The following is a 115,343-nucleotide window of genomic DNA, read 5'->3' as shown; positions in this document are numbered from 1 at the left end:
CTACAGCTTTAAGTTCTGAGTTTGAGCCAAAGATTAGATCTACAGGTGAAGCTGTCCATTTTTGCTTACCTGTTTTTCTATCTATACCGATATATTCTCCAGCATTTGTATCAGATTTTTTCCACTCTGTAGACATATCTAGTAAGTTTACAAAGAAGTTGTTATTAAGCTGTCCTGGAGTTGCTGTAAATACACCTTCTTGAGAGTCATCATAGTTTACATTTAGTGCGCGCATACCACCAACTAATACTGTCATCTCTGGGACATTTAGATCAAGCATACTTGCTTTTTCAACTAAAGCTTGAGGTAATTGATTAACAGCTATACTACCATCTGTGTAGTTTATAAAACCGTCAGCTTTAGTTTTTAGATAATTAAATGACTCAATATCAGTTTGGGCTTGTGTAGCATCTGTTCTACCTGGAACAAAAGGTATCTCTATAGTATAACCAGCTTGTTTAGCTGCTTGCTCAACACCTACATTACCACCTAATACTATCAAGTCAGCTAGAGAAACTTTAGTACCGTCTTTCTTGCTATTATTAAAATTAGCTTGGATTTCTTTAAGCTTAGTAATAACAACTTCAAGTTTAGCTGGTTCATTCATTTGCCAATCTTTCTCTGGAGCCAAAGCAATTCTTGCGCCATTTGATCCACCTCTATAATCAGTTTTACGATATGTAGAAGCAGAGTCCCAAGCAGTTCTTATAATCTGTTGGTTAGTAAGTCCAGAGCTTATAATATCTTGTTTAAGCTGTGCAATATCTTGAGTCGATACTTGTTTGTAGTCAGCTTTAGGGACAGGATCTTGCCAGATAAAGTTTTGTTCAGGGATCCAAGGACCTATATATCTAGACTTAGGTCCCATATCTCTATGAGTTAGTTTAAACCATGCTTTAGCAAACTCTTCTTTAAACTCTTCTGGATTGTTATAGAATTCTTGAGCATATTTATTAAACTTAGGATCTTCTTTTAGCGCAAGGTCTGTAGTAAACATTATTGGCTTATGTTTAACTCCTGGTTTATGAGCATCAGGAACCATATTTTCAGGTTTAGCATTTGTTGCAACCCATTGATGAGCGCCTGCTGGAGATAATGTTTTTTCATAATCTAAGTTATATAAATTATTTAAGAAATCATGGTTCCAATATGTAGGTGTTGAAGTCCAAGAACCTTCAAGGCCGCTACCCATAGTGTCATCACCTTTACCAGTGCCATAACTATTATGCCAGCCAAAACCTTGTTGTTCGATTGGTGCTTTATCTGGAGCTGGACCAATATCTTTTTTGACATCTTTGGCAGGTACTGCACCATGAGTTTTACCAAATGTATGACCTCCTGCAATTAGTGCAACAGTCTCTTTATCTGTCATACCCATACCACTAAATGCCTGACGAATAGCCTCACCAGCTTTCTTAACGTCTGGCTTACCATCAGGGCCTTCTGGGTTTACATAGATTAATCCCATTTCTGTAGCAGAGAATGGCTTGACTAGCTTACCATCTTTGACATTGCTTGAAAGCTCTTCTGGAGATAATCCCCAGTTAGTATCATCGCCTTGCCAATCATCTTCTCTACCAAATGCAAATCCAATAGGTTTCATACCCATAGACTCTAAAGAAACTGTACCAGCTAAGACAAGTAAATCAGACCAAGAGACAGCATCACCGTATTTTTGTTTGATAGGCCATAGAAGTTGTCGAGCTTTATCTAGGTTTACATTATCTGGCCAGCTATTTAAAGGTGAAAATCTTTGCTGACCACGATTAGCGCCACCGCGACCATCAGATACTCTATATGTACCAGCATCATGCCAAGACAGTCTAATAAAGAAAGGTCCATAATTGCCAAAGTCAGCAGGCCACCAGTCTTGCGATTGAGTTAGAAGCTCTTGTATATCTTTTTTTAGTTGCTCTGTATCAAGCTTTTTAAAAGCTTCACGGTAGCTATAGTCATTACCCATTGGGCTATCTACAATATTTAAGTTACGCAAAGGAGATAAATTTACACTTTGGGGAGATAGGTTGCCTCTGTTTTCTGCGAAAGCACTATCTCCAGATAGTAACATACCAGACATTCCTACAGCAGTGACAATTTTTTTTACCATGGTTAGTTCCTTTTATTGGTTTAGTTTGTAGCTTTAATCTATCAAGTAATTAGATAAATCTAATGCTTGTTTATAGCTAATCCAAATATCTTTTAAAACCATTTTGTCATCCTATGGCTTGACCATAGGATCCACTCACTATGAGTCTTAAAAATTAGATTCTACGATCAAGTCGTAGAATGACATATATTTCGAATTAACTATATGTTTAGGCTCTTGAGTATTTAAGATAGACTTAAGCCTATAATTCGATTCTATTTAATCTGGTAAATTGAGTCAAATAGTAATTAGTTATATCAATAATAAATATTTTTTATAGGTGTTTCTGAGTTTTAAAGGCGTAGCTTAGTGTGGTAACATAATAGCTATCAAATATTGAATAATAAGCTTATTAATTATTATGTTGTATGAAAATGTATTAAAAATGCCAAAGGCTGAACTTCATCTACATATAGAGGGTACACTAGAACCTGAGATGATGTTTCAATTAGCACAAAGAAATAAAGTAAGTCTTAAATACAGTTCAATAGATGAAATTAGAAAAGCATATAACTTTAACAATCTCCAAGATTTTTTAGATTTATACTATCAAGGTATGTCTGTGCTAATAACAGATCAAGATTTTTATGATTTGACTTATGCGTATTTAACCAGAGCAAACCAAGATAATGTAACACATACTGAGATATTTATAGATCCTCAAGCTCATTTAGAAAGAGGAATAGCTTTATCAACTATATTTAGCGGTGTGACTGAAGCTATTAAACAAGCTGAAAAGGATTTTGGTATTAAAGCTAGTATAATAGTATGCTTTTTGCGTCATTTATCGGAAGATCATGCACTACGTTCTTTTGAAAAAATAATGAATTTTCGTGAGAGTTTTATAGGTATAGGCTTAGATAGTAGTGAGTTAGGTAATCCACCATCTAAATTTAAAAGAGTCTTTGAACAAGCAAAAAAAGAAGGACTATATTTAGTTGCGCATGCTGGTGAAGAGGGTCCTGTTGAGTATATTTGGGAAGCTATAGATATGTTAGGTATAGATAGGATAGATCATGGTAATGCAATCTTACATGATGAGACATTAACACAAAGAATTATAAAAGATGATATTGCTTTGACTATGTGTCCTTTATCAAATAAGTCTTTAAAAGTTACACCTGATTTATCTAAACATCCTGCAGCTAAGCTTTTAGAAAAGGGTGTTAAAGTAACTATCAATTCAGATGACCCTGCATATTTTGGTGGTTATGTTAATGAAAATTATAGGCAGATAGCCCAAGCATTAAATTTATCTGAAGCTCAAATTATTAAGCTTATAAATAATAGTTTAGATGCAAAATTTATTTAACTATACTTTCTAATAACTCTTTTTCAAAATTATGAGCTTGAGATTTCTGAGACTCTTTTAGGGAATTTATAAGTATTGAAAAAGCATATTGATTATTGTCTTTAATAAGGTATCCAGATAATGCTATACCTGTAGTTTGAGTGCCTGTTTTTGCAAAAACTTTACCTTTAAGATCATTACCTTTGAAATTTTTTAGAGTGCCTGTTTCACCATATATCGCTAGCATATTTTTAAAAAGCTTATAATCTTTGTTTAAAGACATTTTATACAATAAGTTTACTAGGAAATTAGGATTTAGTAGGTCATTATCTGACATCCCAGCGCCATCCTCTAGTTGTATACTGTCAGTGTCTAGCTTGAGTTTATTTTTTAATATTTCAAAAGTAGCATTCTTCCCAGATATGATGCTACCAACACCGTTATAATAATAGCCGATAGTTCGTAGTATTGTTTGAGCATATAAATTGTCTGAGATAACTAGCATATGCTTTAATAATGTATCTAATTTAGCAGAGTTATGTTCAGCTAATAAAGTAGTATTATTGGGAAGTTTTGTAATAACTTTTATACTCTTGACTGTAGTGATGTTTAGCTTCGATAGCTCTCTTAATACGGCTTCTTTCATTGTAAGTTTTGGATTTTGAACTGCAAAACTAAAAGTATAGGTATTCTTAGGTAAACATCCTGAAAGAACTAAGGTTCCATCATAGTTATAACCATTAAACTGACATGTTTTAAGTTGTTGTTTATTGGCAACAAAGAGTTGATTTTTAAACTTTAAAGGTTCACCAGATATTTGTTTAATATTAAAGGCTTGCTTTTCAGGTGTTAACTCTAGTGCTACAGAATTTTCATTAAGATTATAGATTGAGCTTGGTGTTCCATAAGCAAATATTGCGCTAGACTGGCTTTCATTTATAGAAGTATTGCGACCTGTGAAAAACTTATTAACAAAATAGACTTGGTTAATCTTATTTATTTTAGAAGTCTTTAATGAGCTTAATAGATTTTGTAAGTCTTTAGTAGTAAAACTAGGATCTCCAGAAAAAACTATATATAGATTATTTATAGTATGATTTTGAGATTTATCATAATAAAGTTTGGTTCTGTATTTAAAATCTTTCCCAAGGTATAGTAAGGCAGCCGAGCTAGTTACAAGCTTAGTATTACTAGCAGGGATGAAGTTTTTATCAGCATTTCTTGAGTATATAGTTTTACCATTATTTAAATCTATAATTTTAACTCCAACTAGGGCAGAGTTAAGTTGATTCGACTTTATTGTTTTATCAAATGATTTATCAATCTCTGTAGAGTTTAAAGAGTATGATATTGATGAGATAAATATTACAGAAGTTATTAAAGTCTTTAATAAATTATTGAAAGCCATCTAGGAATATAATCTAGTTCTCGGAAACTTTATTATAGCCAAGGTTCCAACATATTGCCAAAAGAACTATAGCAATAACACAAGCACTTAGTAAGAATACGAATACAGCATTCCAGCCTAAGAATGTAGCAATCGCGCCAATTACAGCTTGAGCACCAACAGTACCTAAGAAATAACCAAATAATCCAGTAAAACCTGCAGCTGTTCCACCTGCTTTTTTAGGAACAAGATCTAAAGCTAATATGCCAATCAAAGCAACAGGGCCATATATTAATATTCCCATTGCAGATAATGATGCCCAAAGAACTACAGGGGTATTACTATACCAATATACTAATAATGCACAAATAAATAAGACCATACAGATTACACTCATTGGAGCTCTACGGCTACCAAAGAATCTATCGGTTAACCAACCAATGATTATAGTTCCTGGAATTGCTGGTAGCTCAAACATAGCATAAGCAATAAGACCATCAGAAGTTGATAAATGCTTAACATGAACTAAGTAGTAAGGAGCCCAGCTTCCAAGACCATATCTTGCGCAATATACAAAAGCATTTGCAACAGCTATTAACCAAACCCACTTATTATTTAACACATACTTAAAGAATATCTCTTTAGCTGAGAATTCTTTCTCATGGTGAGCTTCTGCTGTAGTGTAACCTTTGTATACTTCAATAGCTGGTAAACCTAGTGATTGAGGGGTATCAGCACCAAAGATTAATATTAAAATACCTACACCTATACACAATGCACCAGCGACATAAAAAAGTCCATGCCAGTCGCCACTAAATAGATATAATCCAATCGGAACTACAATGATTGCTAGACATCCAGCACCTACATTGTGAGCGGTATTCCAAATTCCCATTTTAGTTCCACGTTCATTAGCACAGAACCAGTGAGTCATGATACGTGCACAAGCAGGCCAGCCCATACCTTGAGACCAGCCATTTAAGAACATTGCTATAAACATAACAAGAACACCTAGAGAAAGTAGGCTAGGTAATAATAAGTTGATAAAACCTGTAATAAATAAGCCTATAGCTAAGAATACTTTAGCATTACTTCTATCAGAGATATTACCCATGAGAAACTTACTGACACCATAAGCAATACCTAAGCCAGCACCTATTAACCCTAGCTCATCAGGTGATAGTGTTGTGATATATTGTTTAGATACATCAAAACTACTTCTACCAAAGTAGTATGTGAAGTAGCCAATATATGCAACTAGGAACATTCTTAGTCGCCAGTGAGGGTATAGTTTTTGTATTTGCTCTTTAGCTAGTAAAGGCAAGTTTTTTGCAGGTTTTAAAAAATTCATAAAGTTATCGGTATCTTTGGTTTATTTTACTATTAGGTAGCAATTAGTTTAGTTTAAGAATTTTTATTCCTCAATAAAAATTTACTTATATGATAAAAATTATAAATTAATATCTTTTAGATTGTCTTTGGAAAAGGAATATTAGGATAAGCAGGAGGTAGATCAAGTCCTTTTGCTGCTTCAAGGCCTCTCAAAATATCAGGCCTATCAGTTATAATGCCATCAACTCTCCAGTCAATAAGCTTGCTTGCAACATTATAATCAAAGTCAGTACCTTCTCTTTCTGTCCAGCCCCATGTTACAACCTTAAGCCCTAGTTTATGAGCCTCATCAAGATCTTTTTTAGTTAAGTCTTTTTCATATGGTTCCCAGAAAGTACCACCTAGTTTCTTAACCATTTTTGGATAGTTATAATTGTAATCTTTAGGATCAAGAGGAGCAGTTAGTTTTTTACGTCCTGCCATTTTCTTAACTGCTTCACTATTCATAGGATCACTATAACTATCTGTTAGATAAGCTGTTTGGACTTTTGGATTTAGCTTCTGAAGGTCAATTAGTGCTTGCCATTCAAAAGCTTGTACTTCAACACTACTAGAAATATGATTTTTAACTAGTATTTTATTTAAAGCATTAGCCATTTCTTGTGGCTTCCAACTTTGATCAGGTTGATTAGGGTTTGTCTTTATTTCTATCTGTAAACGAACACGACTACCAACATTTGATTTAACATAGTTTATTACTTGTTGTAATGTAGGTATGTGTACGCCAGACATTGCAACATGATTTGGATACATTTTTGCAGTTGGAGAGTTTGGTTTTATGTAGCCAACAGTGTATTGTTTTAATTGAGCTAAGGTTAGATCCTTTATTGGTATCTCTTTTTTGATCCAGTTACCATTTTTATCTTTGGTTAGGTCAGGATTTAGAGTTAGGTTATGAGTTACTACAAGAACTTTATCTTTGGTCATGTTGATATCCATATCAACTACATCAACACCAACGCGCATAGCTGCAGTATAAGCAGGGAGAGTATTTTCTGGAGTTAATGGGCGTAATCCTCTATGAGCATAAATGTTAACAACATCAGCAATGGCAAAGTTTATAGAGCAAGCTAAAATAGCAGTAGTAATTATCTTTTTAAGCATAATTTAAAGTTATTTTTTTTGATTTTGAAATAATTACTTAATTTGCTGTAAATAGCAACACTCGTGATAGCTAAAATAATTTAAATAAATTAAATTATATAATCTGTAATATTTAGATATTTTTTGGAAAAGGAATATTAGGATAAGCAGGAGGTAGATCAAGACCTTTTGCTGCCTCAAGACCTCTTAGAATATCTGGTCTGTCAGTTATAATGCCATCAACTCTCCAGTCGATAAGCTTGCTTGCAACATTATAATCAAAGTCAGTTCCTTCTTCTTCAGTCCAGCCCCATGTTACAACTTTAAGACCTAGTTTATGAGCTTCATCAAGATCTTTTTTAGTTAAGTCTTTTTCATATGGTTCCCAAAAAGTACCACCTAATTTTTTAACCATCATTGGATAGTCATAGTTGTAATCTTTAGGATCAATAGGTGCTGTCCATTTTTGGTAATTTGGCATTGTTTTTGCTTGTTGAGTATTCATAGGTTCAGTTGTGTGATCTGTTAAGTAAGCTGTCTGAATCTTAGGATTTAGCTTTTGTAGATCTACTAAAGCTTGCCATTCAAAAGCTTGTACTTCAACACTACTAGATATTTGGTTTTTAATAAGTATTTTATTTAAAGCTTCAGCCATTTGTTGAGCTGACCAGCTTGCCTTAGGGTCATAAGGATCTGTTTTTATTTCGATTTGTAGACGAACTCTGCTACCAACATTTGACTTAACATAGTCTATTACTTGTTGTAATGTCGGTATATGAATACCTGGCATTCCGACATGGTTTGGATACATTTTTGCAGTTGGAGAGTTTGGTTTTATATATCCAACAGTGTATTGTTTTAATTGAGCTAGAGTCAGATCTTTTATTGGAATCGCTTTTTTGATCCAGTTACCATTTTTATCTTTAGTTAGATCAGGGTTTAGAGTTAGGTTATGAGTTACGACAAGGACTTTATTTTTAGTCATATTGATATCCATATCAACTACATCAACCCCAACACGCATAGCATCAGTATATGCTGGAAGTGTGTTTTCAGGAGCTAGTGGACGTAATCCTCTATGCGCATAAATATTAACAACATCTGCAAATGATAAGCTTATAGAACAGATGAGTATAGTAGCGACAATTATTCTTTTAAACATAGTCTGAGAAGTTAACTTCATAATTTTCAAATAATTACCTAATTTATCGAAAATAGCAATAGCTATGATTTAAATTTCATTTTGAAATTTAATTAATTTATAATTCAATAATATTTTCTTTAATTAGAATTGAAATGTTTGATAAGCGAAAAGGCTTTGCTATAGCTTTACTATTAATAATATGCACTTTAGGGTTAGTCTATTATTTTTTAAGATCTAAAGCAGAAGTGATACCTGGGTATATTAGTACGGATATTAGATATATATCCTCAGACGAAAGTGGCAGACTTTTAGATTTAAAAGTTAAAGAAGGTCAATATATTACAAAAGGTCAGCAATTATTTGTACTGGATTCATCAAAAAATCAAACTCTTCTAAAATCAAATAAGTTTTTACATCAAGCATCAGTAGCGATAGCAAATAATTTGTCTAAAGGTAAAAGACAACCGTATTTAGATAGAACTAAGCTTGATATAAAAACAGCTAAAGCAAATTTAGAGGTTGCAAAAGAAGAATATGTTCGTCAGAAAGCCTTACTAAAGGATGATAGTACTTCTAAGAAACAATTTGAGCAGGCTAAAGGAAAACTTGTTGAGGCAATAAACCAAGTAAGAAATCTTGAAGTTATGCAAGTTATGAATAAAATGCCAGCTAGAGAAGATCTAGTTGCAGCAGCTAATTATATGTCAATGTTTGTTAATAGTAATTCAAATTACTTACAACAAAAGATAGATTCTGCAGATGTAAAAGCTTCTCAAAATGGCTATGTTTATCAAATTTTCTATAGAGTTGGTGAAGAGGTCAGAGCATATAACCCAATTATAACAGTTATCAATCCTCTAGATGTATATGTGGTTTTCTATGTATCAAAGCAAGATTTAGCAAAAGTACAAATAAACCAAAAAGTTAGTATTGAAAATACTGATGGTAAAAATATTCCAGCAGAAATAAGTTATATATCAAATAAAGCTGAATATACACCTCCGCTACTATATGGTATAAACTCTGATTCAGAAATTTCTTTTGAAGTTAAGGCTAGAGTGCAATATTCACCCAAAAGCTCATTAATCCATATAGGTGAACCTGTGAAGGTAGAGTTACAATGAACCAAAGCTTAGAAGATAACTTTATTATTGATGTAAAAAACCTAACTAAAGTTTATGGTGAAAAGACTGTTGTAGATAATATATCTTTACAAGTAAGAGAGGGTGACATTTATGGTTTTTTAGGGCCTAATGGCTCAGGTAAAACTACATCGATAAGAATGGTTTGTGGTTTGCTGCCAATAACAAAAGGAGAGGGAACTTGTCTTGGTTATGATATTGGTACACATGCTAGTGTTATCAAGCAGCAAGTTGGTTATATGACACAGAAGTTTACGTTATATCCTGACTTAACCGTTAAAGAAAATCTTAAAATTTTTGCTAGATTGCATAGTTTGAAAAATATCAAAGAAGCTGTAAATAAAACTATAGATAATCTTCAAATGGGTAAAGCAAGAGCAAATCAAAAGGCTTATGAGCTTTCAGGTGGTTGGAAGCAAAGACTAGCTCTTGGGGTAGCTACAATTCATGATCCAAAACTTTTGCTTTTAGATGAGCCAACTGCTGGAGTTGACCCTAAAGCAAGAAGAGAGTTTTGGGATTATATTTCAACTTTATCTAGTAAAGGAATAACTACATTAGTTTCTACTCATTATATGGACGAAGCAGAAAGATGTAATAAGCTATCTTATATTGCTTATGGTAAGTTACTATCTAGTGGCACACAAAAAGATATAATAGATAGTTGTGGTATCAAAACATATAACATTTCAGGTAAAAATGTCTATAAAGTCGTTTTAGAATTGCAAGGTAATGAAAAAATTGAACAAGTCTCTATGTTTGGTAGTAGTGTACATTTAAGTGTTAAAAATAACGTAGATGTAACAGATATACAAAAAGAATATAGTGAGTTTGAATGGCATAAGATAGATACATCTTTAGAAGATGCTTTTATATTTTTAATGAAAAGCCAACAGGATAACTTTGCATGAAACATTTTGATATTAATAGGTATTATGCAATTTTCTTGAAAGAAGTTATTCATATGCTTAGAGATAAGGTGACTATTGGACTTGTCATAGGTATCCCTTTGATTCAAGTAATACTTTTTGGCTTTGCTATTAATATGAATCCAAAGCATTTAAATACAGCTCTTGTTAATGGTGATAGAACAATACAGACAAATTATCTTATTGAGAAAATTAATAATACAAAATACTTTGATATTAAGTATCAGAACCTTTCACGGAGTCAAGCTATGACCTTGATGCAGAAAGGTAAGGTTCAATTTATAATTGATATTCCTCCAAACTTTACAAAAGAAGTCTACCGAGGACAGTCTCCAAATATTCTAATAATAGCTGATGGTGCTAACTCTGGGACAGGAGCGGCGCTCGATGCAATAAATAAAGTTAAATCTATATATAGCCAATATTTTTCAAATAAATCATTAGTCCAGCAAAAGCAACCATTTAATTTTGTAATTCATAATAAATATAATCCAGAAAATAAAACGCAAAATAATATTGTTCCAGCCCTAGCAGGAGTTATTTTAACAATGACTATGGTTATGGTTACTTCTTTGACTATAACAAGGGAGAAAGAGTATGGCACAATGGAGTCATTGCTTGCGACACCTGTAACATCTCTAGAAATCATCTTTGGTAAAATAACTCCATATATAGTAGTGGGTTATATCCAACTGCTACTAATTATATTTTTTGCTAAAGTAATATTTGGTATAACAATTGTGGGTAGTATTTTATTGCTACTTGTAGCGACATTTCCTTTTATTATAGCTAATCTTTTAGTAGGAATAACTTTTTCAACAGTTGCTGATACACAGTTACAAGCAATGCAGATGACATTTTTCTTCTTCTTGCCATCAATATTATTATCAGGATTTATGTTTCCTTTTGAAGGGATGCCTGAATGGGCTCAAGTCATAGGCAATATATTGCCACTAACACATTATTTAAATATAGTTCGAGGAATTTTGCTAAAAGGGGCAGGATTCTTTGATATCCTAAATAGTATCTATCCTTTATTAATCTTTATGGTGGTTGTAGCAGCTATCTGTTTAAAGAAATATAAAAATACAATTTAATTCATTTAAGTGAAATTTTCTTCTACTTAAATACCAACTACTTTTATGGTATCTTTATAGCCTTAAACTTTAAATAAATAATAAAAATAATAGGAAGTAAATTGTTAGATTATAAAAATACCTTTATAGGTAGGAATATAAAAAGTGATGTTCTATCTGGTATCGTTGTAGCTGTAGCTCTAGTACCTGAAGCAATAGGGTTTTCTTTGTTGGCAGGAGTTTCACCAACGGTTGGTTTATATACAGCATTTATACTTGGTTTTATTACAGCTTTAGTAGGTGGTAAGCCTGGTATGATCTCAGGAGCTACTGGTTCTGTAGCTGTTGTTTTAATTGCTTTAGGGATACATATTCATGCGATTATTCCAGCAGATGTTTTACATAGTATGACCAAAGAACAAACTAGTATGTATATTCTGCAATATATATTGTTATGTACGATTATGGCTGGGGTATGGCAGATTTTAATTGGTTTATTTAAACTTGGTAAATTTATTAGACTAGTTCCTCAGCCTGCGATGTATGGTTTTGTAAATGGTTTAGCAATTGTAATTGCGATGGCTCAGCTTAGGTTTTTCCATGATGCAAATATATGGATGTATGCGTTAGTAGTTATAACAATGGCAATAGTATATTTTGTACCTAAGATTACAGATAAAGTGCCATCAGGACTTGTAGCTATTATATTTGTAACGATAGTAGCAATAGCATTTAAGCTACCTGTTGAAAATATTGGGCAATACCAAGATATATCAGGAAGCTTCCCAACTTTTGCTATTCCAGATTTTCATTTAACATGGGCATCTTTCTGGGTTGTATTACCTTACTCAGTATTAGTAGGATTAGTAGGTCTTATAGAATCCTTACTTACACTATCAGTTTTAGATGAAATGGATGGTAAAAGAGGTAGTGGGAACCAGGAGTGTGTGGCACAAGGTGTTGGTAATATTACTTGTGGATTCTTTGGTGGTATGGCAGGCTGTGTAATGATTGGACAATCTATAATCAATTTCACCAATGGTGGTAGAGGGCGTTTATCATCATTAACAGCTTCAGTTCTATTGATTAGTTTTGTAGTTGTCTTATCCCACTGGATATCATTGATACCTCTAGCAGTTTTAGTAGGTATTATGTTTATGGTTTGTGTAAATACTTTTGCTTGGGAAAGTACTAATAGACTTAGATATATGCCAAATTCGGATAAATTAGTATTGATTATCGTAACAGTTATTACAGTCTATGCAGACTTGGCAGTAGCTGTGATTTCTGGTGTGATTGTATCGGCATTAGTATTTGCATGGAAAAACTCACAAGTAAGAAGTAGAACACACCGTGAAGAAGATGGTACAAAAGTATATGAGTTTTTTGGTCCACTGTTTTTTGGTTCAACAACTTCTTTTATGAGTTTATTTGATATACAGCATGATCCTGATAATATTGTCTTAGATTTTGCTAATTCTAGAGTTATGGATATATCTGGAACTGAAGCTATAGATACTATAACTAAGAAATATTTAGATTTAGGTAAAAAGGTTACTTTGCGACATCTAAGTGAAGATTGTCGTGAGATATTAAAAAATGCAGGTCCATACTGTGTTTTCGAAGAAATTGATCCAACATATAAAGTAGCGAGGGATATATAAATGGAAAAAACAAAAATAAATACAGCAAATGCACCTCAAGCAATAGGTCCATATGAGCAAGCTATAAAAGTTGGAGGTATTGTTTATACTTCTGGCCAGATCCCTTTGAGATCAGATGGAAGCATGGCGGGTGAGTGTATAAAAGAGCAAACTACTCAAGTTATGCAAAATTTAAAAGCTGTATTAGAAGCTGCAGGATCTAGTCTAGATAAGGTTATTAAAGCTACTATCTTTATCAAAGATATGACTGAGTTTACTACAATTAACGAGATATATAGTTCTTTCTTTAATGGTAACTTTCCAGCTCGTTCATGTGTTGAAGTTGCTAGACTACCAAAGGATGTTCGTGTTGAAATAGAAGCTATTGCTATAGCTGGTTAATCATATAAATCACTAAATTTTTCTAAACTTAATTTTCCTTAATATTTTAAAGTTTTAAAAACTATTTCAAATTTTGTTTATAATTTAAATATTTAGTTCTAATAAGTTCAAAATGAAAAAAATATACATAAGTATAATAGTTATAGCGTTAGCTATAGTTGGAATATCTCAGTATAAAAGTCAGAAGAATAATGAGGTAGATAAAAATGCAACTCGCCCAGTTTATCCAGTAGATAAAACAGCTATCTACAATGGTTTACTATTAGCAAATAGTAAAGGTAATCCAAATAGATACGATACTTATCTATATTTTCCAAATCAAAAACAGCTTTTAGATAATATTCCAAAGTGTGTTGAACCTATAAAATCAGATGCAACAGCATATTTAAAAGCATATAAGAAAGTTTATAGATATATAATAGAAGAAAACCTAATACCAAGTAATCAACCGCATAAAATAGGGATGTATGCAAAACAAGTTTTGGATTTTAATTATAACTATCATACTTTCAAGTATTTTAGAGATCTTTATGCAAATTTAGCTGTAAGAGAGATTTTTAATGTACAAAGAAGTTTAGACGGTACAAATATAAAAGATTTTGCGAAGTATTATTCCACATCTAATCATAATAAACTTTTAAGTTTAAAAGGTAAAACACCTGAAGATATAGACAATGCAGTATTTACACAAAAAGAACAGCTCGAGTTAGCAAAAGCTACAAATAGACTTTTAAATCAAGTAAGTAATAACTGTGTTCAAGCTGGTTATGGCAAAGACTTTTATGCAATATGGTGGGCAGGTTTAGCAAATCAGGGAGTATTGGAGGTAACAAGCCAAGTAACAATGATGTATGAGATGTTTAAATTAGCATATTCATTTCCGACATTTTATAAACAAGGTTCAAGCCATAATTTAATAACAAAAGGAAAAGTTTGGGATGTTATCTATAGTCATAAAGATTTCCTAGATAAAGTTGAAAATCAAAAGAATCTAAGTAAAAAAGATAAAACTACAATATTAAATGTACTAACAGCAGAGATATTGCAAGATGATTTTAAGAATAAGAGTTATAGTTTATCTTTGAGAGACTATCTTATTGGAGATTTACTAAAAATAAAAAACTTTAGTGAAAGTAAATACTTAATCAATCCAGTATCTAATGCCCAATATTTTTATTCTCAAAAAATATCTACTTTGTTACAAAGCCACAATAAAAACAGTGAACTAAATAGTAAGCTTCATAAAGCATGTAGTTATCTAGATAACAACTCATATTGGAATAATAGGTTAGAACAAGCTAAGAAACTAATGCCTGTATCTATGATAGGTAGTTTTTATGTATTAGCAGTGTGTAATTTTGATCAAAAAACATTAATGGATATTAGTGACATCCAAATATTATATTTGGGCAAAAAAACTATTTTTAAATAATTAGGAAGATATCATGAGTAATAATGAAGAAAATCAAAACAATCTTATAGAAGGTACACAAGAAGGTTTAGATTTGAGAGGCAAGCTTCACGATGTTGTAGGTAACGAAGCTGCCGGCAAAGTCTATGAAAGAATAAGTAATGGTTTAGATATTGCTTTAATTAACAAGGAATCTTGCAAATATCGTAGATAAGTATGGTTATGGAGCAGGCACTTTATATTTAACACGAGAGATTAAGTCTAACTTAGTAAAAAATTATATTTAGCTAACAAGCTTTATTTTCTTCGCAAAATCTAATTTATGAAATAAAATAACTCTAAAAAATTTTGCTATATTAAGGACTTGATGTTTAAAATTAAGTAGTCAAAGAATAAAAATAAGTGGTGGGTTGTACAGGATTCGAACCTGTGACCAATTGGTTAAAAGCCAACTGCTCTACCGACTGAGCTAACAACCCGGTGAATGTTGATTATTATACTTATCCTATTTTCTGTGTCAACACTTTTTGCTGTTTTTTTCGATTTAATTCTAAAATTTCTATAGGATGCTTAATTGTGTGTCCTTCGATACGCTTAACTTGGCATCTACAAGAGAATCCTGTTGCTATAGAATTTCTAATTCCAGACTGTTTTATTTTATCTTTCCAGCTTAAATTATAGATCTGTTTTGAGTCATCTACATGTTTAGATTCATGACCAAAGCTACCAGACATACCACAACAACCAACATTAGCGATTTTTGTATTTATACCAAAGTGAGTGAAGATTTTTTGCCAATCAGTTGTAGTAGCTGCAGATAGGGATTTTTCTGTACAGTGATTAAATAGATTAAACTCATTATCTATCATATTGTTCATTTGTGGCAAATCTTCTAGTTTTGTAACTAGCCACTCTTGAAGCATTTTTACTTTAAATCTTACTTGATCGCCACAAACCTTACGATATTCATCACGGTATACTAGAGTCATAGCTGGATCGATACCAATCATCTCAACTTTAGTTTTAGCTATTTCATTATAAAGTTTAGTCGCTTTTAAGGCTTGTTTCTTAAAATATTTTAAGAAACCTTTAACATGAGAAGGTTTACCATTTATTCTAAAAGGAGCAAAATAAACTCTAAACCCTAAAGCTGTTAAGAAATCATATAAAGTCAGCACTATATGGGTATCATATAATGATGTAAAAATATCTTGGACAATGCAGACAGTTTTTTTTCTTTGCTCTATTGATAAGCTTTCTAGCTCTTGGATACTAAACTCAGGAGCATTTCTTTGTTTTAGTTCAGCTCTTAAGTTTAAGGAGCTTATTAATGGGGTATCAGTAAATCCGATAGTATTTGCTAAGCCAGCCCTAACAAACTGTGTGTTAAAGATATCATTGAAGATTTTTGGCATATATAAGTTTATCTTTAAGATAGATTCACTATGTTTGACAAAATAGTCTAGAGATGGTCTTTTGTATCGAGAATGATAATTTGCTAAAAACTGTGATTTCATAGTAGGGATATCAACTTTTATAGGACATCCTGTGATACAAGCTTTACAACCTAAGCATTTATCTAAAGAGTCATAAACCTGATGGGAGAAGTCATTAAGAGTATCTTGGGCCTTTTCATAACCAAAACTATCTTCTTTATCAATTGTAGAGTAGCCTTTTGCAGCCAACTGATTTAGCCATTCACGTAAAACAGCAGATCTTCCTTTAGGTGAATATAGCCAGTTTCTGCTAGCTTTAGCAGATGGGCAGATAACAGTGTCTAAATTATAATTTAAACATTGAGAGTTACCATTACAATTATATGCCCCGGAGAATTGTTGACGCATTTCTTTTGGTACTTGCTCATCTGAATATCCTCTAAAAGGACCATCAACTTTTACTAGTTGGTCTTTACTACCATTAGGTACAGTTATCTTACCTGGGTTAAGTTGATTATGTGGATCAAAAGCCTTTTTAATATGACCTAAAGATTCATAAAGTTCATCACCGAAATAATCCTTTAGATGCTCGCTTCGATGGCCATGACCATGTTCAGCACATAAAATACCGCCATATTTTCTAACAAGTTCACTAACTTTTTTTGTGATCTGAGCAACCTTTTTATAATCTTCAGCAGAACTCATATCTAAAGCAGGACGTACATGAAGACAACCAACGTCAACATGGCCAAACATACCATATTTGACACCATAACAATCAAGTAGTTTTGTTAGCTCAGCTATGTAGTCTGCTAGTCTCTCGGGGGCAACTGCAGTATCTTCTATAAACGGAATTGGTTTACGATCACCTTTCATCGCACCAAGTAGTCCTACGCCTTTTTTACGAAGTTCCCATAGGCTATCCATCTCAGAAGGACTCTCTGTTAAATGAAAGGTTGCTCGCTTATCTAATAGTGTTCTCTCTAGTTTTGCAGTTTTGGTGTCTAAGTCATGTTGGGAATCAGCAATAAATTCTACAAGATTTATAGCTGCAAGGTTTATCGATGAATCTTTTTCAAGCATATATTTTATTTTCGGATAAATCTCATCATCTTTAGCTATTTCAACAATATTGTTATCAATAGTTTCTATTGCAGAAGGATTTGAGGGTAATAAATCTCTAGCAGCTTTTAGAGCCTTATCAAAACTATCATAAGAAATACTAAAGAGTGCTTTGTATTTTGGTTTTTTGGTAAGCTTAAGAGTCATTTCTTTAACAAAAGCAAGAGTACCCTCTGATCCAGAAACCAAATAGCTGAGATTGATACTATTATCTTTTTTATCATAGGTCTTAGCTAAATTATAACCAGTTAGAAATCTACTTAATTTAGGTAGTTTTTCTTCGATTAATGAGTATTTATCAATAATTTGCTCAACAATAGTTGAGTATATATTTTTTTCAACTTCACTTAAGTTATCCTCTTCTAGGTCACTTAGTTTTATTTTCTTTGTTGTAAGTTTTTGTCCATTTACTAATGTACATCCTAGTTCTAAAACATGTTGGCTAGTGCGACCATATATTCTTGAGCCTTTACCGCAAGCATCAGTATTTACCATACCGCCTAATGTCGCTCTATTACTAGGTGATAGATTTGGGGCAAAAAAGTACTCGGTGTCTGCTAGAGCATCATTTAATTGATCTAGGACAACGCCTGGCTCGACCCTGACGAATTCTTTTTCAATATTTATTTCTAAAATATTATTCATATAGCGACTTGAATCTACTATAACACCAGCACATAATGAATGCCCTGATGTACCTGTACCTCCTCCTCGTGGCGAGAACTTTACCTCTTGATATTCTTTCTTACTAGCTAAAGCAAAGATTCTATTAACATCGCTTTTATTTTTTGGGAAAACTACTAGCTCTGGAACAATAAAATACACACTGTTATCCATAGAGGTGGATATTCTTGAGGCATAGTCAGAATGAATATCACCTTCAAACTTCATTCTTCTTAGTTCTTCAGAAAAGGCGTCTATTAAGATATTTAAGGTATTTACACTATCAAGGGTTGGTAATTTATTTTTGCTTATAGATTTTTTCATAAAAGTCGATATAAATATAATAGGAAGCTAAGAGTAATTATATAAGAAAATCGTTGCTGCATAAATAAGAAACTTTGACTTGCTAGAGTCTAAATAAATAATCTTGTGAAATTCATGATAATATTTAAGTCATTTTTTGCTGAATATATTTGAAATATTTCGAATATATTGTTTATTATGAAATGACAATATATTATTAGTGGGGAATATAAACACTATATGGTAGAGCGAGTTTTTCGTGTATTAAAAAATTCTTTTGGTAATATCATTGAATGGTATGATTTTTCTCTATATGGCTATTTTGCAACAATTATTGCTGTCGAATTTTTCCCAAAAATTAACCATTGGGTAGCATTAATATCAGCTTTTGGAGCATTTGCTGCCGGGTTTGTTGCTAGACCTATTGGTTCAGTTGTCTTTGGTAGACTTGGGGATAAATTAGGTCGACATTATGCCATGAATATAGCTATTATTTTTATGGCTATACCGACTATTATTATGGCTTTTTTACCAGGTTACAATACTATAGGTTTTTATGCTCCTATATTATTGGTTTTAGTCAGAGTATTTCAAGGTTTATCCGCGGGAGGGCAGTTTGGTAATCTTATGACCCTAACGGCTGAACAAGAGAACCAGCCTTATCGAGGCTTTAATCTAGCTGTAGCATATGCAACATCTATAGTTGGTTTTTTACTAGCTTCAGGTGTTAGCTATTTGACATTAAATTTTTTACCAGAATCATGGCAAAACTATGCTTGGCGTTTTCCTTTTGCATTAGGGTTCTTTTTACTACTAATCCATTTCTTTATAAAAGAGGATAAAAAGGTAGAAAATTCTGAAAATAACTTCAAGGTTGAACCTATTCGAGATCTGCTTAAACATTACCCATGGCGTTTAACTTTAGTAGTATGTTTATCAACTACTGCAATGGTGCTTTATTACTTAGATATAACATATATGGTAACGTATATGGAAACTGAGCTTAATCTTAGCCTGACAACAGCATTAGCGATAAATACTATTAGTATAGCTATTATGTGTGTTGTAACACCTTTAGCAGGATATTTGTCAGATATTTTTGGTCGTAAAAGAACTCATATTATCGGTTATGTGATACTTCTAGTACTATGTGTACCTATGGTTATGTTTATGCAACTTCAAAACATTGCTTTAATTACATCTATGGTTATTGCAATGGCAGCATTGACAGCAATAATTCAAGGGGTGTCAACACCTTATTATACCGAAACATTTCCACCTAGAGTTCGTGCGACAGGGTGCTCTATAGGCTTTGGTTTTGGAGCATCTCTATCTGGATTTGCACCAATGATAGCTACGATTGTTATGGGGTGGTTATCACCGACGATAGGTTTGTGCTTATTTCTTTTAGCTGTGGCTGTTATAGGTTTGATCATAGCTATTATAATTCCTAATCAACAAGTTGAAGTCAGAAGGTTAAATAGTATAGAGGCTTTTGCTAGTTAAATAGACCGCTAGTATGTTATGAATATCCTTGAAAAAGTGGCTTAGAAATTAGAAAATAATTAAAACTTTCGTATCAAAGCAGACAAATTTTAAATATAAAGTTATAATTAGCTTTGTATTGAAAAAAATGATTTCAAAAGTTAAAACTTTTTGAGGATAATTTATGAAGCAAACTACTCTATTAGTGATTCTTGATGGCTGGGGCTATAGCGAGAGTGACTACTTTAATGCTATTAAAAATGCAAACACTCCAACTTGGGATAGCATCTGGCAAGAATTTCCAAAAACTCTTATTAATGCATCTAGTCTGTCAGTAGGTCTTCCTAGAGGTCAGATGGGTAATTCTGAAGTAGGGCATGTAAATATAGGTTCTGGTAGGGTGGTTTATCAAGAACTTACAAAAATTGACAAAGCTATAGAAGAAAAGACTTTCGGTGAAAATAAAGCTATTTGTGATGCTATAGAAAATGTTAAACAAAATGATTCAAGTTTGCATTTGATGGGATTGCTTTCTCCTGGAGGAGTTCACTCTCATGAAGAGCATATTTTTGAGATGATAAAGATAGCTAAGCAGAAAGGTGTTAAAAGAGTTTATCTACATGCATTTTTAGATGGTAGAGATACCCCTCCTAGATCTGCAGAGGAGTCTATCAAAAAAGCTGATAAGTTACTACAAGATCTAAACTTAGGATATATAGCTAGTGTTTCTGGAAGATACTATGCAATGGATAGAGATAATCGTTGGGATAGAGTTGAAAAAGCTTATAATGCTATAGCAAATGCAGAAGCTGAATTTATATATAATAATGCTCTTGAAGCGTTAGAACAATCATATGCTCGTGATCAGTCTGATGAATTTGTAATACCAACTTGTATTAAAAAAGATGATAAATTAGTTAAGGTCCAAGATAATGATAGTGTTATCTTTATGAATTTTAGAGCTGATAGAGCTAGAGAGATTAGTCATGCTTTTGTTGATAAAAGTTTTGATAGTTTCTCAAGACCAAAGCATTTAAATATAAACTTCACAACACTTACAGAGTACGACTCTAAGCTTGAATGTGCTGTGGCATTTCCTCCAGAACAGCCAGTTAATACTCTAGGTGAAGTATTAATGAAAAATCATAAAACACAACTAAGAATAGCAGAAACAGAAAAGTATCCTCATGTGACATTCTTTTTTAATGGTGGTAAGGAGGATCAATTCGAGGGTGAAGATAGAATCTTGATTCCATCTCCAAAAGTAGCTACTTATGATTTACAGCCTGAAATGTCAGCGCCAGAGGTTACAGATAAGCTAGTTGAAGCTATAAAAAGTGGTAAGTATGACTGTATAATGTGTAACTATGCTAACTCTGATATGGTTGGCCATACAGGAAACTATGAAGCAGCTATGCGTGCGATAGAGTATCTTGATCAATGTTTAGCTAAATTAAAAGACGTGATACTTGAGCATAATGGCAATATGTTTATCACAGCTGACCATGGTAATGCAGATATGATGCTAAATCCAGAGACGCAAAAACCTCATACAGCTCATACAACAAACCTTGTACCGTTTGTATATGTCGGTCATAAAGAAGCTGAAGTTGCTATCAAAGATGGCAAGCTTTCTGATATTGCGCCAACTATACTTAATGTAATGGGAATACCTCAGCCTAAGGAAATGACAGGCAAAACTATTTTTAAATTTGAAAAATAAGGATTTTAGAAGAAATGCTTGATGCAAAATATATCAAAGATAATCTACAAGAAGTAGCTGAAAAACTTGCAACAAGAGGCTATAAGTTTGATATCGCAGAATTTGAAGCAAAGGAAGCAAAGAGAAAACTATTGCAAGAAAAAACACAAGAACTTCAAGCTGACAGAAATACTATTTCAAAAGAAATTGGTAAAAGAAAAGCTAAAGGTGAAGATGCTAGTGATATTTTTACCAAAGTTAATGAGATAAATGAAGAGCTTAAAATAGTTGAAAAAGATCTAAAAGCTTTACTTGAAGATATTAATGATACTTTATTAGGCATGCCAAACATTCCAGCAAGTGATGTTCCTATTGGTAAAGATGAGAATGAGAATGTTGAAATAAGAAAGTGGGGAACTCCTCGAGAATTTCACCCTCAAGCTAAGGCGAAAGACCATGCTGATATTGGTGAAATACTTAAGATGATCGATTTTAAAGCAGGAGCAAAAATTACAGGTAGTCGCTTTGTTGTTTTGAAAAGTAAAATAGCTAAGCTACATCGTGCTTTAGCTCAGTTTATGCTTGATATGCATACAGAAAAGCATGGCTATGAAGAGGTTTATGTGCCATATATGGTTAATAATGATAGTTTGTATGGTACTGGTCAACTACCAAAATTCTCGGAGGATCTTTTTAAATTAGAAGGTGATTTTGAATATAGCTTGATACCTACTGCTGAAGTTCCTGTTACAAATCTGGTTAGAGATGAGATATTAGATACTGAATCTTTACCTAGATATTATACAGCTCATACCCCTTGTTTTAGAAGTGAAGCTGGTTCTTATGGTAGAGATACTAAGGGCATGATTCGTCAACATCAATTTGAGAAAGTTGAGCTAGTACATATTACAACTCCAGAGAAAGGTGAAGAGTCTCTGGAGCTTTTAACTTCTCATGCAGAGAAAGTACTGCAAAAGCTGAACCTTCCTTATAGAGTAATGAAGCTATGTACAGGTGATATGGGCTTTAGTGCTAAGAAAACTTATGATTTAGAAGTTTGGTTACCATCTCAAAATACTTATAGAGAAATCTCTTCTTGTAGTTGGTGTGGTGACTTCCAAGCTCGTAGAATGAAAGCTAGATATAAAGATCCATCAATGAAAAAACCAAAATTAGTCCATACTCTAAATGGTTCAGGCTTAGCTGTTGGGAGAACATTATTAGCTGTTATAGAGAATTATCAACAAGAAGATGGCTCTATTATGGTTCCTGAAGCTCTCATAAACTATATGGGTGGTGTCTCGGTTATTAAATAATATTTCTTTAACTTTACTAAATCCTTGTTTTAGTTTTCTTTTTTCAACAAATTACTTTCTTTAAATAAAAGTTATTTCTAAATAGCTCTCAGGACGAACGATATTTCGAGAGTGTAGTTTAAAATTTCACAAAGCTGTATTTAGAGTATGATATACTTTTGTGATTAAAATATATTGATTTAAAATTAGCCATAAGTTTTATATTTAACTATGAGCTTGCTAATCTTAGTTTTTGAAATAACTTAGTGGAGTGTAAAAAATGAAGCCTCATTTAAAAGATAGGATAAATAGACCTCTTTCAGTTTATATATTTGGATATTTATTTATCTGGGTTGGGTTGACTACTTTGTTTTATAATAAATATGGCATTGTAGGTGCTGTTGCAGAGAATGTCGCATGGTCGAACCATCTTGATGTAATGTATTATAAACATCCTGGTTTAGGTGCCTTATTTATAAAAATAGTTTCTTTTGTAACATTTGGAAATTATATATTAATGGCATCTTTAGCTAGTGGTCTATGTGTTTTGGCCTCTTTGATTTATATGTATAAGATTTGTAGACTTTATTTCTCAGAAGAAGAGTCTGCATTATTAGTTATGGCGACAACTTTTAGTGGCTTTTATCTTTTCAGATATTTCTTATCTTACGATCAAAATATAATATTGTTACCATTTTGGGTTATTGGAACTTATTATTTCTTATTAGTAAAAAAATCTAATATGACTAAAGACTGGATATTACTAACAATATTTACAGCGTTAGGTGTTTATGCAAAGTTTGAGATGTTACTCTTATCAGCAGGTATGTTTGTATATATTATTTTTTCTTTTAAGAAAGAGTATTTATCAAAGCTAATCTTCTCAGCAATTTTATTTTGTATACTTATGATCCCTGCGGTGATAGGTATTGTTGAGCATAATTATTCACCAATATTATGGGCTTTTGTCAGTGGTTCAGGGGCGTCGCATTCTTTAGTTAAGGATAATCTTATTGCAAAACTAGTAAATGCTGAGTTACACAACATATTGCCAATAGTCTATGTTTTAGGTGCAATAGTTATAGTTTGTTTTTTCTTAATAGTAAAAAAAATAAGCTTCACTAACTATAAGTTTTTATCAAATCTTAAGAATCCTATGGTTTTCTCTTGGCTATTTCCTTTTATAGTATTTTGTTTATTACAAAGTTATTCAGGAGAGCTTCCTGGTGGCTGGACTTTAGTTCTTATGCCTTTATTTTTACCTGCTTTATATAAGTTTTTAAACTTAACGCAAGTCAAAGGGATTAACTTTAAAAGGCTTATTATAGTACTAATAGTTTTACAACTTATAATCTTCACATCTTATAGTACTGCAAAGTATTTTAATGATATTTTCTTATCTGATAATGTAGGGGCTGGTCCAGCAATAAAGGCAGATAGCTTTTGGTCAAAATATAATAAAGAGCCAATGCTATATACTAATGATTCATTTGTGGCTGCATTTTCTAAATATAAACCACATCTAATATACAACTATCAGAATGTCTTACCTCAAAATGAGAAAGTTCTTTTATTTTTTAACGGTTGTGTTACTAATTATAAAGGTATACTTCCAGAGTCTACAAAAGTCTTAGAGCACGAATGTACATCGGTCAATTCAATTGGTAAATATCATAATAAAGAAAGCCAGATCTCACTTGCTATCGTAGAAAACGATAATATTTAAAAATTACTTATTGTTTTTATCCTTAATTATAATAATAATAGACAGTTGTATGATTAAATTATTTTATAAGGATGGAGAATAACGTATGCATTTGGCTGGTATAGAAGCAGGAGGCACGAAATTTTTTACAACTATTGGTGATATCGATGGTAATGTTATAGAGCGTCATCGTACAGATACAACAACTCCTGAACAAACGATGGCTGAAGTCTTAGAAATTTTGAAAGGATATCAAAGCGAATATGATATACATGCCGTAGGTGTTGGATGCTTTGGACCAATTGATATTAATACGAAATCTGAAACTTATGGTTATATTACAAATACTCCCAAAATTGCTTGGCAAAACTTTGATATAGTTAGCGCTATTAAATCAGTTTATTCAGGACCTATAGGCTTTAATACAGATGTAAATGCAGCAGCTATTTGCGAACATCTATGGGGATGTGCTAAGGGCTTGGATAATCTTCTATATTTAACTGTTGGTACAGGTGTTGGTGGTGGTATCATATGCAATAACCAGCTAGTACAAGGAGCAATGCACCCTGAGATTGGTCATTTAGTTATACCACAAAATCCTAATGATAATTATGCTGGGTGTTGTCCGTTTCATGGTAATTGTGTTGAAGGTCTAGCATCTGGTACAGCAATAAATAAAAGATGGCAAGTTGACACTGCAGCGAAGCTAGCAGATGATCATATTGCTTGGCAATTTGAAGCAGAATATTTGGCAAAAGCTCTTGTAAACTATATATATGCTTTTTCTCCTGAGAAGATAATTTTAGGAGGTGGGGTTATGCATAAAACTATCCTTTTTGATATGGTACGTAAGAATGTAGCTCAATATTTAAATGGTTATCTTGATTATCCAGCATTGAAAAATATGGAAAACTTCATAGTTCCTGCATCATTTGGAGATAATACAGGTGTTAAGGGATCTCTAGCATTAGCTTTAGAAACATTTAATAACTCTAAATAAAAAAGAATTACTCTTATATTATCTCAATTTTGCTGTTAAAATTTTGGTAAATTAATTTTTTTCAAGAAACGTTGATAAAGAAAATACTTTCTAACCAAATATTATCAAAATCACTACAGACTATGGTAGTACAAGCTTTAGGACAAGCTTGTGCATTTATTACAGCTATACTGTTAGCACGTCATTTAGATATTAGTGATTATGGTTATTATATTTTTGGGGTTACTGTGGCTACTATATTAGCTGTTATTGCTACTATGGGGGCTGGAGGAATATTAGCTAGAACTTGGGGTAAATCTGATTTAGAAGGATTTGAGAGAAACAAAGAAACTTTCTTAGTACATAACTGGTACTTTAAAAGGGGTTTTGCATTTATTATTCTGGTAATAGTTATTATTGTTTTTTACAATCATCGTGAAAGTAATGATAATTATGTAGAAAACTTTGCACTTTTATTTGCTATTCCATTTTTTATGGCAAATATATTCCAATCATTTTTCGTAGCAAAACGAGTAGTAGTTGTTGCTAACTTGCTGCAACTTGGATTGAGAGTAATAATGCTGATTCTAACAGCATCTTTTATGTTTTTTTATATTTCAAATACAGCAATGCTTGTTGGTTGTATGATGATCTTTATGACTGTCTATATAACAACAGTATGGCTTTTACAAACATCAAAATATACCTTTGAAAGTCGAAAGCCAACAGGAAGTAATTTATCTTTTGCTTTTATGCAATGGGGACTTTTATTGTTGTCGCAAGTAGATATTATAATTCTTAAAGGCTTATCTATACCTGCAAATGTTGCATTGTATGGAGTAGCCTTACAGTTAGGAGCTCTTGTTAGTTTTGTTCTAAATGCTGTTAACTCAAATGTTTTATCACAAATTGCAGATGATTATAAAAATTGCTCAAAAGAAGAGTTTCAGATGAAAATAACTTCATATACTCGGATTATATTTATTTTGTCTATATTTGCTATAGTTGGACTTATAATATGTGGTTATCCAATTACTTTACTTTATGGAAAAGAGTATGTGGTTTCGTACTTTATATTCTGTATTTTAATGATTGGTCAGATTGTAAATGTTGTCTCAGGGTGTGTTGCTACAATTCTTAATATGGCAGGGTTTGAAAAAACTACATGCTTTGCTTTTTACACAGCTTTGATAATAAATATTGTATTTGGAGTTATTTTTACAATATATGGTGGTGTATATGGTTTAGCAATAGCATCTAGCTTATCAATGATATATTGGAATATACATCTTCTTTATAAAGTAGTTACAAAAATAGGTATTAATCCTACAATTTTTATATTTAGGTGAAGCTAATCAACAGAATTACTACTATCTTGGGCAGCATTATTTAACTTTTTTGAAATATCATTTACAGCAGAGTTGACTTTGTCTTTTGCTTTAGCGACATTCTCGTTTTTCATATTAGCTATTAAAATTATAGAACCTACTAGTAGTAATAAAATAATAAGGGGTATATTTAATTTGCCTATTATTCTTTTTAGATGTTTTTTCATAGTAGTTTTACCATCTATTCTAATAACTTTAAACTAAAATGGAGCGGGTTTTGATGGTTCGCTTTTTCCATTTTCAAAGCCTTTTTTAAAGTCTTTAGCTTTGTTTTTTGTATCTGTGGCTGTTTTATCAAGAGACTCTGACGCCTGATTTGCTTTATTAACGATCGATTTTTTTGCTTTATCTGAGCTATTAATAACGGCTTTAGATGCATTAGAGAAATCTTGTTGGATATCTTTAGAGACATGCTCCATATAAGCTGCAGATTCGTGAGCCTTATTTCTCATAGCTACTTCAGCTTTATCAGCACCGCTAGATATATTGTTAGCTAATTTATAAGTACTATTTTTAGTTTCTTCTGCTGCTGATTTAACAGAATCTGAGCTCTTTTGATAATATTTTTGCATCGTTGCTTGACTGTCACTAACAGCGCTACCTAATTTTTTCCCTGCACTATATGATGAATTATCCTGTGATGGTGTTGCAGGTATATTATTTTGTGATGCATTTGCTATTAATGGAAATGCGGTAAGAGTTAAGCATAATAGTTTAATATATTTATTTTTCACAACTTCTCTCCTTGAAAAAGTTATTAACTCATTCCATTTGCTGCTTGCGCAACATTATTTGTATCTTGTCCATGTACTTCGTCATCAAATTTGTTAAGTTTAGCTTTTGCCTCTTCAGCTTGGATATCATCAGCTGTTTGACAAGTTTGGCATTGTTCACTTGATGTTGATGCGGTTGAATTACTTGTATAAACAGTTTGTTGATATGCTTGGGATAATAAGGGAAAACTCATTAAACCTAATACAACTAGAGATAAGTATTTGTTTCTCATTTCTACCTCACTTAATTTTAATCTCTCCAATATGAAAATTACCATAAAACTATTGGATTTGCTATATTTTAAAAAGGTTATATGCTACTAATACGCAAAGTTTATATATGATTATGTTATAATTCACGCAAGTTAATATTATAGATAAAACTCTCAATAATGATTTCAGAAGCTTCAAAAGAAGAGAAAAAATCAGCTAGAAGTTGGCTCAAAGAGGCAGCTCTACCAGCTAAAAGGTGGATTAAGTTAACAGTAATGATAGCATTCTTGAGTGGGATGTTGTTGATAGGACAATTGTATTTATTAGCACATATCTCTTATGATGCTTATTTACAAAAAGCGAGTTTAGGACAGCTAAGTAGCTATTTTATAATGATAGTCTTGATTGTTTTTATTAGAGCAGGTTTAAGCTGGCTAAGAGAGATAGTTAGTTATAAAGCAGCTGTTATTGTTAAAAAACAAGTTCGTGAAGACATTATAGAACATATCAATAAGTTAGGACCTATACAGCTAAGTAAAACATCAAACGCTAATATAATTAGTAGTGCAATGGAGCAGGTTGAGGGGTTGACAGGGTTCTTAACTAAGTTTCTACCGCAGATAACACTTTCAGGATTGATGCCTTTAGCTATATTAGTTTTTATATTTCCACAAAGTATAGTATGTGGAGTTATCTTGTTAATATGTGCGCCATTAATACCTCTTTTTATGATAATCGTTGGTTTAGGTGCAGAATCTGAGAATCAGAAGCATTTTAAAACTTTAGCTAGAATGAGTATGACTTTCTTAGATACTTTAAAAGGTCTTACAACCTTAAAGTTATTTAATAAAAGTAAATTACATAATCAAAAAATATATGAAGCTTCAGATAATTATAGAGTTAGAACAATGAAAGTTTTAAAAATAGCTTTTTTATCATCAGCTGTTTTAGAACTTTTTGCGGCGGCTTCTATTGCTATAGTAGCTATATATTTAGGTATGGGATTTATAAATGCTGGAGCTGATAATAATATTTGGTGGGCTCTGCATAATTTAAATCTTCAAGGAGCTTTGTTTATTCTTTTATTAGCTCCTGAGTTTTTTATGCCATTGAGAGAGCTAAGTACTCATTATCATGCAAAAGCTGAAGCTGTGGGTGCTGCTTTAGAAATAGCAAAGATTTTTGAGATGAAACCATCATCAGTTGAAAGAGATAATATTTTAAACGATAAAGTAGGCAGTATTTCTATACAAAATTTAACGGTTAAGTATGATGAGAAGGTAGCAATCAATAATATTTCTTTGGATATAAGAAATGGTGAAAAAATTGCATTAGTTGGAGCTAGTGGTGCTGGTAAAACCACTTTGATAAATACCCTACTTGGTTTTATTGAGTATCAAGGTAAGATTTTGATTAATAATGAAATTGATCTTAATAAAATAGAGGAAAAATCTTGGTTAAGAAATATTTCTTGGCTTGGACAAAATTCTTCTTTATTTAAAGGGTCTATTAAAGAAAATCTTTTATTAGCAAATTCAAATGCTACAGACGATGAGATTAATAAAGCAGTTGTCGATACTGATCTTAAAGATTTTATTGATTCTTTAGATAAAGGGCTTCTAACACAAATTGGTGAGCAAAATATAGGAATATCAGGAGGGCAAGCTCAAAGACTTGCTTTAGCTAGAGCATATTTAAAACCGCATGATATTTTAATTTTAGATGAACCTACAGCAAGTTTAGATAAAGTTAGTGAAGAGAAAATTATTAACTCATTAGTCCAGAACTGGCAGAATAAGACTGTTATTATGTTAACGCATAAACTAAGTTTTCTAGAATGTGTTGATAAAATAGTTGTTTTAAATGATGGCAAGATCTCTGAAGTTGGCACTTTTGATGAGTTAGTTAGTAATGAAAATAGTGACTTTTATCACTTCTATAAAAATGAGGTGACAGCATGAAAAATTTAATTCCATTTGTAAAACTATTCAAAAATCAAACTCAATGGATGTTGCTAGGCACATTATTAGCATGGTCTGCGATACTCATGGGTATTGGATTGATGTCATTGTCAGGTTGGTTTATCTCATATACTGGCTATTTAGCTACAACAACATATGCAATAGCAACATCATTTAATTATTTTTATCCAGCTGCTGGAGTGCGATCTTTTTCTTTAGGCAGAATTGTTAGTAGATATGGCGAGAGAGTTTTAACTCATGAGGCTACATTTAGAATCTTAACAGATGTACGTGTGTGGTTTTATGAAAAGCTTGAGCCTCTAGCACCATCACATTTATACAAATATAAAAGTGGTGATTTACTTACAAGATTAGTCAATGATATTGCCGCTTTAGATAATTTATATGTGCGTATCTTATCACCAACTGTAGTATTTATTTTAGCCTCAATAACTGTTGCTTTACTATTTTGTTTCTTTAGTTTTACTTTAGCGCTACTAACATTTATAGCTTTGCTATTTATAGGCTTTATCATTCCTTTATTTAGTAGTCTACTAGCTATGAAAAAGTCATATAATCTTAATAGTATTAGTGCAGAGCTAAAAACTGATATTACAGAGCATGTAAACTCTCTTGCTGAATTGAGGATTTTTGATTTAGAAGGTAAACATTTTGAGAAAATTAGACAGCAAAATTCAAACTTACTTAAGCAAGAAGAGAAAATTAGCATAATAAGTGGCTTAGGTAGTGCCTTAATGACTTTAGCATTAGGTTTAACTGTTGTTATGGTAAGTATATTTGCTGTTAAATTAACTCAACAAGGGTACATCAATGGTGCTTTTATCGCTTTAATATTTCTTGCAGTTATGGCAGTCTTCGAATCGATAGTACCATTGCCTTTAGCATATCAATATTTAGGTAAAACATTATCAGCATCAAAAAGGATTTTAAATATTACTGATGCAAAGCCTGATGTAGTATTTCCTGAAAATAGATTGGATATTAATAAATCTAATATTAGCTTTAAAAATGTCTGTTTTGGTTATACAACAGAACAACTTGTATTAAAAGATTTTTCATTAGAAATTCAAGCGAATGAAAAAATTGCTCTTTTTGCTCCAACTGGCAGAGGTAAATCAACAGTAATTAACTTATTAGCTAGATTTTGGGATATAAACAGTGGTGAAATTTTTATTGGGGATAAGGATATTAAAGAGTTTAGCGAAGAGCAGCTAAGAGAACAAATGACTATTATAAATCAGTCTCCGCATATTTTTAATACAACTATTAGAGAAAATCTATTGCTTGCTAAATCAGATGCTACAGATGAAGAGCTTAGCCTTGTTTTAGAAAAAGTTCAATTAAAAACATATCTAGAGTCGCTACCAAGAGGTTTAGATACTTGGACAGGTGAGTTAGGTAAACACCTTTCTGGAGGGCAGCAAAAACGTCTTGCTCTTGCTAGAGCTTTTTTACAGGATAAGCCTATTTTGATTTTAGATGAGCCAACAGAAGGTCTTGATAAAGAAACTGAAAAATTAGTATTTAAAAACTTACAAGAGCTTATGATCGACAAGACAGTTATATTTATTACACATAATGCTAAGCTTTTAGATAGCTTTGATAGAGTTATAAAGTTTTAAGCTGTAAAAACTTGTATTTTGGTTAAACGAAATATACAATGTTGCAATTTTTTTCGAGATTATCTTTTTTTCAAAATTAGGTTAATTATTATACAGAAATTGTCGCGGGATATCTATACTATTTTTCTTTTTGAAAAAACTTTATGGTTCATGGTTTTTTAGTTTAATAAACTGAACATGAAAAAACTTTGTTTTAATCATAAGGAGATAAAATCGTGAGGAAAATAATAAAGATAGGTGCGTTAAGTCTAACGGTAGCATCGACCTGCTTAGCAGCATCAAATGTCCAAATCCCATCATCAAATAATAGTAAGCTTAACGATAAGCCGAATGTTGTTATTTTTGTGTGGGATGGTTTACGACCGGATTCTGTATCGCCAAATATAACACCTAATTTATACAACCTTACACAAAAAGGTGTTTGGTTTAATGATAATCACTCTAGCTATCCAACATTTACAATGATGAATGCTTCAAGTTTTGCTACAGGTGATTTTGCTGGAAAAACAGGGTTTTATGGTAATACTCTATGGCAACCAAAAGCAAAAGGTATTGATTCTGCTGACCATCAAGTTAATTTTAAAGCACCTGTATTTACAGAGGATTATAAAATACTACAAGATTTAAATAGTGTTCCAGAGGAGCCTTTGCTAGAAGTCACAACATTATTTCAACAAGCTCAGAAAAACGGTATGAAAACTGCAGCTGTTGGTAAGTCAGGTGCCGCTTTTATGCAAGATCATGACTCTGGAGGAGTTATTTTTGATGAAAAGCATGTATATCCAGAAACTTTTGCAAAATATCTAAAAGATAAGGGATATATCTTACCTTATGATACAAGATATGCTTATAAAGATTTTAATTTAAAAGAGAATGCAAATCCTACTGGATATGGTAAAGTAGCAACACTAAAAGATGGTGTAACATCAGATCCAGTTGCTGGAATTACTTCACCGTATACTAAAGATAATACATATCTTATGAAAAGCTACTTAAATGAGGTAATGCCATATGCTAAACCACAATTAAGTGTTGTATGGTTACGCAATCCTGATACTACGGAGCATAATTATGGTGTTGGGTCTGCTGCATATTATGATGCTCTAAAAAATCAAGATTATTTATTAGGATTATTGGTTGATAAATTAAAGAAAGAGCATTTATGGGAAAAAACAGATCTGATTGTTGTTTCAGATCATGCTCATAGTAACGTATCGGCTTCATTAAGAGATTTTCCTCTAAGAGATATAAATGAAAAGACTAAAACTGTTGGAGCTATCAATGAAATCAATGGATATTCTGTATCTGGTGATTTTAGACCTGCAGATTTATTAACAAGAGCCGGATTTCAAGCATTTGATGGCGAAGGTTGTCAGTATGATCCTGTTTTATCAGGTATTACAAAAGATGGTAAACATGTATATCCAACAAAGTATGATACGACAGGTAAAGTATGTGGAGGAAGTGTAAAAGAGTCTGATACTAATGGTCATAGACATGCGGATCTAGGAATCAAATATACAACTCCATCGTACAAGATTCCTAATAAGCTTCCTAAGAATAGTGTAATCGTAGCAGCGAATGGAGGAAGTACATATTTATATGTTCCTAGTCATAATAAGTCACTAATAGAGAAGCTAGTCAAGTTTTTACAATCAAGGCAAGAGTTTGGCGTGATTTTTATTGATGGCAAGCGTTATGGTGATATTCCTGGAACTTTCCCTTTAAGCTTAGTTCATTTAGAGAATAAATCAAAAAGAAATCCTGATATTATCGTAGGCAGTAACTTCAATTCTTTTGCTAGAGTTAAAGGCTACGTAGGAACAGAATTTAATAGTGATGGTAGTGATAGAGGTATGCATGGATCATTTAGTCCTATAGATGTACATAATACTTTGGTTGCATATGGACCAAGTTTTAAATCAAAATTTACAGATGAGATGCCAACAGGCAACGTTGATTTAGCACCTACTATCGCATATATTTTAGGTTTATCTTTGCCTCATACTGATGGTAGAGTCTTATATGAAGCGTTAAAAGGGCAAAAAGTTAACTATACTATTAAACCTTATCAATTAAGCACAAAAACTGTGGATAATCTAAAAATTCAGAGTGCAGAAAATCCAGATGGTAAAGTTATAGTTCCTGATGAGTCTAAATATAAGGCCGAGATATCCATTAAGGAGCTAAATACAGGTAAGAAAGTATATAATTATTTTGATCAAGCTAAAACAACTAGATTTGAGTAGTTTTGAAAAAGTCAATAGCTTTATTTAAAACAATTTTATTTTTGATAAAGCTATATTTTTAGGTTGATTTTATTGTTATATTAAGCAGGAAAAAAGGTAAATAAACAAATATTAAGGGATAGTCGTGGGGAAAGAAGAAAAATCTGAAGAAGCCAGTTTTAAGTCAAAAATTAAGAAAAAGTCAGTTCAACAATATTTAGATGAAGAACCAGTATGGCCGGATGGAACCAAAGTTAATCTTATTCCTCTTTCTAGCATGCAGTGGTTTATTTGGCTACTAGCTACAGCAGGTAAATTCTTTGAAGGAATGATTGTCTTTATGACAGGTATTGCTTTACATCTAATCGCTTATGATTTTCAACTTAGTAATATGCAAAAAGGTATGATAGGTTCAGCAACTTTAGTTGGGATACTTATTGGAGCATCTTTGCTTGGAAGCCTATCTGATAAATATGGTAGGAAAAATATGTTCATTATTGAGATGATTATATTTTTAATATGCATAATAGGTGTTTGTCTATCTAGTAGTTTTATAGCCTTATTTATAATGTTGCTGATTGCAGGTATTGCCCTAGGTTGTGACTACCCAACAGCTCATTTAATGATCTCAGAGACTATTCCAAGTAGAAATAGAGGGAAGCTGGTTTTAGGAGCATTTGCTTTTCAAGCAGTTGGAGCTCTTGTAGGTACCCTTATAGGTTGGCTTGTTTTAGTCGAAATGCCATCGGTTAATGCATGGAAGGTTATGTATTCGATTGCTATTATTCCGGCTATTCTAGTAGTTGTTGGGAGATTCTTTATTCCTAAAAGTCCACATTTCTTAGTGACGAAAGGTGAATACAAAAAAGCTGAAAGAGCTCTAGGTTCTCTATTAAACAGACGACCAAGATATCCTAAAGTTATTAGAATCAAGAAAAAAGACCCTAATGCAGTTACAGAGATAGAAAGAGGAAGTTCATATAAATCATTATTTACAAAATATAGAAAGCAAACGATTTTTGCATCACTACCATGGTTTATTCAAGATCTAGGAACTTATGGTATAGGGGTATTTTTACCGTTAATATTAACAGTGACAATAGGCTCAAAAGTAGATGTTAAAACTGTAAATGATGTTATTAATAATGAGATATTAGCTGCGAAAGGTTCAGCATTTATTGATGTATTTTTCTTTTTAGGAATTGTTTTTGCGATATTTCTGTCTGATTACCTAGGTAGAGTGAAATTACAAATATTTGGCTTTATAGGTTGTGCAGTAGGTTTAGCTGTTGCTATGGCAGGACATATGACGGATAACAATATTATACTAATATTCTTAGGGTTCATCATCTTCCAGTTTATGACAAATATTGGACCAAATGCGCAAACATATGTAATAGCTGGAGAAGTATTTCCTACACATGCTAGAGGTAAGGGTGCCGGCTTTGCAGCATCTTTTGCAAAGATTGGAGCTATAATAGCCGCATTTTTATTTCCTATATTAATATCTGTTATTGGAGTTGATATGTTGCTTGTAATATTAGTAATTACTTCTATTTTAGGAGCTATAGTAACTAAAAAATTTGGTATTGAAACTAAGGGTATTGATTTAGAAACTGTCTAAAGTGAAAATGCTCAATAATTTAACTCTTTTCTTAATTTATTTATATCTAATTGACCTTGCCATTTAGATATAATTATTGTTCCTATTGAGTTACCTATCATATTTGTAATTGCTCTGCCTTCAGACATAAATCTATCTATCCCTAAGATAATTACAATTCCAGCTACAGGTACAACCCCAAGAGCACTAAGAGTACTTGCTAGTATTATAAATCCACTACCTGTAACTCCAGCAGCGCCTTTTGAGCTAATTACCATGATTAGAAGCATAAATATCTGCTGACCTAATGTAAGGTCAATGCCAAGTGCCTGAGCTATAAATATCGCGGCTAATGATAAATATATAGCTGTACCATCAAGATTAAATGAATAACCTGTTGGTATTACTAGACCAACAACTGATTTATTACATCCTAAATTCTCTAGTTTTTCCATAAGGTTGGGTAATACAGTTTCAGATGAAGATGTTCCCAAAACAATAAATATTTCAGTTTTGATATAGGCCAATAGTTTAAAAATACTAATTCCACAATATAGTCTAAGTATGGCTCCTAGAAAGACAATTAAAAATAAAAAACAAGTAACATAAAAGCATAGTAATAAGCCAAGTAAGCCTAACAATGTATCAGCACCATATGTGCCGATGGTATATCCAATAGCTGCACAAGCGGCAATTGGGGAGTAATGCATAATAACGTGAATAATCTTAAAAAAGACTTTTGACAGACTCTGGATGGCATCGAGTATAGGTTTGCTTTCATCTCCATATAATACTAGTCCAACAGCAAATAATATTGAAACAAAAAGAACTTGTAAAATATCACCATCAGTAAAAGCACCAGCAAATGTATGAGGGATAATGTTCATAAAAAAATCTTGGATATTTTCAACATGCTCAACATTTCCCATATATGATTTTGCAGCGCTTGCATCTAAAGAGTTCGGGTCAATATTCATACCAAATCCTGGATGAAGTAGATTAGCTGTAACCATACCAATAATTAGAGCAACTATAGTCATAGCAAAAAAGTAAAGTAGGGCTATTCCACCAATCTTACCTACTGTCTTAAGATCCTTCATTGCGGCAATACCTGAAACTAAGGTTAAGAATATTATAGGCGCAATCATAAGCTTAATAAGCTTAACAAAAACATCGGCAAAAGGTTTTAGAGATGTTGCAATATTCGGTGTGAATATACCAAGCAAAACCCCTATCAATATTCCTAATAATACTTGGGCATAAAGGTGTCGAAATATCTTCATATTCTTTTATTAATATATCTGAACTAATTAGACTATATATGAAGTATTTGTACTATGTAAATCAAAAATATACTAAAAACAGTAAAATAATCTTATCATCGGTATAAGTTTTGTTAAGAGTAAAAATTATTTTAAACAAGTAACTTTAAGATAAAACAAAGCTATCAGGTAGAAGCTTTTCAATATCTGTTTCTCTAATATCTGATTGATCTAAATTTGATAAAATAATGGGGCAATCTTTAGACATTAGTTCAGCTATCACTTGACGACAAACTCCACAAGGAGTCGAGGCTCTTGGCGTATCTGTTACAACAGCTATCATAGAGATATCATTTTTAGTGTAACCTTGACTATATGCACTAAATAATGCTGAACGTTCAGCACAGTTTGATGGACCATAGGCACAATTTTCAATATTTGCACCTAAAATTATTTCACCATTTTTCATAAGTAAAGCAGATCCTACTTTGAAATTTGAATATGGAGCATACGCATTATGAAATGCTTCTATTGCTTTTGAAACGAGTTTAAGTTTATCTTCTTGTTTAATCATTTGTCTATCTTTTGCCAAAAAGGACGTTTAGTTTACACTATTTTTATTGAATATTACAAGATTGTAAAGTTTATTTAGATGTTTGTTTATACGGCAATAAAGCTATTCTTTGAGTTTTAGTTGATAATTTCAATTTGATAAATATACACTGTGACTATATTTTACTACAAGATATTCTTGTTAAATATTCGAGATACTTTAATATAAAATCGCCATTTTTATGTATATAATATTGGGTATTTTCTTATAGAAATATATAAATTTATAAATGACAAAAATTCAATATGCTAATTTTGCGACAATAGAAAACTTCTTACTATGTGAAACTCCTGATCAGTGGGTGAAGAGTGCCTTAGATAATATTGAACTGATGCTTATAGATCATGCTCACTGTGAGATGAAGGCGGCTTCATCAGCAATGACATATATTTATCGACATCCTGATAAGCATGACTTAGTGACAAGAATGTCAAAGATAGCTAGAGAAGAACTTGTGCACTTTGAGCAAGTAATGCGCATTTTAAAAAAACGCAATATTGAATATAAGGCTATTTCAGCATCAAGATATGCTAGTCAACTTATAAAAGCAGCTCGTACAGATAAAGAGGGACGATTTATAGATGCGTTAATAATAGGAGCATATATTGAAGCTAGATCTTGCGAAAGATTTGCAAAAATCGCGCCATTTCTAGATCAAGATTTACAGAAGTTTTATAATGGGTTACTAGAGTCTGAAAAAAGGCATTTTACTATTTATCTAACTTTTGCTGAGAAGTATTCATCAAAAGATATAGGTAAAGATATAAAAAGAATAGGTGAGATAGAAAAAGAACTTATATTATCTCCAGATAATGAATTTCGCTTTCATAGTGGTATCTAAAATATATCTTTAAAAGAAACTTCTCGCCAACCTTTATTATCTTCTAAATTCAGATATAGTTTTTTCGTCTTAGTATCATAGATTATTTGGTAAATTGTATATGGATTTTTGGCCCCACCATTTTTTATGTCAGTATTCATTATTTTTTTAGCTGTAGGAATATCAATGTTTTGATAACTATCTATAAGTTTTGTAAGATTGATCCTTCTTGTTATACTCGAGCCCATAGTTTTCTTATTTGGCTTTGGTACTAAGTCTCCCCATTTAGGGCTTAAGAAGTTATTAGTAACAACAAAGTTCGAATGTGGATGTATATTATCCTTTTTATGCCCCTTAGTAGAAGAGTATTCATAAGAGATTGCTTTGTTATTATTTCCAGCATTAATTATTAATGAGAAATCAGATTGAGCTGCTTTTAGTTTGTTATTTAGTTGCTCTATATTTTTAGAGGTTCTTAACATATTAAGCATTTGTATAAGCATAGTTTCATTATTTGAATTTACAGAAGAACCACCAGATAAAAAGCCATTGTTTAATTCTATAAATACACCTTTATTATTTAAACAAGACGGACAATATAGTTGTCCCGGCATCGCGATAATGGCTACAGGATATCCTTTGCTAAAATTAAAAGTTGTAATGCTCAAAAATTTGCTTATTTTATTAAAAGGTTTAGAGTAGTCATAATCTCTAAGAATTATTCTACTACCTGAATAGCTATTTTTTTGTGAAATAGAAGCAAATGCACAACCACTTTTTAATTTTGGTTTAGCTGTTTTGATAGCAACAAGGGTTTCCATGCCATTAAGTATTATTTCATCATTTAGGCTTATCTTAGCTCCTTTCGCAGCACCTTTAATCATAGACTTATAATTATTAGGAAACCTATGGTAAAGCTCACTTGCTTGTTTAAGCAAATCATTATATGTTAGGCCTTTTTGCTTTATATAATAGTCTTTAATGATCTTTAAAGACTTTAGCATCTGTGGACGCATTTGCTGACCATATTCTTTTCCCATCTCATAATTAGAGCCTTTTAAAATATTAATAGGAATACCATTAACTATTTTTTGTTCGGCAATTAAAGAGCAAGGGATGATTAGAATAATTAATAATAGGCTTTTAATAAGTTTCATAATTTATTTATATTTTGTTATTAAATAATAGGTAATTTCCATTTATAAACTATAGACATTATTCTTATAGTTAATCCAATACCTATTATTATCGCAGCACTTATGTATAAGTTTATATTTAGATATATGAAGATGATATTCATTCCACCAACTATACCAGCCACAGAAGCATATAGTTCAGATGTAAATGCAACTGGAATATCATTACAAATCATATCGCGCATAATTCCTCCAGCCACACCATTAAGAATCGCAATAACAATACCAACGATAAATACGCTAAGAAAGTGCATTGCAAAAACAGTAGTACATATATGATAAGCTATGCTACTACCAATATATGCAAAAGCAATAAGACCTATTGAGTCTAGTATCAGAAATATTTTATAAAATTTATTTATATATTTCTGTGTAAAAATAGCAATTATTGAGAAAAATAAGCAAATAACGATGTAGTGAGGATGTAGCATAATAGTTACAGGTAAATTACCTAATAGCACATCTCTTACTACACCACCACCTAGAGCAGTTGTTAAGGCAATAGCAACGACACCAAAGGCATCCATATTTCTTCTTGATGAGGATATAACCCCAGTCATACTTTCAGCGATTATTCCTAAAAGAAACATTATGGTAAAAATTAGTGGTCCTGTAATACCAATATGGTACATCGCTATCTCCAATAGCTTATCGATGGCTATATTTTAGAGATTATTTTTTAAAATTAAATCTTTTTTATGATTAGTTTTGCACAAATATTAGAAGTACTTTTTTCTTTTAGAATATCAAAGTTATCTAGTGAGTATTTTGCATCTTTTTCAGTTTCAATATATACGATAGAACCTGGAGGAATAAGCTTGTTTTCTAGTATTGAGTTTAGTGCTTTAGGAACTATATTCTTATTGAAAGGAGGGTCAAGAAATATAATTATTTGAGAGCCTTTAATATCTAGTTTTGCAAGTGCTTTTATACTATCTGTTTTAGATATTTCAAAGTTCAATATATCAAGCGTTTTTAGATTATCTTTAATTTGCTGTAAAGCTTTGAAATTAAGCTCATAAAATATAGCTTTCGCAGCTCCTCGTGATAAGCTTTCGATACCTAAGCTACCACTGCCAGCAAAAGCATCAATACAGATACTATCGTGTATATAAGGAGTAAGCCAGTTGAATATAGTTTCTTTGAGCTGATCAGAAGTAGGGCGTAAGCCATTTATACTAGGAAATTTAAGTCTACGGTTTTTATATTTTCCAGAAATTACACGAATAGTGTTTGTTTTCACTGTTAAACATCTCCAACCATTACAGTTATAAATTTATTTTGTTGAATTTGTAAGAATGAGTCATGTATTTGCTGAGCTGTTACATTTTTGATATTTTCAACATAGGTATCAAAGAAGTTTATAGAGAGATCTTTGTTTGCTATAGATGATAACATATTTAACTTTGAGCTATTCTTTACAGAGCTAAGTAGGTGAGTACCTTCAATATGTTTTTTAGAGTTTTCTAGAGTTTGATTATCGACTATATTTTTGATGAAGTTATTATAAACATCATTGATAGTCTCTAGTGCGAGTTTAGGGTTACTAGTTTGAGCTGATATTACAAAGCTACCATAATCAGGATTAAGATTTGCATTACTGCCAATATTATAAACTAGTCCAAGCTCTTCGCGTACTTTGTTAAATAGCAGAGAATTTAAACCACCACCACCAAGTATTTCATTACCAAGTTTTATTGGGAAATATAAAGGATCATTTATATCTAGTAATAATTGATGTCCCATCAAGATAGATGTTTGCTTACTATCAAAAGTTTTCTTAATAGTTTTTGTATCATTTGCTTTTTGTTCGAATGATAGAGTATTTTTAACACCTTTAGGCAATGAGTTTAGAATTTGTTGAGAAATATCTTTTGCTTGATCCGTTTTGATAGCTCCAACGATACATATATTAGAATTATTTGCACAAATGTATTCGTTAAAGAAGTCTTTTATATCTTCAATACTTATATTCTTAACACTACTTTCATAGCCAATAACTGGATGACTATAAGGGTTATTCGCAAAAATATTTTTTGAGAACTCTAAAGATGCTAGATAATTAGGTTGTTGATTTAGGTAGTTAATATGAGTTAAGGTTTGGATCTTTTCTCTATCTAATATACCTTGATCAAAATCAGGAGTTGTAAATATTTCATTAAGGATCTTGATAGTTTTATCAATAATTTCACTATCATTTAGTAAGCGAATTTTGATATTAAAGAATTCTTTAGTAGTTTCAGCATGTATTGATACACCAATATCTGTGATCTTATTTATAAGCTCTTGTTCACTAGAGATCTGAGTCTTCGTTGCAAACATGCTTACAGCAAGATCAGCTAGACCATTCAAATTACCATCAAATGCTGAGCCAGCTCTAAAGTTTAGCTGTATATCGAGCATTGGTAGGCTATGTGATTCTTGAAAATATATTAGTGTGTTATCTATATTAAATTTTTCGGTCATTGTTTAATCTCTTAGTAAGTGTAAGGATGTAAGATTTTCTTTGTTAAAATATTTATTGAGAACGCGATTTACATCTTCAACAGTCACATCATAAAGCTTTTCTAAATATTTATAGTAATCAACATCAAGATTTATACTAGCTAGTGAACCAATAAGATTTGCTTGAGTTTCTAGAGAATCCATAGCAAAGACCTTATCTGCTTTAATAGTCACTTTAGCTCGATTTAATTGCTCTTGAGAGATACCTACTACTTTTAAATAATCTATAGTTTTTTCTATCTTTTCTTGGATATTCTCTAAATCTTGATCATGATTAGCTATAGCTGTGATAATAAATATATCTTCCCCTTTAATAAACGGTGAGTATTCACTATCTATATGGCAACATAAGTTTTCTTCACGTACTAGCTTTTGTTGCAATATTGCAGCATCAGCACTCCCAAGAATATTATTTAGAACCATAAGTGCAAAGGGATCGTTTCTTTCATAGTCAGTAGTTAGAGAAGGTGTTATATAGCCTAATATTGCAGCATCAGTATCATTTGGTGATTTTTTAATTTGAGAATGCCTGTAGCCAAAGTTTATTAAGCTAGATTCTTTGCTATGATTTTTAAGGTTTGATTTAGGGATGTTACCAAAATAGTCTTTTGCCATTGCAATAGCTGATTTCTCATCTATGTCACCAACTAAAACAATGCTTGAGTTATTTGGAGCATAATGCTGTTGATACCAGTCTTTGAGATTACTAAGAGTATAGTTTTCAATATCTTCTCGCCAACCAATAATAGGTGTATGGCGCGAATTATTTTGATAAGCAAGTTTCATAAACTGCTCAAAAGCATAACTAAAAGCTTTATCATCAACACGTAGATTACGCTCTTCTAAGACAACTTTTCTTTCTGGAGCAAACTCATTCTCATCAAATAGTAAATTTGCCATACGTGAAGACTCTATAGATAAACTAAGCTCAAGATTTTTTGTATGCCAAAATTGATAATAAGCTGTATAGTCAAAGCTTGTGAAAGCATTTTGGATGCCACCGTTATTTTCTACAATGCTATTTAAATCATCTTTTGAATACTTATCAGTACCTTTGAACATCATATGTTCTAACATATGAGATATACCAGTAAGTTTTTGAGGTTCATATGTAGAGCCAACTTTGTACCATATTTGTGATAAAACTACGGGCGCTCGAGAGTCTTTTTTTATGTATATATTTAAATCGTTATCTAGTGAATATTTTGATATGTTCATATGTTAATTAAGTTTCTTTTGACCTTATGAATAAATAAATTAGTAATATTAAAGCAACTACTGTTGGACCTGCAGCTCCAAATATTGGTGGAATATGCATGATTAAAGCAATAGGTCCAAAAATCTGATTTATAATAAAAAATGCAAAACCAAATAATGCACCAAGGATTAGCTTTATTATTAAAGTCGAAGATCTTGTTGAACCAATACTTAAAGGTACTGATAATAGAATTAGAACCATTAGTGATATTGGTTGGAAGATTTCTTGCCAGAATTTTAAAGCTATTGCAGTATCGTTGGTTTGACCGCGGGAAAACATATACATACTTAGCTGAGTAAAGTTTAAATAGTTATCATCATTAATAGTGATTACTTGAGCTACTGATATTGGGATAGGGTTTGACCAGTTTGTTTTATTAATACCACTTTCTACATTTATATGTTTTTGCCCATCTTTAGTTGGGAATGTTATTGTACTTATGTTATACACATCTGCTACAGTGTCATTTGTATATTTAGCTGTTTGGGCATAACGAATTTGTTTAACTTTGTTGTCTTCAACAATAAACTTTCTTATACCATGAGCTTTCTTTTCTTGAGGATTAATGTTAGCAATATTCATTAAACCATCTTTAGTTTTAAACCATAGGTCATGAGTGTTGTATGCAACAGTGTTTGTATCTGATATTTTTTGTAGTACGGGTGCTATATACCCACCAAAAACCATTGTAACTAACGAACCAATTACACCAACTAAAACCACTCCCTTTGCTATTTGAAATGTTGAGCGTCCAGATGCTCTAAGGATAATTATTTCAGAATGGTTAGCAAGTAAACTAAGCCCCATAAGGGCACCAACCATAGCACATGCAGGTAGCAGTGTATAAAGTATTCCAGGTAGTTGATAAAAAGTATTAATAATTAGCTCAAAGTTACTTGCATTACCATTGTTATTACTTACTTGGGCAAGGTAGGTAAAGATGAAAAAAAGAATACAAAATATTATTGTAACTATTAGAAAGCTACCAAACACAGTTTTAAAAATATAACGATCTATACGATTTAATAACATTATTTATCCTTTCCTAGACGATCCATTTTGTTTTCTAATAGCTCTAACAGCAAATATTACAAATACTATATGAGGTAGCCATACTCCTATCCATACAGGTATCGATCCATTAGTCATACAGGTATTAATAAACATATTTGTACATAGGTATATAGCTAGCACTATAACAGCAGGTAGTAATTTAGCATATTTATTTTGTCTTGGTCTTAAGCGACAAAGAGCAAGAGCAATTAATGATGCTACTAGTACCGCTAGGGAGTTATTTATTCGTGAGAAAAACTCGCCCTCACATGCAGTTCCAATGTCCTTATTGTCAAAGTTCTCTATTAGAGAGTGCATATAGTATCTATCAACTCGGGTATGGTTGAAATCTCTGATGGTATTGTCATAAATTGTATAAATAGCTTTATCTGCCTTACCATAACTTGATTCAAAGTTTTGTGGATTTCTCGTATAGATGTTTACATTTTTAAAATCAACATAGGCAGCTTTGCTGTTAGAGTCAATTTCTGCATTTGGGGCTGTTATAACTTTATATTCATTTTCTTTTGGATCTTTTTGGTATAAAAATACATTGCGCAGATTATTACCAGACTTGTCTTTTATATACAGTACTCGACCACCTGGAATTTTTAGAATTTTATCATCAGTAACGGATGATAATAATGCTTGTGCTGACAATGATGATTGATAAATGTCAGAAGTTTGCTTTGAAAGAGGCGTGAGATACATTGTTGTAATAAGAGTTATAATAGTTAAAACTACAGCCGGTTTAAGAGTGTTTTTAACTATTTCCATCCATGTTACACCGCCAGCAAGAGTTACAAACATTTCATTGTTTGAGAAATATTTACCAAAACAAATAATAATAGCTAGGAACATTGCTATCGGAGCTATTAAACTTACGTTTTCTGGAAGAGTTAGAATTACAAATTTTATTATAGAATCTATTCCTAATCCTCTTGAATAAGCTTCATGGAAAAGCCTAATAAGAAGGTTAGCAGATACTATAGATATTATAAATAAAGTTATAGATGTGAATGTGTTGACTATATCTCTATTGTAGTATTTTTCTAGAATCAATGTTTGGCTCTATATTATAATAAAAAATTAAACTAACACTAATTTTATATTTTTTATTAACAAAAGTCAGTAGTTAACAATTGCCTGCACTAAATTTTAATGTTTTAGTCATACTTTTTTGTTATTATGTTTTTAAAATTTGTTCTAAAATTTAATAAATGGAGCTTAAATGAAACTAGTAGTAAATAGTCAGGCTACAATGCCTGCTCAAATAATAGTTGTAGCGCAAGAAAACTTACAAAAACTTATTAATGAAACAGAATGTCCAAACTCTAAATCCTTATTAGATAGAAAAGTTTTTAAAGCAAAATCTGCAGAGGTTTTGCCATTACTGCATGCAGATAAAACAGTTATTCTTTTAGGTCTTGGTTTAAGACAAGATTTTATCTCTTCAGAGTATGATAAAGTAATATCAAAAGCTGCTGAGGAGCTAAAAAAACTAGATATTAAAGAAGTTTCTGTAAATATTGACTATGCATTTGATGGTGGCGATGCTAAGCAGTTTACATTAGATACAGTTAGGGCTCTTATATCTGAGACTTATGTTTTCGATCAGTTAAAATCAAAGAAACAAAATTATTCTTTAGAGGCGATAGAATTAGTCTACTCTGGTGATCAAGATATTGATGAGGCCGCTAAAATTGGTTCAGCTATTGCATGTGGTCAGAATTATGCAAAAGATTTGCAAAACTTACCGGCAAATATTTGTAATACAGACTATATGCTAAACGAAGCTAGAGAGCTTACATCTAAATATGAAGCATTCAATCTAGACTATTTAGATCAAGATGCTATGGCTGAGCTAGGTATGGGTTGTGCTTTAGCAGTTGGTAGAGGTTCTGATATGTCTAACTATACAGTTTGTATGGAGTATAATGGTGGCGATGAAGGCCAGGCTCCTATAGTTCTAGTTGGTAAAGGCTTAGTATTTGATAATGGTGGTATCTGTGTTAAGCCTGCAGCAGGTATGGATACTATGAAAATGGATATGGGCGGTGCAGCAGCTGTTATGGGTATCATGAAAGCTGTAGCGATGCTAAATTTACCTATTAACGTGGTTGGTGTAATGGGACTTGCTGAGAATGCGATTGATGCAAGATCATATAGACCTGGTGATGTACTTAAAAGTATGAAAGGTATAACAGTTGAAGTAAGTAATACTGATGCTGAAGGTCGATTAGTATTATGTGATACTCTGACTTATATAGGTAAATATAAGCCAAAAACTGTTATAAATATGGCTACTTTAACAGGAGCAATGATAATCGCTTTAGGAGATGCTTTTTCTGGTCTAATGGCAAATAGTGATAAGTTAGCAAATAGCTTACAACAAGCAGCTAAAGCCTCAAGTGATCTTGTTTGGAGATTACCACTTCATAAACCTTACCTTAAAAAACTAGATAGTAAAGTTGCTGATATTGATAACTCTAATCGTGATAGATCAGCAGGTTCAATATGTGCTGGATTATTCTTATCAAAATTTACAGAAGATTATGAGTGGGCACATCTTGATATAGCAGGATCAGCTATGGGTGATTTCTCTAACTGTAAAGCAAGTGGTAGACCAGTACCTTTGCTAGTGCATTATCTATTATCTCAATCAAAATAAGCTTTAACTTTCTCTTCATTACTAAATGCTTTGGTAAAAAAATTATTTAGTTTCCTCTAGTATATTTTTTCTTATGTGATAGAATACGACTGTAATTAAATTCAAACTCTAGACTTTAATTACGGAGATCGATAATGTTAAGAATTACTCAAGAAGCAATCACTTTTGATGATGTATTGCTATCACCTAGATATTCAAATGTATTACCACATCAGGTAGATTTGAAAACAAATATTACTAGAGATATTCAGTTAAATATTCCTTTAGTATCAGCAGCAATGGACACAGTTACAGAGTCTCGCCTAGCTATTTCTATAGCTCAAGAAGGTGGTATAGGTATTATTCACAAGAATATGTCTATAGAAGCTCAAGCTCAGGAAGTTAAAAAAGTAAAAAGATTTGAGAATGGTATGGTAATAGATCCTATCACTGTTAAGCCAGAAAGCTCAATTAAAGAAATAATGCAATTAGCAAGAGAGCATAACTTCTCTGGTTTCCCTGTTGTAGATCAAAATAATCATATAGTAGGAATTGTTACAAAACGTGATTTTAGGTTTGCTAAAGATTTAGATGAGCCAGTTAGTTCTATAATGACTACTAAAGAGAAGCTTGTTACAGTTGCTGAAAATGCGTCTCAAGGATCTATCAAAAAAAGCTTACATGAGCATAAGATAGAGAAGCTTTTAGTTGTAGATAATAAAGGTGAACTTGTTGGTTTGATCACAACTAAAGATATTGAGAGATCTCAAAATAAGCCAAATGCTTGTAAAGATTCTTTAGGTCGTTTAAGAGTTGGTGCTGCAGTAGGAACAGCTGAAAATACTAAAGAACGAGTTACGGCTTTAGCGGCTGAAGGTGTTGATATTATCGTTGTAGATACTGCTCATGGCCATTCACAAGGTGTACTTGATATGGTTAAATGGGTAAAAGATACTTATCCTAATATTCAAGTTATCGGTGGAAATATTGCTACAGCTGAAGCGGCTAGAGACTTAGTTAAGGCTGGTGCTGATGCTGTTAAGGTTGGTATAGGTCCTGGTTCTATCTGTACAACAAGAATTGTTGCAGGTGTTGGAGTGCCACAAATTTCAGCTATATCTAACGTTGCAGAAGCCTTAGAAGGTACAGGAGTTCCTGTTATTGCAGATGGTGGGATTAGATTCTCAGGTGATATTGCAAAAGCTATTGTTGCAGGAGCATCTGTTGTTATGATAGGTGGACTTTTTGCTGGTACAGAAGAGTCTCCTGGCGAGGTTGAGCTTTTCCAAGGTCGTTCGTATAAGTCATATCGTGGTATGGGATCTCTTGGGGCTATGGAGCAAGGATCTTCTGATAGATATTTCCAAAGTAATACAGAGTCTAAGAAATTTGTCCCAGAAGGTGTTGAAGGAAGAGTTCCTTATAAAGGTCTACTTTCTGCGGTTATTCACCAGTTAATAGGTGGGCTAAAATCTAGTATGGGCTATACTGGTTCAAAAGATATCCAAACAATGCGCACTCAGCCAACATTTGTTCAGATTACAGGTGCAGGATTTAATGAATCTCATGTTCATAATGTGACTATTACAAAAGAGCCACCAAACTATCAATCTTAAAATATATTTCTTAACTCTTATTTCAAGAAAATTTAATATATTTAAACTTTAATTTATAACTTATCTTTAGTTATTAGTTTACTATAAGATTATTTATAGTTTCTTTATTAAATCTGACAAAAAATACCTATAACTAATTATCTAGATACAGTAAAATAATTAACAATACATAATATAAATAAAATAAATTTCTATGAAAAATGAAAAACCTAATTTTGAAGATGTTGCAGAAGCTTTAAAAGTAATGCAAGCTTTAAGCTCTGCTTCTGAAGCTCATGGTTTACTTTGTGCATTGTTTAGTTTTGGGGCAGAAGTTAAATTTACTGCATGGTCAGATTCTTTGATGACAAAGACTATTGAAGAGGGCGACCTTGTAGCAGCTTCTGCTTTAAAGACTATGAAGAAACTTTATGACTATACAAAATCTCAGTTTGATGAGAAGAGTCTAAGTTTTGATTTATTTATTCCTGAAGATAATGAACCATTAAGTTATAGGGCAGAAGCACTTACTTACTGGATTAAAGGCTTTTTATCAGGAGTTGGACTATTTGGTTTAGACTTTGAAAACTCAAAAGATAAAGAGGTTAAAGAGGCAATTCATGATTTGATGCAAATTTCATATATGGATTATGATTCTTTAGGACAAGATGAAAGCAGTGAAGATGATTTTATGGAATTGTTAGAATATACAAAAGTTGCTGTGTTACTTATAGATAGTGAAAAGATTTGAGATTAAAAATGAGTAATAAATATGATGTGGCGATAGTTGGGGGAGGTATAGTTGGGTTACTAACTTCTCTAGCACTTGCAAAAACTGGTTGTAAAATTATTCATATTGAAAAAGATCAATTACTGGTTAAAAATGATAATAGAAGTATAGCTGTATCTTACTCATCAATAGCGTTTTTAAATACTCTTGGTTTATGGGATAAAGTTGCAAGTACAACTCAAGCTATTAAAAAAGTTCATATTTCTGATAAAGGTAGATATGGAAGGGCAGAAATTTTTGCTAAAGATGAGAATTTGCCATTTTTAGGGGCTATAGCTCCTATGCAGGAGCTTTTGGCTGTAGCTTTACAAAGTGTTACTGACAATCCAAATATTATTAAATCCTTTGAAACTAATGTTATCGACCTTGAGAAAAAATCTGATGAGTATTCTTTAGTAGTTGAAAAGCAGGAGCAAAAGAGCATTATACAAGCAGAATTAATAATTGCTTGTGATGGCGCAAACTCAAGTATGCGTAAAATGCTAGATGTGGAAGCGCAAACTACTGATTATAAACAAGACGCGGTTGTTTTTGATATTCAAACAGATTTAGATAATGAAAATACTGCATATGAGAGGTTTATGACAGATGGAGTGCTTGCAATGCTTCCTAAGTCAGAAACTACTATGGGATGTGTTTGGACTGTTGATCGAGAAGATTCAAAGGCAAAACTGGATTTAGATAAAAAAGAATTTGAAGAGCTAGTACAAGATAGATTTGGCTATAGGTTAGGTGAAGTTAAGGTTGCTACAAAACCTGCAGTTTTTCCCTTATATCTTGTTCAGTCAAATCAAGTATATAAAGATAATGTATTGTTTTTTGGTAATGCATTACATTTTTTACATCCAGTATCTGGTCAAGGTATGAATTTGAGCATTCGCGATATTGGATTTTTATATGATTTACTAGCTAAACTACCCCGTCAGTCTAGCGACTGCCACCCCTTCCAAACGAAGGGGAATATTGAAAATGTTTTGCAAGAGTTTGAGAAAGTTAGAAAACCTGATCATGATAGAACAATTAATATAACACATGGCTTTGTGAAATGGTTTGTCTCAAATGATCGTAAATTAGTTGCAAGTAGAAATGCAGGTTTACACTTATTACAAAGAAGCAAATTAGCTAAGAAAGCTTTATCGCGAGTAATGATGGGCAAACTTACAAAAGGCTCGACTTTAATGAGAAAGGTGGTTGAAGATGAGCATTAAAAATATCCAAAAAGATGTTGTAATTGTTGGTGGTGGTATGGTTGGGCTTAGCTTGGCTTTAGCACTACATAAAAATGGTTTGCAAGTTGCTATTGTTGAGGCAAGAGATGTTAGGAAAAAAGCTTTAGATCCTAATAGGGTAGAGACTAGGGTTAGTGCAATTAATCACACATCAAAGAGACTTCTACAAGAGCTAGATGTTTGGAACAAGGTCAAAAGCAATCGTATATCACCATATTATCAAATGCGCGTATGGGATGATGTAGTTAGTGAGAACGTTAATATTACAGCTGAAGAAATCGCCGAGCACAGTTTAGGATGTATAGTTGAGAATGATGTAATAACTCAAGCATTAATTGAAAAAATTAATGATACGAGTATTGAAGTTTTTGCGAATCAAGAAATACAGAAGATTCAAAGAAATGGAAATACGGAAAAGATTCTCCTACAATCTGTCATTGCGGACTCCGATCCGGAATCTAATTCTACTAGTTCGAATAAACATAATGATGAGATCCTGAAACAAGTTCAGGATGACTTGAAAAAAAATATATGTATCGAAACTAACTTGATAGTTGGTGCTGATGGAGCTAATTCATTTATTCGTGATTATTTCAACTTTGAAACTAAAGTTAAGGCATATAAACATACTGCTATAGTTGCGACATTAGAGCTTGAAAAAGGTCATAATCAAACAGCATATCAGCGCTTTTATGATAAGGGTGTATTGGCTTTTTTACCGTTAGAAAATTCTAATAAAGCATCAATAGTTTGGTCTGTAAAAACTGATTATGCTAATTTCTTGATGAGTTTAGCTGATGAGAAATTTGAATTAGAGTTAGCAAAAGCAATTGATAATACTCTTGGGAGTGTAAAACTTTTATCAAAAAGATTTAGCTTTGAGCTAATTCAGCGACATGCGAAATCTTATATTCAAGATAATGTTGTGCTAGTTGGAGATGCTGCTCACACTATTCATCCTTTAGCAGGACAAGGCGTAAATATAGGTTTTAAAGATGTGATTGCTCTTACTAAAGTTTTGAGTGAAGCTTTTGCTAAAGGTAGGCTGATCGGTCATATTTCAACTCTTGATAAGTATCAACGCGAAAGAAGACTTGATAATAAAAAAATGATAGCTCTAATGAAAGCCTTTAAAGAAGTTTTTGGTAGCGAAAATGATTATATCAAAAAAGCCCGTAGAGCCGGATTTGAGTTTGTTGATAAAAATAATATTGTTAAAAGTTTAGTAGTGAAGCAGGCTTTGTAAAGCAAAAAGTCATCCTACGACTTGATCGTAGGATCCATAATATATTTAAAAAATATATTCCATGGCCAAGCCATAGAATTACATAGGTTAGGAAGTCTAATCATAAAGAGATGTATGAAAAATGAAAACAGATGATTTTGATTATAAATTACCAGAAGAGTTGATTGCTAGTTATCCTTTAGAAAATCGTGATGCTAGCAGATTGTTAAAGTTAAATAAGCAAACAGGTGAAATAGTAGATCATAAATTTACTGATTTTATAGATTTTATAAACCCAGAAGATTTGCTTATTTTTAACAATAGTAAAGTAATGCTAGCACGCTTATATGGTGAGAAAACAACAGGTGCAAAGCTTGAATACCTTATAGAAAGAGTGCATTCACCAAAAGTTTTTGAGACTCATATAAAGGCAAATCGTTCTCCAGCTATTGGTAGTGAAATATTTGTCCAAGATACTTTGGCAAAGGTTCTAGAGAAAGATGGTGGTATGTATCTGCTTGAGTTACAAGGGGATAAAGATATTTATCAAATTATGGAAGAGTTTGGTCATGTTCCTTTACCTCCATATATGAAGCGAGATGATGAAGAGTTTGATGCTGATAGATATCAAACAGTTTACGCTAAAGATTTAGGTTCTGTTGCTGCTCCTACAGCTGGCTTACACTTTAGTCAAGAGCTGATGCAACAAATAAAAGATAAAGGTGTTGATATAGCTTATATCACTCTGCATGTAGGTTCTGGAACTTTTAAACCTGTTCAAGTTGATGATGTTAATAATCATAAAATGCATTCTGAAGTTATATCTGTACCAGAAGAAGTTTGTCAGAAGATCCGTCAAACAAAAGCAAATGGTGGTAGAGTAATAGCCGTTGGCACTACTTCAGTACGCTCACTTGAAACAGCAGGGGAAAGTGGTCAAATACAGCCTTATCAAGGTGAGACAGATATATTCTTATATCCGGGTAAGAAATTTAATGTAGTTGATGCAATGATTACAAATTTTCATCTGCCTAAATCTACGCTCATTATGTTGGTTAGTGCATTTGCAGATAAAGAAAAAATTATGAAAGCATATGGGCATGCTATAGCTGAAAAATATAGATTTTTTAGCTATGGTGATGCGATGTTTATTTATTGACTTCAGTTTTTAATTGAAGTAATCATTTAATAATTTTTGTGGTCATTCCCAAGAAAGTGGGAATCTCTCTAGTAACTAGGAGATCCCCGTGTCAAGCACGAGGATGACTTGTTTTTATGTTGAGGAGTATTATGAAAAATAAAGCATTCTTTTTTGATATTGATGGGACTTTAGTACATGAGAAAAAAGGCAAACTCTTTGTCTCTGATAAGAACATCCAGGCTATAAAAGAACTAAGAAAACAAGGTTATAAAACTTTTATAGCAACAGGACGTACTCAAGGATTTATTCCTGAGACTGTACTAGATTTACCTATGGATGGTTTTATTACAGCTAATGGTTCTGTTGTAAGTATAGGAGGTAAATTAGTATATGAAAAACTTTTCCCCCAAAGTGCTATAGATAATGTCTTAAAGTTCTGTGAGAAACATAATCATGACTGGCTGTTTGAAGGTGAATATGCTTATGTAAATAATTTGGAATCAGAGGACCTTAGTTACTTCTATAACAATGTGATAGTCAATAGGGATAAAATGATCACAACTCATAATTTGTATAATGTAACTATTTATAATGCCTTAGTCTTAGGTAAAAACGTTGATAGTATTGCATTACAGCACACTTTAGGAGATAGTTATGTAATAGCACCACATAATGAAAATGGTTATGTTGATTGTTATTTAGCTGGGCATACAAAAGCAGATGGTATTGACAAAGTTGTTGAAAACCTTAGTTTAGATGAGTATGAGACATATGCATTTGGTGATGGTAATAATGATTTGGAAATGTTTGATAGGGTTGATGTAGCAATAGCTATGGAAAATGCATCTGATAGATTAAAAGAGAAAGCTAATTTAATAACTAAAGCAAATTACCATGATGGTGTCTACTATGGTTTAGTCAAACTTGGGCTAATCTAATTATTTAATTAAATTTGGAATATATAGAAGGTGATTTCGGTAATTTTTTGTTTTATTATTATAGGTATTATAGTAGGTGTGTTAGCAGCACTCTTTGGATTTGGTGGCGGTGTAATAGTTGTACCAGCTATAGCAATGTATATTTCTATTTTTGAGCCGACATTTGTATCTAATTCAATGCATATAGCTGTCGCAACATCTTTACTTGTCATGTTATTTACATCTCTAAAAACCACATATGCTCATCATAAAGCTAATAATATAATTTGGAATATCGCATTAAAGTTAAAATTAGGACTAATTATTGGTACTATAATTGGAGCTGCTATTGCTAGTTATCTTTCTAGTGTTTTATTAAAGATCTTATTTATTATATTTTTGATATATACAGTTGCTAAGTTAGTATTGAAAATGATAAGTAACGCAAGATCTAGTAAGGTCAATCAATCTAGCCATAATGAAAATAAACCATCATCTAAATTACTGTATACTTATGGTCTTATAACAGGTTTTGTATCAGTTGTGCTAGGAATTGGTGGTAGTATAATCATTGTTCCTTTTTTAAGAGGGCGTAACTATAAACTTGCAACAGCTGCTGCAATCTCATCATCTATAATACCTTTTTTAGCACTTTTTGGAGCTATTTCATATATTTTAATAGGGTTTAGTGATTCAAATCTACCTAGCTATTGTTTAGGGTATGTTTATTTGCCTGTAGCTATTAGTATCATAATAGGCTCTTTTGTGGGCGTATCAATAGGGGTTAAACTGTCACGTATAGTACCGCATAAAATACAAGATTGGGTTTATCTAGCATGTATTATTGTAATTTTGATACTTATGGTTCTCTAGGCTTTGTGAAGGCTAAAATATAGAATAAAGGAGCGTTTATAAAGGCTATTATATATTTTATAACTAAGGTTGAGATTATTATTTCAAAAGCGTTTTCTATAGGTAAAATACCAGCAAAGGCAAATCCATAAGTAATAAGAGTTGTATCAAGTATTTGCGATATTAAAGTTGATCCTGTATTTCTAAACCATAGCCATTTCATATCAGAACTGAAACTTCTAAGCTTTGAATAAATAAGAACATCAAATAATTGTGATATTAAATAAACACAGTTACCGATTATTACGGCTTTTAGAGCACCACCGTTAATTGAGAAGAATAAATCAAATGCTTGATTTGTTTGCTTATAGAAAGAGTCATTAATAGAGTTAAATATTGTCGCCATAAACATTAAAAGTACAAATGATAAACCAAAAAATATTGATTTAAGTACGGCTTTTCTAGCTTCTTGGCGACCATATTTTTCATTAAGTAGGTCATTAGCTGTGAAAATACCACCAAACATAACATTGCCTAGCGTTGCAATTATATGAAATCCAGCAATATCATAAGCAACACCTTTATTTACTTGTATATTTGCAGCTATAACACTAATAACAATAAATACGTGCAGTCCCTTTTTACCAAAAAGTTTAAAAGCTAGAAATAGTATAAAGAAGTCTATAAATGTAAAGAGGATTAAAATATTAAAATTATTCATTTGTTTACCTTTAGTTTTGTTTACCCTGGATAGTTACGAACAGGGGATTTAAAATCTGCTATAATATAACAAAAGTATTTATTAATAACAAATATTATATCTTTAGGGGGTAGCATGCGCTTTGCTCATGTAATGTTAAGGGTTAAGGATTTAAATAAATCCATAGATTTTTATACGAATGTATTAGGAATGACTGTTCAGAAAAAAATGGACAATCCTGAATATAAGTATACTTTGGTATTTTTAGGTTATGGGGATATTTCTAGTCATACAGTTTTAGAGCTAACATATAACTGGGGTGATCATGAATATGATCATGGCAATGCATTTGGACATTTATGTATGCAAGTTGATGATGTATATAAAGCTTGTGAAGATGTTAAAGCAAAAGGTGGAGTTGTAACTCGAGAAGCAGGTCCTTTAAAAGGAGGAAGTCAAGTTATAGCATTTATAAAAGATCCTGATGGTTATCAAATAGAACTTATTGAAAAAGCTTAATGAATACTATAAATACAAAAGAAACATTAAATATTATTATAATAAGAGGTTATTATAGTAAAGGTGATTCAGTTGTGCATACAGATTTTGATGGTATAAAAGTCAAAGTAACTACTGTCGCTCTAGGTCGCCCAGTTTTTGTAAAAAGAAAACTAAAACGAATTATAGATAAATACAAAATTAGCAGTGAAAACTATGACCTGATTTATGCAATATCTATGTCAGCTGGTATATCATCCTTAATAGATGAAGAGCTTTATAAAAAATTACACTTAATTACGCCATTTTTTATTCATCATAAGACTATGCGAGTACTTAGAAAGGTTAGACTTAGAAAAATGCTCGGAGCATATTTTTTACTACTCATGAATGGCAAGCTAGGGAAATTTAATCAGAATATCAAAGTTACCCTTACAGAGAACGATACTATAGTTGATAATAAGTTTTTTGAGAGTGCTTGGGGTGAAGTCAATCTAATAAAAGATCTAGATCACACTTTAAATGATGAAGTTATTGAAGAGATTCTTAAAAAAGACATTGAGTTAATTTCAAGGAATAATAATTAGTAACTTTAATAAATTGTAACTACATAAAATTTCATAAAAGTATAGAATATATATACATTTATTATGTTTTTATGGAATTATGATAAGAAACAATAAAGGTTTCTCTCTTGTTGAATTAATGGTAGTGATAGCTATAGTAGCTATATTAGTCGCAGCTGCTGTAGTATCTTACTCAAACCATATAACTAAAGTTAGACTGCAAGATGAAATTGATAAGATGGATAATTATCGTAAAGCAGTTGCAATTTATATTCAAGAGCAAGGTATAAGTAGTGATGAGCAATTCCAATCGGGAATAGCTGATATGAAAGATAATTATTTTGGTGATGATAATGTCGCTATTATGAATGAGTTTAGAGAAAATAATGGTAGATTAATTAGTCATCCTATAGTTCAAGGTATCGCGTATCAAATAGCAATAACTCCAAGAATAAATAATGGAGGAACTTTAGTTAACTGGGAATGTGATATTGGTTATGACAATCGTAGTGATGGAACAGTTAATTCTAATCAGCCGACAGGTAGTCCTCCTTCTGGAGCAATGCCAAATGGCTGTAATGAAACAAGCGAAGAATTAAATGATGATTTATTAGAGTTTCAAAGCTTACTTGATGAGTTATCTAGTACTGTAGATACTAATTTTAATAATGCTTTAAACGCATGGTATCAAAGAAGAGATGACGCTCTTGAAGTAGATACTGAGTACCAGAACTATATCACGGCAAGAGATAGTGCATTAGCTGATTATAATAATTATCAAAATGAGATAGCAACAATAAATGGTGAAATAGCCACTAGAAATGATTTGATAGATCAAAAAGATACAGATGCTACACAATATGAAGCAGAGGCAGCTGTTCACAGAGCTAATCAAGCTACAGCTGAAGCAAATGGAAATACTGAACTAGTAGCAACTTTTCAAGCAAGTGCAGAAGCAGCAGAGGCAAATGCTACAACATTAAGAAATGAGATATCTGTTTTAGAGGATGAAGTAACATTATTGGGAAATAATAAAACAATAGCTCAAACCAACAGCACTAATTCTTATAATGATTACAATACACAGGCTTCTAATGCAGAAACTCGTTATGCTGCAGTAGAAGCTGATACAAAAAATCTTGAAATACCTGAAGGTACTCCTCGTGAAGAAATAGAAAATTATAGTTACTCACAAGCTATAATCTTATCAAATCAAGAGTATAATGCTGCTAAAGATGCGTTATTAGAAGATCCGCAGTTTGCTGATACTGTTCGTGACTCTGCAGATAGATTAGAGAATGGTGTGCCTGTTGGGGCTCCTGAAGTTTAATATTTCTTGTTAATTATTCATAGAACCAAGTAAACCATATTTGTTATTATCTAGTGGTCCAGCAGGGTTATTTTTAAAGAACTCGTCATTAATAGTTAGATGGTAAGAGTTAAATTTCTGTGTAGGAATTGTAAATCTAATATAAAGATGAGTATCTTTAGAATTTGGTGGAGATACTGCAAAGTATTTGGCTACAGTAAATTGTCTATTAATACTATTGTATTCGCCATTGTAGTGACTGGCAGAAAGTCTAGTTAAATCACCTAATTGGACTTTTTTAGGCATATTAGCAAGCCATTCTTTTAGGGTATTTGTTCTATCTGTTATATCTGTTATAGATTCTTGATTTTGTTTATCAACACCTTTTAGATGATAATAATTAGTGTTCCAGACATAGCCGTTGTCAGTAACTTTATATCCGTATTTGCCTCTATATCCTTCTTCGAAGCTAGCAACTTGTTTATGGTCACTTATGGTATATAAAGCCGGATCATTTTGACTAAATATTTTCGCTTTATTCTTCTCAATTTCTGCAACTGTAGAATAATTTCTTAGCAGGTTTTGAACAGTTGTTGTTTCAATTTGATCTACATTTTTAGCAGCAGGAGCATGACTAGCTGGATCATTTACAAGTACTGTCAAACCTTTTGAATTAGTTCCTCCAGCAATATATGGATATCCTTTTACTGTACTATCTGTATTGTATGTTAAGGCTAAAAAGTCATTGCCTTGTTTGAACTTGAATATTTCTAAACGCTCTTTACCAGTTATTTCAGCATCTCTATTCTTAAAGATTAAAGTTCCTCCTCCTTTGACAATATTTCCAGCAAATCCCATCGTTGTGCACGCGAAACTTGGTAGACATGCTAAACTCATGATTGATGCGATAATGATCTTATACTTATTTTTCATAAGACTTCCTTTTTTTAAGTTGGTAATTTTATTTTAAGCATAAATTAACAAAGATGTTTAGTTTTTTACGGCAACTCCTCTAAGCCTTACATAGTCGGCATACCAGTTGTTATCTTTAAAAAGGCTTTTATATGCGAGTGATTCGGCTTCATTAAGAAACTTATCAACATCATCAATTTTATCTAATAAGTTTACTCTAAATGTTTTTACCCAGTTTTTAAAACCATCTTTACCATCAAGTAGAGTCGGTCTTTCAAATAAGATCATATATTTTACAGTAAATCCATTTTCTTCAAGAAGAGAGCTATATTCTGAAATACTAGGGTAGAAGTTATTTATATCATAATCTTTGATATTATATTTCATAGCAGTAGTATCTAAGCTAGATAGCACTTCTTTGATATTACCTTTACCTCCCATTTCAAATACAAATCTGCCATTTTTTTTCAGAATATTATTTATGTTTTTTATCACGGCAAGAGGATTTGTCATCCAATGTAAGGCAGCATTTGAAAAAACAGCATCAAAGCTTTCTTTTTCAAAATCTAGGCTTTGTTGGGCATCCATTTGCTTAAATTCAATGTCATGGTAGTTTTGTTTTGCTTTTATAAGCATATTTTCCGAAACATCTACACCTGTGACTTTAACACCTTTGCTCTTTATTTCATTTGTAAGCTCACCGGTACCACAACCTAAATCAAGAATATTTTCACCTTCTTGTGGGTTTAGAAGTTCAACAACCTCATTACCATATTCTGTGACAAATTTCCCTGTAGAGTTATATGATTTCGGTTGCCATAAATTGTTATTGCTCATTAAAAGCTCCTTATTCTATCCTCTTGAGATAGTTGAGTGATGAAATAACCAATATATTAGTAGTCCCCATATTCCAAAAACTATACCTACTAGAATCCAGATATTCTTAGGTAGTAAAATTGTGGTTAATCTTCTTTCTAAAACTTTAGGAATATCTTTTGCTATTCCTAAGCCACAAAAAATGTGAATCAAGACATTAAAAGCGACAATTATTGGCAGTGAATTATTTATTAGGGTCGAAGAGATAGTATTAATATCCATAATAAACCTTAAAATATTATATGAGCATGTTCTTTTGAGTGGTATGAGTTTTGATAGTATTCACGGATAATTTCAATTGCTTCATCCACAGTATCTACAAGATGAAGAATTTTTAGATCATTCTCATCAACAACACCATTTTCCAACATGGTTGTTTTTATCCAGTCAACTAAGCCTCCCCAAAAATCTTTACCAAAAAGTATAACCGGCATATATGTTTTTTTCTCAGTTTGAATCAAAGTAGCTATATCAAATAGTTCATCCATGGTGCCAAACCCTCCAGGCATAACTATATAAGCCATAGAGTGTTTAATAAACATAGCTTTTCGAGTGAAAAAATATCTGTAACTAAGGCTGATATCTTGGTATTGGTTAGGCTTTTGCTCGTGAGGAAGAGTTATATTTAAGCCAACACTTGATGAGGATCCTTCTAAAGCTCCTTTGTTACCCGCTTCCATAATTCCAGGTCCGCCACCTGTAATGATTGTAAAGCCATGATTTGATAGTTTTTCTGCTATTTCGATAGTCTTTAAGTAATATTTATTATCTTTTTTTAATCTTGCTGATCCAAATATGCTAATAGCAGGAGTAAGTTTGTCTAAACGCTCAAAACCCTCTACAAGTTCAGATGTTATTTTTAGTATATTCCATGTCTCTTTAGCACGGTCAAAGGTTACTTCACCATTATGTGTTGGAACTATTTTTTTATTATTACGATTCATAGAACATCTCTCTTTATAAATTAGGCTAGTGTTTTATTTTACTATTAACTATAATTATATATATAAGTTTGTAGTATTTGTACATATAATCAATAAGGTTATTATACAAGAATTAACGTTTTAATAAAAAATTCACAAAGGAGAATTTAAATGGGTTTTCTAGCAGGAAAGAAAATAATAGTTACAGGACTTTTAAGTAATAAGTCAATTGCTTATGGTATTGCAAAAGCTTTGCATAGAGAAGGTGCAGAGCTTGCATTTACATATGTTGGCCAATTTAAAGAAAGAGTTGAGAAACTAAGTGCTGAGTTTAATCCAGCAGCTGTTCTTCCTTGTGATGTTACATCAGATCAAGAAATTAAGGATTTGTTTGTAGAGCTTGGAAAAGTTTGGGATGGTCTTGATGGTATTATTCATTCAATTGCATTTGCTCCACGTGATCAGCTTGGTGGTGACTTTGTAGACACTGTAACTCGTGAAGGCTTTGCAATTGCTCACGATATAAGTGCTTACTCTTTTGCTGCTTTAGCTAGAGAAGGGCGCGCAATGATGAAAGGAAGAAAAGGATCTATAGTAGGTCTTACTTATATTGGCGCAGAAAAAGCTATGCCAAGTTATAATACAATGGGTGTAGCAAAAGCATCTCTAGAAGCTACTATGAGATATACAGCACTTGCTTTAGGTGAAGATGGAATAAATGTGAATTGTGTGTCAGCTGGACCTATAAAGACTCTTGCAGCTTCTGGTATTTCAAACTTTAAGAAGATGTTAGATTATAATGCGTCAGTATCTCCACTTAAGAAAAACGTTGATATCATGGAAGTTGGTAATACAGTTGCTTTCTTATGCTCAGATATGGCTTCTGGTATTACAGGTGAGAATATTCACGTAGATGCTGGTTATCATAGTGTACTAATGGGTAACGTTCTTTAATAATTTTTTGTATTACAAAAAAATCACCTTTAAAATTCTTAAAACAATCTAGTCAATAGCCGGTTTTTAATTATTAATTAGAAAGAAGAGTAAAGTTAATATATAGCTTTATTTTAAACCTAGTTTAATAAGATCATGCATAGTTACAACTCCTAAAATATGATTGTTGTTATCAACTACCGCAAGGCTTGTAATTTCAAACTCTTCCATTTTTTCTAGAGCTGTCATAGCCATATCATCTTTTGATATAGTTTTAGGATGCTTACTCATCACATCAGAAATTGCTAAGTGAGAGTTAAAGTTATCAGATTCAAATATTCTACGCAAATCACCATCTGTAAATATACCAAGTAATTTACCGTCTTTTGAAGTAACAAGTGTGTTTCCTATTCCTTTATTACTTATTTCAAGTATAGCTTTACGAATTGTATCATAAGGTCCTATTTGAGGTATTTCAGATCCTTTACGCATAATGTTTTCAACTCTTAAAATTAGCTTTCTTCCAAGTGCACCACTAGGATGTGAGAATGCAAAATCCTCAGCAGAGAAATTTTTTGCTTTAAGTAAAGCAATGGCTAAAGCATCGCCTAAAACTAAAGTAGCTGTTGTACTTGAGGTTGGAGCTAAATTTAGAGGACAAGCCTCTTTTTCAACACCAAGATCTAAGTGTATATCACTATTTTTTGCCATTAGAGACTCGGGATTACTGGTTATTGAAATAATGGGGATATTCAAATGTTTGATCATTGGCATTAGTCCCATTATCTCACTTGAATTTCCTGAGTTAGATATAGCTATTAATACATCATTAGAGGTTATCATGCCAAAATCACCATGCCCAGCTTCACCTGGATGTACGAAGAATGCTGGAGTGCCAGTACTAGCAAGTGTTGCAGCCATTTTTTTCCCGATATGTCCTGACTTGCCCATTCCTGTAACTATTACGCGTCCTTTATTATTTGTTAAAATAATATCGCAAGCTTTCTTAAAATTTTCGCTAATAGAATCTTTTAGGTTTTGTAATGCTTCTATTTCCATTTCAAAGGTTTTTTTTGCATTTTCTATATGACTCATTTGGCTATTATCCTCTATTTTCAAAATGTTATAGGTTCAGAATATTAAAGTATTTAAAATACTAATTTACTCAAATATTTTATACTGTTATGCTAAAATTATCTTTAATATTTTATACATAAAAATAATAACTATGACAAAGTTTCAAATTAATCCCTCTATTTTATCTGCAGATTTAGCTAGGTTAGGTGATGATGTGAAAATGGTATTGGACGCAGGAGCAGATAATATTCATTTTGATGTTATGGATAATCATTATGTACCAAACCTTACTTTTGGACCAATGGTACTAAAAGCACTAAGAGATTATGGAATTAATGCGGGTATGGATGTCCATCTTATGGTAAAGCCAGTTGATAGCCTTATTGAGAGCTTTGCTAAAGCAGGCGCTAGTAGTATTGTTTTTCATCCGGAGGCTAGTGAGCATATAGATAGAAGCTTGCAACTTATTAAATCATTTGGTATTGATGCAGGTCTTGCATTAAATCCGGCTACAAGTATTGATTGTTTAAAATATGTTGAAAGTCATATTGATAGAGTTTTAATAATGTCTGTGAACCCTGGTTTTGGAGGACAAAAATTTATTCCTGCTATGCTTGATAAATCTAAAGAAGTATCAAAGTGGATAAAGTCTACTGGTAGAGATATTTTATTAGAGATAGATGGTGGGGTTAATCCAAGTAATATTGCCGAAATTGCAAGCTGTGGAGTAAATGCCTTTGTAGCTGGTTCAGCAATATTTAATTCAGAGAGTTATAAAGAAACGATAAGTTTAATGCAAAATCAACTTTTGAGTATATAACCTCTAAGTTATAATTTACAAAATTAAAGTATAAGAGAAGTCTAGTGAATAGGAAAATATTAGTAACAGGTGGTACAGGTTATATAGGTAGTCATACTGTAGTAGAACTTCTAAGTAGAGGTTATGAAGTAGTAGTAGTAGATAATCTTTCAAATAGTAAAATATCTGTAGTAGATAGAGTTAAAGCTATCACGGGTAAAGATTTTGATTTTTATCAGGTAGATCTTCTGAATAAGTCTAATTTAGAGAGAATTTTTCAAAAGCATAAAATTGATGCTGTAATACATTTCGCTGGATTTAAAGCTGTTGGTGAGAGTGTAGAAAAGCCTTTGAAGTATTATCATAATAATATTCAAGGAACTATAAGCTTACTTGAATTGATGCAAGATTATAAGGTTTATGATTTTGTTTTTAGCTCATCAGCAACTGTTTATGGAATGAATAATGAGCCGCCATTCACAGAGAATATGCCTCTTAGTACGACAAATCCTTATGGTGCTTCAAAATTGATGTTAGAAGAAATTTTGAAAGATCTTTATAATGCTAACAATAATTTTAATATTACTTGTCTAAGATATTTTAACCCGGTAGGGGCTCATAAGAGTGGTATGATTGGCGAAGATCCTCAGGGTACTCCAAACAACCTTATGCCATATGTAGCTCAAGTTGGCGCTGGTAAGTTAGCTAAGCTTAGCATCTTTGGAGGTGATTATGAGACTAGAGATGGTACAGGTGTAAGAGATTATATTCATGTGGTAGATTTAGCGATTGGTCATATTTTAGCATTAGAAAAGCTAGCCCAGGATAGACCTGCGTGGAGAGCCTATAATTTAGGCTCAGGTAATGGCTATTCTGTGTTAGAGCTTGTTAAAGCTTATGAAAAGGCATTAGGTAAAGAAATACCATATCAAATAGTAGATAGGCGAGCAGGTGATATAGCTGCAAGTTTTGCAGATGTTTCTAAAGCTAAGAAAGAGTTAGGTTTTGAAACAAAAAAAAGTTTAGATGATATCTGTCAAGATATGGTTAGGTGGCAAACTTATGTTAGTGAGAATGGTATCTAAATGAAAACCTACATATTCGACTTAGATAATACACTCTATCCATATAATAATGGTCTATTTGATAGCCAAATGGCGAGAATGAGTGAATATATTAAACTTAAACTAGATATCGCAGATACTGAAAAAGCCGATGCAATCCGTGATGAGCTATACTATGAGTTTGGTTCAACAATGCTTGGTATGATGCGATATCATGATATTGAGCCAAAAGAGTTTTTAGATTTTATAGATGATATTGAAATTAGTCACTTTAAACCAAATGAGAGGCTAAATAAGTATATAAATGATCTAAGAAAAGATAATCGTACTTATATTTTCACAAATGCTTCTAATTTTCATACAGATAGAGTACTAAAACAGCTTGGTTTAGAAGATAGTTTTGACGGAATTTTGACTATTGAAGATACAGGGTTAATCTCTAAGCCAAAAACAAAATATTTTGAAATAGGTAGGGATAAGTTCGATATCGACTTTACTAATGCTATTTTCTTTGAGGATTCATCACATAATCTAGTTCCAGCAAAGCATCTAGGAATGGAAACTGTATTAATCCATGCAGACGATCATAAATCAGAGGCTAATTTCTATGATAATCAAGAAATAGACTATTATGTCAAAGATGTGGAGTCTTTTTTTGAAGGTGAATATATCGCTACCAGGAAGTAATTGTAATTTTTTTATTTAAGCCACAGTTCATTTTTGATTTTATTTTTTCTAGGCTTTCAGATGTTTGTAAGCCAGATTTTGCATCAGAGTACTGGATTACATGGCTTGCATTAATCAAAGCAAATTTTATAGAATCTTCAATACTGTTTCCTTTGTAGATATTTGCGCAGAATGTAGAACTAAATGCATCTCCAGCACCTAGTGTATTTAATACGTTTTTAATACGTAATGACTCACTATGGTATATTTTATCTCTAGTTGCTGCATAGACACCATTAGCTCCATCAGTTACCATAATTAGTCTGACCCCAAGATCCAAGCATATTTTAAAAAAGTCTTTCAATCTAAAGGTAGCATTCAGAAAGTCTCTTCTTTCTTCGGCATGAGTTGTTTCTAATCTATCTTTCGATGCAGTTATTTCTTGGTCATCTGAAGAAAGTAGTGATAGCATTAGCTTTTGAGCTTCTTGATAGTTTAAGACTAATATATCAATACCAAACATTGAATCTTTTATAAAACTTTCTCCGACACTTAGTTGACTTGAACCAGGATTAATCGCTACTTTAGTATTATTTTCTGATGCAAGTTTGACTATTTCAGGAAGTCTAGCTGCTGAAGATTTGCTCAAAGAAGTTATATATATAAAGTCACTATCGATAATCGCTTGAGATGGTAGATCATCTTTTAAGATATCTTTATTAGCACCTCTGTATGCAAATATTGTTCTATCACCACTTAGTGTTGGGATTACATAAGAAGTAGCAGTACCGTAGTTATTAGAGTATCTGATATTTGATATGTCAATACCAAAGTCTTTCAGCTCTTGAGCTATTTTTTCGCCAGTAATATCTTTACCGATTTTTCCAAAAAAACTAACATCAATACCTTGCTTTTTGAAAGAAACAGCAGCATTAGTAGCACCACCACCAGAAAAAGAGTTATGCTCTTTAACCTCTATTTTTGCTCCTTCTTCAAGTAGCATAAAAGATTGAGTGGTATCTTTTTTTTGCATGTTCATGGTGAACATCTCTTCATATTCGATAATAGTATCTAGTGTCGCGCCACCAATAGTTAGGGCTTTTAGAGTTTTCATTTTATAATTTTATACAGAAATATATTATTTGCTAGATAGCATATCATCAAATAATAAATGCGTAAATACATTTAAATACCTTAAAGATTTGAAAAAATAAACCTTTTTTATAGAAAAATTATTCATTAATTAGTATTATTTCATCAAAATGTTATTTTGCTACATAATTTTTTATATATTATAGGGAGATTTTTAAAATGCCTTCTAAACCAGTTAAAAAGGATCATCGTGGATTTATTATGCCTATTGGTGGCGGAGAAGATAAATTTGCCAGTCCTACAGTTTTAGAGAAATTTATAGAGTTATCTGGTGGGGAAAATGCCAAGATAGCCGTTATACCTACAGCATCTAAGTTACCAGATACAGGTGATATATATGTTGATATTTTCACAAAGATGGGTGTAAAAGATGTTTATAACCTAAAGATTGAGTCGCGTCTTGAAGCAACTACTAATAAAGAGTATCAAGATTTACTTTCTCAGTGTACAGGTATATTTATGACTGGGGGTAATCAGTTACTTCTTTCTACAACTCTTGGTGGTACTCCGATAGCCCAGTTTATTCGTAGGCTAAATGCAAAAGGTGTCAATGTTGCTGGCACATCAGCAGGTGCGGCATTTATTTCAGGGTTTATGATTGCTGGAGGTCAAGCTGGACTAATGCCTAGATGCAATATGGTTAACTTAGCACCAGGTCTTGGTTTGACAAATAAGCTCTTAGTTGATCAACACTTTTCACAAAGAGATAGATTAGGTAGGCTTCTTGCAGCACTTTCATATAATCCATATATGGTTGGGGTTGGTATTGATGAAGATACTGCAGCATTATTAAACTCTGATAATGTCATTGAGGTTGTTGGTTCAGGTATGGTGACAATCATTGATTTCTCTCACTTGAAACATTCATCACTACACAATGCTCGCAATAATGCACCGATTAGTTTAGTGGATATTCGTATGCACATGCTATTAGAAGGACAAAAATTTGATCTAAATACCTGTTTAGTTGAATACTAATCATAAAAATTCTTTTATAATCCCTATAAGTCAGTCAGACTATATTTATTAATATAATCATTAACATCAAATAGGGTGAAATATGCAAAAAATTATAATTCATGGTGGTTGCGGTGCTAGAGAGGATAAAAATACTTCTTTTGGAGATTATCATCACCACTTATTACCAATAATTGAAAAGTCTTATGAGTTTCTTAAGCAGGTTGATGATGCTAATCAAGTAGCAGTATTTGCTGCTAAACTTTTAGAAGATGATGAGATTTTTAATGCTGGTACGGGGTCTAGGGTACAGCAGGATGGTCAAATAAGAATGTCTGCTTCTATTATAGATAGTCAAAATAAGAAATTTGCTGGTGTAATTAATATTCAAAATATTAAAAACCCAATAGAAGTTGCTAATCGTTTAATGCAACAGCATCACAGTGTATTAGCAGCAGAACAAGCCACTACGTTTGCGCATGAGGTTATGAAGCTTCCTAAGTATGATCCTATGACAGAAAAAAGATACCAAGAATATCTTGAACTAAAAAAAGGCTATACTGGAACAATTGGGGTTGTAGTGCTAGATTCTAAAGGAAAAATATGTGCTGTGACTTCAACTGGTGGGGCTGGGTTTGAATATCCTGGTCGTGTAGGGGATAGTCCTACAGTTGCTGGTAACTTTGCAAATGAAGAGATGGGTATATCTTGTACGGGTATTGGCGAGCATATCTTAAATAAAGCTGTAGGAGCTAAAATTGCTACAAGAGTTAAAGATGGCATGTCTTTATCTGAAGCTGTAGATAAATCAATAGCAGAAAGTGATGAGTCAGGTGATTATGTTGGTCTTATAGCAATAGACAAAAAAGGCAATATTTGTTCTGGATCCACATCTATTGCACAGGCATTATATGCTTATGCAGATGGTGAAAAGATAAAAACTTTTTATGATGAAAAAATCTTGTAAAAATATGTTGACTTAGCGACAAGAGTAAGTAATAATATACGTCATTGGCCTGATAGCTCAGTCGGTAGAGCAGAGGATTGAAAATCCTCGTGTCGGTGGTTCGATTCCGCCTCAGGCCACCATTAAATTTAAATTGTCGGAGCATAGCGCAGTTTGGTAGCGCATCTGGTTTGGGACCAGAGGGTCGGGGGTTCAAATCCCTCTGCTCCGACCATTATTTGTGCGTCCGTAGCTCATCTGGATAGAGCATCGGCCTTCTAAGCCGAGGGTAGCAGGTTCGAATCCTGCCGGACGTGCCATTACAATTAGCAATTTGTAATGGTGGTTGTAGCTCAGTTGGTAGAGCCCCGGATTGTGATTCCGGTTGTCGTGGGTTCAAGTCCCATCAATCACCCCAGTTATTGCGGACGTGGCGAAATTGGTAGACGCACTGGATTTAGGTTCCAGCGGGCAACCGTGGGAGTTCGAGTCTCCCCGTCCGCACCACATATTATCTTAATCAGATAAAAATTTATCTTGCAAACATTATCACCAAAGTATAAAGTAAACTCTTTACTATACTTATTATATTTTTCTCTTCAATGAATAAACTTTCAAAAAAACATATTATATTTGCTTCAGCTAGTACTATCGTAGAGTGGTATGATTTTATGCTTTTTGCATATTTAACTCCTATTATTGCACATATATTTTTCCCAGATATTAATAAATATACTGCTATATTGATGACTTTTGGAGTTTTTGCTGCAGGATTTTTTATGGGACCTGTTGGAAGTGTTGTGATGGGAAGCTTTGGTGACAGATTTGGCAGAAAGAAAGCTCTAGTTGTGTCAATAGTTATGATGATAGTTCCAATGTTTGTTATTACCTGTTTACCAACGTATAGTAGTATAGGAGTTTTAGCTCCACTTGTATTGGTGATTATGAGGCTGCTTCAAGGTTTTTCTATTGGAGGGTCTTATGGTGGGGTTATGGTTTTTATGATTGAGTCTGCTAAACCTAACCGAAGAGCCTTTGTAGCAAGTTTTGCTACCATGTCATCAGGGACTGGAGTATTTTTAGCATCTCTTATTGCTATGTTGATATTTGGTATATTTAGCCAAGAAACTCTAAATTTATGGGGGTGGAGAATTGGTTATGCTATAGGCCTTATTTTAGCATTGATATCATTATTTATGAGATTATCAATTCCAGAAAGTTATTCTTTTGAAGAGCTCGAAAAACAGGGTGAGATATGTAGCAAACCTGTTAGAGAAATGTTTAAAAAGCAGACAAAACCATTGTTTTTAGCTATTTCATTGTCAGCATATGCTAATATCATTTATTATTTGATCCTTTCATATTTACAATCACACTTTACAGAGTTGCATTATTCTGAATTCGATTCATTAGCTATTGTGACTATTTTTAGTTTACTTTTTTCATTTTCAGCACCTTTATGGGGACTTGTAAGTGATCACTTTGGGAGAAAACCATTAATTAAATTTTCTATACTTGTATATCTCTTTTTATCATATCCAAGCTTTATGATAATGGGGCAAGGACTATTTTGTCTTATCATTTCAATGATAATTTTAAGTGTCCCATTAATGGCTGTTTGGGGATCTTATGGAGCATTTGCGCCTGAATTATTCAAAACAAAGTACCGTTATAGTGGTAATGCTCTAAGCTATAATATTGGTAATTCTTTTTTTGGTGGTACGATACCTTTTATTGCAACATCACTAGTAGTTTTAACAGGAAGTTTGCAAGCACCTGCGTGGCTTTTAATTGTTGCTTCAATAGTTATGATTCCTATAGTTTATTTGATGCCTGAAACGAGATAAAGTCAATATATTAGAATTCAGAGTCAATTGGGAGGCTTTGTATAAAAAAAATTAAATGCTATACTCTTGGTAGGTATCTTAGCTAAATAGGTGACTAATTTGGATTTTTGGTTGATTATAGGCGTTTTTGTAATTTTATGTTTATATCTAATAATCGAGAATATAATTCATAATATTAGTATTAAAAGTATTCCTATTAGAATCCATGTGAATGGGACTAGGGGTAAATCAAGTGTCGCTAGACTTATTGCTGCTGGAGTGAGAGCTGGTGGATATACTACTGTGGCAAAAACTACAGGAACTTTGGCAAGGTATATCGATGTTGATGGCTCAGAGACACCAGTTTTTAGAATAGGTTTTAGCAATATTGCCGAGCAAGTTAAGATTATGTTCAAGGCAAAGAGGGCAAAGGCAGATGCTATTATAATTGAATGTATGGCATTGCAACCTTTGTTACAAGCTTTATGTGAGCTCAAATTAATAAAAGCGACACATGGTGTACTGACAAATGCACGTCCTGATCATTTAGATGTTATGGGGCCTACTGAAAGAGATGTTGCAAAAGCATTAGCTGGAACAGTTCCTGTTAACTCTAAATATTTTACAGCCGAAGACATTCATTTAGATTTCTTTGATTATGCTTGTAAAGATAGAAATACTCAATTGATAGCAGCAACAGCTGATGATGCTGAAAAGATATCAGATGATGAAATTAATAAATTCGTATATTCAGAGTTTAAGATAAACGTTGCTTTAGCATTAAAAGTTACAGATGATCTTGGTATTCCTAGAGAGGTCGCACTTAAAGGTATGTGGGAAGCAACACCAGATCCTGGAGCGATGACTGAGTATAACTTTGATATTAAAGATTCACAAATGAATTTTGCGAATGCATTTGCTGCAAATGACCCCGTATCTACAAAGATGCTTTGGGATAAACTTTATGAAAAATATAGAGACTGTGAAAAGAAAGTTCTAGTTGTAAATTGTAGAGCAGATAGAGAAGATAGATCTAAACAAATAGCAGAAGCTATTTTAGGCTGGGAGAAGCCTGATTTAGTTACTCTTATAGGTACAGGGACAGATGTATTTGTATCTTTTTATAAAAAATATGCTAAGTCTTTAGGTGTGAAAGCTACGCAAGTTATTGTGTGCGAGGATATGAAGCCTATAGAGATTCTTGAGAAGATTTATGCTACACAAAAGGCCGAATCGTATATGCTAGTTGGAGTAGGTAATATCAAAGATATAGGTATGGATTTAGTAGATTATTGTGATCAAAGTCATAAAAGTAAGCATGATTTATAGTTTTTAGAATATACATAGGAGAAAATATGGATCCATTAACGCTCTCGATAGGAATTGGTCTAATAGTTGGACTAGTTTTTGTATCACTTTTAGGGTTATCTACAGGTGGTATGGTAGTACCTGGATATTTTGCTTTAGAAATGGGGGCTCCTGATAGGGTTATAGTCACTATTTTAATATCAATAGTAATCTTTGGTATTGTTAGATTGATGTCAAAGTTTATGATTATATACGGTAGAAGAAGGATTGCTATTACAGTACTTTTATCTTTTATATTAGGTACTATATGTAATGCTTTGTTTTCGCAGTATTTAACAACAAGTTTTTACTCTAATAACCTTCAGGTAATAGGATATATTATTCCAGGACTTATAACTTTATCTATAGATAGGCAGGGACTTATTGAAACAATAGGTTCTTTGTTAATAGCTTCAATTGTTATACGTTTATTATTAATAGTTTTAATTGGACCTCAAATAGTAGGAATATAGTATGAAAACGATGTATTGGCACCGTAAATTTTTATCACGTTATATAATTTTGTTTTTAACGGTATTTATGATTATTTCATTGTACATAGTTGAAGGAAATTTAGTCGTTGAAACAAAAGGGTACACTCAGAAGTTACAAGCAGCAAAAATGGCAGATTATGCTTTTGAGCAAACTGAAAGGCTATTTATGTCAAAAGGCTATTTATGCCCAAGAATGGGAGATATTTCTTGTACTGGATTAATAGGTCTATCAATGACTGAGATTACTACAGACTCTGGTGACTTGTATGCAAAAAGATCTTCTGTAAATCCTAATATGGCAGCACTTTTTGTTGAATGGTTAAGTCAGCTTAATTTAAAGGAAGGTGATACTGTTGCTGTGCAGGCAACGGGCTCTTATCCAGCATTAGATATAGCAATGCTGTCAGCTATAAAGACATTAAAGTTAAAACCTCTAATTATTTTCTCTGCAGGAGCTTCACAGTTTGGTGCAAATAGACCAGACTTTACTTGGCCAGATATATATCATAATTTAGTTGAGAAAGGGATATTTGACTATAAGGTTTTAGGTATAACTTTAGGAGGTTCTCATGATAATGGTTATGGAATGACTCCAAGAGCGATCTTAAAATTAAATGATGCAATAAAAAGAAATGGTTATGAGGTAATTAATATACCTTATAAAGATGCTACTAATACCTCTGTTAAAAAGCGTATGGAACTTTATAAGAAAGCAGCCGGTGAGAATAAAATTAAAGCTTATATAAACGTTGGCGGTAATATGGCATCTATAGGTCTTAAGCAGATTAAACCTAAAATAACTGATAAAAAAGATGATAATCATAAGAAAACATCAAAAACTAATAGTTCTGAGAAAATGATAGTTAAGTTACATAGTTTCCCTGCTGGAGTTACAAAAAGCTTACCACCTGAGTATAAGTATGTAAATTCTGTTGCAGTGAATTACTTAAAAGATGATGTGCCAGTTGTAAATGTTAGAGATATAAATAGTTCTATAATCAAAGACTATGGTTTAGCATATAATCCAACTACAGTTGTACCTCCTGGGCAAGGCGCTGTTTTCTCGCAGAAAAAATATAATACAACTCTAGCTGCAATACTATTAATAATTGATATTGCTTTAATTATCTTTATGGCATTTATTTCAAGAAAGTATCTAATTTCTTTTAAAACGAAGTAGTTATAAATTGCTTTGATTTTTAATTCAATTTATCATTTAACTAATATATATCAATTTTTTAGTTAATATGTTTTGTTACTATAATCTTAATAAGCTTATTTCAAGTTATCTTCCTGATGAAGAAAGACACAAAATAGCAAAAGCTTTTATATTTGGAGCGGATGCTCATGAGACACAAGTGCGAAGCTCAGGAGAGCCATACTTTACTCACCCTGTAGCAGTGGCATGTATATTAGCTGAGCTTAGGATGGATGTTGATACCGTTATTGCAGCATTATTGCATGATGTTGTAGAAGATACAGAGTATACGGCAGAAGATATTTCAGAGCGGTTTGGAGATAAGGTTGCTCAGCTTGTTGAAGGTGTGACAAAACTTACCCAAATTCGCCATAAAAATAAAGTTGAGCAACAAGCAGAAAATTTCCGAAAACTACTTTTATCTGTAACAAAAGATGTTCGAGTTATTTTTATAAAATTGGCTGATAGATTGCATAATATGCGAACTTTAGCTCCTTTGAAGCCTGAGAAGAAAAGAAGAGTCTCTAAAGAAACATTAGATGTGTTTGCACCATTAGCTCATAGATTAGGTATTAACACCTTAAAAGAGCAACTCGAGACGCTTGCATTTGAAGGAATGCATCCTTATAGATATCATATATTAGAAGAAAAAGTTAAAAAAGTAGAAAAGAATAAAGAAAAAGTTTTTTATCAAGTAAAAGAAGCTTTAGTTGAAAAACTAGGTGACCTAGTTACTTCTGATGATATAAAATCTAGAAAGAAAACTTTATATAGTATCTATAATAAAATGCGTAAGAAAGGTATCTCCTTTGATGAGATTATGGATATGTATGCATATAAAGTCATAGTACCTAATAGAATTGATTGTTATGTTGCATTAGGTAAGGTGCATGAGCTATATAAGCCGATTCCTCAAAGATTTAAAGATTATATAGCTACACCAAAAGCAAATGGTTATAGATCAATACATACTGTCGTTTCAGGTCCATATAATATTCCTTTAGAGATACAGATTAAAACTGAGCAAATGGATCGCCAAGCTGAGTACGGTATTGCGGCTCATTGGAGTTATAAGATTGGTGAAAAAACAGATAAAGCCTTACAAAGATGGCTTAAGAAAATTTCTGATATTAACGTTTATACAGCCAGTTCAGTTGAATTTTTGGAAAATGTCAAAGCAGATGTATTTAATAATGATGTTTTTGTCTTTACTCCTCAAGGAGAAATTGTTGAGTTACCTATAAATTCAACCTGTGTTGATTTTGCTTATTTTATACATACAGATATAGGGAATAAGTGTCTTTCTGCAAAGGTAAATAGAAAATCTGTGCCTCTTAATTATAGGCTTAAGCAAGGTGATCATGTTGAAATAGTTACTTCAGCAGTAGCAGATCCAAATCCTAGTTGGTTAAATTTTGTTGAAACAGGTAGGGCTAAGTCTGCCATTAAAGAGTTTTTAAAACAGCAATATAAAAACACAGACTATATAAAAGGTAAAGAACTTGTTGAGAGTCGACTTAAGTCTCTAGAAGTAGAGTTAAAAGAAGTACCAAATGAAATTATAGATGGAGCATTATTTAATTATGAAGGAATTGATACTATAAATCGTTTTTACTTAGATACAGGCTTAGGGTTAATAGATCCAAGTAATTTTATTGAATTTATTGTTAAGTATTTTGATGATATGCGCAATTCATACAACAAATCTTCTATATCTAAAATACAAATTAGATATGGTGATGATCCTCGCATTGCAGATTGTTGTTTACCGTTACCAAATGATGAAATCTTAGGAGTTGTTAATGATGATGGTAATGTTGAAGTGCATAGAAAAAGCTGTAATGAACTATATGCCAAGCTTAAGCAAGAAGATGTTAAGCAGATAGAAGCTGATTGGTTTGTAAATAGTGATGACGATCCAAGTTTTAAAACTCGTATTGCTATCACTCTTAAAAATATACCTGGGTCAATTGCAAAAATTACAGCAACACTTGCTAGAGAGGGTGTTGATATTAGAACCTTTGAAATGATGTCTGTAGATAATAAACATGCAAAATTAGCATCTATTGTGGTTGTTAGGAATAGAAGAGAGCTTTATCTATTAATTCGTTTGATAAGAAAATTAGACGTTTGTGTAAATGTGGAGAGAATCCTTAATATAACTAAAGATTAAATGTTAGTTCTAGCATTAAATGCGTGCAGTAATGTTTGTTGATCTAGATATTCTAATTCTCCTCCAAATGGAACTCCAAAGCCAATTCGAGAGATTTTTATATCACGACTAATCATTTGAGAAATAAAATGAGCAGTAGTCTCACCTTCTACGGTAGGACTTATAGCAAGTATTATTTCATCGATCTCACGTGACTCAATTATCTCAGATAAAATATCTAATTTAAGCTCATTAGGGCCGATTCCATCTAAAGGAGAGATTCTACCATTTAATATGAAATATTTACCTCTAAAAATTCCCGCCTCTTCAATAGCTATCATATCTAACATACTTTCAACTATGCATAACTTATTATCATTTCGGTTTGAACTATTGCATATATCACAAATAGTGTTTTCTGTGAGCGCTTGGCATTGCTGACATTTTGTGATTGTTTGAGTTGCCTCTAAAAGTGAGTTAGCAATAGCAATAGCTGTCTCTGGGGATTTATCTAGTAAATGTAACGCAAGTCGCTGTGATGACTTTTTACCGATAGTTGGTAATTTACGTAAAGATTCTATTACAGCTGTAATCTTCGGAGAGAATATCTTATTGTTCATTATTTGAAAGGAAAGTTCATTCCACTTGGTAAATCAATACCAGCATCTTTTGCCATTTTCTGAATATCTGTAGAAGAAGAGTTTTCTTCAACTTTCTTAACCGCGCTATTAACAGCAGCAGCAACTAAATCTTCTAACATTTCTTTATCTTCACTCATTAGAGAGCTATCAATGCTTACTGATTTAACATCGTACTTTCCAGTCATTGTTATTTTTACAAGCCCAGCTCCAGACTCTCCAGTAACTTCCATGTTATCACGTTGTTCTTGAGCTTTTTTCATTTGTTCTTGCATTTTTTGAGCTTGTTGCATTAGCTTTGACATATCAAAGTTCATTTTAGATCCTTAATTATTCTTACTTAAAATTTCTTTTACACATTCTAATATTTGTTCACTTGAGTCTTTTATCAATGTTTTTTTTGCAATTTGTGACATTTTTTCAAGTTGAGCTTTATTCTGTGATAGAGGCTTTATTATATCTATTAAATTTTCTAAAGTCATCTCTTGTTGTCTTAAGCAAAAACCAGCACCATTTTTGACAATATTTTGAGCATTAAAAAATTGATGATCATCAACTGCTGATGGTAGTGGTATAAATATTGCAGGTAATCCCGCAACAGCGCATTCAGAGACTGTTAGTGCACCAGCTCTACAAATTATCAAGTCTGCCCATTTGTATGCTGCTGCCATATCAAATATAAATGCTGAGATATCTTTAATATTTTCTACAGAAATATTTTTATAATTATCTTTAGTTTGCTCAAGTGTTAGCTTACCTGTTTGGTGCCAAACTTTAATATCAATATTTTGTTCTTTAGCTTTTGTAATTAAGCTTGGAATAATTTCATTTATAGCTTTTGCTCCTTGACTACCTCCAAGTATTAGAAGTTTTAGTTGAGGATTAGAGAAATCTTTAAGTTTGTCATTTAACTCAATTATATCCTTTCTTACAGGATTACCAACAACTTTTGTCCTAGCTAGTTGTTTTTCAGAAAAATGGTCTTTGATATTGTCTATATCAAATGCTAAGCATATTTTGCTAGCTAGTTTTGCTAAGATCCTATTTGTCAGCCCAATTTTTGCATTTTGCTCATGTATTATAATAGGTGTTTTGTTTTGAACTGCTGCAAGGCATATAGGTCCAGAAACATAACCCCCAAACCCTATTACAAGATCAGTTTTAAATTTTTTTAATATTGATCGAGCTTTAATTGTGCTAATTATTAACTTTAGAGGGAATGTGATTTTTTTGACGATTCCTTTTCTTCGAACGCCTGAGGATTTTATAAACTGGATATTAAAGTACTTAGGCACTATATTTGCTTCCATACTATTTGGAGTACCAACCCAGGTGACATTAGCTTTGTGTTGTCTCAATAGCTCAGCCACAGCTAAAGCTGGATATATATGACCTCCAGTTCCACCTGCGGTAATAATGATATTTTTATTTTCAAGATTCATATACTTTAATGACTAAAAATTTGTTTTTTACAAATTAATTTTAAAGTATTTTTATGCTATTATCATCAATTAGCTAAAATAAAAAACTCGGTTTGTTAAAGAGGGAATATGTCAGAAATTAATCACAATTATTTATATACAGAATCTAATGAGTGGGTAGAAGTTAAAGATAATATTGCAAGAGTAGGAATTGATGACTATTCGCAAAATGAATTTGGTGAGATTGTCTATGTAGATTTACCAAAAGTTGGTCAGGACTATTCTAAAGATGATGAGATTTGTGTTATTGAGTCTGTTAAAACAGCTTCTGATATTTACTCTCCATTATCTGGGAAAGTTGTAAAAGTTAATGAAGAGTTAGTAAATAACCCTAAGCTTATCAATAAATCATGCTATACAGATGGTTGGATATTTGAAATAGAGCTTAGTGATAAACAAGAAATAAATAATCTTTTGAAGCCAGAAGATTATAAAAATCATGTTGAATAAGAATCACTTCATATTAGTTCTTTTACTTTTTTTATCTCTTAACGTATTTGCATCAGAAAAATATCTAAATTACTGTAAAATATACAACCCTAAGAAAGGTATTGAGTATGAAACTCATACAAAGATATCTATAGATTTTTGTAAATATTATCTAAGATTGTGTAACGAAAAATATAATAATAAATGTAGGGCTGTAATGAATGGCTATCAAGGGCTTTATAATACAAATAAAGTTATAGCTACAATGCATGTTCTTTATAATGATGATTTTGATAGGCCAAATAACTAAAAATATTGTAAATGTTTAATAGTTTGTTTGGTTTTATAATCTAAAGTTTTGTACTCTACACACTAAGCATGATAAGTAATTTACATAGTTGACGCTATACCATATAATATAGCTCGTGCGTAATTTTATATTAATTTAAAAAAGAAGAAAAACATGATAAACATTACATTTCCTGATGGCTCGGTAAAAGAGTTTGAAAAAGGCGTTAATTCATTACAAGTTGCAAAATCTATCTCTCCAGGTTTAGCTAAAGCGACCGTAGGAGTGTATGTAAATGGTCAGTTGACAGATGCAAAAGATGCTATTGAGAATGACTGTGAGTTAAAACTTATTACGACAAAAGACTCTGATGGTTTAGAAATCCTACGTCACTCATGTGCTCATCTTTTAGCTCACGCAGTTAAAGAGTTATACCCTAAAACAGAGGTTACTATCGGACCTGTTGTTGAAAATGGCTTTTATTATGATTTTTCTTTTAAAGATAATATTGGTGAGTCGGATTTACCAAAAATAGAGAAGAAAATGAAAGAGCTTGCTAAAAAAGGTACTCCTGTTAGCTATAAAGTTGTTTCTAAAGATGAGGCTATAGAATTTTTTAAAGCTCAAGGTGAAAATTATAAAGTTGAAATAATTGATAGTATTCCAGCAGATCAGCAGATTAAAATTTATACTCAAGGTGAGTTTAGTGATCTATGCCGTGGTCCTCATATTCCAAGTACAGCAGTTTTAAAAGCATTTAAGTTAACTAAACTAGCTGGGGCATACTGGAGAGGTGATTCTAACAATGAAATGTTAACTAGAATCTATGGAACTTGTTGGGCTACTAAAGAAGATTTAGAGCAATATCTTCATATGATAGAAGAAGCTGAAAAACGTGATCATAGAAAAATTGGTAAAGCTTTAGATTTATTCCATTTCCAAGAAGAGTCTCCAGGAATAGCTTTTTGGCATGATAATGGAACTAGAATCTGGCGTGAAGTAGAAGACTATATGAGAGCTTCTAACAATAAGTATGGTTGTGGTGAAATTCGTACTCCATTAATAGCGGATTTTAGTCTATGGGAAAAATCTGGGCATGCTTCAAAATATGCTGAAAATATGTTCTCAACAAAATCAGAGAATAGAGATTTTGCAATTAGACCGATGAATTGCCCAACTTGTGTACAAGTCTATAATACTAAGCTACATAGTTATCGTGATCTACCAATTAGAATGGCTGAGTTTGGTATAGTACATAGAAATGAACCATCAGGATCTTTACATGGTTTGATGAGGGTTCGAAGCTTTACTCAAGATGATGGCCATATTTTCTGTTCACCTGAGCAAGTTGAAGAAGAAGTTATCTTAATGGTTAAACAATGTTTTGAGGTTTATAAAGATTTTGGCTTTAATGATTTTGATGTAAAGATTGCTCTAAGACCTGAAAATAGAATTGGTGATGATGAAACTTGGGATAAATCTGAGCAAATGCTTAAAAATGCTTTAGAGGCTAATAGTGTTGCTTATGAGTTGTTACCAGGTGAGGGCGCTTTTTATGGACCTAAGATCGAGTTTCATCTAAAAGATGCCATTGGTAGAAGTTGGCAGTGTGGTACAATACAGCTAGATTTCTCTATGCCACAAAGATTAGGTGCTACTTATATTGATAAGAATGGCGATAAGCAAGTTCCTGTAATGTTACATAGAGCTATAGTTGGTTCTTTAGAAAGGTTTATTGGTATGCTTATTGAGCATTATGCAGGTAACCTACCATTATGGCTAACTCCGACACAAGTTGTTGTAACTGGAATTAGTAATTATCAAGATGAGTACTGTAAAGAAGTTTTCGAAGCTTTAGAAAAAAATGGTATTCGCACAAAAATAGACTTGAGAAATGAGAAAATAGGGTTTAAAATACGTGAGCATACTCTTTTACGTGTTCCTTACCTTATTATTCTAGGTAAAAATGAGCAAGAGCAAAAAGTTGTAAATATAAGAAAACATAATGGTGAAGCATTAGGACAAATGTCTGTAGATGATTTCTGTGTTTTTTTAAAAGAGCAAATAAAAGCTAAAAAATAATAATTTCTGTGGAGGAAAAAAGTTATTAAAACGGATAAAAAAGCACCTATTAATGAGCAAATAAAAGCTAAAGAGGTGCGTCTAGTTGGTGTTGATGGAGAGCAAATTGGAATTGTGTCGATCAATGAAGCTTTAGCATTGGCTGAAGAAGCTGATGTTGATTTGGTTGAAATGGTAGCAAATGCTAAGCCACCAGTTTGTCGTTTGATGGACTATGGTAAGTACTTATTTGAACAAGGTAAGAAAAAAGCACAAGCTAAAAAGAACCAAAAACAGACACAGGTAAAAGAAGTAAAACTTAGACCTGTGACTGATGTAGGGGACTATCAGGTAAAACTACGCAACCTGATAAAGTTCTTAGAAAAAGGCGATAAAGTAAAAGTTACGCTGAGATTCAGAGGTAGAGAAATGTCACACAAAGAATTAGGTATGGAAATGCTTAAGCGTATGGCAAATGATGCTGCTGAACACGGTGTAGTGGAACACCAACCTAAAATGGAAGGTCGCCAAATGATTATGGTTTTAGGACCAAAGAAAAAGTAGTAAATAAAAATAACAATTAATACAAATGCGGAGTATTTAAAAATGCCTAAGTTAAAAACTAAGAGTGGTGCTGCTAAGCGCTTTAAAAAGACTGGTAAAGGTGGTTTCAAACACCGTTGTGCAAATCGTGCTCATATCAACACTAAAATGACTACTAAAAGAAAACGTCATTTAAGAGGTATGAATCAAGTAGCTAAGGTTGACACACCTAGCTTAGTTCAACAAATGCCTTACGCATAATATTGAACGTAGATTTGTTTATCAATTTTTAAAGTGGAGATTAAATTATGTCAAGAGTAAAAAGAGGCGTAACAGCACGCGCACGTCATAAGAAAGTTTTAAAACAAGCTAAAGGTTACTACGGAGCTCGTTCAAGAGTATACAGAGTAGCTAAACAAGCTGTAATTAAAGCAGGTCAATATGCATATAGAGACCGTAAAGTTAAGAAAAGAACATTCAGATCGCTTTGGATTGTTCGTATTAATGCTGCTGCTAGACAGCATGATATTAGCTATAGCCAATTAATCAACGGCTTAAACAAAGCTGGTGTTGAGCTAGATAGAAAAGCATTAGCTGAATTAGCTGTATACAACAAAGATGCATTTGCTGCAGTTGTAGAAAAAGCAAAAGCTGCTTTAGCTTAATAATAGTTTATATAGTATCTATTCAAAATTTCAAAACTTAAGTGAAATACTTAAATCCTTTACTTATTAAAAGATTATCTATCATAATTTTTTTTAGTTTAGGAATGTTCTTATTCTTTATTCTAAACGGATTTAAGTACTTTAATTTGAGAGAACTACAATTAGCTTACAATAAAGCAAGCTTATATGTTATAGAACATATTATATTATCATCTTTTATATATGCTTTAATATATATGCTTACAGTTTTTTTCTCAGTTCCTATAAAACCTTTTTTAAAGATATTAGCTGGATTATTATTTGGATTATATTTAGGGTTTGTGATCTCTCTATTATCCGCAACTACAGGGGCTATGTTAACATTTTTAATTATAAAGTATACTTGGGGAGAAAGCTTTAGTAATTCAAAAATTAAGGTTGTTTCTAAGTTTAAGTCTCTTGTAATTAAACATCCTATCTTAATTCTATTTGTTGCTAGATTAACGCCTATACCTTTTTTTATACCTAATGTTTTAGCTGCTATCTTAAAAGTTAAAAATAGTATTTTCTTTTTTACTACTTTGCTGGGGATAATACCTTTTACATTTATATATGTTTGGTTTGGAGTACATTTTAAAGATACTATAGCAGCGAATACTTCTAATAGTTTCGTTGATTATAAATTTGTACTTGCTTTGAGTGTATTAGGCCTAATGTCTTTAATACCTTTTATATTTAAGGCTTACTATAAAAAAGTGAAAAAATAGCAAATATCTAAGCGTACTTTGTTAGGCCATTTATCTTATAAACTTTTAGCTTAACATAGCGTACTAGAGATCTATCTTGAATATGTAATACTTCTTTAGCATTTTTAGGTTGTACTTTTTCAATATCAATAATTGATCTATTTAACATTAGTCCATGAGTATGAGTTAAAAGTTCATTTTTACTTGCAAAAGGATTGTTATATAAAACAGAAGATAGTTCTTTATTAACCTTTGTTAATTTCTTGTCATGGAAATTACTAACCACACCCATGATAGCAAAATTAACATCATTCTCTTTATATTCTTTTTCATCATAGTAATTAGGTTCTGTGCACAAAAATAAATTCTCATCGAAGCCAAATAAAAGTACAAGCTAATTTAATCATACCCAGATATGCTGAAATGGTTTTATCAAACCTAGAAAATACTCTTCTAAAATGCTTAATTTTAGAAAAGAAATTCTCAATCAAATGTCTTTCTTTGTATATTTGAATATCAAAATCTATAGGGTTTATAGTATTTGATTTGCAGGGAATAACAGCTTCAGAGGATATATTTTGAATATGTTCTCTAATTTCATTAGAGTGATATGCTCTATCAGCGATAACTTTTGTATTATATACCTTCTGTAGTAGGTCTATTGCCACTTTACTATCATGAGTTTTACCTTCTGACAGTAATACTTCCAGCGGGTTGCCTAAAGCATCGGTCATAGCATGAATCTTGGTGGTTACTCCACCAACTGATCTACCAATTGCTTGGTTATCATTCTTGTCATATCCTGTAGCACAGGCATGTGCTCTTGCTATCGTTGAGTCAAGCATAACTTCTTGTAAATCAGGATTTTGCACTGACTTAAATAATTTAGAGAATATGTCTTTATCACTCCAATCCTTAAAACGCTTATGTATTGATCTATATTTACCATAATAAAATGGTAACATTCTCCATTGGCAGCCTGTACGTAATACATAAAATACTGCTTCAATAAACAATCTTAATTTGTCTTCATCATTGGTATGTATACCTTTTTGTGATTTTAAGAATAATAAAATACTTGACCAGAATACTTCTTTTATATGATAATGCATTTGCTAAACCCTTGGTATTTATTGTCTTTCAACTTCTAAATAACAACGGTTTAGCTATTTTCAATCTAATTTAGCTTTTTTTGTGCACAGAACCTATTAGAGTTATTAAATATATTTTCTCTGTTAATAGGAGCTTTAGTTATAGCTTCTGCATTTACTGTTGAAAATTGCGCACAGCCAACAACAGCAAATGGAGATCTTAGTTGTTTATATATCTGTCTATATATATCGGCTAAAGAGTATTCATGATCAAAAGAAAAGTATTTAACATAGTAGTTAACAGGAGTATTTTTAGGAATAAGAAAAATTCCTGTAGTAACAAATTCAGGCCCCCACATCAAAGGGTCTCTCTCTGTGCGGCTTACATCTGTCCGTGATGAATAGATCATATTATTAAGTAAAATACATTCGCCCAAATTATAGACACTTTGAGGCGAGCCAAGTTCAAAACCATAATCAAAATCACTGGCAAGAAAACGTTTATGTTGTAGTTCTTCTGGAACAATACCATGAATAACATTATCAACATGGCCAATATATGCTAGAGTTTCTGCATTATCATTTTGTTTTTCAAAGAAAATCATAATTAATTACCTAAATTTGCCTCATGAGCTTTTGTAAATAGATCAATATTATCAGAATAATCTATTTCTATGTCTATTACTGTAGGTTTATTAGAGTTTAAATAATTATTATATACTTCTGTAATATCATTAGGTTGGTTTATTTGGACCCCATTAGCTCCAAACGCAGCTGCAAATTTTGGTATATCAATATTTCCAAGTTTAACAGATGCATCTCTTTTATATTTCATCTCTTGCTGTTCTTTTACCATATTGTAACTACCATCTCTCCAGACAAAGTGAATAATATTGATGTTTTCTCGAACTGCAGTTTCTAGTTCCATCGCTGAGAATAAAAAACCGCCATCGCCGGAAATACTTATTACTTTTTTATTAGGGTTAGACAGTTTGACAGCCATTGCCCAAGGTAGCCCAACACCTAAGGTTTGTTGCCCATTACTAAAAAGTAATTGGTGAGGTTTATGGGATATTAGATACCTAGCTAACCACATATATACAGATCCAACATCGCAACATATAATTGTATAGTCATCTATAATTTTATTAAGTTCATAGATAAATCTTAGAGGGTGGATAGTGTTATTTTTGCCTATCTTACTTTTACCTTCCCTTATTTTATCAAAGAGTTCATCCTGAAGGTTTTTGTATGAATGAATACTAATATCTGTTATACGATTTGATAAGTGTTCAATATTCTCTTTTATATTTCCAAGTAATTCACACTCAGGTTGATATGTTGTATGTATATTTGCAGGATGGTAGTTTATATGGATTATCTTTTTAGACGATTCTGCATTCCAGATCTCAGGATCATACTCACATAGATTAAACCCTACAGTTATTACTAAATCAGACTTTTGAAGTAGTTTATCACCAGGCTGGTTTTTAAATAAGCCAACTCTGCCATAAAAACAAAATAAAAGATTTTTAGGTATAACTCCTGCTCCTTGATATGTTGATATTGCAGGAATTTGATATTTACGTATAAGCTTAATGATAGCCTCTGTATTTTCAGGTCTAGAAGCTTCCTGTCCTAAAAGTAAAATAGGTCTTTTAGAGTTAGCAATATATTGACAAGCTTTTGTAACTTCTTCTTTATTTGCATGTCCATAGTTTATATTTATTAAGTTTGAGCATGGTATAGCTTTAGTTTGATTAGAAAGTATATCTTGAGGGAGGCTTATAAAACATGATCCTGCTTGGGGAGATGTTGAAAGTCTAAAGGCATTTGCTATTACCTCAGGGATAATATCAGCGGTTGTCACCTCAATAGATGATTTTGTAACATTTTCAAGTAGTTTTGCATTATCAGTGTTTTGATGAGTTTCTCTGAATTTCATACTTAGGGGAACGTTACCTCCTAAAGCTACAATAGGATCTCCTTCTGTTGTTGCGGTTAAAAGGCCTGTAGCTAAATTTGCTACACCAGGACCTGAAGTGACTAGTACAACTCCAGGTTTTCCAGTAACTCTGCCATATGCAGCAGCCATAAAAGCAGCATTTTGCTCATGCCTACATAGGATAACTTTAATATTTGAATCCACTAGAGCGTCAAAAACAGCATCGATTTTTGCACCAGGTATACCAAAAACATATTCTACTTTTTGTCTTTCTAGACATTTAACAACAAGTTGAGCACCTGATAACATAATAGCTCTCCTAAATTTATGAAAATAATAGATTAATACATAATAAGATAGCTCAAAATAGATGTATATACCATATACTATAAGCAAGTTCATTTTAAAAATTGAAAGGAATTTTTTGATGTCAAAGTATAGTTTTATGGATGATTACAGCGAAGGTTGTCATCCTAATATTCTTAGAGTACTAAATGATACTAACCTTATTCAGCAAATGGCTTATGGTAATGATGAATATTCTTATCAAGCAAAAAAACTAATATCTAAACATCTTAATAAGGTTGGTGTTGATATACATTTTGTTGCAGGTGGCACACTTGCTAATTTAATCTGCATTTCTAGTATACTAAAGCCTTATGAAGCAATAATTTCTGCAGGAAGCGGTCATATTGCTTTGCGAGAGGCAGGAGCAATTGAAGCAACAGGGCATAAGATAATTTCTGTGAGTTCAGCAAATGGAAAGTTGACTTCTAATGATATTAAAGAAGTGCTTAAGAATAACTCTCACACTCCACATATGGCAAAACCTAAATTAGTCTATATATCAAATTCAACAGAGCTTGGAACTATATATACAAAAGCTGAACTACAAAAGTTATCAACAATATGTAAAGCAAATGATTTACTCTTGTTTATTGATGGAGCAAGGCTAGGTGCTGCTTTGACAGCTAAAAATAATGATTTGACTTTGACAGATATTGTAGAGTCTGCAGATATATTTTGGATAGGCGGAACTAAAACGGGAATTTTATTTGGCGAGGCTATAGTTATTCCAAATAAAAGGTTAGCTTATGAGTTTGATTTTAATATTAAGCAACGAGGGGCTTTATTAGCTAAAGGTAGGGTGTTAGGTCTTCAATTCAGAGAATTATTCTCTAATAATCTTTTTTTTGATCTAGCTAGACATGCTAATAAAATGGCAGAAAAGCTTTCGCAAGCAATAATTGATGCTGGTTTTAGATTATTGCAACCTACACAAAGCAATCAGGTTTTTGCTATTTTTCCAAATACTTTAATTAAAACTCTTCAAGAGAAGTTTGCATTTTTTGTTATGAATGAAATTGATGAACAAAGCTCTATGGTACGGCTAGTTACTTCTTGGGCTACAATAGAGGAAAAAGTAGATGATTTTATAAAGGAAATAATTAAATAAATAGTAGGGTGTTCTATATGAAAATAAAACATATAATTAACGCAAAGACTAATAATATAGGTAGTTTAGAAGTTAGGCGAGTTCTACCAACAGCAAAACAAAGAATGGTTGGTCCATGGATATTTTTTGATCATTTTGGACCAGTTGAGTTACTGGTTGGAGATTGTATGGATGTTAGACCACATCCTCATATTAATCTGGCAACAGTTACGTATTTGTTTGAAGGAGAAATTTATCATAGAGATTCATTAGGGACTGCTCAATTGATATTGCCAGGAGAAGTAAATCTTATGGTAGCAGGTAAGGGAATTACACATTCTGAACGTGAAAGAGATGAGACTAAACTAAAAAATCGTACTCTTCATGGTATACAGCTTTGGTATGCTTTACCTAAGTCTTATGAAGAGATTGAACCTGATTTTTATCATTACTCTAGTGATGTATTACCAGAGTTTGCTATAAATAATATAAGCTTTAAACTTTTAATTGGCGATGCTTATGGTTATAAATCTCCAGTAAAAACATATAGTCGAACTTTATATATTGAGATTAATATTCCTAAGGCTGGCTCTATTGCATTGCCAACCGAAGAAGAGTTAGCTATCTATGTAATTAAAGGTAAGATTGAGTATGATAAAAATATTATAAAAAGTCACACGATGCTTGTGATAGATAGTGAGGAAATGTCTAAATTAAATGCTTTATCTGATTCACAGGTTATTATAATTGGTGGAGATAAACTTTCTCATAGATTTATTGAGTGGAACTTTGTTTCAAGTAGTAGACAAAGAATTAATCAAGCAAAAGATGATTGGGTAAATGGCAAGTTTAAAAAAGTATATGATGATGAAGAGGAGTTCATTCCATTGCCAAAATAGAAGGAGTTAAAGCTATATGTTTTATTATTAAGGTTATAGCTTAGGCTAATCGTTATATTTAGTGATTATTTTTATGAATAATAACATAGTAATAAACGTACAAATAAATAAACTAACTCCTAAGCCAAAAGTACTTTCTATATGTAAGAAATTAATAATAGCATTTATTAGTGATGTTCCGGACATTTGCAGAAATCCAGAAACTGCCGCAGCAGTCCCCGCAATTGTTGTAAAAGGAATTAAAGATAATGCGACTGTATTTGAAAATGTTAATCCAAGTCCCACTGTTAGAATAAATAAAAAACTTAGTAAAATTATTAAATTTAGTCCAGTTAATCCAATAATGATTATCCCTATACTAGAGGTAAAAGCGCAAGCGATTCCTATTAGAATTTGATATCGACATCTAATAGAATTTCTCAAATGGTGAACTAAAAAATTACCAAGAATATAACCAAATGCTGGAATCATTATTAATGTACCATAAGCAGCTTCTGATAAGTGAAATTTTTTTTCAAAAATAAATGGACTAACTGCAAGATATAATATTTGAGAAGAATATATAAAAATAATCATAAAAACACATAGTAAATACTGTTCATGAAAGAATAAATCCTTTAAAACATATAAAATACTTTTATTGTTTTTCTTTTTACTCAATTCTCTATAATGTGTCTCAGGTAAAAAATAAATAATAGCTAAAATTATAATAATCATATAAATAAGTAAGCTAGCAAATATCATTTGCCAATTAAAAAAACTTGCGATAAGACCTCCAATAAAGGGAGCAATAGCTGGAGTTATAGAAACTACCATGATTAGTATAGCAAAAGCAGATGGTAAATCATTTTTTGAGAAGCTATCACGAATAACTGCTCTTGCTAGAACAGCTGCTGCACCAGCTCCAATACCTTGAAAAAATCTTGAGATGAAAAAGATTTTTGAATTATGAGAGAATAAAAGTAATAAAATTGTAGCTAAAATTAAAATAATATAGCCAATTAATAAGCAAGGTTTTCTTCCAAAATAATCAGATAGAAAACCGTAAAAAAGTTGTGAAATACCATAAGCTAATAAGAAGATAGTTATACTAGACTGTGCTAAGCCTACATTTATAGATAAAGATTTAGCAATAGCTGGTAATGATGGTAGATAAAGGGTGATGCATAGTTGTCCAATTGTTACAAAAAATATTGTAATAAATAAGATATGTCTTAGTTTTTTTGAATGTCTTAGCATGTTTTCTCCTATTTACTGAACGATCGATAAATATGTTATCAAATATTGATCAAGTGTTCAATATTTGTTGAAGTCTTATTTTAGAAAGATTAATTTACTAAACAATAAGGTTTTATAGATATTAGAGTTAAACAATATAAATAGACAATATGTTGTATAATTGTTCTTTAAAATTATTCTGGAATTAGTAGTTTTAAGAAGTTTTAATATTTTGTTTTAAATTTTATATAGTTTCAATCTCACCATTTTTCTTAGCCATAATAACAGTATCAGCTGGCTTAAGAGCGAAGATACCATTAGTCACAACGCCAGTTATTTGGTTTAATTGGCTTTCAAGTTTTAGAGGATTGTCGATTTTTAGATTATATACATCTAGAATAACATTACCATTATCAGTGACTGTCTGCTCTCTATATACAGGCTGACCACCTAGCTTAACTATTTCTCTAGCAACAAAGCTTCTAGCCATAGGGATAACTTCTACAGGAAGAGGAAACTCGCCTAGAGTATTCACTTTTTTAGATTCATCAATAATACAGATGAATTTTTTTGCTGCGGCAACACATATTTTCTCGCGTGTAAGAGCAGCACCACCACCTTTGATAAGCTCTTTATGGTTGTTGCATTCATCAGCACCATCAATATATAAATCAATCTCCACAGCATAATTAAGATCAACTACTTCAAAACCTAATTCTTTAAGTTTTTTTGTTGAGTCTTCAGAGCTTGATACAACAGTCTTTATTTTATCTTTATAGTTAACTAGTTCTTGTATAAGAAAACCAACTGTACTGCCTGTACCAACACCTAGAGTGATTTCTGATTTTATATATTTTGCAGCTTCAATAGCAGCCGCTTTTTTTAGTTCGTCTTGATTACTTTTTTTATTAAAAAACATTTCTAAAATTTTCTCTGATTAAGTATATTGCTAAAAAAGCTTCCTTTCACAATATATATAATTATACATGCAATACTAGCTATAAACTGCCACATTATTGACATTGGTAAGAATATATATCCAATAGTTACAAATATGCAAATAAAAGGAATAACTATGCGTAAAATTATATTAAATAATGGAGAAAGTTTTGTATTAGTATGTTTTAAGATTTCATAACTTAGTTTTTGGGCGTCATAGATCCATCCAATAACAAAAACATCAAATAAAAATAGGAAGATTATTAGAAGGTGGAAGCCAAACATATCAGAGAAGTCTATATATGCTATTCCAGTTTCGATAAGCCCTATAGTCATTATTAGTGGTATTATTAGGAAAAGAAGTTTTGTGTATATGTTGTCACCTAATCTATAAATGTATTTTAGAGCAGCTATAAATACTACAAGGTTTAATGTTGTAAATACAACCTCAAGTAATAAGTAGTATGTTGGTGAATTTGCTTTAACAATTTGGAATACTAATTCTATAGGCATTGCTTCATTAGGCTGTAAGTAAGTTCTATAGTTGCCTAGCATTGAGTATATTGTTATACATATTATAAGTGAAAAAATAATGTTATAAAAAACACTTTTAAAAGACGCGACTTTAAGCTTTTTATAGTCGTTATCAACGATATTTATTATATTTTTGTAGAATGCGATAGATATAAAGTTACTCAAAATAGCATATACTAGGGCAAGTGCTAACATACTGCGTAATTGTTCAGTATTTTGATAGTTTAGCTCAAATAAGAAATCATGGATACCGTTTATACTTTGAGGTAGATATATTACCATCAGCATTAAAATTATAACTAGATATAGAGATATATGAGCAGCTGTTTTAAGTAGGTTATTTAGGTTTATCTTTTCAAGATTAGTTAGAACAAATAATATAAAGATAATAATAAATACAGCTGTTAATGATGAATATATTGGTATATCTGTATCAAACTTTAAGCTAGCATCACTTAGTCTATCTATAGCAGGGATATTATCAAAGAAATCTAAAACATATGTTGCCATATTAAACATTATCAATGAAACTAGAATTATCATTGCTCCAGCAAGTAGAATGCTTATTGGTTTAAGCTTAGATGTACCTGTAATGTGAGCAATTAATTTACTATGAGAAGTTAGTTGAGGTAAGGTTTTTTGTAAGTATATTGCAGCTAAATTCATTGGATAGCAAAGTAGTATTAAAAAAGCTACATAAGCATAAAAGAATTCAAGTCCGTTATATTTAAATACATTTGTAAAAAAGCTGAAGCTAAAACATGTAGCTGTTGAAACGAGACCTATAACTAACGGAGTAGATGTTTGCTTAATCTTCATTTATTTTCCTAATTTTTAGTTTATTGCGCAATAGTTTCCACGAAAAGTGATGTTTTTAATAATCTTCGTATCTTTATTTACAGATACCCATGTTGTGCACATTAGTGCTCCAAACTGGACAAATTGAGGATTTCTATTTGCCATAATTAAACTATTCATAGGGTTTCCAGCTTGTTGAATTGAGCCAGCATTTATAGCTTTCCTAATGTACACATAGGTTTCGATATTAGGATCTGGAACAACTTGAATTACATTTTGAGGGTACCCAAATTCTTTTATGTATCCATTAATACTTTTACCAATCCATGCTTTTTGCTGATCTATATATTTTTGCCTAGTGGCACACGAAAATAGAGTAGCTATTAAGCAAGTGAGGAAAATTATTTTAAAAAGCTTTTTTGTCATAGCTACTCCTATTTTATAAATCCTGTTTTTTTCATGTAAATAGTTAGTAGAGATATAGCTGCTGGTGTAATACCTGGAATTCTTGATGCTTCACCTAATGTAGAAGGTTTTTGCTCAGTTAGTTTTTGTAAAACCTCATTTGATAATCCATTAACTTGGTAATAGTCAAAATCTAAAGGTATTGGTTTTTGTTCAAAAACAGATATCTTTGCTATATCTTTACTTTGACGTTCTATATATCCAGAGTATTTTGCTGAAATTTCTATTTGTTCAATTACAGCCTCATTATCTAGACTTAAGTTTAATTCTGATATTTGCTGTAGTTTGTTATAATCTAACTCAGGTCGTTTTAATAAATCAAATAATGTACTTTCTCGAGTCATTTTTTTATCTAAAAACTTCTCTAATTCACGAGCTTTTTGTGTTTGAGGACCTATCCAGGTATTTTTCATTAGTTTAATATTTTCATTGATAGCATTTTTCTTATCAATGAAATGTTTTTCGTCGTCACTATTTAAAAGACCCAGTTCACAAGCGGTATCTGATAAGCGTAAGTCAGCATTATCTTCACGCAGGATCAGTCTATACTCTGCACGAGAAGTAAACATTCTATATGGTTCTTTTGTTCCTTTGGTAATAAGATCATCGATAAGAACACCAATATAGCTATTTGCTCGAGTCGGATACCATGATTTATCACTATCAAGACTTATACCAGCATTAATACCAGCAACAAGACCTTGAGCACCTGCCTCTTCGTAGCCTGTAGTACCATTTATCTGGCCTGCAAAGTATAAATTCTTGATATATTTTGTTTCTAAAGTTGGTTTTAAATCTCTTGGGTCAAAAAAATCATATTCAATTGCATATCCTGGACGCATAATAAAAGCGTTTTCAAAACCTTTGATTGAACGGATATATTCACATTGAACTTCAAAAGGTAGGCTTGTTGATAGACCATTTGGATATAGCTCTATACTATCTAAGCCTTCTGGTTCAACAAATACTTGGTGTCTATCCTTATCAGCAAATCTAACAACTTTATCTTCAATAGAAGGGCAGTAACGAGGCCCAATCCCTTCAATTAAACCACTATACATGGCAGATTTATCTAGGTTACTAGTTATAATCTCATGTGTTTTAGGATTTGTATAAGTAATATGACAAGGAACTTGTTCAGGGTGATTTATTTTTCCTTTTGAAAAAAATGAAAAATAAGGTGCTGGACTATCACCATGTTGGACATCCATTACACTAAAGTCAACAGATCTTCTATCTATGCGAGGAGGCGTTCCAGTTTTAAGCCTATCTACTCTAAAAGGAAGTGCTCTTAAGCGTGCTGCTAGAGCATTTGATGGCTGATCTCCAGCACGTCCACCGGATTTTGAAACTTTACCAATATGTATTTTTCCACCTAGGAATGTACCTACAGTTAGAATTACTTTTTTAGCTTTAAATGTAATTCCTGTTTTTGTTACAGCTCCTGTTACAACATTATTTTCAACAACAAGATCATCAACAGAATCTTGGAAGATTTCTAGATTTTCTTGGTTATTGATTAGAGAATTTATTGCTTTTTTATACAAAATTCTATCAGCTTGTGCTCTTGTTGCTCTAACTGCAGGACCTTTACGAGAGTTAAGAATTCTAAATTGGATACCAGCCATATCAATAGCCTTAGCCATGATACCACCCATAGCATCTATTTCTTTAACTAAATGACCTTTACCAATACCACCAATAGCTGGATTACATGACATTTGTCCAATTGTGTCAATATTGTGGGTTAATAAAAGTGTTTTAGCACCTACTCGAGCTGATGCAGCAGCTGCCTCAACTCCTGCGTGGCCACCGCCAACTACTATAACATCGTAAGTATTACTGTAAATCATAATTAAGTATAAGCAATTTTATATTATTTTTATCAACTAGATTTTACTACATTTTGTTATAAAAATAACTACCCTAATGATATTAATTACCTAACTTTTGCAATATAATTTGCAATATGTTTATAGTTTTTTAAAGTAGATCTATAGTGTTTCAATTTAGTCAAATTTATCACAAATATATAGACCAAGATCCTACAAGGATTTTTCGTGATGGGGCACTAAAATCAGCGTTAATCTTATTTGTCTTTTTAGCAATAACGATATTTTTAGAGGTTAATAAAAATGTAATAATCTTAGGTATCTTATTCATAGCAAATATGACTGCTGCTATATTAACAGGGAGTATAGAGTCAAAGAAAAAAGCATTTTTCTTGTATGTATTTTTCTCTGTGATAGCGATAAATATATCACCTTATGTGCATTTGCTGTTGGAAAAAAATGTCTTATTATTTTTGCCTATCATATTTGTGGCATTCTGGATTCGTAGGTTTGGTGAGGCTTTTTTAATTTTTCCAGTAATGCTTGTTATTATGATGAGTATTTGTTTTTTTAGGTTTCCTCTAGAGGCAGATAAGCATATAGAGTTTACTTTTACAGCATTATTAATTGTTGTTGCGTTTTATATTTTGGTTATAAGTCAGTATAAGGTTATAAGTTATAGTGAAACACAAGCAATAATTAGTAGTTTTTTTAAAGTTTTTAATAAGAGCTATCTCGAAAAGTTTGAAAATGTAAAATATCGCAATTTTACTAAAGCAAAAATAATAAAATTTAGCCAAGAGAAAATGAAAACTGTTATTTCACTGCAAAACCATGGTCTTATGGCTTTAAAAAAAGCTGATCATGAGCATTGGAGATATTTCTGTCATAATATAATACTTCTAAATAGGTTATATGAGAAATTTATACTTAGTTATAAGAGAATTAGTCTGAAATATATGAGTTTAGCATTTAATGAGACTAAGCAAGAACAAGCTTTAATACTCAAACTAGAACAGCTATTTAAGGATACCGTTATATTAACAAACTATGTAGTTTATGATGAAAAAATATTAGATAGAAAGGTAGCAAAAGTAATAGCATTGCAATCTGAGTTTAAGAATTTTTATACTATGAAATATCTAGATAATAAAGAAAAAAGTAAATTATTGTTTGATAGTATTTTACTATTAGAAAATATGTTGATTGGCTTACAGAATATAAAAGAGGCGTACTTTGAAATTATTGAAAATCAGATTTAACTTGTCTGATACCACTTTGCTATCAGTAAGAGTATTAATAGCCACAATGATAGGTTTATCATTTTCTTATATACTTTTTACATTACTTGACCAGCATGAATTTTTAGTCAGGATATATTGGGTTGTGATAGCTATAGCAAGTGTATCTGCAAGTAGTAGTACTAATGTAATATATACAAGAGCAAAGTATATTATTATGTTTTGTATTTTAGGTACTACTTTTGGTTCGGCAATACTTTTTTTGATACAAAAAGATATTCACGGAGATTCTTATTTTCTTATCGTTGCTATTTTGTGCATAATAGGTCTTTGTCTAAATATGTATACAGCATTCATAAATTATGCAACAAGCGTGTTTTTCATTCATATTTATATAGTGATGTTTTTTGGATTGTTAGAAAGTTGGAGTAAATATACCTTTATTGCTAGGATATTATGTATCTTAATTGGTACCTCAAGCATTGTATTAGTTACATATCTTACTCGTGGCCGTAAGTTTTTACATATTGTCGTTAAAGAAATGGAGGAGTCATATTTGCGACTAAAAAATATAGTTGAGAATATCGATGAAACTATATCAAACCGTAAGATTATGCCGCTAATAGAAAGAAGTATTAAGCTTAATGATTTACTATATGATGCAAAATATGAGTTTTTGAGTAAAGAAAATTATCGTGAGTGTAAAAGAGTCTTGTTACTTATGGATGAGCTACTGCTAAGTTTAAGAAGCTATCGTGTATTAGAGCTTAAGAAAAATGAATATGCTCTTGGATTATATGAAGATATGAATCAATATACGCGAGACAAGATTAAAAGAAATTTTAAAAATATAACTATTCGTTATCAAAGATTAACTCAAAAAGACTAGACCTATAGCTTAAGTCAGAAATTTAGAATAGTTTTCATTAAAATGCTGTTTTATATATTTTATTAAAGAGCTTATTCTCTTTAGCTGATATTTTACTGGTAGAGATACTATAGAAAGTTGTGTAGTTTCTGCATATTCAGGTAATATTTCAATAAGGTTTTTATTTTTAATATCAGCATCTACATATATATCTACTAGTCTAGTAACCCCAATACCTAATAAGGCTGCTTGCTTCATTACCTTACCGTTAGCAACATAAGTACCGTTATTATGAATGTGTAGAGTGTAACTATTTTTATCAGAGACAAAAGACCATTGCTTAACACTTCCATAAATTAGAGGGATTTTTTCAAGTTGCCTAGGCTGTGTGATTTGACCATGTGTTTTTATGAAGACATCATTAGCAACATACTTTGTTGAAACTTTTCGCAGAGGGGATATTATTAAGTTTGAGTCAGGTAGATTTCCCATGCGAATAACTAAGTCATAGTCACTATCTAAAAGATTTATTCTATTGCTTGAAAAATCTAGATGTATGTTTACATTTGGATTTTGTTGTTGAAATTCAAGTAATATTGGAGCTATCACATCTTCACCAATAATACCGCCGACACAATTTATTTTAATACTTCCATTTAATTCACTATTTTCTTGTGTTGCAAGCTGTGTTGCTATATCTAGATCATGAAATGCTTTTTTACATTTTTGGTAGTATTCTCGTCCTATTTCTGTAAGTCGAACATGGCGAGTGCTTCTATATAAAAGCTGAACTTTAAGCTGATTTTCTAGATCTTTTATACTTTGGCTAAGATTTGATTTAGCTATACCAAGAATATCGGCAGCCTTAGTGAAGCTTTGTTGTTCTGCTACATAGATAAAAGATTGAATACCTCTCCATTGAATATTGTTCATTATTTTATAACAATGTTTTATTATTATTGGTATTTATCAGTCTAATAATTTTCTATAGAATTTACAATCAAGAAAACGATACAAAAACAAGTTAATTAAAAAAGGAGAAATAAAATGACAAAATCATTAGTAGTAATAACAGGAGCTAGTTCAGGAATCGGTGCTGCAATTGCTAAGCGTTTTTCAGAAGCAGGTCATTCACTTTTACTTATTGGTAGAAGAGTAGAAAAGATTCAAGAGTTAAATCTGCCTAATACAATGATCCGTAAAGTAGATGTAACAGATTCACAAGCTTTGAAAGCAGCTATAAAAGATGCTGAGGCTGAGTATGGACCTGTAGATTGTTTAGTAAATAATGCTGGATTAATGCTTTTAGGTCAGGTTGATACTCAAGATCCAATTGAATGGCAGAAAATGTATGATGTAAATGTGTTGGCTCTACTTAATGGTATTCAAGCGGTACTAGGTGATATGAAAGCTAGAAAAACAGGGACGATTATAAATGTAAGTTCTATTGCAGGTAAAAAATCATTCCCAAATCATGCTGCTTATGTAGGTACAAAATTTGCGGTTTCCTCAATGAGTGAGAATGTTCGTGAAGAAGTTGCGGGTGATAATGTGAGAGTTATGACAATTTGTCCAGGAGCGGTTGAAACTGAACTACTAAGCCATACAACTTCTGACAAAATTAAAGAAGATTATGAAAGTTGGAAAGAGTCTATGGGCGGAGTTTTAGTTGCAGATGATATTGCTAGAGCTGCTATTTTCATGTACAGCCAACCTCAGAATATTAATATTCGTGAGGTAGTAATTGCTGCAACTAAACAGCCTGCTTAGTTATCACTAGAGTTATTTTGAAGAGATTTATAGATTTTGTTTAAAACTACAGGAATTTCTAGAAATGCTCTAACTAGTCCTAGGCTGATAGAATACTTTAGTAAATAAACTATACCTGTAATAACAAAAGTATCAGTAGATATTACTCCTAGTTTAAACATGCTGCTTAGGACGTATAAGTGCAGAACTAGAAATAATGTTATTAGAACGAAGATTATTTTAAATAAATCACATATATATTTTTCCAGATCAACATTGGAAAAGTTGAATAAGTTTACAGTACATAGTTTGAATTTCATAATGTTTCCTATATCTATTTTTTAAAATTTCAATAAATTTTATACCAATAGTTTCATTTTATCATTTTTTAGTTTTTTTATCTTGTTAAAAGTTTAATTAAAATAGCTTTGGGTATAAAGGTTTGTTCAAAAATGACTATTATTCGCTCACTATTTCCATTAATAATAGTTACAAAGGTATGTTAAAATCATAGAATTGAAATAATTTAAAGAAATTTAAATAGTTAATATATTATGTTTGATAATCAGACTTTCTTATTTTATGACTTAGAGACAAGTGGTATAAATAACTCTTTTGATCAGGTTTTACAATTTGCCGCGATTAGGACAGACTTAGATTTTAATGAGATCCAAAGATTTAATTTCTTTGTTAAACTAAATCCTGATACTACTCCATCACCAATGGCAACAATCACGCATCATATATCTATTGCTCAAGCAAATACAGGAATATCGGAGTATGATGCTATCCGAAAAATTCATAAAATAATAAATACTCCAGGAACTATAAGTATTGGTTATAACACTCTTGGTTTTGATGATGAGTTTTTAAGGTTTGCTTTTTATAAAAATATGCTACCGCCGTACACACATCAATTTAAGAATAATTGTTCTAGAGCTGATTTATTTCCGATAGTTGCCTGTTATAGTGCATTTTTTAAAGAGGGGTTAATGTGGCCTAAAATTATAGATAATGAAGGCCAAGAAAAAATATCTCTAAAATTAGAAAATCTAAATCAAGAGAATAACTTTTATAGTGGTGGTCGAGCACATGATGCTATTACGGATGTAATTGTGACAGTCGAGCTTGCTAAAAAATTAAAATCAGCAAATCCAAAGATGTGGCAGTTTTTATTGGATAAATTTAATAAACAAAATGATGAAAATACTTTGTCACAGTTAGATGTCGGTGTTGAAATAGAAAATCATGGATATAAGCAAGCTATAGCTATAAGTGGTATTTTTGGCTCTAAAAATAATTTCACATCTGCAATATTAGACTTAGGTCAACATAGACACTATAAGAATCAAGAAATATTCTTACGTTTAGATAGTTATCTTTTTAGCGAGTTTATTGAAGAATTTGGAAGTTTAGAGGCAGAGCATTGGCGTTTGACAATTAATAAAAAATGGGGTGACATTCCATTGATTTTGCCTGCAAAGACACGTTTTGTAGGCAAGCTACCACAAGAAAGACTAGAGCTTATAAAAGCAAATAAAGAGTTTATAAAAAGTAATCCTGAAACTTTTGCTAATTTTGTTGATTATGTATTGGAGTATAAGTATTCAGAGATTGAAAATATCGATGTGGATGCTGCTATTTACCAAAGTGATTTTATGACTAGTGCTGATGAGAGAGGTTGTGATAAGTTTCATAATTCTGCTATTTATCAAAAAGCTCAAATGCTTAGTCAATTACCAGGCAAGCTCTATGATAGAGCAGTGCGTATAATTGGTCGATTAGATTTTTCAAAGCTACCTGAAAAAGCACAGATGGAGTTTCAAGAGTATCTAAATAAGATTGTGAGTTTAGATAATGATGAGTTGTTAGTAGATCATCGCGGTAAGACTCGTAAGACATTAGAAGATATTTATCAAGAAATGCAAGATGTACGAAGTAATCGTGATCTAACAGAAGAACAACAAGCTTTGTTGTATGAGTTGGAGGAGTATCTTTTTTAGATGGATAAATTCAATTTAGTAACAAAATATAGTCCAAGTGGTGATCAACCAGAGGCAATAAGATCATTAGTAGATGGTATTAATAACGGTTTGCATCATCAAGTTTTATTAGGGGTTACAGGTTCTGGTAAGACTTATACAATGGCAAATGTAATTCAGCAAACTCAAAAACCATGCTTAATTTTAGCTCATAACAAAACTCTAGCAGCACAGCTATATTCTGAATTTAAACAGTATTTTCCTGATAATGCAGTTGAGTATTTTGTTTCATATTATGATTACTATCAACCAGAGGCGTATGTTGCAGCATCTGATACGTATATAGAAAAAGATTCATCAGTAAATGAACATATTGAGCAAATGCGTTTATCTGCGACAAAAGCAATTTTAGAGAGAAATGATGTAATAATCGTAGCAACAGTGTCTGCAATTTATGGGCTAGGTGACCCTGAGCAGTATATGCAAATGCTTTTGCATTTAAAAGTAGGCGAAGAGTTAGGGCTTAAAAAAGCTCAAACAAAGCTAATAGAAATGCAGTATTCACGTAATGATATGGATTTTAGTCGCGGAAGTTTTCGTGTTAGAGGTGAAATATTAGATATTTTCCCAGCAGATTCTGAGAAAGATGCTATCAGAGTAGAGTTCTTTGATGATGAGATAGAGGCAATTAGTATTATCGATTCATTAACTTCAAAAAAGATTAAATCTCTTCATAGAGCAACGATATTTCCTAGTACTCACTATGTAGCCTCTAAAGAACGTAAAGAAATCGTAATCGAGGAAATAAAAAAAGAGTTAAAGGAAAGGGTTAAGTATTTTGAAGAGGAAGGTAAGCTTCTTGAGGCTCAAAGAATTGAGCAAAGAACAAAATATGATATCGAGATGATACAAGAACTTGGCTATTGCACCGGTATTGAGAATTATTCAAGACTACTGTCTGGTAGAGCTCCGGGAGATCCGCCACCTACATTAATAGATTATTTACCAGAAAATGCTCTTGTTATAGTTGATGAGTCTCATGCGACATTACCTCAGTTTGGAGGTATGTATAAGGGTGATCTATCGCGAAAATCAAACTTAGTTAATTATGGTTTTAGGTTACCTTCAGCATTAGATAATAGACCTCTAAAATTTGATGAATTTGAAAAGCTTTTGCCTCAAACTGTTTATGTCTCAGCAACTCCCGCAAATTATGAGTTAGATAAATCTGAAAATACTGTCGAACAGATTATTCGTCCAACAGGACTACTTGATCCAGAGGTTTTTGTTCGTCCTGTTGCTATACAGGTTGAAGATGCTTTATCTGAGATAAATAAAGCAATCGCAAGAGAAGAAAGAGTATTAATCACAACTTTAACTAAGAAAATGGCAGAAAACCTTACTGAATATTTATCTGAGCATGGAGTTAATGTTAGATATTTACACTCAGATATAGATACAGTTGAGCGTGTGCAGATTATTCATGATTTGCGTCATGGCGTGTTTGATATACTTGTAGGGATAAACCTTTTAAGAGAAGGTTTAGATATGCCAGAAGTTGGGGTTTTACTTATATTTGATGCTGATAAAGAGGGCTTTTTACGTTCTGAAAAATCACTTATTCAGACGATTGGTAGGGTTGCGAGAAACCAAAATGGTCGAGCAATTTTATATGCAGATGTAGTCACAAAATCAATGAAAAAAGCGATGGATGAGACTTTGCGCCGTCGTCATCTTCAGGATGAATATAATAAGAAGAATAACATTACACCTAAGACAATTATTAAAAATATTGATGATATGCTTGATAGTTCACCAGAGATGCAAAAACGAGCATATAAAAATAATTCGCGTTTAAAGGTTGATGATGTTGATGTTTCGGCTATACTAGGTATGACAGAAGCTAGTAAGGTTATAAAAGCTCTAGAAAAACGTATGCGCGCCCATGCAAAAGAACTAGAATTTGAAAAAGCAACCTTGATTAGAGACAAAATTTCTGAGATAAAACAAAAGTTTATTAATTTATAATTTTTAAGAAGAAGTTATTATTTTATTATGGCAATAGAAAGTAAGTTAAAAAAAGATCGGCTTTTTTTGCGTTTTACTTGGGCAAGGTTAAGAAACTACTTGATCAGGGCGAGAAAAAGCTTATATTCATCGATTATACTTTGTGGCTTAATTGTTGGAGTTGATTTATATTTAGGTAATGTTGAATTTGTAGCACAATCTTTACAAATTGCTTTAACTTTGGGAATTATACTATTTGTATTTTTCTTTTTGATAACAAAGGATGATAATCCCGTTGATATTATTATTTCTGGAGCAGAAGGTGAAACAACTGTTTTAGATGAGCTAAAGAAGTTAGATAATAACTTTGTTTTATTTAATAGAGTTATTTTACCAGATCAAAAATCAACTGTAGGAAATCGAGAATTAGACTTTATAGTTATATCGCGTAAAGGTATATATATTGTTGAGGTTAAAAATAATCGTGGCTATATTCAGGTTGAGAATATGGCTGAGAGGTGGCAAGTTTCAAAGACCTCACAAAACAACAAAGTTTATGCTAAAACTATAAAGAATCCAATTAGGCAAACTTTTGCTCAGAAGAAAGTGTTGCAAACATACCTTTATAAGCAAAGGATTTATATAAAAGGTATACCTGTTGTAACTATCGTTATATTTGCAAATGAAGATGCTCAGCTAAGTGAGAATTTTATTGCAGATGATGCAAATCAAGCAGTATTATCTTTGAAAAATTTATTACCTTTTATTAGAGCAAAAGAAGAATACCTTGAGAAGATGCCTTCTCGCTCTCGTAAGAAAATCATCCGAAAGCTTGAGAAAAAATAATGCAAAATGATAGACCTATAGGTGTCTTTGACTCTGGCATTGGGGGATTGACTGTCGTTAAAAATCTAATGGAAATATTACCAAACGAAAATATTATTTATTTTGGTGATATTGCGAGGATTCCCTATGGCACTAAGTCGCGAGCGACTATTCAAAAATTTGCAGCTCAAACAGCAAAGTTTCTTATTGCACAAGAAGTTAAAGCTATAATAATAGCCTGTAATACAATATCAGCACTTGCTAAAGATATTGTTCAAGAGATTGCTAAAGAAATTCCGGTTATTGATGTAATAAGTGCTGGAGTTAGCTTGGTCAAAGATCTAAATACTATAGGTGTTATTGCCACGCCTGCAACAATAAATAGTAATGCATATGCTTTGCAGATCCATAAAAATAACCCTGATACAGAGGTTTATAGTACACCTTGTGGTCTTTTTGTATCAATGATAGAAGAGGGTTTTGTTGAGGGACAGATAGTTGAGCTAGTTGCAAGACAATATCTTGAGTACTTTAGTGATAAAGATATCCAAGCTCTTATCCTAGGATGTACTCACTATCCTATTATCAAGCAAAGTATATCAGATATTTTAAATGTTGATTTGATAGATCCTTCACTACAAGCCAGCAAAATTTTGAAAGATTTACTTATAGATAGAAATATTTTAAATATATCTCAATTAGATCCTGAGTATCGATTTTATGTTACAGATATCCCTGTAAAATTTAAGTCTGTGGGTGAGATGTTTTTACAAACACAGATGCAATATCTTGAAATAGTTAATTTAGATTTTTAATAAATTTTTATATTTCTACTATTCATTCAGATTCTTGATATAGTAATAGATGTGATATTTACTTTAGTCCTAAAGTACAGGGGCGCATAGTCTATTTGAACTATGCTGAGAGGATTTTTTCTAACCCTTTGAATCAGGTATAGTTAGTACTAGCGTAGGAAGTTAATTTGATATAATTACACACTAATAAATAAGTAATAATTAACTTGGTGTGCTAATCTAATATATGTCTGTCATAAAACTTTTAAATCACATGAAAACCTTGTATGATGTTTCAAATATACGTTAAATAAGTTTATAAAATGTACGATAAAGATAGTAGGAATGTTATTTTATTAGCTGGGATAGGGGCTATTTTAGAGTTCTATGATTTTGTCTTGTATATGATTTTTTCTAAAGAAATATCAGCGACTTTCTTTGCAGAAATTACTAACCCAACGGTCAAAGCATTTTTGACTATATTAATATTCTCAATAGCATATTTGGTAAGACCATTCGCAGGAACCATACTTGGTATAATTGGGGATTTAATAGGGCGAAGACGTCTTTTATTATTTACTATATTGCTTATGGGAAGTTGTTCACTTTGTATGGGTCTGATGCCGGGGTATGCTAAGTGGGGATTATTTGCAAGTTTTGTATTTGTTATCTTACGTGTTATGCAAGGTATAGCCCTTGGTGGTGAGTTGCCAGGTGCGTATGTTATCGTCTACGAATCTGTCAAAGGTAGAATAGGATTTGCTACAGCGATATTATTTACATTTGTAACAGGAGGATTCTTATTTTCTGATTTCGTAGGTTTTGCATTAGAGCATCTTTTTGGTAACTATGCCTGGAGAGCAGGGTTTATCATAGGTGGTTTGTTAGGTTTTGTAGGCTATTATGTACGTAGAAATCTTCATGAAACTCCAGAGTTTGAGAATATTGATAATCAAAAAAGGCACTCTTTTAGTTCTTTAGTATCTACTTATGGAGCAAATTTATTTGCTGGGATATGTATAGTTGTTACAGTAGCTTTTGGTGGCGTGATGTTAACTTTATATATGCATAAATTCGTTGAAGATATTTTGACTACCTATAACTCTGGTCAAATCTCTTTAATCTTAACACCTAGTGTTTTAGTTCTAACTTGTTTTACTTTTATCTTTGGTTATTTTTCAGATAAAGTTGGTATAGCTAAAATGTTTGTCTTGGGTGCTGGACTTGTTGTTATCAGTTCTCTGCCAATATTTTATTTGATGAGTTGTTTTGGGACGGTTTTCTATATTATAGTAACTTCAATTGTCATTATGCTGTTTTATTCATTGATTGCAGCTAGCTTTATATTTTTATTATGTGATCTTTTTCCAACTGATGTAAGACTATCTGGTGTTGGGCTAAGTTATAATTTGGCTTTTGCAGTAGTAGGTGGGATTGCTCCGCTAGTTAGTACAACAATTATTACATTAACACAGTATCATTTCTTAGGCCCTGCTATGGTAGGCATGGTTTGTGGTTTAGTAGGATTATTGGGAGTGTTTATTTATCTTAAAAAAGGTGGCTATCATAAGAATAATAAAGATATGATAGTTAAGTTATAGTTTGGCTTAGTTTATAAATAGCTTTTAGTAATTTGATATTTATCATTTATTAGCGCTAAATATGTTAATAAAATTAGCTTATGCTTAGTTGATAAATTGACATGTCATAATGATTGGAAACACATGTATATCATATATTTCATCAATAGTTCCATCTTATATTATAGTAGGAGTATTCCCCTGGTAGTACCTGGAAAATAACTTAGTCTAGGACTGAAATAAAAGGATCAGTTAATTTTTAATATACCTTATTAAAAAATGATTTACAGCTTCATTAATAATAGATGATATATTTGTCATCTAGGTTTTAGATAGTACATCTAAACTTCTAATTTTGTTGTTAATGATATTAAGTTTAAATGCTTAGAAAAAATAAATAAAAGGGTGTTATATGAAAAAAATATTAAAATCATTATTTTTAGGAACTGTAACTTTTAGCTCTATGTATGCTGCAGGTAATACATTAAATGTTGATGACTTAAATTGTTTAAGAGTAGAGAAGCAGTTTAGCGAAAAATATAAGAATATTTGCCTACCTTCAAAGAAACCTGAAAACTGTTCACAAGAGAGCTATGATAAGTTAAAATCAAGCATTAAAGAATGTGATTTTAAAATATTAGGTTCTTTGAGGTCAGCACTTTAAATTTTCAGCATAGCATATATTTTTCTCTTTCAGTTAATCAGAACTTTAAATAGGCAAAATCTATTTTTGATATGATTTGTTAAAAATAGATAGCTTTATTTATCAAAAAAAATGATATATTTGAGGTGTAGCTTAATTAAAAGCTTCAAGCAAAAAAAAGAGGTGGTTATCATGAAAAAAATAGCATTAATTCTTCTATCAATAGTTATGTCTAGTTCAGTATATGCAGCTGATGTTCAATTAAGTAGTGGATCTCAAATAAACACAGGAGATTTAAATTGTTTACAATTGCAAAAGCATGCAGGTAAGAAAAGCTTTTGTTTACCATCAAAAAAACCTGAAAGTTGCTCAGCAGAAAATTATGATAAATTAAAATCAAATGTTCAAGAATGTAGCTTCAAAGTTAGAGGATCTCTAAGATCCGCTCTTTAAATCTAATGAATTATATTTTCAAATATTCTATTTATAATCTTAAACTTAATAACTCTTGTATATTAATCCTTAGAATGTAAAATTTAAAAATATTAAATAGCTATAAATATTTCTTATGCATGAATCCTTAAAACTTAGTGAGTTTTTAGAGCTTATAAAAAGTACTATAGAAATGAGTTTTAGTTACGAAGGTTTTTGGGTTGTTGCAGAGCTTTCAGAATGGAGAAAATCAGGTCAGCATTATTATGGCGAGTTGATAGAGCATGATGGTGTTAGTAAATATCCGGTAGCTAAGATTAGATGCAATTGTTGGGCGAATAAAGCTAACTATATTCTAAGAAAATTTAATTCCTCAACTAATGAACAGCTAAAATCAGATATGAAAGTTTTACTAAAAGTATCTGTTAATTATCATATTAGTTTTGGACTTAGTTTAAATATAATAGATATTGATCCAGCTTTTACATTAGGCGATAGGCAAGCGCGTAAATTAGAAATTTTACAAGATCTAACTAAAAAAGGCATCTTAGAAAAAAATAAAAATCTTAGTTTACCTAAAGAATTTACAAGTATTGCTGTAATTACAAGTCTAACAGCAGCTGGTAAAGGTGATTTTTTTGAAGAAGCAGATAAATTAGAATCTTTAGGGTTATGTGATTTTGATATCTTTGAAGCAAAAATGCAAGGTAAAGACTGTGCAATAAGTGTCTCAAATGCTTTTAGTAAAATTATGCAAAAAGCTAGTAAATATGATGCAATTGTACTTATTCGTGGCGGAGGTTCTCAAGCTGACTTAGATTGGTTTAATAATATCTTGCCAGCTGAAAGCATCTGTAATAGTGTATTGCCTGTAATGGTTGGGATAGGCCATGAGCGTGATAGTACTGTTTTGGATGATATATGTACAAAGCGTTTTGATACTCCTTCAAAAGTGATAAATTTTATAGCAAATACTATAGTTGAGAATGCTAAAACAGCTAAATATGACTATGATTCAATAATTAAAATAGTTAGAAGCTTAGCTAAACAAAATCAAAATCAATTAGAAAGAGTATACTGTGACTTTAAAGCTAAGCTAGATCACTATCTATACCAAACTAGCCAAAGTTTAGAATATAATTATAAAAGTGTTTTATCAGTATCAAGAGGGCTTGTTAAACTATATAGTCAAACCGTTGAATCTCAATATAATAACATAGGTCACAACACTCAAAACTTAGTAAAATACTACATTCACTCTGTAGATGAATATTATAAACAGTCAATTAATATCTCAAGAGGTATTACAAAGTATTATAATCAAACAAGTGAGTATTTATATAAGCAGATTCTCTCAGTATCTATTGAGCCGACATTAAAAAGAGGGTTTAGCGTGACACTATCTCAGGATGGTAAATATATAACTAATTATAAACAAGCCCAAAAATATTCAACACTAGATATCGTTTATTCAGATGGGAAAATTCAAGTAGAGGTAAAAAATAATGGCAACACAAAGTAAAAAATTTGCAAAAAACTATGAGATTTTAGAACAAATAAATGAAAAGCTTCAAGATAACCAGGATAATCCAGCTTTATTAGATGAGTTAGCTCCTATGTTAGAGCAAGCATCTAAAAGTTATAAATTATGTAAAGAAAGAATAGATGCTGCACAAAAGTTTATAGATGAGTTTGATAGTAATAATGATTGACTAGCCAACACTAAAGTTCTCTAACATTTGCTCAGCAGGATTTGCCTGACTTGGATTGAAGCTGGTAGTGTATACATTGCCATTTCTAGTATTCGTATAAGTTACATTATATGTTGGATTAAAAAATCCTGTAGTTTGAAATTCAATTTGTAAGTTACCAGCTCTAGCATCCTCATCACCTAGTAAGGTTCCCATACCTGCGGCGAAATAAGCACCAAAATTATCTATACATTTGTTTGTATCGCCAGCATTACAATCATCAGCAGCACCTAAAGCGCCACCGCCACCTCCAAGTCCTAATCCATATAGCTCACCATCTGACCCAGTTCCTTGCTCAAGAATTTCTTCAATGGAATAAGTTTGTTGGATTTCTTCAACTTGTTCAGCAGGTGTTAAAGGAGTAGGTTCGGGTTCCGGATCAGGCTGAGAGCCTCCTCCTTCTTGCTGACTATCTTGATTAGAGCTATTTTCAGAAGCTAGTATTTGCTCTTGAACATCATAAGGAAAGTATTTTATAGGGATATTGCCTCTATCTACTTGAAGATCCATTGAGTAGGAGTAAGAAGCAAATAATAAAATACTTAGTGGTATTATATTTTTTTTAATCATATTTTTAAAATCTCCAATCTCTATATACTTAAAATATATTTATAAAAAGATCCACTTTCAAGCACATTAGATGCTAAATAGACCTCTATATCAGCAGCCGTTTCAGATTCTCTAACGAGACAAATTCTAGATACATATTCAGAGTCTAAGTTATCACATCTCCATGTACTATCATCTGCTGGTGGAAATGAAGTATGTGTACTTGTATAGATTCTTAACTCTTTTACATATGGATCTGCCTCATATCGAGTATTGGAAATTTTTGTTTTTACTACATGAGTTGAATACATTGGAACAGCTATCGCAGCAATAATTGCAATAATCGCAATAACCACTAGTAATTCAACTATAGTTAATCCTCCATTTTTTGATGTTATTCTCATTTTGTATAGTTTGATAAAAATTAGTACTAATATAATACCATAAAATCAGAAAACCATTCCAGGCATTTGCCAGATGCCTGCCATTCTAAGAGTATCTTTTATAATAATAGCTCTTTCATCTTCTGATATCGGCATCATAATGTTATAACCTCTTGATCCAGAGACAGCATTATGAAAATCAAAGTTAGAGTTAGTATTTAAATTTTCTTGCTCAAATATTGCATTAGTTCTTCTAATATCAGAAGCTGATGTGACTAGGATAATATTCTTAATCTTAGGTTTTAGACTTTCTAGTATTTGAAAGCTATCTATAGCGCCCCACACTGTACTACTTGATTGATCTTCTTGGATTATGCTATTACTTGGTACACCATTTTTAACAAGCCACTCTTTCATTCTATAGGATTCTGTTACACCTAATTTAGGTCTACCACCAGCAACTATAATTTTAGCATTAGGAAATCTTTGGTGAACTTCTAATCCTTTTTGTAATCTTTTTATAAGAATATCATTCATAGAGCTATCAGGATTGAGATTATAGCCATTAATAATAATAACTGTTGGCGAGTTATTCTCTATTTGGATTTGGTTTGCATTGGTATTAATCTGTAGATAGAAGCTGTTTTTTATTATTTTAAATGTTTTGATAAAGTTATCTGTTTTTGACCATTTTAGTTTTTGCAAACTTTGTAGTGATAAGTTATAGTTTTTTAATTTTAACAAATCTAAATATGCTATTGCATATATATGTACTACAGGTTCATTAGGGAAATCTTGTGAAAGTTGTATTATAGTTTCATCTGCTTTTTTATAATCATGCAAATCTAACTCTAGGGAAAATAAAGATAATCTTATTTGAAGTGATTCTGTAGAGTTTTTTGAAGTATCCTTAAGAGCCTCATTTAGATAAGTTATAGCACTATATAAGTTCTGCTTATTCGCAGCACTATTGCTATCATCACCAGTTTTTGCAACATATTGAATATCTGCTATAGCTTTTTGTTTTAACTCAATTTGCTTTGAGCTAGTTGTTGAAGCTATTAGCTTACTACTATCACTATTATAAAAAGGGATATTCGACTTTATATAAGATATTATACTATTTTCATCAGCAAAAACTGAACTTGCTGCAATAAAGAATAATATGTTAGCTGTTAGTATATTTCTAATTAGTTTTGCCATATTTTGTAAAAAATTTATGCAATAAAACAAATTATCTTTAGTTTCTTTGCAAATTAACACTGTATTTAATAATATATCATAAACTTAGCTAAAACTTATTGGAAATGAAAAAAGAAATATCTATAAAAAATATATTATTTGCAGGGCTTGCAACAAGTGTTGAATACTTCGACTTTGCATTATTTGCTTATGTAACCATATATATATCAGCGACTTTTTTTCCTGATAATAATGCAACAGTTGCAACAATTAAAACATTTGGGATGTTTGCAGCAGGATATCTAATGAGGCCTATTGGTGGTATTTTCTTTGGAAACCTTGGTGATAAGATCGGACGTAAGAAGATACTTATTATAACTGTGACATTGATGGCAATTTCATCTGCTATGATCGCATTTACACCAAGTTATAGTAGTATCGGTATCACATCTGTAGTTTTAATAATCTTGGCTCGTATGATACAAGGTTTTTCAATAGGTGGAGAGTACAATGGTGTACTAGCGATACTAAGTGAGCAAGCTCCGGATAATAAAAGAGGCTTGATTACTGCATTTGGAACATTCTTTTCTGGTTTTGGTGTCTTTTTTGGTACTGTTATAGTATTTGTATTTTCTGAGATATTATCAAAGCAGCAAATGCATGCTTATGGCTGGAGATTATGCTTTGTCATAGGAATGATTTTGGCAATTATTGTATTAGTGATGCAGTTTTTACAAAGTGAATCACCTGAGTATATCAAAGCTAAGGAAGATGGGGCGTTAGATGATACTCCAGTTGTTTCAGCAATCAAAGAATATCCATATCAGATATTGATAGTATTTGCATTAGCTGGCTATTTAGGGATTGTATATTATATGGTTGCAGCATTTATTCCATCTATCTTAGAAGGAACTTTACATTACTCTACAAAGACAGCAATGTTTGTAACAATGATCGCATCTATATGCTATTTCGCAACTGCGCCATTCTGGGGAGCAGTTTCAGATAAGGTAGGACGTAAAAGAGTATTATTAGTCTCTTGTATTGGTATTGGAGTATTGGTTTATCCAAGCTTATTTGTCATAAATAGTATGGGCTCGGCATTATTATCATGTATTGTGATGTCTATTTTGATGTTACTTATATCAGCGGCCACAGCGACATTTGTAGTGACTATTAATGAGTTATTCCCAACTCATCTTAGATTTAGTGGTGTAGGTACTGGTTATAATATTAGTAATGCTTTACTAGGAGGTACAGTACCGTTAGTTTCAAGTATATTGATAGTTTATTTTGGTCAAATGGCTCCAGGTATTTACGCGGTTATAGCTTCAATTATAATCGTTATAATTATAGCTAAAATGCCTGAAACTAATGGTATCAAGTTAGAAGAATAAAATATTAAGATTATATAATAAGCTAACTTTATTTTTCTTTTAAATCGTTTTGTTACACTTAATGGTTTTGAGCATAGGATCTACATACTGTAGTTCTTAAAATTAGATTTTGAGAGTAGTTGAGTGTAACCATTAACTAAACTCCAGAATGCCAGATTTTTTCTGATTTGTTATAAATCTACTTTTTAAATTATTTTTTAAATATCTAACATTTGGTTTGTAATAGTTGTTATTCTGTACTACTATATTAATACACTAGCACAAAATGTTTAGCTAAAAAATAAATGTCTGAAATAAAAAATAATGAGGATAATCTCCAAGATCTATATAAGGTTTTTACGAATTTTGAGTCTGTAGATGAAGCAAAGCTTTTCTTAGAAGATTTATGCACACCAGTAGATTTAATGGCAATGGCCGCTCGTTGGAGAGTAGTTAAAGAATTAAAAAAAGATAAATCATATCGCCAGATCCATGCTGAAACAGGAGTTAGCCTTACAACTATTAGTAGAGTTGCAAGATGCCTTACTTATGGAACAAATGGTTACAACACTATCTATAACAAAATAAAAAATGAGAGTTAAGATGAGAAAAAGATTAAGAGTTGCTATACAAAAGAAAGGCAGACTATATGATAATTCAATGGAATTATTTAATAAAATAGGTGTCAAAGTCGAGTTCTCAAGTAAAAGTAATTTGTTATGTCATTCAATAAATGCTCCGATTGATTTTCTTTTTGTAAGAGATGATGATATTCCAACTTTAGTAAATGGTAATGTTTGTGATTTTGGCATAGTAGGTGAGAATGTTTTAGAAGAGTATTTACTAAGCATAAAAGATACTAATAAAAAGAATGATATTATCAAAACGAAAAAACTAGGATTTGGTAAATGTAGGCTATCTATAGCTGTACCAAATAATGCTAGTGAAAACTTAAATGATCTTAAAAATACCCGAATAGCAACTTCATATCCTTATTTAGTACAAGAGTTTTCAGATAAGAATGATTTAGGTCTTGATCCATTATCTATTTCTGGGTCAGTTGAGATCGCACCGAATTTACAAATGGCAAGCTCAATATGTGACTTGGTTTCTACTGGTAGAACATTAGAAGAGAATAATCTTAAAGAGATTCATACTATCATGAAAAGCCAAGCTATTTTAATTCGTTCAAATGAAAGTTTTGGTGAAGAATTAGAAGAGTATTATGAGTTGCTACTTAGACGAATTGAAGGTGTAAAGCATGCTCAGGAACGTAAATATATTATGTTTCATATAGATAAAAATGCTGTTGATACAATTACACATATTTTACCAGGACATGAGGGCCAAACTATTATGCCTCTATATGGTGATACTAAAGTTGCGGTACATTTAGTTACCAAAGAAGGAGTATTTTGGGGGACTTTAGAAAAGTTAAAAGAAGCTGGTGCTAGCTCTATATTAGTTTTACCAATTGAGAAAATGTTGGAGTAAGTAACTACAATGATTGAAATATATAATTGGCAAGAGCTTAGTGTAGCTAAGCAATTAGAGCTTTTATCTCGCCCAGTTTCTGCTAATAAAGCTAACTTAATCTCAGGCGTTAGAGATATTTTAAATGAAGTTCAGCAAAATGGTGATAAAGCACTTTTTGAGTTTACTTCTAAGTTTGACGGTGTTGGTTTAGATAATATTGAAGTCTCAACAGATGAGATTAAAAATGCTTATTCATTAGTTTCACAAGATGATATTAATTTGATTAAAAGCTCTATAGCTCGTATATCTAATTATCATGAAGTAATGAAACCAAAAACAACTGTTTGTGATACTAATGATGGTGTGGTTTGTAAAAAAGTTTATAAACCTATCGAAAAGGTTGGTTTATATGTCCCTAGTGGTTCAGCTCCTTTAGTTTCTACGCTAATAATGTTAGCAGCTCCAGCACAAATTGCAGGTTGTAAAGAGGTTTATGTAACTACTCCTTGTGATAAGAATGGTAATGTTCATCCATTAATTTTAATAGCGGCTGACATTTGTAATGTTTCAAAGATTTATAAGTTAGGTGGAGCTCAGGCGATAGCTGCTCTAGCTTATGGTACAGAGACAGTAGCTAAAGTTAATAAAATCTATGGCCCAGGAAATTCTTGGGTTACAGAGGCAAAACAGCAAGTATCTAATGATAGCCAAGGAGCTGCGATAGATTTGCCAGCGGGACCTTCAGAGGTTTTGGTAGTTGCTGATGAGAGCGCAAATCCTAGATTTGTTGCTGCAGATTTACTAGCTCAAGCTGAGCATGGTACAGACTCACAAGCATTACTAATCACAACTAGTCAAATTTTAGCTGATAAGGTTAGAGATGAAGTTTCCAAGCAGACTAGTACAGCCCAAAGAAGAGCTATAATTGAAAAATCTTTAGAAAATAGTGCAATTATCATTGTAGATACACTTCATCAAGCAATCAATATAGGCAATGAATATGCTTCGGAGCACCTTATTTTAAATATTGAAAATGCAGATGAGTATATTGATAGTATTGAAAATGCTGGAGCTGTATTTGTAGGTCCTTGGGCAGCAGAGGCATTAGGGGACTATATTACTGGATCAAATCATGTGTTACCTACTTATGGTTATGCCAAAGCTTATAGTGGTTTAGCAACTATAGATTTTATGAAAGCAATAAGCATTCAAAATGTCTCAAAACAAGGGATGAAAAATATAGGTAAAATGGCTATGAGATTAGCTAATATAGAGGGTCTCAGAGCTCATGAAAACGCAATAGCTATTCGTTTGGAGAGTTTATAAAGTATGCAAGAGCTAGAAAAATTAATTCGTAAAGATTTACAAAAGTTTAGTGCTTATTCATCAGCTAGATCTCTAAAAGTTCAAGGGAGCATATGGCTTAATGCAAATGAATCTCCTTATAATGATGATAATCTATTTAATCGTTATCCCTCACAGCAACCTCAACAATTGGTACAGTGCTTAGCGGATATCTACAAGGTAAAAACTAACAATTTGTTAGTTACTCGTGGCAGTGATGAAGGAATTGATCTGTTATTTAGACTATATTGCGAGTATCAAAAAGATAGTGTCTTTGCAGTAGAACCAACATTTGGAATGTATAAAATCGCAGCACAATTACAAGGTGTAGAGTATAATACAATAAAGCTTGAACAAGAGAATGATTTTAAACTTGATATTGCTAAGCTTTTAGAAAATATTCCTAGTAATTGTAAGTTACTTTTCTTATGTACTCCGAATAATCCAACAGGTAAATCATTACCACTAGCTGAGATTGAAAAGGTATTAGCAAGCTTGGCAGGTAAATGTATAGTTGTTGTAGATGAAGCATATATAGAATTTAGTAGTGAACAGTCAGCGACTACTCTTATCGATAAATATCAAAACCTAGTTATACTAAGAACTCTATCAAAATCTTTTGGTATGGCAGGGCTTAGACTAGGAACTGTAATTGCTAATGCTAATATGATTGAATGGTTAAGAAAAATATTAGCACCATATCCAATTCCAAAAACTACTGAAACTACGATATTAAATTTACTTGTTGATAAGAGCTTAGCTAAGCTAGATGCTCAAGTTGAAGAGATAAAACAACAGAGACAGCTAGTATTTGAAAAGCTAGAACAGTTAGCGATAGTAAATAAAGTATATTCATCAGACGCGAACTTTTTACTAGTTAGTTTTAAAAAGCATGTTTTTGATGATTTAATTGCAAATAATATAGTTGTGCGTTCTATGGCGCATTTTTTTAATGATGAAAAGATGCTAAGAATAAGTATTGGAACATCGGTTGAAAATAAAAAACTAATTGAAGTATTACAAAAATTAAGTAGTGATTATGAAGCAAAATAAATATTTATTTATTGATAGAGATGGTACGTTAATAGTTGAGCCGCCTATAGATAAACAAGTTGATAGTATCGAGAAATTAGAGTTTTTTGAAGGTGTTTTTGAAGCGCTTAAAAAGTTACAAAAAGCAGGCTTTAAACTTGTAATGGTATCAAATCAAGATGGCTTAGGCACTGAGTCTTTTCCACAGGAGGATTTTGATGCACCACATGGCTTGATGATGAAGATATTTAAATCACAAAGTATTGAATTTGAAGATGTTTTAATTTGTCCACATTTTGCTCATGAAAACTGTAATTGTCGTAAACCTAAAGTTGGTTTGTTGATGGATTATTTAGTCGAGCAAAAGATCTCTCTAAAAGATAGCTATGTAATTGGTGATAGAGAAACTGATGTACAGTTAGCTCATAATATAAAAGTTAGTCCTATTCAATTTGGTGCTGGAAATTATCAATCTTGGGATGATATTACTACAGCAATATTAAATAAACCTAGAGTAGCTGAAATCAAGCGTGTAACTAATGAGACGGATATTATTGTAAAAGTTAATCTAGATGTTCCCGGAACTCGAGAAATCGATACAGGTCTTGGCTTCTTTGATCATATGCTTGATCAGATTGTAAAACATGCTGGGATAAGTGCAACAATTAAGGCAAAAGGTGATCTTCATATTGATGATCATCATTGTGTTGAAGATGTAGCTATTACTTTTTCACAAGCAATTGCTCAAGCTCTAGGTGATAAATACGGTATTAATCGTTATGGATTTTTGCTACCTATGGATGAAGCTTTAGTTGATATTGCTCTAGATTTAAGCGGTAGAAATTATTGCTCATTTGAGGCAAATTTTGATCGAGAGATGGTTGGGGATTTATCAGTAGAATTAGTAAAGCATTTCTTTGTATCTTTTGCTGAAGGTCTAAAGGCAACTCTACATATCAAAGTAACAGGTGAGAATACTCATCATATGATAGAAGCGTGTTTTAAAGGCTTAGGAAAAGTGCTTAAACAAGCGATTGCTAAAAATGGTATAGATGAGATTCCTAGTTCAAAGGGAGTATTATGATAGCGATAATAG

General features: G+C 31.9%; 111 protein-coding genes, 6 tRNA genes and 1 riboswitch (2 of these 118 cut by a window edge). Of the genes, 74 read left to right on the top strand and 43 right to left on the bottom strand.

The features are described 5' to 3' along the window. A protein-coding gene (gene katG, locus FIP56_RS07325) for a catalase/peroxidase HPI (RefSeq protein WP_192578277.1) crosses the window boundary here: on the bottom strand, positions 1 to 2,107 show its 5' portion. It extends 104 nt beyond the left edge of the window; 2,107 of the gene's 2,211 nt are visible here — the first part of the coding sequence; its start codon is at positions 2,105 to 2,107; the stop codon falls past the left edge of the window. Between the two features lie 400 nt (positions 2,108 to 2,507). Here katG and FIP56_RS07320 point away from each other — a divergent pair, with 400 nt between their 5' ends. Next, positions 2,508 to 3,458: an adenosine deaminase gene (locus tag FIP56_RS07320; protein WP_192578276.1), complete on the top strand. Its 951-nt coding sequence runs from the start codon at positions 2,508 to 2,510 to the stop codon at positions 3,456 to 3,458. Here FIP56_RS07320 and dacB read toward each other — a convergent pair. The 4 genes from dacB to FIP56_RS07300 form a co-directional block, all read right to left on the bottom strand. Then, positions 3,451 to 4,845, bottom strand: coding sequence for a D-alanyl-D-alanine carboxypeptidase/D-alanyl-D-alanine-endopeptidase (gene dacB, locus FIP56_RS07315; RefSeq protein WP_192578275.1), 1,395 nt, complete (start codon positions 4,843 to 4,845; stop codon positions 3,451 to 3,453). The genes FIP56_RS07320 and dacB overlap by 8 nt on opposite strands. A 13-nt stretch (positions 4,846 to 4,858) precedes the next feature. Beyond that, complete coding sequence (locus tag FIP56_RS07310; protein WP_192578274.1) at positions 4,859 to 6,175, bottom strand: MFS transporter; 1,317 nt, start codon at positions 6,173 to 6,175, stop codon at positions 4,859 to 4,861. Positions 6,176 to 6,291: 116 nt separating this feature from the next. After that, positions 6,292 to 7,320 carry a glycerophosphodiester phosphodiesterase gene (locus FIP56_RS07305; RefSeq protein ID WP_192578273.1) on the bottom strand — a complete coding sequence of 343 codons (1,029 nt, stop codon included), beginning with the start codon at positions 7,318 to 7,320 and terminating at the stop codon, positions 6,292 to 6,294. A gap of 112 nt (positions 7,321 to 7,432) precedes the next feature. Further along, complete coding sequence (locus tag FIP56_RS07300) at positions 7,433 to 8,461, bottom strand: glycerophosphodiester phosphodiesterase (RefSeq protein ID WP_192578868.1); 1,029 nt, start codon at positions 8,459 to 8,461, stop codon at positions 7,433 to 7,435. Between the two features lie 134 nt (positions 8,462 to 8,595). Here FIP56_RS07300 and FIP56_RS07295 point away from each other — a divergent pair, with 134 nt between their 5' ends. The 7 genes from FIP56_RS07295 to FIP56_RS07265 all read left to right on the top strand — a co-directional run bounded on the left by FIP56_RS07295 (position 8,596) and on the right by FIP56_RS07265 (position 15,260). After that, on the top strand, positions 8,596 to 9,567 hold the full coding sequence (locus FIP56_RS07295) for an HlyD family efflux transporter periplasmic adaptor subunit (RefSeq protein ID WP_192578272.1): 972 nt from the start codon (positions 8,596 to 8,598) through the stop codon (positions 9,565 to 9,567). Beyond that, positions 9,564 to 10,496 carry an ABC transporter ATP-binding protein gene (locus tag FIP56_RS07290; protein ID WP_192578271.1) on the top strand — a complete coding sequence of 311 codons (933 nt, stop codon included), beginning with the start codon at positions 9,564 to 9,566 and terminating at the stop codon, positions 10,494 to 10,496. Before FIP56_RS07295 ends, FIP56_RS07290 begins: the two co-directional genes overlap by 4 nt. After that, positions 10,493 to 11,611 (top strand): ABC transporter permease, encoded by a 1,119-nt coding sequence (locus tag FIP56_RS07285; RefSeq protein ID WP_192578270.1) that lies wholly within the window; start codon positions 10,493 to 10,495, stop codon positions 11,609 to 11,611. The genes FIP56_RS07290 and FIP56_RS07285 overlap by 4 nt, the downstream gene beginning before the upstream one ends. A 101-nt stretch (positions 11,612 to 11,712) precedes the next feature. Further along, positions 11,713 to 13,254: a SulP family inorganic anion transporter gene (locus tag FIP56_RS07280; RefSeq protein WP_192578269.1), complete on the top strand. Its 1,542-nt coding sequence runs from the start codon at positions 11,713 to 11,715 to the stop codon at positions 13,252 to 13,254. Further along, positions 13,255 to 13,635 (top strand): RidA family protein, encoded by a 381-nt coding sequence (locus tag FIP56_RS07275; RefSeq protein WP_192578268.1) that lies wholly within the window; start codon positions 13,255 to 13,257, stop codon positions 13,633 to 13,635. A gap of 112 nt (positions 13,636 to 13,747) precedes the next feature. Then, on the top strand, positions 13,748 to 15,067 hold the full coding sequence (locus FIP56_RS07270; RefSeq protein ID WP_192578267.1) for a hypothetical protein: 1,320 nt from the start codon (positions 13,748 to 13,750) through the stop codon (positions 15,065 to 15,067). 13 nt (positions 15,068 to 15,080) lie between these two features. Then, a complete protein-coding gene (locus FIP56_RS07265; RefSeq protein ID WP_192578266.1) occupies positions 15,081 to 15,260 on the top strand; it encodes a hypothetical protein in 180 nt (59 codons plus the stop codon). A gap of 189 nt (positions 15,261 to 15,449) precedes the next feature. Here FIP56_RS07265 and FIP56_RS07260 read toward each other — a convergent pair. Both FIP56_RS07260 and FIP56_RS07255 read right to left on the bottom strand, forming a co-directional pair. Beyond that, positions 15,450 to 15,525, bottom strand: a tRNA-Lys gene (locus FIP56_RS07260). Positions 15,526 to 15,546: 21 nt separating this feature from the next. After that, complete coding sequence (locus tag FIP56_RS07255; protein ID WP_192578867.1) at positions 15,547 to 18,579, bottom strand: FAD-binding and (Fe-S)-binding domain-containing protein; 3,033 nt, start codon at positions 18,577 to 18,579, stop codon at positions 15,547 to 15,549. 231 nt (positions 18,580 to 18,810) lie between these two features. Here FIP56_RS07255 and FIP56_RS07250 point away from each other — a divergent pair, with 231 nt between their 5' ends. The 6 genes from FIP56_RS07250 (at position 18,811) to FIP56_RS07225 (ending at position 27,085) form a co-directional block, all read left to right on the top strand. Beyond that, positions 18,811 to 20,076 carry an MFS transporter gene (locus FIP56_RS07250; protein WP_192578265.1) on the top strand — a complete coding sequence of 422 codons (1,266 nt, stop codon included), beginning with the start codon at positions 18,811 to 18,813 and terminating at the stop codon, positions 20,074 to 20,076. Between the two features lie 163 nt (positions 20,077 to 20,239). Beyond that, entirely contained in the window at positions 20,240 to 21,778 is a 1,539-nt protein-coding gene (gpmI, locus tag FIP56_RS07245) for a 2,3-bisphosphoglycerate-independent phosphoglycerate mutase (RefSeq protein ID WP_192578264.1), read from the top strand. A 14-nt stretch (positions 21,779 to 21,792) separates the two neighbouring features. Further along, positions 21,793 to 23,073: a serine--tRNA ligase gene (serS, locus tag FIP56_RS07240; RefSeq protein ID WP_192578263.1), complete on the top strand. Its 1,281-nt coding sequence runs from the start codon at positions 21,793 to 21,795 to the stop codon at positions 23,071 to 23,073. A gap of 259 nt (positions 23,074 to 23,332) precedes the next feature. After that, complete coding sequence (locus tag FIP56_RS07235; RefSeq protein WP_192578262.1) at positions 23,333 to 24,778, top strand: glycosyltransferase family 39 protein; 1,446 nt, start codon at positions 23,333 to 23,335, stop codon at positions 24,776 to 24,778. Between the two features lie 85 nt (positions 24,779 to 24,863). Next, complete coding sequence (locus FIP56_RS07230) at positions 24,864 to 25,757, top strand: ROK family protein (protein ID WP_192578261.1); 894 nt, start codon at positions 24,864 to 24,866, stop codon at positions 25,755 to 25,757. A gap of 71 nt (positions 25,758 to 25,828) precedes the next feature. After that, a complete protein-coding gene (locus FIP56_RS07225) occupies positions 25,829 to 27,085 on the top strand; it encodes an oligosaccharide flippase family protein (protein WP_192578260.1) in 1,257 nt (418 codons plus the stop codon). A 2-nt stretch (positions 27,086 to 27,087) separates the two neighbouring features. Here the strand turns inward: FIP56_RS07225 and FIP56_RS07220 are convergent, their stop codons facing one another. Genes FIP56_RS07220 through FIP56_RS07210 form a run of 3 tightly spaced genes read right to left on the bottom strand, consistent with a single transcriptional unit; the run spans position 27,088 to position 28,130 of the window. Then, positions 27,088 to 27,291: a hypothetical protein gene (locus FIP56_RS07220; protein ID WP_192578259.1), complete on the bottom strand. Its 204-nt coding sequence runs from the start codon at positions 27,289 to 27,291 to the stop codon at positions 27,088 to 27,090. 33 nt (positions 27,292 to 27,324) lie between these two features. Then, a complete protein-coding gene (locus FIP56_RS07215) occupies positions 27,325 to 27,858 on the bottom strand; it encodes a hypothetical protein (RefSeq protein ID WP_192578258.1) in 534 nt (177 codons plus the stop codon). Between the two features lie 23 nt (positions 27,859 to 27,881). Continuing rightward, on the bottom strand, positions 27,882 to 28,130 hold the full coding sequence (locus FIP56_RS07210) for a hypothetical protein (RefSeq protein ID WP_192578257.1): 249 nt from the start codon (positions 28,128 to 28,130) through the stop codon (positions 27,882 to 27,884). A gap of 159 nt (positions 28,131 to 28,289) precedes the next feature. On the opposite strand from FIP56_RS07210, the gene cydD reads away from it, so the two are divergent. From cydD to FIP56_RS07190, 4 genes are all read left to right on the top strand, one after another. Further along, positions 28,290 to 30,071 carry a cysteine/glutathione ABC transporter permease/ATP-binding protein CydD gene (cydD, locus tag FIP56_RS07205; RefSeq protein ID WP_192578256.1) on the top strand — a complete coding sequence of 594 codons (1,782 nt, stop codon included), beginning with the start codon at positions 28,290 to 28,292 and terminating at the stop codon, positions 30,069 to 30,071. Then, complete coding sequence (gene cydC / locus FIP56_RS07200) at positions 30,068 to 31,714, top strand: cysteine/glutathione ABC transporter ATP-binding protein/permease CydC (RefSeq protein WP_192578255.1); 1,647 nt, start codon at positions 30,068 to 30,070, stop codon at positions 31,712 to 31,714. The genes cydD and cydC overlap by 4 nt, the downstream gene beginning before the upstream one ends. A gap of 215 nt (positions 31,715 to 31,929) precedes the next feature. Then, positions 31,930 to 33,963: an alkaline phosphatase family protein gene (locus FIP56_RS07195; RefSeq protein WP_192578254.1), complete on the top strand. Its 2,034-nt coding sequence runs from the start codon at positions 31,930 to 31,932 to the stop codon at positions 33,961 to 33,963. A 124-nt stretch (positions 33,964 to 34,087) separates the two neighbouring features. Then, a complete protein-coding gene (locus tag FIP56_RS07190) occupies positions 34,088 to 35,566 on the top strand; it encodes an MFS transporter (protein ID WP_209451833.1) in 1,479 nt (492 codons plus the stop codon). Between the two features lie 11 nt (positions 35,567 to 35,577). Here FIP56_RS07190 and dctA read toward each other — a convergent pair whose 3' ends face one another. Beyond that, positions 35,578 to 36,828 carry a C4-dicarboxylate transporter DctA gene (gene dctA / locus FIP56_RS07185; protein ID WP_192578253.1) on the bottom strand — a complete coding sequence of 417 codons (1,251 nt, stop codon included), beginning with the start codon at positions 36,826 to 36,828 and terminating at the stop codon, positions 35,578 to 35,580. A 145-nt stretch (positions 36,829 to 36,973) separates the two neighbouring features. Further along, positions 36,974 to 37,381 carry a cytidine deaminase gene (gene cdd / locus FIP56_RS07180; protein ID WP_192578252.1) on the bottom strand — a complete coding sequence of 136 codons (408 nt, stop codon included), beginning with the start codon at positions 37,379 to 37,381 and terminating at the stop codon, positions 36,974 to 36,976. A gap of 268 nt (positions 37,382 to 37,649) precedes the next feature. On the opposite strand from cdd, the gene FIP56_RS07175 reads away from it, so the two are divergent. Continuing rightward, on the top strand, positions 37,650 to 38,261 hold the full coding sequence (locus tag FIP56_RS07175) for a tRNA-(ms[2]io[6]A)-hydroxylase (RefSeq protein ID WP_192578251.1): 612 nt from the start codon (positions 37,650 to 37,652) through the stop codon (positions 38,259 to 38,261). Here FIP56_RS07175 and FIP56_RS07170 read toward each other — a convergent pair. From FIP56_RS07170 to lptF, 7 genes are read right to left on the bottom strand one after another with little or no spacing between them, the layout of a single operon-like run. Continuing rightward, positions 38,258 to 39,397, bottom strand: a complete 1,140-nt coding sequence (locus FIP56_RS07170) for a C45 family autoproteolytic acyltransferase/hydolase (RefSeq protein ID WP_192578250.1) — start codon at positions 39,395 to 39,397, stop codon at positions 38,258 to 38,260. The two genes, FIP56_RS07175 and FIP56_RS07170, sit on opposite strands and share 4 nt — an antisense overlap. 20 nt (positions 39,398 to 39,417) lie before the next feature. Beyond that, a complete protein-coding gene (locus tag FIP56_RS07165) occupies positions 39,418 to 40,068 on the bottom strand; it encodes a trimeric intracellular cation channel family protein (protein ID WP_192578249.1) in 651 nt (216 codons plus the stop codon). Positions 40,069 to 40,121: 53 nt separating this feature from the next. Then, the gene (gene rsmD, locus FIP56_RS07160) at positions 40,122 to 40,679 is read right to left on the bottom strand and encodes a 16S rRNA (guanine(966)-N(2))-methyltransferase RsmD (RefSeq protein ID WP_192578248.1); all 558 of its coding nucleotides are present in this window, start codon (positions 40,677 to 40,679) and stop codon (positions 40,122 to 40,124) included. Between the two features lie 2 nt (positions 40,680 to 40,681). Continuing rightward, positions 40,682 to 41,902 carry a pitrilysin family protein gene (locus FIP56_RS07155; RefSeq protein ID WP_192578247.1) on the bottom strand — a complete coding sequence of 407 codons (1,221 nt, stop codon included), beginning with the start codon at positions 41,900 to 41,902 and terminating at the stop codon, positions 40,682 to 40,684. 3 nt (positions 41,903 to 41,905) lie between these two features. Beyond that, positions 41,906 to 43,159 (bottom strand): pitrilysin family protein, encoded by a 1,254-nt coding sequence (locus FIP56_RS07150; protein WP_192578246.1) that lies wholly within the window; start codon positions 43,157 to 43,159, stop codon positions 41,906 to 41,908. Positions 43,160 to 43,166: 7 nt separating this feature from the next. Next, entirely contained in the window at positions 43,167 to 44,231 is a 1,065-nt protein-coding gene (lptG, locus tag FIP56_RS07145; RefSeq protein ID WP_192578245.1) for an LPS export ABC transporter permease LptG, read from the bottom strand. Between the two features lie 3 nt (positions 44,232 to 44,234). Then, complete coding sequence (gene lptF / locus FIP56_RS07140; protein WP_192578244.1) at positions 44,235 to 45,314, bottom strand: LPS export ABC transporter permease LptF; 1,080 nt, start codon at positions 45,312 to 45,314, stop codon at positions 44,235 to 44,237. A gap of 169 nt (positions 45,315 to 45,483) precedes the next feature. On the opposite strand from lptF, the gene FIP56_RS07135 reads away from it, so the two are divergent. The 8 genes from FIP56_RS07135 to FIP56_RS07100 all read left to right on the top strand — a co-directional run bounded on the left by FIP56_RS07135 (position 45,484) and on the right by FIP56_RS07100 (position 54,672). Then, positions 45,484 to 46,923: a leucyl aminopeptidase gene (locus FIP56_RS07135; RefSeq protein WP_192578243.1), complete on the top strand. Its 1,440-nt coding sequence runs from the start codon at positions 45,484 to 45,486 to the stop codon at positions 46,921 to 46,923. Positions 46,924 to 47,057: 134 nt separating this feature from the next. Next, a complete protein-coding gene (gene guaB / locus FIP56_RS07130; protein WP_192578242.1) occupies positions 47,058 to 48,518 on the top strand; it encodes an IMP dehydrogenase in 1,461 nt (486 codons plus the stop codon). A gap of 193 nt (positions 48,519 to 48,711) precedes the next feature. After that, the gene (locus tag FIP56_RS07125; protein ID WP_192578241.1) at positions 48,712 to 49,248 is read left to right on the top strand and encodes a YecA family protein; all 537 of its coding nucleotides are present in this window, start codon (positions 48,712 to 48,714) and stop codon (positions 49,246 to 49,248) included. Between the two features lie 8 nt (positions 49,249 to 49,256). Continuing rightward, positions 49,257 to 50,495 carry an FAD-dependent monooxygenase gene (locus FIP56_RS07120; RefSeq protein ID WP_192578240.1) on the top strand — a complete coding sequence of 413 codons (1,239 nt, stop codon included), beginning with the start codon at positions 49,257 to 49,259 and terminating at the stop codon, positions 50,493 to 50,495. Beyond that, positions 50,485 to 51,762 (top strand): FAD-dependent oxidoreductase, encoded by a 1,278-nt coding sequence (locus FIP56_RS07115; RefSeq protein WP_192578239.1) that lies wholly within the window; start codon positions 50,485 to 50,487, stop codon positions 51,760 to 51,762. The genes FIP56_RS07120 and FIP56_RS07115 overlap by 11 nt, the downstream gene beginning before the upstream one ends. A 121-nt stretch (positions 51,763 to 51,883) precedes the next feature. Continuing rightward, positions 51,884 to 52,900, top strand: coding sequence for a tRNA preQ1(34) S-adenosylmethionine ribosyltransferase-isomerase QueA (queA, locus tag FIP56_RS07110; protein ID WP_192578238.1), 1,017 nt, complete (start codon positions 51,884 to 51,886; stop codon positions 52,898 to 52,900). 131 nt (positions 52,901 to 53,031) lie between these two features. Further along, a complete protein-coding gene (locus FIP56_RS07105) occupies positions 53,032 to 53,820 on the top strand; it encodes a Cof-type HAD-IIB family hydrolase (protein WP_192578237.1) in 789 nt (262 codons plus the stop codon). 30 nt (positions 53,821 to 53,850) lie between these two features. Further along, the gene (locus FIP56_RS07100) at positions 53,851 to 54,672 is read left to right on the top strand and encodes a sulfite exporter TauE/SafE family protein (RefSeq protein WP_192578236.1); all 822 of its coding nucleotides are present in this window, start codon (positions 53,851 to 53,853) and stop codon (positions 54,670 to 54,672) included. Here the strand turns inward: FIP56_RS07100 and FIP56_RS07095 are convergent. Continuing rightward, positions 54,659 to 55,372 (bottom strand): queuosine precursor transporter, encoded by a 714-nt coding sequence (locus FIP56_RS07095; protein WP_192578235.1) that lies wholly within the window; start codon positions 55,370 to 55,372, stop codon positions 54,659 to 54,661. The genes FIP56_RS07100 and FIP56_RS07095 overlap by 14 nt on opposite strands. Positions 55,373 to 55,486: 114 nt before the next feature. On the opposite strand from FIP56_RS07095, the gene gloA reads away from it, so the two are divergent. From gloA to FIP56_RS07080, 3 genes are all read left to right on the top strand, one after another. Further along, positions 55,487 to 55,870, top strand: a complete 384-nt coding sequence (gloA, locus tag FIP56_RS07090) for a lactoylglutathione lyase (RefSeq protein WP_192578234.1) — start codon at positions 55,487 to 55,489, stop codon at positions 55,868 to 55,870. Further along, positions 55,870 to 56,436, top strand: coding sequence for a hypothetical protein (locus tag FIP56_RS07085; protein ID WP_192578233.1), 567 nt, complete (start codon positions 55,870 to 55,872; stop codon positions 56,434 to 56,436). The genes gloA and FIP56_RS07085 overlap by 1 nt, the downstream gene beginning before the upstream one ends. Positions 56,437 to 56,515: 79 nt before the next feature. Continuing rightward, the gene (locus FIP56_RS07080; protein WP_192578232.1) at positions 56,516 to 57,745 is read left to right on the top strand and encodes a prepilin-type N-terminal cleavage/methylation domain-containing protein; all 1,230 of its coding nucleotides are present in this window, start codon (positions 56,516 to 56,518) and stop codon (positions 57,743 to 57,745) included. Positions 57,746 to 57,754: 9 nt separating this feature from the next. On the opposite strand, the gene FIP56_RS07075 is transcribed toward FIP56_RS07080, so the two are convergent. Genes FIP56_RS07075 through FIP56_RS07060 form a run of 4 tightly spaced genes read right to left on the bottom strand, consistent with a single transcriptional unit; the run spans position 57,755 to position 60,456 of the window. Continuing rightward, positions 57,755 to 58,657 carry a carcinine hydrolase/isopenicillin-N N-acyltransferase family protein gene (locus FIP56_RS07075; RefSeq protein ID WP_192578231.1) on the bottom strand — a complete coding sequence of 301 codons (903 nt, stop codon included), beginning with the start codon at positions 58,655 to 58,657 and terminating at the stop codon, positions 57,755 to 57,757. A gap of 57 nt (positions 58,658 to 58,714) precedes the next feature. Further along, positions 58,715 to 59,473, bottom strand: a complete 759-nt coding sequence (locus FIP56_RS07070; RefSeq protein ID WP_192578230.1) for a class I SAM-dependent methyltransferase — start codon at positions 59,471 to 59,473, stop codon at positions 58,715 to 58,717. A 15-nt stretch (positions 59,474 to 59,488) separates the two neighbouring features. Next, complete coding sequence (locus tag FIP56_RS07065) at positions 59,489 to 59,734, bottom strand: hypothetical protein (protein WP_192578229.1); 246 nt, start codon at positions 59,732 to 59,734, stop codon at positions 59,489 to 59,491. 8 nt (positions 59,735 to 59,742) lie between these two features. Continuing rightward, a complete protein-coding gene (locus FIP56_RS07060; RefSeq protein WP_192578228.1) occupies positions 59,743 to 60,456 on the bottom strand; it encodes a TIGR00730 family Rossman fold protein in 714 nt (237 codons plus the stop codon). A 150-nt stretch (positions 60,457 to 60,606) separates the two neighbouring features. Between FIP56_RS07060 and FIP56_RS07055 the strand changes: the two genes are divergently transcribed. After that, positions 60,607 to 61,389: an enoyl-ACP reductase gene (locus FIP56_RS07055; RefSeq protein WP_192578227.1), complete on the top strand. Its 783-nt coding sequence runs from the start codon at positions 60,607 to 60,609 to the stop codon at positions 61,387 to 61,389. Positions 61,390 to 61,497: 108 nt separating this feature from the next. Here the strand turns inward: FIP56_RS07055 and FIP56_RS07050 are convergent, their stop codons facing one another. After that, a complete protein-coding gene (locus tag FIP56_RS07050; protein WP_192578226.1) occupies positions 61,498 to 62,463 on the bottom strand; it encodes a KpsF/GutQ family sugar-phosphate isomerase in 966 nt (321 codons plus the stop codon). 133 nt (positions 62,464 to 62,596) lie between these two features. Between FIP56_RS07050 and rpe the strand changes: the two genes are divergently transcribed. The 3 genes from rpe to FIP56_RS07035 are packed head-to-tail and all read left to right on the top strand — an operon-like array spanning position 62,597 to position 64,995. After that, complete coding sequence (gene rpe, locus FIP56_RS07045; RefSeq protein ID WP_192578225.1) at positions 62,597 to 63,265, top strand: ribulose-phosphate 3-epimerase; 669 nt, start codon at positions 62,597 to 62,599, stop codon at positions 63,263 to 63,265. Positions 63,266 to 63,309: 44 nt separating this feature from the next. After that, a complete protein-coding gene (gene galE, locus FIP56_RS07040) occupies positions 63,310 to 64,329 on the top strand; it encodes a UDP-glucose 4-epimerase GalE (protein ID WP_192578224.1) in 1,020 nt (339 codons plus the stop codon). Continuing rightward, entirely contained in the window at positions 64,330 to 64,995 is a 666-nt protein-coding gene (locus FIP56_RS07035; protein WP_192578223.1) for a pyrimidine 5'-nucleotidase, read from the top strand. Here FIP56_RS07035 and FIP56_RS07030 read toward each other — a convergent pair. Next, entirely contained in the window at positions 64,982 to 66,088 is a 1,107-nt protein-coding gene (locus tag FIP56_RS07030) for a carbohydrate kinase family protein (protein WP_192578222.1), read from the bottom strand. The genes FIP56_RS07035 and FIP56_RS07030 overlap by 14 nt on opposite strands. A gap of 197 nt (positions 66,089 to 66,285) precedes the next feature. Between FIP56_RS07030 and FIP56_RS07025 the strand changes: the two genes are divergently transcribed. The 12 genes from FIP56_RS07025 (at position 66,286) to FIP56_RS06970 (ending at position 75,067) form a co-directional block, all read left to right on the top strand. Further along, complete coding sequence (locus FIP56_RS07025; protein WP_192578221.1) at positions 66,286 to 67,104, top strand: cyanophycinase; 819 nt, start codon at positions 66,286 to 66,288, stop codon at positions 67,102 to 67,104. Between the two features lie 82 nt (positions 67,105 to 67,186). Then, positions 67,187 to 68,050 carry an isoaspartyl peptidase/L-asparaginase gene (locus tag FIP56_RS07020; protein WP_192578220.1) on the top strand — a complete coding sequence of 288 codons (864 nt, stop codon included), beginning with the start codon at positions 67,187 to 67,189 and terminating at the stop codon, positions 68,048 to 68,050. Between the two features lie 46 nt (positions 68,051 to 68,096). After that, a tRNA-Phe gene (locus FIP56_RS07015) sits at positions 68,097 to 68,172 on the top strand. Positions 68,173 to 68,187: 15 nt separating this feature from the next. Then, a tRNA-Pro gene (locus FIP56_RS07010) sits at positions 68,188 to 68,264 on the top strand. 8 nt (positions 68,265 to 68,272) lie between these two features. Further along, a tRNA-Arg gene (locus FIP56_RS07005) sits at positions 68,273 to 68,349 on the top strand. A gap of 22 nt (positions 68,350 to 68,371) precedes the next feature. Beyond that, positions 68,372 to 68,447, top strand: a tRNA-His gene (locus FIP56_RS07000). A 6-nt stretch (positions 68,448 to 68,453) separates the two neighbouring features. Further along, positions 68,454 to 68,536: transfer RNA gene (locus FIP56_RS06995), tRNA-Leu, on the top strand. 95 nt (positions 68,537 to 68,631) lie between these two features. Then, on the top strand, positions 68,632 to 69,876 hold the full coding sequence (locus FIP56_RS06990) for an MFS transporter (protein ID WP_192578219.1): 1,245 nt from the start codon (positions 68,632 to 68,634) through the stop codon (positions 69,874 to 69,876). A 90-nt stretch (positions 69,877 to 69,966) separates the two neighbouring features. Beyond that, positions 69,967 to 71,184, top strand: coding sequence for a poly-gamma-glutamate synthase PgsB (gene pgsB / locus FIP56_RS06985; protein WP_209451832.1), 1,218 nt, complete (start codon positions 69,967 to 69,969; stop codon positions 71,182 to 71,184). Between the two features lie 26 nt (positions 71,185 to 71,210). Further along, positions 71,211 to 71,675 carry a poly-gamma-glutamate biosynthesis protein PgsC gene (gene pgsC / locus FIP56_RS06980; RefSeq protein ID WP_072712710.1) on the top strand — a complete coding sequence of 155 codons (465 nt, stop codon included), beginning with the start codon at positions 71,211 to 71,213 and terminating at the stop codon, positions 71,673 to 71,675. A 1-nt stretch (position 71,676) separates the two neighbouring features. Further along, a complete protein-coding gene (gene pgsW / locus FIP56_RS06975; protein ID WP_192578217.1) occupies positions 71,677 to 72,876 on the top strand; it encodes a poly-gamma-glutamate system protein in 1,200 nt (399 codons plus the stop codon). Positions 72,877 to 72,943: 67 nt separating this feature from the next. Next, positions 72,944 to 75,067, top strand: a complete 2,124-nt coding sequence (locus tag FIP56_RS06970; RefSeq protein WP_192578216.1) for a bifunctional (p)ppGpp synthetase/guanosine-3',5'-bis(diphosphate) 3'-pyrophosphohydrolase — start codon at positions 72,944 to 72,946, stop codon at positions 75,065 to 75,067. Here FIP56_RS06970 and recR read toward each other — a convergent pair. Genes recR through murG form a run of 3 tightly spaced genes read right to left on the bottom strand, consistent with a single transcriptional unit; the run spans position 75,064 to position 77,126 of the window. Then, entirely contained in the window at positions 75,064 to 75,666 is a 603-nt protein-coding gene (recR, locus tag FIP56_RS06965) for a recombination mediator RecR (RefSeq protein WP_192578215.1), read from the bottom strand. The genes FIP56_RS06970 and recR overlap by 4 nt on opposite strands. Further along, positions 75,666 to 76,001, bottom strand: coding sequence for a YbaB/EbfC family nucleoid-associated protein (locus FIP56_RS06960; protein ID WP_192578214.1), 336 nt, complete (start codon positions 75,999 to 76,001; stop codon positions 75,666 to 75,668). The genes recR and FIP56_RS06960 overlap by 1 nt, the downstream gene beginning before the upstream one ends. A 9-nt stretch (positions 76,002 to 76,010) precedes the next feature. Then, a complete protein-coding gene (murG, locus tag FIP56_RS06955; protein ID WP_192578213.1) occupies positions 76,011 to 77,126 on the bottom strand; it encodes an undecaprenyldiphospho-muramoylpentapeptide beta-N-acetylglucosaminyltransferase in 1,116 nt (371 codons plus the stop codon). Between the two features lie 108 nt (positions 77,127 to 77,234). Here murG and gcvH point away from each other — a divergent pair, with 108 nt between their 5' ends. From gcvH to FIP56_RS06920, 7 genes are all read left to right on the top strand, one after another. Beyond that, on the top strand, positions 77,235 to 77,615 hold the full coding sequence (gene gcvH, locus FIP56_RS06950) for a glycine cleavage system protein GcvH (protein ID WP_192578212.1): 381 nt from the start codon (positions 77,235 to 77,237) through the stop codon (positions 77,613 to 77,615). Then, positions 77,605 to 77,904 carry a hypothetical protein gene (locus tag FIP56_RS06945; RefSeq protein WP_192578211.1) on the top strand — a complete coding sequence of 100 codons (300 nt, stop codon included), beginning with the start codon at positions 77,605 to 77,607 and terminating at the stop codon, positions 77,902 to 77,904. Before gcvH ends, FIP56_RS06945 begins: the two co-directional genes overlap by 11 nt. 153 nt (positions 77,905 to 78,057) lie before the next feature. After that, positions 78,058 to 79,965 carry a threonine--tRNA ligase gene (gene thrS, locus FIP56_RS06940; RefSeq protein WP_192578210.1) on the top strand — a complete coding sequence of 636 codons (1,908 nt, stop codon included), beginning with the start codon at positions 78,058 to 78,060 and terminating at the stop codon, positions 79,963 to 79,965. Positions 79,966 to 79,971: 6 nt separating this feature from the next. Next, positions 79,972 to 80,508, top strand: a complete 537-nt coding sequence (infC, locus tag FIP56_RS06935; protein WP_192578865.1) for a translation initiation factor IF-3 — start codon at positions 79,972 to 79,974, stop codon at positions 80,506 to 80,508. Between the two features lie 42 nt (positions 80,509 to 80,550). Further along, positions 80,551 to 80,748, top strand: coding sequence for a 50S ribosomal protein L35 (gene rpmI / locus FIP56_RS06930; protein ID WP_088772172.1), 198 nt, complete (start codon positions 80,551 to 80,553; stop codon positions 80,746 to 80,748). Between the two features lie 47 nt (positions 80,749 to 80,795). After that, positions 80,796 to 81,152, top strand: coding sequence for a 50S ribosomal protein L20 (rplT, locus tag FIP56_RS06925; RefSeq protein WP_004287992.1), 357 nt, complete (start codon positions 80,796 to 80,798; stop codon positions 81,150 to 81,152). Between the two features lie 41 nt (positions 81,153 to 81,193). Then, positions 81,194 to 81,898 carry a VTT domain-containing protein gene (locus FIP56_RS06920; RefSeq protein WP_209451831.1) on the top strand — a complete coding sequence of 235 codons (705 nt, stop codon included), beginning with the start codon at positions 81,194 to 81,196 and terminating at the stop codon, positions 81,896 to 81,898. A 7-nt stretch (positions 81,899 to 81,905) separates the two neighbouring features. On the opposite strand, the gene FIP56_RS06915 is transcribed toward FIP56_RS06920, so the two are convergent. From FIP56_RS06915 to alsS, 4 genes are all read right to left on the bottom strand, one after another. Continuing rightward, positions 81,906 to 82,235, bottom strand: coding sequence for a hypothetical protein (locus FIP56_RS06915; RefSeq protein WP_245323062.1), 330 nt, complete (start codon positions 82,233 to 82,235; stop codon positions 81,906 to 81,908). A gap of 10 nt (positions 82,236 to 82,245) precedes the next feature. Next, complete coding sequence (locus FIP56_RS06910) at positions 82,246 to 82,989, bottom strand: IS5 family transposase (RefSeq protein ID WP_192576991.1); 744 nt, start codon at positions 82,987 to 82,989, stop codon at positions 82,246 to 82,248. A gap of 65 nt (positions 82,990 to 83,054) precedes the next feature. After that, the gene (locus FIP56_RS06905; RefSeq protein ID WP_245323061.1) at positions 83,055 to 83,573 is read right to left on the bottom strand and encodes a hypothetical protein; all 519 of its coding nucleotides are present in this window, start codon (positions 83,571 to 83,573) and stop codon (positions 83,055 to 83,057) included. A gap of 2 nt (positions 83,574 to 83,575) precedes the next feature. Then, the gene (gene alsS, locus FIP56_RS06900) at positions 83,576 to 85,222 is read right to left on the bottom strand and encodes an acetolactate synthase AlsS (protein ID WP_192578209.1); all 1,647 of its coding nucleotides are present in this window, start codon (positions 85,220 to 85,222) and stop codon (positions 83,576 to 83,578) included. 118 nt (positions 85,223 to 85,340) lie between these two features. Here alsS and FIP56_RS06895 point away from each other — a divergent pair, with 118 nt between their 5' ends. Both FIP56_RS06895 and FIP56_RS06890 read left to right on the top strand, forming a co-directional pair. Next, complete coding sequence (locus tag FIP56_RS06895; protein ID WP_192578208.1) at positions 85,341 to 86,369, top strand: aminotransferase class I/II-fold pyridoxal phosphate-dependent enzyme; 1,029 nt, start codon at positions 85,341 to 85,343, stop codon at positions 86,367 to 86,369. A 17-nt stretch (positions 86,370 to 86,386) separates the two neighbouring features. After that, a complete protein-coding gene (locus FIP56_RS06890) occupies positions 86,387 to 87,247 on the top strand; it encodes a pirin family protein (protein ID WP_192578207.1) in 861 nt (286 codons plus the stop codon). Positions 87,248 to 87,292: 45 nt separating this feature from the next. On the opposite strand, the gene FIP56_RS06885 is transcribed toward FIP56_RS06890, so the two are convergent. The 5 genes from FIP56_RS06885 to mnmG form a co-directional block, all read right to left on the bottom strand. Next, on the bottom strand, positions 87,293 to 88,486 hold the full coding sequence (locus FIP56_RS06885) for a Bcr/CflA family efflux MFS transporter (RefSeq protein WP_192578206.1): 1,194 nt from the start codon (positions 88,484 to 88,486) through the stop codon (positions 87,293 to 87,295). Between the two features lie 223 nt (positions 88,487 to 88,709). Continuing rightward, positions 88,710 to 89,384, bottom strand: a complete 675-nt coding sequence (rpiA, locus tag FIP56_RS06880) for a ribose-5-phosphate isomerase RpiA (RefSeq protein WP_192578205.1) — start codon at positions 89,382 to 89,384, stop codon at positions 88,710 to 88,712. Positions 89,385 to 89,386: 2 nt separating this feature from the next. Continuing rightward, positions 89,387 to 90,757, bottom strand: a complete 1,371-nt coding sequence (locus FIP56_RS06875) for a hypothetical protein (RefSeq protein WP_192578204.1) — start codon at positions 90,755 to 90,757, stop codon at positions 89,387 to 89,389. Between the two features lie 15 nt (positions 90,758 to 90,772). Then, the gene (locus tag FIP56_RS06870) at positions 90,773 to 91,162 is read right to left on the bottom strand and encodes a hypothetical protein (protein ID WP_192578203.1); all 390 of its coding nucleotides are present in this window, start codon (positions 91,160 to 91,162) and stop codon (positions 90,773 to 90,775) included. Between the two features lie 8 nt (positions 91,163 to 91,170). Continuing rightward, on the bottom strand, positions 91,171 to 93,054 hold the full coding sequence (gene mnmG / locus FIP56_RS06865; RefSeq protein WP_192578202.1) for a tRNA uridine-5-carboxymethylaminomethyl(34) synthesis enzyme MnmG: 1,884 nt from the start codon (positions 93,052 to 93,054) through the stop codon (positions 91,171 to 91,173). Between the two features lie 146 nt (positions 93,055 to 93,200). On the opposite strand from mnmG, the gene FIP56_RS06860 reads away from it, so the two are divergent. Further along, positions 93,201 to 94,295 carry a hypothetical protein gene (locus tag FIP56_RS06860; protein WP_192578201.1) on the top strand — a complete coding sequence of 365 codons (1,095 nt, stop codon included), beginning with the start codon at positions 93,201 to 93,203 and terminating at the stop codon, positions 94,293 to 94,295. A gap of 46 nt (positions 94,296 to 94,341) precedes the next feature. Continuing rightward, positions 94,342 to 95,163 (top strand): FUSC family protein, encoded by an 822-nt coding sequence (locus FIP56_RS06855; protein ID WP_192578200.1) that lies wholly within the window; start codon positions 94,342 to 94,344, stop codon positions 95,161 to 95,163. Positions 95,164 to 95,172: 9 nt separating this feature from the next. Here the strand turns inward: FIP56_RS06855 and FIP56_RS06850 are convergent, their stop codons facing one another. Further along, entirely contained in the window at positions 95,173 to 96,075 is a 903-nt protein-coding gene (locus FIP56_RS06850) for a LysR family transcriptional regulator (protein WP_192578199.1), read from the bottom strand. Positions 96,076 to 96,189: 114 nt separating this feature from the next. Here FIP56_RS06850 and FIP56_RS06845 point away from each other — a divergent pair, with 114 nt between their 5' ends. After that, positions 96,190 to 96,912, top strand: a complete 723-nt coding sequence (locus FIP56_RS06845) for an SDR family oxidoreductase (RefSeq protein WP_192578198.1) — start codon at positions 96,190 to 96,192, stop codon at positions 96,910 to 96,912. Here FIP56_RS06845 and FIP56_RS06840 read toward each other — a convergent pair. Beyond that, on the bottom strand, positions 96,909 to 97,073 hold the full coding sequence (locus FIP56_RS06840; protein WP_192578197.1) for a hypothetical protein: 165 nt from the start codon (positions 97,071 to 97,073) through the stop codon (positions 96,909 to 96,911). The genes FIP56_RS06845 and FIP56_RS06840 overlap by 4 nt on opposite strands. A 372-nt stretch (positions 97,074 to 97,445) precedes the next feature. Between FIP56_RS06840 and FIP56_RS06835 the strand changes: the two genes are divergently transcribed. The 9 genes from FIP56_RS06835 (at position 97,446) to xseB (ending at position 106,866) form a co-directional block, all read left to right on the top strand. Beyond that, positions 97,446 to 98,894 (top strand): exodeoxyribonuclease I, encoded by a 1,449-nt coding sequence (locus tag FIP56_RS06835; protein WP_192578196.1) that lies wholly within the window; start codon positions 97,446 to 97,448, stop codon positions 98,892 to 98,894. Continuing rightward, positions 98,895 to 100,901 (top strand): excinuclease ABC subunit UvrB, encoded by a 2,007-nt coding sequence (gene uvrB / locus FIP56_RS06830; RefSeq protein WP_192578195.1) that lies wholly within the window; start codon positions 98,895 to 98,897, stop codon positions 100,899 to 100,901. A gap of 27 nt (positions 100,902 to 100,928) precedes the next feature. Continuing rightward, a complete protein-coding gene (locus tag FIP56_RS06825) occupies positions 100,929 to 101,726 on the top strand; it encodes a nuclease-related domain-containing protein (RefSeq protein WP_192578194.1) in 798 nt (265 codons plus the stop codon). Further along, positions 101,726 to 102,520, top strand: coding sequence for a glutamate racemase (gene murI, locus FIP56_RS06820; RefSeq protein WP_192578193.1), 795 nt, complete (start codon positions 101,726 to 101,728; stop codon positions 102,518 to 102,520). The genes FIP56_RS06825 and murI overlap by 1 nt, the downstream gene beginning before the upstream one ends. Before the next feature lie 68 nt (positions 102,521 to 102,588). After that, positions 102,589 to 102,698, top strand: a riboswitch (TPP riboswitch). 124 nt (positions 102,699 to 102,822) lie between these two features. Then, complete coding sequence (locus FIP56_RS06815; protein WP_192578192.1) at positions 102,823 to 104,100, top strand: MFS transporter; 1,278 nt, start codon at positions 102,823 to 102,825, stop codon at positions 104,098 to 104,100. 391 nt (positions 104,101 to 104,491) lie between these two features. Next, positions 104,492 to 104,743 carry a hypothetical protein gene (locus FIP56_RS06810; RefSeq protein WP_192578191.1) on the top strand — a complete coding sequence of 84 codons (252 nt, stop codon included), beginning with the start codon at positions 104,492 to 104,494 and terminating at the stop codon, positions 104,741 to 104,743. Between the two features lie 171 nt (positions 104,744 to 104,914). Then, positions 104,915 to 105,175: a hypothetical protein gene (locus FIP56_RS06805; RefSeq protein WP_192578190.1), complete on the top strand. Its 261-nt coding sequence runs from the start codon at positions 104,915 to 104,917 to the stop codon at positions 105,173 to 105,175. Between the two features lie 115 nt (positions 105,176 to 105,290). After that, the gene (gene xseA, locus FIP56_RS06800) at positions 105,291 to 106,676 is read left to right on the top strand and encodes an exodeoxyribonuclease VII large subunit (RefSeq protein WP_192578189.1); all 1,386 of its coding nucleotides are present in this window, start codon (positions 105,291 to 105,293) and stop codon (positions 106,674 to 106,676) included. Continuing rightward, positions 106,660 to 106,866: an exodeoxyribonuclease VII small subunit gene (gene xseB, locus FIP56_RS06795; RefSeq protein WP_192578188.1), complete on the top strand. Its 207-nt coding sequence runs from the start codon at positions 106,660 to 106,662 to the stop codon at positions 106,864 to 106,866. The genes xseA and xseB overlap by 17 nt, the downstream gene beginning before the upstream one ends. Here the strand turns inward: xseB and FIP56_RS06790 are convergent, their stop codons facing one another. From FIP56_RS06790 to FIP56_RS06780, 3 genes are read right to left on the bottom strand one after another with little or no spacing between them, the layout of a single operon-like run. Further along, positions 106,867 to 107,475 carry a hypothetical protein gene (locus tag FIP56_RS06790; RefSeq protein WP_192578187.1) on the bottom strand — a complete coding sequence of 203 codons (609 nt, stop codon included), beginning with the start codon at positions 107,473 to 107,475 and terminating at the stop codon, positions 106,867 to 106,869. It abuts the gene before it with no gap. A 20-nt stretch (positions 107,476 to 107,495) separates the two neighbouring features. After that, positions 107,496 to 107,858, bottom strand: a complete 363-nt coding sequence (locus FIP56_RS06785; RefSeq protein ID WP_192578186.1) for a prepilin-type N-terminal cleavage/methylation domain-containing protein — start codon at positions 107,856 to 107,858, stop codon at positions 107,496 to 107,498. A 45-nt stretch (positions 107,859 to 107,903) separates the two neighbouring features. Continuing rightward, positions 107,904 to 109,040 (bottom strand): YdcF family protein, encoded by a 1,137-nt coding sequence (locus FIP56_RS06780; protein WP_192578185.1) that lies wholly within the window; start codon positions 109,038 to 109,040, stop codon positions 107,904 to 107,906. 104 nt (positions 109,041 to 109,144) lie between these two features. On the opposite strand from FIP56_RS06780, the gene FIP56_RS06775 reads away from it, so the two are divergent. From FIP56_RS06775 to hisH, 7 genes are all read left to right on the top strand, one after another. Further along, positions 109,145 to 110,416: an MFS transporter gene (locus FIP56_RS06775; protein ID WP_192578184.1), complete on the top strand. Its 1,272-nt coding sequence runs from the start codon at positions 109,145 to 109,147 to the stop codon at positions 110,414 to 110,416. A 284-nt stretch (positions 110,417 to 110,700) separates the two neighbouring features. Further along, positions 110,701 to 110,997, top strand: a complete 297-nt coding sequence (locus FIP56_RS06770; protein WP_192578183.1) for a YerC/YecD family TrpR-related protein — start codon at positions 110,701 to 110,703, stop codon at positions 110,995 to 110,997. Position 110,998: 1 nt separating this feature from the next. Further along, complete coding sequence (hisG, locus tag FIP56_RS06765; protein WP_192578182.1) at positions 110,999 to 111,889, top strand: ATP phosphoribosyltransferase; 891 nt, start codon at positions 110,999 to 111,001, stop codon at positions 111,887 to 111,889. Positions 111,890 to 111,898: 9 nt separating this feature from the next. Next, a complete protein-coding gene (gene hisD / locus FIP56_RS06760) occupies positions 111,899 to 113,197 on the top strand; it encodes a histidinol dehydrogenase (protein WP_192578181.1) in 1,299 nt (432 codons plus the stop codon). A 3-nt stretch (positions 113,198 to 113,200) separates the two neighbouring features. After that, positions 113,201 to 114,268, top strand: coding sequence for a histidinol-phosphate transaminase (gene hisC, locus FIP56_RS06755; RefSeq protein WP_192578180.1), 1,068 nt, complete (start codon positions 113,201 to 113,203; stop codon positions 114,266 to 114,268). Next, the gene (hisB, locus tag FIP56_RS06750; RefSeq protein ID WP_192578179.1) at positions 114,255 to 115,331 is read left to right on the top strand and encodes a bifunctional histidinol-phosphatase/imidazoleglycerol-phosphate dehydratase HisB; all 1,077 of its coding nucleotides are present in this window, start codon (positions 114,255 to 114,257) and stop codon (positions 115,329 to 115,331) included. The genes hisC and hisB overlap by 14 nt, the downstream gene beginning before the upstream one ends. Next, a protein-coding gene (gene hisH / locus FIP56_RS06745) for an imidazole glycerol phosphate synthase subunit HisH (RefSeq protein ID WP_192578178.1) crosses the window boundary here: on the top strand, positions 115,328 to 115,343 show its beginning. Its footprint extends 581 nt past the window's final position; 16 of the gene's 597 nt are visible here — the first part of the coding sequence; its start codon is at positions 115,328 to 115,330; its stop codon lies beyond the right edge, outside the window. The genes hisB and hisH overlap by 4 nt, the downstream gene beginning before the upstream one ends.

Source organism: Francisella sp. LA112445 (assembly GCF_012224145.1).
Lineage (GTDB): Bacteria > Pseudomonadota > Gammaproteobacteria > Francisellales > Francisellaceae > Francisella.
The sequence above is the reverse complement of the archived record's forward strand: the minus strand, read 5'-3'. Positions and strand labels throughout refer to the sequence as shown.

Bases quoted from the DNA above. Each gene is read 5' to 3' on its own strand.
- FIP56_RS07320 (WP_192578276.1), top strand. From the start codon at position 2,508: ATGTTGTATGAAAATGTATTAAAAATGCCAAAGGCTGAACTTCATCTA.
- dacB (WP_192578275.1), bottom strand. From the start codon at position 4,845: ATGGCTTTCAATAATTTATTAAAGACTTTAATAACTTCTGTAATATTT.
- FIP56_RS07310 (WP_192578274.1), bottom strand. From the start codon at position 6,175: ATGAATTTTTTAAAACCTGCAAAAAACTTGCCTTTACTAGCTAAAGAG.
- FIP56_RS07305 (WP_192578273.1), bottom strand. From the start codon at position 7,320: ATGCTTAAAAAGATAATTACTACTGCTATTTTAGCTTGCTCTATAAAC.
- FIP56_RS07300 (WP_192578868.1), bottom strand. From the start codon at position 8,461: ATGTTTAAAAGAATAATTGTCGCTACTATACTCATCTGTTCTATAAGC.
- FIP56_RS07295 (WP_192578272.1), top strand. From the start codon at position 8,596: ATGTTTGATAAGCGAAAAGGCTTTGCTATAGCTTTACTATTAATAATA.
- FIP56_RS07290 (WP_192578271.1), top strand. From the start codon at position 9,564: ATGAACCAAAGCTTAGAAGATAACTTTATTATTGATGTAAAAAACCTA.
- FIP56_RS07285 (WP_192578270.1), top strand. From the start codon at position 10,493: ATGAAACATTTTGATATTAATAGGTATTATGCAATTTTCTTGAAAGAA.
- FIP56_RS07275 (WP_192578268.1), top strand. From the start codon at position 13,255: ATGGAAAAAACAAAAATAAATACAGCAAATGCACCTCAAGCAATAGGT.
- FIP56_RS07270 (WP_192578267.1), top strand. From the start codon at position 13,748: ATGAAAAAAATATACATAAGTATAATAGTTATAGCGTTAGCTATAGTT.
- FIP56_RS07265 (WP_192578266.1), top strand. From the start codon at position 15,081: ATGAGTAATAATGAAGAAAATCAAAACAATCTTATAGAAGGTACACAA.
- FIP56_RS07250 (WP_192578265.1), top strand. From the start codon at position 18,811: ATGGTAGAGCGAGTTTTTCGTGTATTAAAAAATTCTTTTGGTAATATC.
- gpmI (WP_192578264.1), top strand. From the start codon at position 20,240: ATGAAGCAAACTACTCTATTAGTGATTCTTGATGGCTGGGGCTATAGC.
- serS (WP_192578263.1), top strand. From the start codon at position 21,793: ATGCTTGATGCAAAATATATCAAAGATAATCTACAAGAAGTAGCTGAA.
- FIP56_RS07235 (WP_192578262.1), top strand. From the start codon at position 23,333: ATGAAGCCTCATTTAAAAGATAGGATAAATAGACCTCTTTCAGTTTAT.
- FIP56_RS07230 (WP_192578261.1), top strand. From the start codon at position 24,864: ATGCATTTGGCTGGTATAGAAGCAGGAGGCACGAAATTTTTTACAACT.
- FIP56_RS07220 (WP_192578259.1), bottom strand. From the start codon at position 27,291: ATGAAAAAACATCTAAAAAGAATAATAGGCAAATTAAATATACCCCTT.
- FIP56_RS07210 (WP_192578257.1), bottom strand. From the start codon at position 28,130: ATGAGAAACAAATACTTATCTCTAGTTGTATTAGGTTTAATGAGTTTT.
- cydD (WP_192578256.1), top strand. From the start codon at position 28,290: ATGATTTCAGAAGCTTCAAAAGAAGAGAAAAAATCAGCTAGAAGTTGG.
- cydC (WP_192578255.1), top strand. From the start codon at position 30,068: ATGAAAAATTTAATTCCATTTGTAAAACTATTCAAAAATCAAACTCAA.
- dctA (WP_192578253.1), bottom strand. From the start codon at position 36,828: ATGAAGATATTTCGACACCTTTATGCCCAAGTATTATTAGGAATATTG.
- cdd (WP_192578252.1), bottom strand. From the start codon at position 37,381: ATGATTAAACAAGAAGATAAACTTAAACTCGTTTCAAAAGCAATAGAA.
- FIP56_RS07175 (WP_192578251.1), top strand. From the start codon at position 37,650: ATGACAAAAATTCAATATGCTAATTTTGCGACAATAGAAAACTTCTTA.
- FIP56_RS07170 (WP_192578250.1), bottom strand. From the start codon at position 39,397: ATGAAACTTATTAAAAGCCTATTATTAATTATTCTAATCATCCCTTGC.
- FIP56_RS07165 (WP_192578249.1), bottom strand. From the start codon at position 40,068: ATGTACCATATTGGTATTACAGGACCACTAATTTTTACCATAATGTTT.
- FIP56_RS07155 (WP_192578247.1), bottom strand. From the start codon at position 41,902: ATGACCGAAAAATTTAATATAGATAACACACTAATATATTTTCAAGAA.
- FIP56_RS07150 (WP_192578246.1), bottom strand. From the start codon at position 43,159: ATGAACATATCAAAATATTCACTAGATAACGATTTAAATATATACATA.
- lptG (WP_192578245.1), bottom strand. From the start codon at position 44,231: ATGTTATTAAATCGTATAGATCGTTATATTTTTAAAACTGTGTTTGGT.
- FIP56_RS07135 (WP_192578243.1), top strand. From the start codon at position 45,484: ATGAAACTAGTAGTAAATAGTCAGGCTACAATGCCTGCTCAAATAATA.
- guaB (WP_192578242.1), top strand. From the start codon at position 47,058: ATGTTAAGAATTACTCAAGAAGCAATCACTTTTGATGATGTATTGCTA.
- FIP56_RS07125 (WP_192578241.1), top strand. From the start codon at position 48,712: ATGAAAAATGAAAAACCTAATTTTGAAGATGTTGCAGAAGCTTTAAAA.
- FIP56_RS07120 (WP_192578240.1), top strand. From the start codon at position 49,257: ATGAGTAATAAATATGATGTGGCGATAGTTGGGGGAGGTATAGTTGGG.
- FIP56_RS07115 (WP_192578239.1), top strand. From the start codon at position 50,485: ATGAGCATTAAAAATATCCAAAAAGATGTTGTAATTGTTGGTGGTGGT.
- queA (WP_192578238.1), top strand. From the start codon at position 51,884: ATGAAAACAGATGATTTTGATTATAAATTACCAGAAGAGTTGATTGCT.
- FIP56_RS07105 (WP_192578237.1), top strand. From the start codon at position 53,032: ATGAAAAATAAAGCATTCTTTTTTGATATTGATGGGACTTTAGTACAT.
- FIP56_RS07095 (WP_192578235.1), bottom strand. From the start codon at position 55,372: ATGAATAATTTTAATATTTTAATCCTCTTTACATTTATAGACTTCTTT.
- gloA (WP_192578234.1), top strand. From the start codon at position 55,487: ATGCGCTTTGCTCATGTAATGTTAAGGGTTAAGGATTTAAATAAATCC.
- FIP56_RS07085 (WP_192578233.1), top strand. From the start codon at position 55,870: ATGAATACTATAAATACAAAAGAAACATTAAATATTATTATAATAAGA.
- FIP56_RS07080 (WP_192578232.1), top strand. From the start codon at position 56,516: ATGATAAGAAACAATAAAGGTTTCTCTCTTGTTGAATTAATGGTAGTG.
- FIP56_RS07075 (WP_192578231.1), bottom strand. From the start codon at position 58,657: ATGAAAAATAAGTATAAGATCATTATCGCATCAATCATGAGTTTAGCA.
- FIP56_RS07070 (WP_192578230.1), bottom strand. From the start codon at position 59,473: ATGAGCAATAACAATTTATGGCAACCGAAATCATATAACTCTACAGGG.
- FIP56_RS07065 (WP_192578229.1), bottom strand. From the start codon at position 59,734: ATGGATATTAATACTATCTCTTCGACCCTAATAAATAATTCACTGCCA.
- FIP56_RS07060 (WP_192578228.1), bottom strand. From the start codon at position 60,456: ATGAATCGTAATAATAAAAAAATAGTTCCAACACATAATGGTGAAGTA.
- FIP56_RS07055 (WP_192578227.1), top strand. From the start codon at position 60,607: ATGGGTTTTCTAGCAGGAAAGAAAATAATAGTTACAGGACTTTTAAGT.
- FIP56_RS07050 (WP_192578226.1), bottom strand. From the start codon at position 62,463: ATGAGTCATATAGAAAATGCAAAAAAAACCTTTGAAATGGAAATAGAA.
- rpe (WP_192578225.1), top strand. From the start codon at position 62,597: ATGACAAAGTTTCAAATTAATCCCTCTATTTTATCTGCAGATTTAGCT.
- FIP56_RS07035 (WP_192578223.1), top strand. From the start codon at position 64,330: ATGAAAACCTACATATTCGACTTAGATAATACACTCTATCCATATAAT.
- FIP56_RS07030 (WP_192578222.1), bottom strand. From the start codon at position 66,088: ATGAAAACTCTAAAAGCCCTAACTATTGGTGGCGCGACACTAGATACT.
- FIP56_RS07025 (WP_192578221.1), top strand. From the start codon at position 66,286: ATGCCTTCTAAACCAGTTAAAAAGGATCATCGTGGATTTATTATGCCT.
- FIP56_RS07020 (WP_192578220.1), top strand. From the start codon at position 67,187: ATGCAAAAAATTATAATTCATGGTGGTTGCGGTGCTAGAGAGGATAAA.
- FIP56_RS06990 (WP_192578219.1), top strand. From the start codon at position 68,632: ATGAATAAACTTTCAAAAAAACATATTATATTTGCTTCAGCTAGTACT.
- pgsC (WP_072712710.1), top strand. From the start codon at position 71,211: ATGGATCCATTAACGCTCTCGATAGGAATTGGTCTAATAGTTGGACTA.
- pgsW (WP_192578217.1), top strand. From the start codon at position 71,677: ATGAAAACGATGTATTGGCACCGTAAATTTTTATCACGTTATATAATT.
- FIP56_RS06970 (WP_192578216.1), top strand. From the start codon at position 72,944: ATGTTTTGTTACTATAATCTTAATAAGCTTATTTCAAGTTATCTTCCT.
- recR (WP_192578215.1), bottom strand. From the start codon at position 75,666: ATGAACAATAAGATATTCTCTCCGAAGATTACAGCTGTAATAGAATCT.
- FIP56_RS06960 (WP_192578214.1), bottom strand. From the start codon at position 76,001: ATGAACTTTGATATGTCAAAGCTAATGCAACAAGCTCAAAAAATGCAA.
- murG (WP_192578213.1), bottom strand. From the start codon at position 77,126: ATGAATCTTGAAAATAAAAATATCATTATTACCGCAGGTGGAACTGGA.
- gcvH (WP_192578212.1), top strand. From the start codon at position 77,235: ATGTCAGAAATTAATCACAATTATTTATATACAGAATCTAATGAGTGG.
- FIP56_RS06945 (WP_192578211.1), top strand. From the start codon at position 77,605: ATGTTGAATAAGAATCACTTCATATTAGTTCTTTTACTTTTTTTATCT.
- thrS (WP_192578210.1), top strand. From the start codon at position 78,058: ATGATAAACATTACATTTCCTGATGGCTCGGTAAAAGAGTTTGAAAAA.
- rpmI (WP_088772172.1), top strand. From the start codon at position 80,551: ATGCCTAAGTTAAAAACTAAGAGTGGTGCTGCTAAGCGCTTTAAAAAG.
- rplT (WP_004287992.1), top strand. From the start codon at position 80,796: ATGTCAAGAGTAAAAAGAGGCGTAACAGCACGCGCACGTCATAAGAAA.
- FIP56_RS06910 (WP_192576991.1), bottom strand. From the start codon at position 82,989: ATGCATTATCATATAAAAGAAGTATTCTGGTCAAGTATTTTATTATTC.
- FIP56_RS06905 (WP_245323061.1), bottom strand. From the start codon at position 83,573: ATGATTTTCTTTGAAAAACAAAATGATAATGCAGAAACTCTAGCATAT.
- alsS (WP_192578209.1), bottom strand. From the start codon at position 85,222: ATGTTATCAGGTGCTCAACTTGTTGTTAAATGTCTAGAAAGACAAAAA.
- FIP56_RS06895 (WP_192578208.1), top strand. From the start codon at position 85,341: ATGTCAAAGTATAGTTTTATGGATGATTACAGCGAAGGTTGTCATCCT.
- FIP56_RS06890 (WP_192578207.1), top strand. From the start codon at position 86,387: ATGAAAATAAAACATATAATTAACGCAAAGACTAATAATATAGGTAGT.
- FIP56_RS06885 (WP_192578206.1), bottom strand. From the start codon at position 88,486: ATGCTAAGACATTCAAAAAAACTAAGACATATCTTATTTATTACAATA.
- rpiA (WP_192578205.1), bottom strand. From the start codon at position 89,384: ATGTTTTTTAATAAAAAAAGTAATCAAGACGAACTAAAAAAAGCGGCT.
- FIP56_RS06875 (WP_192578204.1), bottom strand. From the start codon at position 90,757: ATGAAGATTAAGCAAACATCTACTCCGTTAGTTATAGGTCTCGTTTCA.
- FIP56_RS06870 (WP_192578203.1), bottom strand. From the start codon at position 91,162: ATGACAAAAAAGCTTTTTAAAATAATTTTCCTCACTTGCTTAATAGCT.
- mnmG (WP_192578202.1), bottom strand. From the start codon at position 93,054: ATGATTTACAGTAATACTTACGATGTTATAGTAGTTGGCGGTGGCCAC.
- FIP56_RS06855 (WP_192578200.1), top strand. From the start codon at position 94,342: ATGATAGGTTTATCATTTTCTTATATACTTTTTACATTACTTGACCAG.
- FIP56_RS06850 (WP_192578199.1), bottom strand. From the start codon at position 96,075: ATGAACAATATTCAATGGAGAGGTATTCAATCTTTTATCTATGTAGCA.
- FIP56_RS06845 (WP_192578198.1), top strand. From the start codon at position 96,190: ATGACAAAATCATTAGTAGTAATAACAGGAGCTAGTTCAGGAATCGGT.
- FIP56_RS06840 (WP_192578197.1), bottom strand. From the start codon at position 97,073: ATGTTTAAACTAGGAGTAATATCTACTGATACTTTTGTTATTACAGGT.
- FIP56_RS06835 (WP_192578196.1), top strand. From the start codon at position 97,446: ATGTTTGATAATCAGACTTTCTTATTTTATGACTTAGAGACAAGTGGT.
- uvrB (WP_192578195.1), top strand. From the start codon at position 98,895: ATGGATAAATTCAATTTAGTAACAAAATATAGTCCAAGTGGTGATCAA.
- FIP56_RS06825 (WP_192578194.1), top strand. From the start codon at position 100,929: ATGGCAATAGAAAGTAAGTTAAAAAAAGATCGGCTTTTTTTGCGTTTT.
- murI (WP_192578193.1), top strand. From the start codon at position 101,726: ATGCAAAATGATAGACCTATAGGTGTCTTTGACTCTGGCATTGGGGGA.
- FIP56_RS06815 (WP_192578192.1), top strand. From the start codon at position 102,823: ATGTACGATAAAGATAGTAGGAATGTTATTTTATTAGCTGGGATAGGG.
- FIP56_RS06810 (WP_192578191.1), top strand. From the start codon at position 104,492: ATGAAAAAAATATTAAAATCATTATTTTTAGGAACTGTAACTTTTAGC.
- FIP56_RS06805 (WP_192578190.1), top strand. From the start codon at position 104,915: ATGAAAAAAATAGCATTAATTCTTCTATCAATAGTTATGTCTAGTTCA.
- xseA (WP_192578189.1), top strand. From the start codon at position 105,291: ATGCATGAATCCTTAAAACTTAGTGAGTTTTTAGAGCTTATAAAAAGT.
- xseB (WP_192578188.1), top strand. From the start codon at position 106,660: ATGGCAACACAAAGTAAAAAATTTGCAAAAAACTATGAGATTTTAGAA.
- FIP56_RS06790 (WP_192578187.1), bottom strand. From the start codon at position 107,475: ATGATTAAAAAAAATATAATACCACTAAGTATTTTATTATTTGCTTCT.
- FIP56_RS06785 (WP_192578186.1), bottom strand. From the start codon at position 107,858: ATGAGAATAACATCAAAAAATGGAGGATTAACTATAGTTGAATTACTA.
- FIP56_RS06780 (WP_192578185.1), bottom strand. From the start codon at position 109,040: ATGGCAAAACTAATTAGAAATATACTAACAGCTAACATATTATTCTTT.
- FIP56_RS06775 (WP_192578184.1), top strand. From the start codon at position 109,145: ATGAAAAAAGAAATATCTATAAAAAATATATTATTTGCAGGGCTTGCA.
- FIP56_RS06770 (WP_192578183.1), top strand. From the start codon at position 110,701: ATGTCTGAAATAAAAAATAATGAGGATAATCTCCAAGATCTATATAAG.
- hisG (WP_192578182.1), top strand. From the start codon at position 110,999: ATGAGAAAAAGATTAAGAGTTGCTATACAAAAGAAAGGCAGACTATAT.
- hisD (WP_192578181.1), top strand. From the start codon at position 111,899: ATGATTGAAATATATAATTGGCAAGAGCTTAGTGTAGCTAAGCAATTA.
- hisC (WP_192578180.1), top strand. From the start codon at position 113,201: ATGCAAGAGCTAGAAAAATTAATTCGTAAAGATTTACAAAAGTTTAGT.
- hisB (WP_192578179.1), top strand. From the start codon at position 114,255: ATGAAGCAAAATAAATATTTATTTATTGATAGAGATGGTACGTTAATA.